This is a genomic window from Agrobacterium sp. CNPSo 3708 (genome assembly GCF_028674915.1).
GTDB classification, from domain to species: domain Bacteria; phylum Pseudomonadota; class Alphaproteobacteria; order Rhizobiales; family Rhizobiaceae; genus Agrobacterium; species Agrobacterium cavarae.
In genome coordinates this window covers 1-115343 of sequence record NZ_JAQZSF010000007.1, presented here as the reverse complement: position 1 = coordinate 115343, position 115343 = coordinate 1, and the positions used below count along the sequence as shown (strand labels likewise).

Below are 115343 nucleotides of genomic sequence, written 5' to 3'. Positions count from 1 at the left end.
TGCTGATCATCCACCACAAGATCATAATGGCTGCGATGAGGGCGGCAACCATGGAGGCCGCCACCATCATGCTCATCTGTATCAGCTGCCCCTGCCATTCCAGCGACAGAACGCCCGGACGATCCGCCAGCCAGGCGAAGCCGACGGCGATGAGAAGGACGATGACGACGAAGCTAACGATTCTGGTCATGTCTTACCCCTGCTGGCCTGTGCTGCTGACGGCGCGGTTCAATGTGCTGTTGACGAGATCCTCTACCTGAATGCGTGCGTCCAGCGACTTCTTGTAATCGGCCGATGCCGTCTTGGCGGCTTCGGGAAGAGCATCCCATTCAAGGGCCGCACCCTTCAGGTCGCCATTCTGCAGCTTGTCTTCCATGCGGGCGATCTTGGCATCGTCGCCTTCGCCCTCGACATTGCCGACAGGGCGCACCTTGACCAGCGACATGGCGCTGTTGGCCAGCCTGTCGAAAATGCCTTCATTCGGGTCGGTCGGGCGAAGGGCCGTCAGCATGGCATTGGCCACATCAGGGAAACGACGCACCAGTTCCGCGCGCGTCGGCACGCCGGTATTGGCAAAGGGGCGCAGCGACTGGATCGCCGGATCGTCGGGCGTGACCTTGGAGAGCGTGTCGAGTTCGGTGAGGAAAGGACCGCCGCGATCGATCGCCGCCTTGAGGGCTGCCGAGGCAATGGCGCGCGCCACTTCGACATCGTCCCGAGGCTCGTTGATCTTGGTTTCTGCCGCGTCAAGCCGCTGTGTCAGCGACGCGATCTTCTGGTCTTCTGCGGCGCGCTCGGACTGCAAGGTCGAAACCGTGGTCTCAAGCTGCGAGATCTTCGCGCTGGCGTCGCCGCCGGATGCGGTGGAGCTTTCCAGTGCGGCAAGGCGCTGCTCTAGCGCAGACGTGTCGGCGGTCTGTCCTTTTGGTACTTCTGCGATCTGCTGCTGCAGGCTGGCGACCTGAGATTTCAACGCGGCCAGTTCCGTCGACGAACCGCTATCGGCTGAACTAGACGGCAGGACGCCGGCATATTGCATGCTGCCTGCGGCCAGAAGCGCGATCAGGCCGCCGACAATGCCGGCGGCAATCAGGCCGGAATTGCCTTGCGGCTTCGCATCCCGCGATGTCGACGTGGTGGCGGCCGAAGGCTTGCTGGCCGACGATGCGCTGGAGGATGTGGATGCCGTCGTCTGCGGCTTGAAGGGTTCGCTCTTTGGGGCGTCCTTCCCGAAGGTGCTTGATGTTGTTTTGGCGCTATCGGCAGCGCTGCTCGATGCAGCAGACGATGTGGTGCCGGTGGAGGCGGATGCCGCTGCGGCTTTCGGTGGCTCCTGCTTCACCGTCGCGTCCGTCTTCGCTGGGCCTTCGTCTTTGCCGGATGCGTCCTGCGGTTTTCCGACATTCGGCTCCGGCTCGATCGGCGATTTGGTTGGCTGATCCCAGATCGGCTTCGGGTTTTCGGCTTTTGCGCCGTCCGCCACGCCGGTCGCTGGCTTGACAGGTTCGGTGGTGCTCGGTTCCGTCACCGGCTTCGCGTCACTTGGCGCGCTTGTCGCCGTCGTATCCGCAGGCGTGGATGGCTTGGTGGCGCTGACATCCGTCACGTCCTTGGCGTCCAGATCGATCGTGACCGGCTCGGTCTTGGATTTGGAGTGGCGTGGCGGCTTTCCGGATACCATGACAACCTCATTCTAGTCGTGTCTATTCCTCGGTCGCGGTGGCGACGTACCACCTTTCGGGAAGACGGGATCGCATGTCGCCACGCCCCAAACCTAGTCAGTGATGGTGGCAAAGGAAAGAGGCGAAAGGGAATTAGGTTCCAGCGCCCCTGTCCAGAAGCTGCAACATTGCGTGTTCGCTTGGCGTGGCGCTTGCACATGCGCGACTGCGATGCGGTGTCGGAACGACGTCCAGAACCTTTTCGCTGATGCAGATGAAGCGGCTGGTGTGCAGAAGGGGCGCCAGATCATGGGCCTGGACAAGGTCAAAGAAGATCCGCGCGGTCTCGCGGGAATAGAGGAGAACCGCATCCGGCGGGATGTCGATGAGGGCGCGCAAGGCTGGCCCTTCCCACAAGACCGGCTGCATTTCGTAAATCTCGGCGATATCCAGCGTGATCGCGCTTTCTGCGAGCATGTTTTCGAAACCGCCCTCACGGGGCCGTCCGGCAAGATAGAGCACGTGTGCAGCAAGGCTTTTCGCCGATGATGCTTGCGTGTCGGGCGCCAGTGTCGTCTTCACCAGACGGGCGAGTGCCGCGCCATCTCCCTCACCGGTAATGACGGTCTTAAAGCCGCACTCGCGTGCGGCCTGAGCAGTTGCCGCGCCAACGGCGAAAAGCGGGCGGCCGAGATGGCCGGACAGATCGATGCCGGATGTGTCCAGGGCGCGAAGGGCTTCTGCGCTGGTGACGGCGAGAGCGTCAGGTTGGCGCGTCAGCGCCTCCCTTGCGGCTTGCGCCTTGTGGACCGCCTCGGTCAGCGGCATCAGGATGGGTTCGTGGCCGCGCTCGCGCAACAGCGTCGCCGTCTTCTGCCCCGAACGCATCGGACGGGTCACGACGACGCGCATGGCTCAGGTCCAGCTTTCGAAGAAGCCGGGACCGGCGGCGTGCCGCACCTTTTCGCCGGCCTGGCGGCCGAGCGTTTCGGCATCGGCGAGCTTGCCGGAAATCTCGACGGCATGTTCGGTCTGCCCATCCGGTGTGAGGATGACGCCATGAAAGTGCAGATCCTCCCCATGACAGGTGGCAAGCCCCGCAATCGGCGTGCGACAGGAGCCGTCGAGCGCGGCTAGGAAGGCGCGTTCGCACATCACCGCATCATAGGTCGGCCCGTCATTGATGGCGGAGAGCAGATCCTGAATCCGGCTATCGCCAATGCGACATTCGATGCCGATGGCGCCTTGCGCGGGGGCAGGGGGGAATGCCCTCGGGTCCAGCAGTTCGGTCGGAACGTCGTCCTTGTTCAGCCGTTTCAGCCCGGCAAAGGCAAGCAGGGTGGCATCCGCCTGGCCTTCCGCCAGCTTGCGCAGTCTCGTATCGACCAGACCACGGAAGATGATGACCTCAAGGTCCGGGCGCAGGCGACGGATGAGCGCCTGACGGCGAAGCGAGGCAGAGCCTACGATGGCGCCGTGCGGCAGCTCCAGAAGGCGAGGTGCCGTTCTGCCGATAAAGGCATCGCGCACATCTTCGCGCGGCAGAAAGGCGCGCAGCTCCAGCCCGTCGGGCAGCTTGGTTGCCATGTCCTTGGACGAGTGAACGGCAAAGTCGAGATCGCCGGACAGCAATTGCGCTTCCAGCTCTTCGGTGAACAGGCCCTTGCCGCCGATTTCGGACAGGGGGCGGTCGGTCATGCGGTCGCCCTTGGTCGCGAGCGGCACGATTTCGAACATCTCCGGGGCCAGGTCATGGGCCGCCGCCAGCCGGTCGCGTGTTTCGAACGCCTGTGCCAGTGCCAGCGGGCTACCGCGCGTGCCTATTCGGAAAGGTTTTGTTTGCATCGGCATCTATCCGTTGTTACCGGAGGTGTTCGTACCTAAGTTTCAAAAGCACCGCAATCAACGAACCGGCTGATGACCCCCTTTCTTCGTATCCTCGGCATAGAGACCAGTTGTGACGAAACCGCTGCATCTGTGGTGGTTCGGCATGCTGATGGCCGTGGTGAGATCGTCTCTGACGTCGTTTTGTCGCAGCTGGAAGAACACAGTGCCTATGGTGGCGTGGTACCGGAAATTGCCGCCCGCGCCCATGTGGAAGCCCTCGATACGCTGATCGAGGAAGCGCTCGCCAAGGCGGGCGTGAGGCTGGGGCAAGTGGATGCGATTGCCGCCACCTCTGGGCCTGGTCTCATCGGCGGCCTGATCGTCGGGCTGATGACCGGCAAGGCAATTGCGAAGGCTGCGGGCAAGCCGCTTTATGCCGTCAACCATCTGGAAGGTCATGCACTGACGGCGCGGCTGACGGACGGGCTATCCTTCCCCTATCTGATGCTGCTCGTGTCCGGTGGTCATACCCAGCTGATCCTGGTGCGCGGTGTCGGCCAGTATGAGCGCTGGGGAACGACCATCGACGATGCGCTCGGCGAAGCTTTCGACAAGACGGCCAAGCTGCTTGGCCTGCCCTATCCTGGTGGACCGGCGGTCGAGAAAGCGGCGAAGAATGGCAATCCCGATCGCTTCCCCCTGCCGCGCCCGATGGTGGGTGAAGCAAGGCTTGATTTCTCCTTTTCCGGTCTGAAGACGGCCGTGCGGCAGGCTGCGACCGCTATCGCCCCGCTCACAGATCAGGACATTGCCGATATCTGCGCCTCCTTCCAGAAGGCGGTATCGCGCACATTGCAGGACCGGATCGGGCGCGGGCTTCAGCGTTTCACCGAAACCTTCCCCTCCGTCGAGGATGGACCGGCCCTCGTCGTCGCCGGTGGTGTCGCCGCCAATCAGGAGCTGCGCGGCACCTTGCAGGCGCTCTGCGACAAGCACCGCTTCCGCTTCATCGCGCCGCCGCTTGCGCTTTGCACCGACAATGCCGCGATGATCGCCTGGGCAGGCCTTGAGCGCATGGCGGAAGGCATGGAGCCGGACAGTCTCGACACGCAGCCGCGCTCGCGCTGGCCGCTCGATGCAGATGCCAAGACGCTGGTCGGCTTTGGCAAGCGCGGAGCCAAGGCATGAGCAAGCGCGAAACCATCGTCGTCATCGGGTCCGGCGCCTTCGGCACCGCGATTGCGGTGGTGATTGCGCTTGAGAATCGCCATGACGTGACACTGCTTGGCCGCGATCCGTCCTTGATGGCCGACCTGCAGGCCGATGGCGTGCATAATGCGGCGCTGCCAGGAATCGCGCTTCCCTATGCGCTGAAATATTCCGCCGAACCCGACGTGCTGCGCAATGCCGGCATCGTGCTGTTCGCCATGCCCTCGCAGGCCCAAGCGGATGCCGCGCGCCAATATGGTCCTTACCTGGCTAAGGATGCCGTGGTGATGACCCTGGCGAAGGGGATCGACCGCTCGTCCGGCTTGCTTCTCACGCAAGTGCTAGAAGAGGAATTGCCGTCGCATCCTGTGGCCGTGCTCTCAGGGCCGGGCTTTGCTGCAGATATTGCCAAGGGGCTGCCGACAGCCATGGCGGTTGCAGCCAGCGATGCGGCACTTGCCGAGCATTTGGCGCAAACCATCTCCGGACAGACCTTTCGGCTTTATGCCTCGACCGATCGTATTGGCGTGCAGCTTGGTGGCGCGTTGAAGAATGTGCTGGCGATTGCCGCCGGCATCGTCGAAGGCGCGGGGCTGGGTGAATCGGCGCGTGCGGCCTTGATTGCCCGCGGGCTTGCGGAAATGTCGCGGCTTGTCGTTGCCGTCGGCGGACAGGCGGATACGGTGCGCGGGCTTTCCGGTCTCGGCGATCTTGTCCTGACCGCCACCAGCCACCAGTCGCGCAATCTGCGTTTCGGCATATCGCTGGGGCATGGGGATGCACCCTCGGCCTTTCATGGCGGGCTTGTGGAGGGCGCCTACGCAGCCTCCGTCGCGTCCCGGCTTGCCGCCGACCACAAGATCGACATGCCCGTTACCGATGCCGTTGCGGCGATCATCGACGGGCGGCTGGACATTCGCACTGCCATGCGACAATTGATGACACGGCCCATCACCACCGAATAGGGACTGGGCAAAAGAGGAGAAGACAATGCTGTTTGCCTTTATCTGCAAGGACAAGCCCGGCCATCTGAATGTGCGCATGGACACCCGTCCTGCGCATCTGGAGCATCTGAACAAGCTGAATGCCGAAGGCACGCTGAAGATCGCCGGTCCGTTTCTGGATGCGGATGGCAAGCCGAATGGCAGCCTGGTGATCGTCGAAGCCGCCGATATCGATGCCGCGCGTGCGCTTGCCGATGCCGACCCTTACGCCAAGGCGGGTCTCTTCGAAAGCGTCGATGTGAAGCCCTATAATTGGGTCTTCAACAACCCGGCGGCGTAAGGGCAAAATACGACATGGCGAATTACTGGCTATTCAAATCCGAACCCGACACCTGGTCCTGGGAACAGCAGAAGGCCAAGGGCGAGGCTGGCGAGGAATGGACCGGCGTGCGCAACTATCAGGCGCGCAACAACATGCGGGCCATGAAGCTTGGCGACAAGGGCTTCTTCTATCACTCCAATGAGGGGCTGGAAGTCGTCGGCATCGTCGAGGTCTGCGAGTTGTCGAAGCCGGATTCCTCTGCCGAGGAGGATGCGCGCTGGGACTGCGTGCACATCAAGGCGGTCCGCGACGTGCCGAAGCCCGTGACCTTGAAGGCGGTGAAGGCCAATCCGAAGCTTGCCGACATGTCGCTCGTCACCTCCATGCGGCTTTCCGTCCAGCCGGTGACGGAAGAGGAATATCTGGAAGTCTGCCACATGGCAGGTGTCGACAAGCCACCGCGCTCGCCAGACTGATCCAGACTTTGAAGACCGCGCCAGACGCCTTCATCCGCGCCAATACCAGCATCATGGCACCGCCGCATGTTCCAGAGCTTCGCCTCCATCTGGCGAGTGAAGCGCATGATCTGTGGTTGAAGACCGAAGAAGAGCTGGAGGAGATCGGCCTGCCGCCGCCCTTCTGGGCCTTTGCCTGGGCCGGCGGGCAGGGGCTGGCGCGCTATATTCTCGATAATCCCGATATCGTGCGTGGCAAGCGGGTCGTCGATTTCGCCAGCGGTTCCGGCATGGTGGCAATCGCCGCGGCCCTTGCCGGTACCGCACACGTACTGGCGGTCGATATCGATCCCTGGGCGAAGAGTGCGGTGATGCTGAATGCTGCGGTGAATGGCGTCACGATCGACGTGATCTCAGAGGACGTCATCGGCAAGGATTTCGACGCCGACGTGCTGCTTGCTGGTGATGTGTTTTACGACAAGGGATTTGCCGACGCGCTGATCCCATGGTTTTCCACCCTCACGTCCAAGGGCGTCGTCGTGCTGGTCGGTGATCCGGGCCGCGCCTATCTGCCCAAGACGAAGCTTGTTGCCTGCGCCACCTATCAGGTGCCGGTGACGCGAGCGCTGGAGGATAGCGAAGTCAAGCAGACGACCGTCTGGCGTCTGTCCTGACTGCCAAAATGCCCTTACGGACGGATGACGCAGACACCTGCTTCATAATGGCAGCTGTCATTGAAGGTGCGCTGGTTCACGTGGATGATGCGCGGCTCTACTGTGCTTCGACGATAATCATCCGGCAGATAGGCGCCGCCGCTTTGGGCGTAGAAGTAGTTGCCGTTGCCGGGAAACCGCGCCGCCGTCAGTCCGCCCGCATAGGTGCCGATGCCTCTGACATAGGACGGCAGACCATAGCCACCGACCACGGAGGGCTGTGAATCGCTGTATCTCTGATAGGAGCGGTGGTCGCGATGATCGTCGTTCGCCGTCGCCAAGGAGGGGGAACCAATGGCGATCAGAAGGGTTGGAATGATCCAGGATGCCTGCTTGAACATGATCTTCTCCATCCAGTTTTTAAGCTCTCCGTTCGATCGGAAAGGCTGCTTTTATTTTACGTTTACGTAAATTAAATCGAATGCTGACGTTTGGAAACGCTCGATATTTTATTTTCGATCCCGAGAATCACGCAGAATTTTTTAGACCACAATCGATTAAATTCAAAACGGTTGCCGATTGTACTTGTCGTGATGCTCTCCTGCGATTAAAGGTCGCGCTTGGTGCAATGCACATTCTTTCGTCATGTGCGTTGTTTGGGGGCGCCCGGCTATCATCGGCGCCAGGAAACGCCGTGAGGTTCATATGGCGAACACGACAAACAATCGGCCTTTGTCGCCGCATCTTCAAATCTACAAGCCAATTCCGACAATGGTTGCGTCGATTGTACACCGTATCACCGGTGGCGCACTCTATTTCGGCACGCTTCTCGTTGCCTGGTGGCTGATTGCGACCGCCTCCGGCGTCGACGCTTATGCCTGGGTACAATGGGCCATGAGTTCGCTGATCGGCAAGCTTGTCCTCATCGGCTATACCTGGGCGCTGGTTCACCACATGCTGGGCGGTCTTCGCCACTTCATGTGGGACCTGGGCCATGGCTTCGACAAGCATTTCACCACCAAGCTCGCCAAGGCGTCCTTCGTCGCGTCGATCTGTCTGACCGCGCTGATCTGGGTTGTCGCCCTGATCGTGCGCTGAGGAGATAACATCATGGATATGCGCACCCCTCTCGGCAAGGTTCGCGGTCTCGGTTCGGCCAAGGAAGGCACCGAGCATTTCTGGCGCCAGCGCGTGACGGCCGTTGCCAACGTGCCGCTTTTGATCTTCTTCGTCGGTTTCCTGGTCATGTATGGCGGCGCACCCTATGAGGTCGTCGTTTCGGCTCTGTCGAACCCGCTCGTTGCGGTGACCATGGGCCTCGTCGTCATTTCCGGCCTCATCCACATGAAGCTCGGCATGCAGGTCATCATCGAGGACTATGTGCATGCGGAAGTTCCGAAGCTGGTTCTTCTGATGCTGAACACCTTCTTCGCGGTGGCCGTCGGCGGTCTCTGTCTCTTCGCCGTTCTGAAAATCGCATTCGCAGGATAATCCGTCATGGCACCGAACAGTTCACCCTCCCAGAACGGCAAGGCCTATACTTACGTCGATCACTCCTATGACGTCATCGTCGTGGGTGCCGGCGGCGCTGGTCTGCGCGCCACGCTTGGCATGGCCGAGCAGGGCTTCAAGACCGCCTGCATCACCAAGGTTTTCCCGACCCGTTCGCACACCGTTGCCGCCCAGGGCGGTATTGCCGCCTCGCTCGTCAACATGACGCCCGACTGTTGGCAGTGGCACCTTTACGACACCGTCAAGGGTTCCGACTGGCTCGGCGACGTGGACGCCATGCAGTATCTCGCCATGGAAGCGCCAAAGGCGGTCTATGAGCTCGAGCATTACGGCGTGCCCTTCTCGCGTAACGCCGAAGGCAAGATCTACCAGCGCCCGTTCGGCGGTCACATGCAGAATTACGGCGAAGGCCCGCCGGTACAGCGCACCTGCGCTGCCGCCGACCGTACCGGCCATGCCATTCTGCACACGCTCTATGGCCAGTCGCTGCGCAACAATGCGGAATTCTTCATCGAGTATTTCGCGCTCGACCTGATCATGTCGGATGACGGCCGCTGCACGGGCGTCGTGGCCTGGAACCTCGACGACGGCACCATTCACCGTTTCTCCGCCAAGATGGTCGTTCTGGCGACCGGCGGTTACGGTCGCGCCTATTTCTCCGCCACCTCCGCGCATACCTGCACGGGCGATGGCGGCGGCATGATCGCGCGCGCCGGCCTTCCGCTTCAGGATATGGAATTCGTTCAGTTCCACCCGACCGGCATTTACGGCGCCGGTTGCCTGATTACCGAAGGCGCGCGCGGCGAAGGCGGCTATCTCGTCAACTCCGAAGGCGAGCGCTTCATGGAGCGTTATGCCCCGTCGGCCAAGGATCTGGCATCGCGTGACGTCGTGTCGCGCTGCATGACCATGGAAATCCGCGAAGGCCGAGGCGTTGGCAAGAACAAGGACCACATCTTCCTCCACCTCGATCACCTTGATCCGGCGGTTCTGCATGAGCGTCTTCCGGGCATTTCCGAAAGCGCCAAGATCTTCGCAGGCGTGGACGTGACGCGCGAACCGATCCCGGTTCTGCCGACCGTTCACTACAATATGGGCGGCATTCCGACCAACTATTGGGGTGAAGTGCTGAACGCCGACAGCGAAAACCCAGGTCGCATCGCACCCGGCCTGATGGCTGTTGGCGAAGCGGGCTGCGCCTCGGTTCACGGTGCAAACCGTCTCGGCTCCAACTCGCTGATCGACCTCGTGGTCTTCGGTCGTGCGGCCGCCATTCGCGCCGCCCAGGTCATCAACCGCGAGGAGCCGGTACCGGCGCTCAACATTGCTGCCTGCGACAAGATCATGGATCGCTTCGATCGCCTGCGCAACGCCAGCGGCAGCACGCCGACGGCCGTGCTTCGCGACAAGATGCAGCGCGCCATGCAGGAAGACGCCGCCGTGTTCCGCACGCAGGAATCGCTTGCCAAGGGCTGCGAGCGTCTGTCCGCCATCTGGAAGGAACTTCCCGATGTGAAGGTGACCGACCGCTCGATGGTGTGGAATTCCGATCTGGTGGAAACGCTGGAACTGGAAAACCTGATGGCCAACGCCATCACCACGGTCTACGGCGCGGAAGCCCGCAAGGAAAGCCGCGGCTCGCATGCGCGTGAGGACTACACCGATGGTCCGTTCGCCGGCCGAGACGACGTCAACTGGCGCAAGCACACGCTGGCCTGGGTCAGCGAAGCGGGCGACGTGAAGCTCGACTACCGTCCGGTTCACACCGAACTCATCGCCGATGGCATCGATCCCAAAAAGATCGAGCCAAAAGCACGCGTCTATTGATTTGAGAGGTATTGGACATGGTTGAACTTGCTCTCCCCAAAAACTCTCAGATGACCGAAGGCAAGGTCTGGCCGAAGCCGGCAGGCGCGAAGAATATTCGCGAATACCGGATCTATCGCTGGAACCCTGACGACGGCCAGAACCCGCGCATCGATACCTATTACATCGATATCGATGATTGCGGCCCGATGGTTCTCGATGCGCTCTTGTACATCAAGAACAAGATCGATCCGACGCTCACACTTCGCCGTTCCTGTCGTGAAGGCATTTGCGGTTCCTGCGCGATGAACATCGACGGCACGAATACGCTCGCCTGCACCAAGGGCATGGAAGAGATCAACGGCACGGTAAAGGTCTATCCTCTGCCGCACATGCCGGTGGTCAAGGACCTGGTGCCGGATCTGTCGAACTTCTACGCCCAGCACCGTTCGATCGAGCCCTGGCTGAAGACGGTGTCTCCACCGCCTGCGAAGGAATGGAAGCAGAGCCACGAAGACCGCCAGAAGCTGGATGGTCTTTACGAGTGCATTCTGTGCGCTTGCTGCTCCACCTCCTGTCCCAGCTACTGGTGGAATGGCGACCGTTATCTTGGTCCAGCCGTTCTGCTGCAGGCCTATCGCTGGCTGATCGACAGCCGCGACGAAGCAACGGGCGAGCGTCTCGACAACCTCGAAGACCCTTTCCGTCTGTATCGCTGCCACACCATCATGAACTGCGCGCAGGCCTGCCCCAAGGGTCTGAACCCTGCAAAGGCGATTGCCGAGATCAAGAAGATGATGGTCGAGCGTCGCGTTTGATGATTGCTTGAGCGCTCACAAGATTGACAAGCCGCGGCCACAGGTCGCGGCTTCTTTGTTGCGAAGCGGCGAAGAATTTTCCTAAAATGCCGTCGAAATGGCAATTATCGTTGCCGCGTCTTGCCTTAGCTAAGGCTTTGGTAATAATTCAGCCGCTTTGTGTAACCATGAATTTTCCGAAGCGACGAGAATCGGGAGCTTGAGATGCAAGTTAGATATGTGGTGACGGGCCTTGCGGTCGTTATCGGCCTCGCCGGTTGCCAGCGTACCTCTTACGATTATAGCAGCAATTCGAATGCGGGTCCCGGCTACACGCCGCCGCTTCAGGCGCAGCCTGTTCCATCCGTCCAGTCCGGCGCGCTGCCTCCTCCCGGTGGTTCTTCCCAGTTCCCGACGGCTCCGACGGCAACGCCGCCCGGCAGCGCCAATGTCGCAGCGGGTGCGCCGACGACGGCTCTGGATGTGACCAAGGAATCGATGGTCGGCAACTGGCGTGTGTCCAATGGCGGCGCCAATTGCGACATGTTCCTGACGCTCACCAATCTCGGCAGCGGCTCGCGTGGCGGTACGCGCGGTTGCACCGGCGACCTGACAGCCATGGGCTCCTGGGAAGTCTCGGGCAAGATGGTCCAGTTCAAGAACCGTCAAGGCGATACGATCGGTCGCGTCTACAAGACCTCCGATGCCCGTTACGACGGTACGACCAATAACGGCCAGCCTCTGAGCCTCAGCCGATAACAGATCGACGGGGAGCGCGCGTCTGCTGTAGGCGACGTGCGCTTCGCGCGCGGGGTCTTTCTCCATGCAGCGAGTGCCGGACTACAACCATAGTGTCGTTGAGCAACTCAACGCATTGACGGCGTCCGGCGAGTTGAAGGCCGATGCCGCCCAACTCGGCGTTGCGGCCCATCTCGACAGAATCCTCTCCGACCTGAAGCTGCGCAAGCCCGCGAAGAAGAAGAGCGCGCTTGGCTGGATGTTTGCCCGCAAGGCCGCCGCCTCGCCGTCCGTCAAGGGGCTCTATGTCCACGGCAGCGTCGGGCGCGGCAAGACGATGCTGATGGACATGTTCTTTCAGATGGCGCCGGTGGAGAAGAAGCGCCGCTGCCATTTCCATGAATTCATGGCCGATGTGCATAATCGCGTCCACGCCCACCGGCAGAAGCTGAAGAACGGCGAGACCAAACAGGCCGATCCCATTCCGCCGGTCGCCGCGCAATTGCTTGCCGAAGCCGAACTGCTCTGCTTCGACGAATTCACCGTCACGGATATCGCCGACGCGATGATCCTTGCGCGGCTCTTCACCGAACTCTTCGCCAACGGCTGTACGCTGGTCACCACCTCCAATGTCGTGCCGGACAATCTCTACAAGGACGGCCTCAATCGCGGTCTCTTCCTGCCCTTCATCGATCTCCTCAAGCAGAATGTCGACGTCGTTTCGCTCGATAGCCCGATCGATTACCGCATGGAGAAGGTCAAAAGCCTGCCCGTCTATGTGACGCCGCTCGATGGCGCTGCCGATCAGGCGATGGACATGGCCTGGCATCATCTGACTGCGGGCCAAGTCGTTGCGCCAGTGGAGATCGAGATGAAGGGTCGTTCGGTTCTGGTGCCGCGCGCGGCGGGACGGGTGGCGCGCTTCACCTTCCGCGATCTTTGCGAGAAGCCGCTCGGCGCGTCCGACTTTCTGGCCATTGCCGATCGGTTCGATACCGTCTTTATCGATCATATTCCGCTGCTGAGCGCGGACCGCCGCAATGAGACCAAGCGTTTCATCATCCTGATCGACGCGCTTTACGATCACACCGTTCGGCTGTTTGCCTCTGCCGCTGCCATGCCGGAGGACCTTTTAGGCACCAGAAAGGGCACGGAAGGTTTCGAGTTCGATCGCACGGCATCGCGTCTGTTTGAGATGCGCAGCGCCGACTATCTCGCACTGCACAACGAAAAGTGTAATGCAGCGTGACGCTTTAATGACATAATATATTACGTTTACGTAAGAATTTTATCATCTAAACGATTGAAAAACCTTGCTCTGAAAGAATTGGTTGCCATTTTTGGCCAATGCGTCTAAGCCGAGTGCGACAATTTCAGCCGCAGTCCGTCTGCGGAAAATTGAGTTGAAGCTTAAGAGGAAGCATTCGATGTCTCGCAAAAAGATTGCACTTATTGGTTCTGGCATGATCGGCGGCACGCTGGCGCATCTCGCCAGCCTGAAGGAATTGGGCGATATCGTCCTCTTCGATATTGCTGACGGTATTCCGCAGGGCAAGGGTCTGGATATTGCCCAGTCCGGCCCGGTCGAAGGCTTCAACGCAAAGCTCACCGGCGCGTCCGACTACGCTGCCATCGAAGGTGCAGACGTCTGCATCGTCACCGCAGGCGTTGCCCGCAAGCCCGGCATGAGCCGCGACGATCTTCTCGGCATCAACCTCAAGGTTATGGAACAGGTTGGCGCGGGCATCAAGAAGTATGCCCCCAATGCTTTCGTGATCTGCATCACTAACCCGCTCGACGCCATGGTCTGGGCTCTGCAGAAGTTCTCCGGCCTGCCGAAGAACAAGGTCGTCGGCATGGCCGGCGTTCTCGACAGCGCCCGTTTCCGCCTCTTCCTCTCCGAAGAGTTCAACGTTTCGGTTGAAGACGTCACCGCCTTCGTTCTCGGCGGCCACGGCGACACGATGGTGCCGCTTGCCCGTTACTCCACCGTTGCCGGCATTCCGCTGACCGACCTCGTCAAGCTTGGCTGGGTTTCTGCAGAACGCCTCGAGCAGATCATTCAGCGCACCCGTGACGGCGGCGCCGAAATCGTTGGCCTCTTGAAGACCGGTTCTGCCTACTACGCACCTGCCGCTTCCGCCATCGAGATGGCCGAATCCTACCTCAAGGACAAGAAGCGCGTTCTGCCTGCTGCCGCCTATCTGTCCGGCCAGTACGGCGTCAACGACATGTATGTCGGCGTGCCGACGGTGATTGGTGCGGGCGGTATCGAGCGCATCATCGAGATCGAACTCAACAAGGACGAGGAAGCAGCCTTCCAGAAGTCCGTCGGTGCCGTTGCCGGTCTTTGCGAAGCCTGCGTCAACATCGCTCCGTCGCTGAAGTAATTGCCTCTCAGGCTGTAAACAGGGAATAACCCATGAATATTCATGAATATCAGGCCAAGGCTCTTCTGAAGGGCTATGGTGCGCCGGTTGCCGAAGGGGTTGCCATCCTCAAGGTCGAAGAAGCCGAAGCTGCCGCCAAGCAGCTTCCCGGCCCGCTCTACGTGGTCAAGAGCCAGATCCACGCTGGTGGCCGCGGCAAGGGCAAGTTCAAGGAACTCGGTCCCGATGCCAAGGGCGGCGTTCGCCTGGCAAAGTCCATCGAGGAAGTCGTTTCCCACGCCAAGGACATGCTCGGCAACACGCTGGTCACCGCCCAGACGGGCGACGCTGGCAAGCAGGTCAACCGTCTCTACATCGAAGACGGCGCAGACATCGCTCGCGAACTCTATTGCTCGCTGCTCGTTGATCGCTCCGTCGGCAAGGTTGCCTTCGTCGTTTCGACCGAAGGCGGCATGGACATCGAAGCTGTCGCGCATGACACGCCTGAGAAGATCCACACGATTGCCATCGATCCGGAAGCCGGCGTGACGGCTGAAGACGTTGCCAAGATTTCCAGCGCGCTCGAGCTCGACGGCGTTGCTGCCGAAGACGCCAAGTCGCTCTTCCCGGTCCTCTACAAGGCCTTCGTCGACAAGGACATGGCGCTGCTTGAGATCAACCCGCTGATCGTCATGGAAAATGGCCATCTGCGCGTTCTCGACGCCAAGGTTTCCTTCGACGGCAACGCGCTGTTCCGCCATGACGACATCAAGGCGCTGCGCGACGAGACCGAAGAAGACGCCAAGGAAATCGAAGCCTCCAAGTGGGACCTCGCTTACGTGGCGCTCGACGGCAACATCGGCTGCATGGTCAATGGCGCCGGTCTTGCCATGGCGACGATGGACATCATCAAGCTTTACGGCAAAGAGCCTGCAAACTTCTGCGACGTCGGCGGTGGCGCTGGCAAGGAGAAGGTCGCTGCAGCCTTCAAGATCATCACCGCAGACCCGAAGGTCGAGGGCATCCTCGTCAACATCTTCGGCGGCATCATGAAGTGCGACGTCATCGCTGAAGGCGTTATCGCCGCCGTGAAGGAAGTCGGTCTGAAGGTTCCGCTCGTCGTGCGCCTGGAAGGCACGAATGTCGAACTTGGCAAGAAGATCCTGAACGAATCCGGCCTCGCCATCACGGCTGCCGACGATCTGGACGATGCTGCCAAGAAGATCGTCGCCGCGGTCAACGGCTAATTTTTAAGGATCCTGATTAATGTCCATTCTCGTCAATAAAGACACAAAGATCCTCGTGCAGGGCCTAACCGGCAAGACCGGTACGTTCCACACCGAACAGGCTCTCGCCTATTACGGCACGCAGATGGTCGGCGGTATCCACCCCTCCAAGGGCGGCACCAACTGGACCGGCTCCAAGGGCGAAACCCTGCCGATCTTCGCAACCGTTGCCGAAGCCAAGGAAAAGACCGGTGCAGACGCGTCCGTGATCTACGTTCCGCCGGCAGGCGCTGCCGACGCGATCATCGAAGCGATCGACGCCGAGATCCCGTTCATCACCTGCATCACCGAAGGTATTCCGGTTGCAGACATGGTTCGCGTCAAGGCTCGCCTCGACCGTTCTAGCTCGCGCCTGCTCGGCCCGAACTGCCCAGGTATCCTGACGCCGGAAGAATGCAAGATCGGCATCATGCCGGGCTCGATCTTCCGCAAGGGTTCGGTCGGTATCGTCTCGCGCTCCGGCACGCTGACCTATGAAGCGGTGTTCCAGACATCCAACGAAGGCCTCGGCCAGACGACGGCTGTCGGTATCGGCGGCGACCCGGTCAAGGGCACCGAATTCATCGACGTGCTGGAAATGTTCCTCGCAGACGAAGCCACGACCTCGATCATCATGATCGGCGAAATCGGCGGCTCGGCTGAAGAAGATGCAGCCCAGTTCCTGATCGACGAAGCCAAGAAGGGCCGCAAGAAGCCGATGGCTGGCTTCATTGCCGGTCGTACCGCGCCAAAGGGCCGTACCATGGGCCACGCCGGTGCTGTCGTTTCCGGCGGCAAGGGCGACGCAGAATCGAAGATCGCTGCCATGGAAGCAGCGGGCATCAAGGTTTCGCCCTCTCCGGCACGCCTTGGCAAGACGCTGGTCGAAGTCCTCAAGGGCTGAGACTGACACAATCTGGCAGCGGGCAGGGGCTGGAAACGGCGGCCTGCCCGAAGCCGCATGAAGACGGACGCAAGAGCCTGATCACCATGGTTCGACCGGTTTTCGCGTCCGGTATGCAAGACCAAAGACTTTCGAGCATTTCGGCATTTCCTCTGAGACATGCGGCGATGCTCAAGCGGCAAGAATGCAAGCGACCGGTCGCGAATGGCCATCAACGGGATTGAGGAGGCGGACCATCACGTCCGCGAAAAAACAATGGCAAGGCAAGAAGCCAACGAGCAGTTTCAGATCACGTCGTTTCTCGACGGCGCGAATGCGGCCTATATCGAGCAGCTCTATGCCCGGTACGAAGAGGACCCTTCCTCGGTATCGCCTGAGTGGCAGAGTTTCTTCAAGGGTCTGTCCGACAATCCTGACGATGTGAAGAAGGCCGCCAAGGGCGCCTCCTGGAAGCGCGCCAACTGGCCGATCCCGGCTGGCGGCGATCTGATTTCCGCACTCGACGGCAACTGGGCGACGGTCGAAAAGGCCATCGAAAAGAAGGTTCAGGCCAAGGCCGAAGCCAAGGGCGCCGAAACCGGCAAGCCCGTCAGCGAAGCCGAAGTGCTGCAGGCGACCCGTGATAGCGTTCGCGCCATCATGATGATCCGCGCCTACCGCATGCGCGGCCACCTGCATGCCAAGCTCGATCCGCTCGGCATTGCCAGCGCTGTCGAGGATTACAACGAGTTGTCGCCGAAGTCCTACGGCTTCGAAGAGAGCGATTACGACCGCAAGATTTTCATCGATAACGTGCTCGGCCTCGAATACGCGACCGTTCGCGAAATGATCGATATTCTGGAGCGCACCTACTGCTCCACCATGGGCGTCGAGTTCATGCACATGTCCAACCCGGATGAGAAGGGCTGGATCCAGGAACGTATCGAAGGTGCCGACAAGGGCGTTGCCTTCACCGCCGAAGGCAAGAAGGCGATCCTGTCGAAGCTCGTCGAAGCCGAAGGCTACGAACAGTTCCTCGACGTGCGTTTCAAGGGCACCAAGCGTTTCGGTCTGGATGGCGGTGAATCGCTGATCCCGGCGCTGGAACAGATCATCAAGCGCGGCGGCCAGGACGGTCTGGAAGAAGTCGTTCTCGGCATGGCTCACCGTGGCCGTCTGAACGTTCTGACCAACGTCATGGGCAAGCCGCATCGCGCCGTGTTCCACGAGTTCAAGGGCGGCTCCTTCAAGCCTGACGACGTGGAAGGTTCGGGTGACGTGAAGTACCACCTCGGTGCCTCGTCCGACCGCGAGTTCGACGGCAACAAGGTTCACCTGTCGCTGACAGCAAACCCGTCGCACCTTGAAATCGTCAACCCGGTCGTCATGGGCAAGGCCCGCGCCAAGCAGGACCAGCTTGCCAAGATCTGGGATGGCGACACCATTCCGCTGTCCGAGCGCGCCAAGGTTCTGCCGCTGCTGCTGCATGGTGATGCCGCCTTTGCAGGCCAGGGCGTCGTTGCCGAAATTCTCGGACTGTCCGGTCTTCGCGGTCACCGCGTTGCCGGTACCATGCACTTCATCATCAACAACCAGATCGGCTTTACGACGAACCCGGCCTTCTCGCGCTCGTCGCCCTATCCGTCCGACGTTGCCAAGATGATCGAAGCGCCGATCTTCCACGTCAATGGCGACGATCCGGAAGCGGTGGTCTATGCGGCCAAGATCGCGACCGAATATCGCATGAAGTTCCACAAGCCTGTCGTCATCGACATGTTCTGCTACCGCCGCTTCGGCCATAACGAAGGCGATGAGCCAGCGTTCACGCAGCCGAAGATGGACAAGGTCATTCGTGGCCACAAGACCGTTGCCCGCATCTATGCCGACCGCCTCATCGCCGAAGGGCTGATGAACGAAGGCGAATTCGAAAAGATGAAGGCAGACTGGCGCGGCCATCTGGAGCAGGAATTCGAAGCCGGCCAGAGCTACAAGCCGAACAAGGCCGACTGGCTGGACGGTCAGTGGTCGGGTCTGCGCGCTGCCGACAATGCCGATGAGCAGCGTCGTGGCAAGACCGGCGTGCCGATGAAGCAGCTGAAGGAAATCGGCAAGAAGCTGTCGACCATTCCGGAAGGCTTCACCGCGCACCGCACGATCCAGCGCTTCATGGAAAACCGCGCGCAGATGGTCGAGACCGGCGAAGGGATCGATTGGGCGATGGCCGAAGCCTTTGCCTTCGGTTCGCTTGCCGTCGATGGCCACAAGATCCGGCTTTCCGGTCAGGATTGCGAACGCGGCACCTTCTCGCAGCGTCACTCGGTTCTCTACGATCAGGAAACCGAAGAGCGTTACATTCCGCTGGCGAACCTGTCGCCGACCCAGGCTCGTTACGAAGTCATCAACTCGATGCTGTCGGAAGAAGCCGTTCTCGGTTTCGAATATGGTTACTCGCTGGCCCGTCCGAATGCGCTGACCCTCTGGGAAGCCCAGTTCGGCGACTTCGCCAACGGTGCGCAGGTGGTGTTCGACCAGTTCATTTCGTCTGGTGAACGCAAGTGGCTTCGCATGTCCGGCCTCGTCTGCCTTCTGCCGCATGGCTATGAAGGTCAGGGTCCGGAGCACTCTTCCGCCCGTCTGGAGCGTTTCCTCCAGCTTTGCGCCGAAGACAACATGCAGGTTGCCAACTGCACCACGCCTGCCAACTACTTCCACATTCTGCGCCGTCAGGTGAAGCGCGACTTCCGCAAGCCGCTGATCATGATGACGCCGAAGTCCCTACTGCGCCACAAGCGTGCGACCTCGTCTCTGACGGAAATGGCGGGCGAATCCTCCTTCCACCGTCTGCTGTGGGACGATGCGGAAGTCATCAAGGACGGTCCGATCAAGCTGCAGAAGGATTCCAAGATCCGTCGCGTCGTGCTCTGCACCGGCAAGGTCTATTACGACCTTCTGGAAGAGCGTGAGAAGCGCGGTGTGGACGATGTCTACCTGCTGCGTATCGAACAGCTCTATCCGTTCCCGGCCAAGGCGCTCATCAACGAGCTGTCCCGCTTCCGCAATGCGGAGATGGTCTGGTGCCAGGAAGAGCCGAAGAACATGGGCGCGTGGTCCTTCATCGACCCGTATCTCGAATGGGTTCTGGCGCATATCGACGCCAAGTACCAGAAGGTCCGTTACACGGGCCGTCCGGCTGCCGCCTCTCCGGCGACCGGCCTGATGTCCAAGCATCTGGCGCAGCTTGCTGCGTTCCTCGAAGACGCATTGGGAGAGTAACCGCTCTCCCGCTTCGACCCTCGCAACAAAGACACCTGAATAACGGAACGATAACATGGCCACTGAAATCCGCGTACCAACACTGGGTGAGTCCGTCAGCGAAGCAACTGTCGGCACCTGGTTCAAGAAAGTCGGCGACACCATCAAGGCTGACGAGCCGCTGGTCGAACTGGAAACCGACAAGGTTACCGTCGAAGTCCCAGCCCCTGCTTCCGGCGTTCTGACTGAAATCGTCGCCCAGAATGGTGAAACCGTCGGCCTCGACGCACTCCTCGGCCAGATCGCCGAAGGTGCTGCTGGTGCCGCAACCTCTGCACCGGCTCCGGCTGCTGCCGCTCCTGCTCCTGCTGCCGCTACGGCTCCTGCCGCAGCGCCTGCTGCTTCAGCACCGGCGCCTGCTGCATCCGGCTCGGTTCCGCCAGCGCCTGCTGCCGGCAAGCTCCTGTCCGAAAACAATCTGTCTGCCGATCATGTCGATGGTTCGGGCAAGCGCGGCCAGGTTCTGAAGGGTGACGTTCTGGCGGCTGTCGCCAAGGGCGTTTCCGCTCCGGCCGCTGCTCCGGCACCGGTCGCTGCACCGCGTCCGGTCTCTGCCGAGCAGGATGCCGTTCGCGAAGAGCGCGTGAAGATGACGCGCCTGCGCCAGACGATCGCCCGTCGCCTCAAGGACGCGCAGAACACCGCTGCCATGCTGACCACCTATAACGAGGTGGACATGAAGGCGGTCATGGATCTGCGCAACCGCTACAAGGACGTGTTCGAGAAGAAGCATGGCGTGAAGCTTGGCTTCATGGGCTTCTTCACCAAGGCCGTGACCCACGCGCTGAAGGAACTGCCTGCGGTCAACGCTGAGATCGACGGCAACGACATCATCTACAAGAATTATTGTCACGTCGGCATGGCTGTCGGCACGGACAAGGGTCTTGTCGTTCCGGTCATCCGCGATGCAGATCAGCTCTCCATCGCCGGCGTCGAAAAGGAACTCGGTCGTCTTGCCAAGGCAGCCCGCGATGGCTCGCTCGGCATGGCCGACATGCAGGGCGGTACCTTCACCATCACCAATGGTGGCGTCTATGGCTCGCTGATGTCCTCGCCGATCCTCAACGCACCGCAGTCCGGTATTCTCGGCATGCACAAGATCCAGGAGCGTCCGGTCGCCATCGGCGGTCAGGTCGTCATCCGTCCGATGATGTATCTGGCGCTCTCCTACGATCACCGCATCGTTGACGGCAAGGAAGCCGTGACCTTCCTCGTTCGCGTCAAGGAAAGCCTGGAAGATCCGGAACGTCTGGTTCTCGATCTCTAATCGACTTGCTTTTCGTTTCAGCGGGGTTTCAAGTGAAATCCCGCTGAATTCTCGTCAGGAGCGCCCTTCTTGGAACCGACATTTCTCGCCGCGTCGCCCTTTCTGCCGCTCATTGGCTTGAGCGTTCTGATTCTCGTGGTGCATGTGACGCTGCAGGCGCTGATCGCGACCAAGGAGCTTGGGCGCGAGTGGAATGCCAGTGCTCGCGACGATGATCGCAAGCCTACGGGCAAGCTTGCAGGCCGCGCCGAACGGGCTTCGGCCAATTTCCGCGAGACCTATCCGGCTTTCATCGCTTTGGCCTTCGGCGTGATCATGGCGGGCGATCCGTCCGGCATTGCACTGATCGGTGCCTGGATCTGGCTGGTGTGCCGCATCATCTACATTCCGCTTTATCTGATGGGCATCCCTTACGTGCGGTCGCTCGTCTGGGTAGGATCAATGAGCGGCTTGCTGCTGATGTTCTTCGTGTTGATGTTCTGAGGGCGGATAAATCATGCACCAGTATGTCATTGAACTTGCATCCCTGATGGCAATCTTTGCCTTCGCCATCGTCTCTCCCGGTGCGGACCTGGCCATGGTGATGCGCCAAGCCATGGTGCATGGACGTCGCGAAGCCATCATCACCAGCTTCGGCATCGGCACGTCCTTGATGTTCCACGTCACCTACACGATCCTCGGTCTTGGCCTGATCATCTCGCAGTCGATCTACCTCTTCAATATCGTCAAGTGGCTCGGCGTCGCCTACCTGATCTATATCGGCATCAAGGCCCTGCGCGCCGGCAAGATGGAGCTTCCAGAGGTTTCGGACAATGCGGTGGCGCATAAGCGCCAATCCGGCCTTAAATCCTTCACGCTCGGCTTTGCCGCCAATGCCTTGAACCCGAAGCCGGTCTTCTTCTTCCTGTCGATCTTCTCGACGGTGGTTCATGCCCACACGCCGGTCATGATCAAGTTCGGCTACGGCATCGTCATGGCAAGCTGCCTAATTGCATGGTTCGTCGGCGTCAGCCTGTTCATGACGACGCCGCGCATGCGTGCGGCCTTTGCGCGCGCCAGCCAGTGGATCGACCGCACCAGCGGCGTGGTCTTCATTGCGCTTGGCATCAAGCTCGCAACCGAAAAAGCAGCCTGACATGCAGTTGCGACACGGCAGGGTAGGCGCTGATGACTGAAGGTCCGGTTCTTCTCGTGACGGGTGGCAGCCGTGGTATTGGTGCGGCCACCGCGCGTCTTGCTGCCAAACGCGGCTGGCGTGTGCTCGTCAATTACGCCACCAACGAAGCGGCGGCACAAAGCGTGGCCGATGATATTGCCCGCGATGGCGGCACTGCCCATATCGTGCAGGGCGACACGGGAACGGAAGACGGCATCGCCTCGATCTTTGCCGCACTGGATAGCCGTTTCGGTTGCATCGACGGGCTGGTCAACAATGCCGGCGTGGTCGATCAGACGGCCCGCGTCGAGGAATTTTCGCGCGAGCGGCTCGACCGGATGTTTGCGATCAACGTTATCGGCAAGATCCGCTGCGCGTCCGAGGCGGTCAAGCGCATGTCCACCAAGCATGGTGGGCGGGGCGGATCGATCGTCAATATTTCATCGATGGCAGCGGTGCTGGGAAGTGGCGGCCAATATGTGGACTATGCCGCGTCCAAGGGTGCTGTGGACACGTTCACCATCGGCCTTTCGCGGGAAGTCGCAACTGAGGGCATTCGCGTCAACGCGATCCGTCCCGGCATCATCGATACCGACATCCATGCATCGGGTGGGCTGCCGAACCGCGCCACGGATCTGGCGCCCATCGTGCCCATGCAAAGACCCGGTACTGCTCAGGAGATCGCAGACGCGGTCCTCTACCTCCTTTCGCCCGAGGCGTCCTATGTGACGGGCGCTCTATTAAATGTGAGCGGCGGCAGATAGCTGCCCAACAATGAAGGAAATCAAATGGCTTATGATGTAGTTGTTATCGGTACCGGCCCCGGCGGTTATGTTTGCGCCGTCAAGGCTGCACAGCTCGGTCTCAAGGTCGCTGTGGTCGAGAAGCGCGCCACCTATGGCGGCACCTGCCTGAACGTTGGCTGCATTCCTTCCAAGGCTCTGCTGCATGCGTCTGAGATGTTCGCTCATGTTGCCCATGGCATAGACAGCCTCGGCATCGAAGTGGCGGCACCGACGCTCAACCTCAACAAGATGATGGGGCACAAGGACGGCGTGGTGAAGGCCAATGTCGATGGCGTGGCCTTCCTGTTCAAGAAGAACAAGATCGATGCCTTCCAGGGCACCGGCAAGGTCGTGTCCGCCGGTAAGGTCTCCGTCACCGCTGAAGATGGCTCCGTGCAGGAACTCGAAACCAAGAACATCGTGATTGCCACCGGTTCGGATGTCGCCGGCATTCCAGGCGTTCAGGTCGATCTCGACGAGCAGGTCATCGTCTCCTCGACCGGCGCAATCGCGCTTCCAAAGGTTCCGGAAAAGCTCATCGTCGTCGGCGGCGGTGTCATCGGTCTCGAACTCGGTTCCGTCTGGCAGCGCCTCGGCGCCAAGGTCACCGTCGTCGAATATCTCGACAACATTCTCGGCAGCATGGATGGCGAACTGTCCAAGCAGGCGCAGCGCCTGTTTGCCAAGCAGGGCATCGACTTCAAGCTCGGCGCCAAGGTGACGGCGGTCGAAAAGACCGGCACTGGCGCCAAGGTCACGTTCGAGCCGGTCAAGGGCGGCGCAGCCGAAACGCTGGAAGCCGATGTTGTTCTGATCTCCACCGGCCGCAAGCCTTACACCGACGGTCTCGGTCTTGCTGAGTCTGGCGTCGCGCTCGACAGCCGCGGCCGCGTCGAAATCGACGGTCACTACAAGACCAATGTTGCCGGCATCTATGCCATCGGCGACGTGGTCAAGGGCCCGATGCTGGCGCACAAGGCAGAAGATGAAGGCGTGGCGCTTGCCGAAATTCTCGCCGGTCAGCACGGTCACGTCAATTACGACGTCATTCCGGGCGTGGTCTACACCCAGCCGGAAGTCGCCTCCGTCGGCAAGACCGAAGAGGAACTGAAGGCCGCGGGCATTGCCTACAAGGTCGGCAAGTTCCCCTTCACCGCCAATGGCCGCGCGCGCGCCATGCAGGTGACGGACGGCTTCGTCAAGATCCTCGCCGACAAGGAAACCGACCGCGTTCTCGGTGGCCACATTCTCGGCTTCGGCGCTGGCGAACTGATTCAGGAAATCTCCGTGCTGATGGAATTCAGCGGCTCGTCGGAAGATCTGGGTCGTACCTGCCACGCTCACCCGACCATGTCGGAAGCGGTGAAGGAAGCGGCACTCGCAACCTTCTTCAAGCCGATCCACATGTAATCGCCGGACTCGGTCCCTCGGTTTTTTCAGGGGCCGAACATTACATTTTTGTAAGCTCAAAAGCCGCATCTTGTCCTTCTTGATGCGGCTTTTATTGTGAGCTCCATAAACCTCACAATGGAGCAACCTCATGGGTTCAACGACGGTCACCGGCTACAGCATACCGCAGAAGGCGCTCCATTGGACGATGGCGCTGCTGATCCTCTTCAACCTGATTTTTTCCGATGGCATGGAGCATTGGAACCGGCTGATGCGCCGTGGTGAGCCGATCACGCCGGATGATATTTCGTCGGCCAATATCCATGCCTATGTCGGCATCGCCGTTCTGGTTCTCTGTCTTGTGAGGCTCTGTCTTCGGCTGGTGCAGGGCGTGCCGGAGGCACCTGCGGACGAGCCGCCGATCGCCAAGCTTGTGGCCAAGGTCACGCACTGGGCCTTTTACGCGATCTTCATCCTCATGCCGATGAGCGGCATCGGCAAATATTACTTCGGCAATGATATTGCGGGTGAGCTGCATGGCGGGCCGATCAAGCTCCTGCTTTGGGCGCTTATCGTGCTCCACATTCTTGGCGTGCTGGTCCATCAGTTCTTCTGGCGCACCAACCTGTTGCGGCGCATGGCTTGAGGACTTCTCAACTATAAAGGGGCAAGCCGCTCGGCGTCGGCTTGCCCCTCTTAGAACGTCGATCAGATCGCGCTACGCCCTGATGGCGTGAAGATACTGGAAGTGCCGTTCATATTGCTCGAGCACATCCTGAATGAGTTCGTCCTTCGAGAACTCCATGACGTCATAATTCTGGCCGCCATCGAGAAGGTAGATCTCCGCCCGGTAGTAATAATCGGCGCGTTTGCGGTTGCTCTGGCTTTCGAAGAAGCTGTAGCCCGGGGTTTCGTAGCGGCGCATGCGCACACCATAGACGAATTCTTCCGGCTGGCCCGGCGCGACCGTCAGCTTCAGCTTGCCGGGTTCTTCCGCAAGCGTGGTGACCAGCGAGCGCTTTTCAAGTTCCGTTGCGACGGCGCGCAGTGCATCGGTGGCCGTCTCACGCATGAAGCGCTCTCCCTCGGCCTTCGAGGGATGGTGGAGAATACCCTGCAACTGGCGCTGCCAGGAGATGGCGTTGCGTGGTCTTAAGTTCTGGATAAGGGCATCCTGGCGCACACCCTCGCGCCGCAAGCCTTTCCACAGACCCCAGCACATCAAGAGCATCACGAAGGTGAAGGGAAGCGCACCAGCAATCGAGGCGGTTTGCAGGGCATCGAGGCCGCCTGCGTAAAGAAGGATCGCGCCAATGATGCCCGACGTGATCGCCCAGAAGACGCGACGCGCCACCGGTCCATCTTCGCGTCCACCCGATGTAAGCGTATCGATGACGAGGGCAGAGGAATCTGCGCCGGTGACGAAGAAGAAGACGATCAGCGCCATGGCGAACCAGGACACATAGAGACCCAAGGGGAACTGCTCGAGGAACACGAAGAGCGCCAGTGTCACGTCCTTCGAAACGGCGTCCGACACAGCCGTCGTGGCGCCTGTCAGGTGAAACGCGATCGCGGTATCGCCAAAGACCGTCATCCAGGCGAAACTGAAGCCTGCCGGCACCAGCAGAACGCCGGCGATGAATTCGCGGATGGTGCGGCCGCGCGAAATGCGGGCAATGAACATGCCGACGAAGGGCGACCAGGCGATCCACCAGCCCCAATAGAACAGCGTCCAGCTTCCCAGCCATTTGCTCGGACCTTCGTCCGGCGAATAGGCATACATGTAGAAGGTGCGCATGACGAAATGATCGAGATAGGCGCCGAGGTTCTGGACGAAGGCGCGCATCAGGAAGGTCGTCGGCCCCATGACGAAGACGAAGAGCATCAGCGCCACGGCCATCAGCATGTTGAGGTTCGACAGGAACTTGATGCCCTTGTCGAGACCGGTCGCCACCGAAATGGTCGCCATGGCGGTGATGATGGCGATGAGCGGCAGTTGAACCCAGAAGTTGATCGGCCAGCCGAGAACATGGTTGAAACCGGCATTGACCTGCAACACGCCGAGCCCAAGCGATGTCGCGACACCGAAAAGCGTGCCGATGACAGCAAAGACATCGACGGCATTGCCGATCGGGCCATAGATGCGGTCACCGATCAGCGGGTAGAGAGCGGACCGCATGGTAAGCGGCAGGCCGTGGCGGAAGGAGAAGTAAGCCAGCGACAGGCCGATCACCGCATAAACGGCCCAGGCATGCAGACCCCAATGGAAATAGCTGATTTCCATGGCGGTTCTCGCCGCCTCGATCGTTGCGGGATCCCCGGTTGGCGGTGCGGTAAAGTGCTTGATGGGTTCGGCGACACCGAAGAAGACGAGCCCGATGCCCATGCCCGCGGCAAAGAGCATGGAGAACCATGCGCCATAGCTGAAATCCGGGTCCGCATGGTTCGGGCCAAGCTTGATGCGGCCATAGCTTGAGCAGCCGAGATAGAGCATGAAGATCAGAAAGATTGCCACTGACAGCAGGTAGATCCAGCCGAGTTCGGTGACGATCCAGGACTGCACTCCGCTGAAGACGCTGGCGGAACCTTGCGGCCAGATGACGCCGGCCAGAACGAAGATGGCGGTCAGACCGACCGACCAGAAAAATACGGGTTTGTTGACACCTTCCATCAACCCCACAGGCTTTGTGTCTTCTGAAGCTTGTTCTTCGCCCATGTGTTTTCCCTCTCAATCTACAACTTGAATATGTGCCTGTCAGGCAGGCGCGGATGCCCCACGCGAACCGCGCCCATGCCGCAAATGTATTGCGCGCCAAATAGTTGCGTGTGTCTGTCTGTTTTCGGACACGGCTTGCTAATACACGCGGAAGCCGAGCCAGCCGAGGTCGCAGCAGCGTCGGATTGTCGCGTATCCGCGCGTCGGGAAAAGGACCATAGTCCCTCTTGGGGACACCGAGGTGGAAGGCGAAGCGTTGGTGACGAAAGATTTGAGCGACATATTGCCGGGCGCGGATTGGCGCGATTGCTTTGAGGGGAAGGTGGACGACCACCGGCCGCATTCGCTCGATGTCGCTCGGCGTCTCCTCGATCATCCGCCGGCTTGGATCAACGGGTTGATGGCGCTTCGCAACAGTATCGTCGCAGTCTTCGATTTGAAAATGGTGGCGCTGGCGGCAGGCGAGTCAGCCGGCGGGTTTCCTGTCATCTCGTCTTCACCGGAGCGCACGGTTCTCGGCTTCGACGACCGCCATCTGGATTTCAGGATCGTGGTGGATCTAGAAGAAAGGACAGGCGGCACTTTGGTCCGCGTGACCACTCTGGTTCGGCGCAAGAACCTGTTCGGGCGGATGTACCTTCTCGCCGTCGGGCCGTTTCACCGGCGCATCGTGCCGGCAACGATGCGGCCCTTTTGCCGGGATGTTCGTCCCGCTCTGGTCTAGGAGCGCGTTTAAAGCGCGTCGCGATCTTTCAGATTCGCTCCATACGCTTTAAGTCCTTGTTTTGTCGCATGTCGTGATCGCAAAACCGCTGCACACTTTTGCGCGACATGCTTTAGTTCACGCGGGTCAGCGTAAAGCCCTTCTTCCGCAAAAGTTCGATCACGCCTTCATTGCCGGGCAAATGAAGTGCGCCGACGGCCATGAAGACGCCGCCCTGATCGAGATGGCTTTCGGCCCGGTCTGCCATCACGTGGTTGCGGTCGGTGATCAGCCGTTGTTCGAAGGCGGCGTAACCATCGTCGCCCTTGTTGTTCTCGTCCGGATCAATGCTCTTCATCATCGGCGTGACCATGCCGATCTCGCCCTTCAGATAAAGATCGATCATGGTGGCCATGATGTCCTGCATCCGGTCGCCCATGCGCAGCATCTCGATCAGCGACTGCACGTGGAAGGTCATCGGCAGATCGGACAGGGCGCTCATCTGTTCCACCAGCGTTTCCAGCCCGACGAGTTGCTTGCCCTCTTTCAGCGCATCATTGGCAAGCTTCATGTCGAGGAACTCCGCGCCCTTGGCCTTGCGCGCCAGTTCGCAGGCGGGCAGGGCCACGAAGCTTGAGAGGATCCAGGGCTTCATCTTGATCACCGCATTCAGCGGAATGCCGCGCGCCTTCAGGCCGGTTTCGAGCTTTGCCACATCGTCCGCAGACAGCATGTCGGTGATGGACTTGCCATCGACAAACATGGTCAAGTCAGGGCGGGCAAGAAGCGAGGCGCCTGCCTTCTTCTCGCTGGTGATCTCGTCGGACTCGACGATGACGGTTTTGGCCTTGGCAAAGGCTTCTTTCGCGCCCTTTGGCATATCGACCACGCGGGGATCGGCAAGGTGCATGGTGCCGAGAAGCCAGGAGGGGTCCTTGCCATCCTTCTCGATCTTCCAGAGCGTGCCTTCGCCATTTGGGATTTTCGAAGCCTCGGCGACGATGGCTGCGTAAGCTTGTGGGTCGGTCTTCTGCATCGCCACCAGGATGTCGCTGCCGCCGCAGGCATCGGCCTGTTGTTCGGCGGCATTGGCATCCGAGAGGGTCAGAAGCGTCATCAGCAGAATGGAGAGTGCAGCCAGATGCAGTGCGGCCAAGAGCCACAAAAGTGCGTTGCCGAACCGGCCCATCAGTAGCGCTGTCAGGCCTTGCGGCCGCAAGAGAACGGTCATCGAATCACCTCCGTCTGCACCTTATGGCTTATAGGAGCGCGCCTTTGCACGGACGGTTAATGCTCATGGTTTACAAAGCGTTAACAAGAATTATGCCCTTGGATGGGCCTTGTCGTAGATGTCGAGGAGCCGTGCCGTATCGACACCGGTATAGATCTGCGTCGTCGACAGGCTGGCATGGCCCAAGAGTTCCTGGATGGTGCGAAGATCGCCGCCGCCCGCCAGAAGGTGAGTGGCGAAGGAATGGCGCAGCGCATGCGGCGTGGCATTGTCCGGCAGGTTGAAGGCGCCGCGAAGCTTCTGCATTTCGCGCTGGATGATCGCCGGCTGGAGCTTGCCGCCGCGTGCGCCGAGGAAAAGCGGTTCGTCGCTGGCGAGCGCATAGGGGCAGAGCTTGCGATAGGTTTCCACCGCCTCCAGCACGACGGGCAGCAGCGGCACGAGGCGCATCTTCTTGCCTTTACCGATGACGCGCAGACTTCTGGTACCTGCTGGAAAATCGCCGGGCTTCAGATCGAGCGCTTCGGAAATGCGTAGACCGCAGCCATAGAGCAGCGCCAGCACCGCGGCGTTGCGCGCTGCGATCCACGGTTCTTCAGCCAGTTGCCCTTCCTGCGTGGTGATCCTGAGCGCCTGACCATCGGTCAAGGGTTTGGGCAGGGACTTTGGCTGTTTGGGTGCGCGCATGGCAGTGGCCCCTGCGGCATTGACGAGCCCGGTCTTTTCCAGAAAGCGCAGGAGCGAGCGCAGGCCCGCGAGGTTTCGGCCAAGCGATCGCGCGCCGGTTCCCTCCTTGCGGCGGGCGGCTAGAAAGGCGCGCAGATCGGTGGCGCGGAGATTTTCGATATCCTTGATGCGGGCCGGATGGCCGTTATAGCCGGTCATGAAGATCAGGAACTGGCGCGTGTCGCGCTCATAGGCATCCAGCGTGTGCTCTGACAGACGCCGCTCGTCTTCCAGAGCAGCCAGCCATTCCCGGCGCTTTTCTAGAAGGTCCGGATCGGCAAAGGTGAGAATTTCGTCCACGTCATGCATCCCTTTGTCTTTGGGCATTCATCATAGGCTCACGCGGTCAGTATTTGGTTAAAGGCGCGATAACGCGGTGGGAAGCTCCGATCATGATATGTGTGAAAACCGTTCCGATTTCCGCAACGATGCTATAGAGGTTCCCTTTTCGTTTCCTAAAGGACAATGTCGCCGCAACCATGGCAGACGATTCGACCGATCTTTTCGGGGCTCTGTTTGGCCCGACCTCCGGCGGCGTGAAGCCCGGTAGTGGCGGGCCAACCATCGCCGTTCCCGTTCTGGTGCCGATGCCGGCGCCCGGGCCCTATAGCTATGGCGTGCCGGAGGATATGGTGGTGGAGCCTGGCTCCATCGTGCAGGTACCGCTTGGTCCCAGACAGGTCATCGGCGTGGTGTGGGACAAGAATGACGGGCCGCCCGTCGATCCCAAGAAGCTTCGTCCGATCACAAAGACATTCGACTGCCCGCCGCTTCGCGAAGAAATGCGTCGCTTCATCGATTGGGTGGCCTCCTATACGCTCTCTCCGCCCGGACTGGTGGCGAAGATGGCATTGCGGGCGCCCGCCGCCTTCGATCCCGAGCCGATGGTCGAAGGATTGCGGCTGACCGAAGCCCGGCCGGAACGGCTGACCCCTGCACGCGAACGGGTGATCGAGCTTGCCGGCGAAGGCCATGGCTGGACGCGGAGCGGCCTTGCCCATGCGGCGGGTGTTTCCACCAGCGTGGTCGAGGGTCTTGCCAAGCAGGGTGTGTTCGAGACCGTCTTCCTGCCAGCGCCGCCGGTGGTGGCGGAGCCTGACCCCGAATATTCGCCAGCGCGACTGGAAGGGCCGCAAAGGCAAGCGGCCTCCGAAATTCTGGAGGATGTGCGCAAGGGTGGCTTTGCCGTTTCGCTGATCGATGGCGTGACGGGGTCTGGCAAGACGGAAGTCTACTTCGAAGCGGTTGCCGAGACTTTGCGCCAAGGCAAGCAGGTGTTGATCCTTTTGCCGGAAATCGCTCTGACCGCCGCCTTTCTCGACCGGTTTCAGGATCGATTCGGCTCGCGCCCGGCAGAGTGGCATTCGGATGTCTCGCCGCGCATGCGCGAACGGGTCTGGCGGCAAGCGGTGACGGGTGAGGTGAGAGTGGTTGCGGGTGCGCGTTCGGCACTCTTCCTGCCTTTCGACAATCTCGGCCTCATCATCGTCGATGAAGAGCATGATCCAGCCTACAAGCAGGAAGATCGTGTCTTCTATAATGCGCGCGACATGGCAGTGGTGCGGGCTCGGATTGGCGATTTTCCCATCGTGCTGGTTTCGGCCACGCCATCGGTGGAAAGCCAGGTCAACGGCAATTCCGGTCGTTACAATACCATTCATCTTCATACACGCTTTGGCGATGCGGCGATGCCGGATCTGCATCTGGTCGATATGCGCCGCCACCCGCCCGAACGTGGCGGCTTCCTCTCTCCTGTCCTGCTGCGCGGCATTGCCAAGACGATCGAGAAGGGCGAGCAGGCTCTGCTTTTCCTCAATCGACGTGGCTACGCACCCCTGACGCTTTGCCGGGTGTGCGGCCATCGCTTCCAGTGCCCGCAGTGCTCAAGCTGGCTGGTGGAGCATCGCTTCCGCAGCCAACTCCAGTGCCATCAATGCGGCTATAGCGAACCGACCCCGGATCATTGCCCGGAATGCGGGACCTTCGATCATCTCGCGGCCTGTGGTCCGGGCGTCGAGCGCATCGCCGAAGAGGTCGAGAAGCATTTCCCTGAAGCCCGCACCATCGTGCTGTCCTCCGACCTGATGGGCGTGAAGCGCCTGCGGCTGGAATTGGAAGCGATCGTAAAGGGTGAGGCGGATATCGTCATCGGTACGCAGCTCGTCGCCAAGGGCCACAATTTCCCGCTGATGACGCTGGTCGGCATTGTCGATGCCGATCTCGGGCTGGCAAATGGCGATCCGCGGGCGGCAGAGCGCACCTTCCAACTTCTGTCGCAGGTGACGGGCCGCGCCGGGCGCACCGGGCGCAAGAGCCATGGCCTGCTGCAGACCTATCAGCCGCAGCATCCGGTGATGCAGGCGATCGTGTCGGGCGATGCTGAGGCCTTCTACGACCGCGAGATCATCGAGCGGGAAAAGGCGATGCTGCCGCCCTTTGGACGCCTTGCCTCCATCATCGTGTCGGCTGATAGCAGGGCGGAAGCAGAAACCCATGCGCGTGCGCTTCGCGCCTCCGCGCCGCAAGCGCCGGGCATCATGCTGCTTGGTCCGGCGGAAGCGCCGCTGGCACTCATCCGCGGGCGGCACCGTTTCCGGCTTCTGGTGCATGGCAAGCGCAATTCCGACATGCAGTCCTTCCTGCGGGCGATGATCACCAATGGCCCGAAGGAGCGCGGCTCCATCCATGTACAGACCGATATCGATCCGCAAAGCTTCCTGTGACGGGGTCGGACGCAACCATCTTTCGGCATCGTTCCTGTCATGGCATAAGGCGGCCAAGGGATTCGCAATTTGGGGGCGCAATAATGGAGTTTTACTTTCCGACAGAACTCGGTGAGCAGCTAGCTTTTTTTGCAGCGGTTGTGTCGTCGCTGATCGGCCTGGTGGTGATGTTTGCGCCGATGATCACCTTTCGCCTCTTCGGCCTGCAGGTGGCGGGCGAACGTCGTGACGGGCTGGTGCTGATCCGCTCTTGCCTTGCCGGTTTCTATCTCGGTCTTGGCGCGTCGGCACTGCTTCTCGCCCAGCCGATGGTCTACCTTGCCTTTGGTGGCGCATTCGCGCTTGCCTCTTTCGGCGCGCTGCTCTCCATCCTCTCCGATGGAGGCGCAACGATCCGCAATTCTTTACTTCTGGTTGTGCATGCCGCGCTCGCTGCTCTTCCGCTGATGTATGTCTTCGGACTGGTCTAATGTACGATTTGAAGCATTTCTTTCCGGTATCAGCGTCACAAGCGCGTCATTGGGAAAATTAAACGGCATTCCCCCTTGCCCAAAAGAAGGTTTCCGCTATTACGCGTGTTGCGAGTCCCGGCGTCCTATGCTAGACGGACCGCGAAATCGAGATAAGGCAGGGGGGAATTCCAGCCTTTTTCGGGGAAATTGAAACGAATTCAAGAATTTGACGAAGCCGATCGCTCGGCTGCGTTTTCTTGGATGAATAGCAGGGAAAAATTGCCCGTGGCAGATACCTCCCATGGAACATCCGGTGTAGCGGAAAGGTATGCGTCTTCGCTTTTCGAGCTTGCCTTGGAAGCGGGTGTTGTTGAGGCAGTCGGTGCCGATCTCGACAGGTTTCAGGCCTTGCTCGATGAAAGTGACGACTTGAAGCGTCTGGTTGTGAGCCCGGTCTTCTCTGCGGAAGATCAGTCGAAGGCCATCTCGGCCATCGCTGAAAAGGCTGGCATTTCCGGTCTTGCTGCCAATTTCCTTAAGGTCGTGGCCAATAACCGCCGCCTGTTTGCCGTTCCCGGCATGATTGCCTCCTACCGTACCACTGCTGCTGCTCACCGCGGCGAAATTGTTGCCGAAGTTACTTCGGCGCATGCGCTCGATGAAGCGCAGGAAACTGAACTGAAAGCGGCGCTCAAGAGTGTGACCGGCAAGGATGTGACGATCGATCTTACGGTTGATCCCTCCCTGCTTGGCGGTCTCATCGTTAAGGTCGGTTCACGCCAGATCGATACGTCTCTTCGCACCAAACTTTCCACCCTTAAGCTTGCACTGAAAGAGGTTGGCTGATGGATATCCGCGCCGCGGAAATTTCCGCAATTCTGAAAGATCAAATCAAAAATTTCGGCAACGAGGCGGAAGTCTCCGAAGTCGGCCAGGTTCTGTCCGTTGGTGACGGTATTGCTCGCGTTTACGGCCTCGACAATGTCCAGGCTGGTGAAATGGTCGAGTTCCCCGGCGGCATTCGCGGCATGGCGCTGAACCTTGAAGCCGACAATGTCGGTGTTGTTATTTTCGGTTCCGACCGTGACATCAAGGAAGGCGACATCGTCAAGCGCACCGGCGCGATCGTTGACGTTCCTGTCGGTCCTGAGCTGCTCGGCCGCGTCGTTGACGCTCTCGGCAACCCGATCGACGGCAAGGGCCCGATCAATGCGACTGAACGCCGCCGCGTCGACGTCAAGGCTCCTGGCATCATTCCGCGCAAGTCGGTTCATGAGCCGATGTCGACCGGCCTCAAGGCTATTGACGCTCTGATCCCGGTTGGTCGTGGCCAGCGCGAGCTCGTCATCGGCGACCGCCAGACCGGCAAGACCGCCATCATTCTCGACACGTTCCTGAACCAGAAGCCGATCCACGACAACGGCCCGGACAACGACAAGCTGTACTGCGTCTACGTCGCCGTCGGCCAGAAGCGTTCGACCGTTGCCCAGTTCGTCAAGGTTCTGGAAGAGCGTGGCGCTCTGCAATACTCCATCATCATCGCGGCAACCGCATCCGACGCTGCTCCGATGCAGTTCCTGGCTCCGTTTGCCGGTTGCGCCATGGGCGAATACTTCCGTGACAACGGCAAGCATGCCCTGATCGCCTATGACGATCTTTCCAAGCAGGCTGTCGCCTACCGTCAGATGTCGCTTCTTCTGCGTCGTCCTCCGGGCCGCGAAGCTTACCCTGGCGACGTTTTCTATCTGCACTCGCGTCTTCTCGAGCGCGCTGCCAAGATGAGCGACGAAATGGGTTCCGGTTCGCTGACGGCTCTGCCGGTCATCGAAACCCAGGGCAACGACGTTTCCGCCTTCATTCCGACCAACGTGATCTCGATCACCGACGGCCAGATCTTCCTCGAAACCGACCTGTTCTATCAGGGTATCCGTCCGGCTGTTAACGTCGGTCTGTCGGTTTCGCGCGTTGGTTCTGCCGCTCAGATCAAGGCCATGAAGCAGGTTGCCGGCTCGATCAAGGGTGAACTTGCCCAGTATCGTGAAATGGCAGCATTCGCCCAGTTCGGTTCGGATCTCGATGCCTCCACCCAGCGCCTGCTGAACCGTGGTGCGCGTCTGACCGAGCTTCTGAAGCAGCCGCAGTTCTCTCCGCTCAAGACGGAAGAGCAGGTTGCGGTGATCTTCGCTGGCGTCAATGGCTACCTCGATAAGGTCGCGGTCAACCAGATCGGCAAGTTCGAACAGGGTCTGCTCTCCTACCTTCATTCCGAAGGCAAGGCGATCCTCGACACCATCCGCACGGAAAAGGCTATCAGCGACGATACCAAGGGCAAGCTCAAGGCTGCTCTCGATAACTTCGCCAAGTCTTTCTCCTGATTAGGCTCTGACTGGGACGGATAACGGATGCCTTCACTAAAGGATCTGAAAAACCGCATTGCCTCCGTAAAGGCGACGCAGAAGATAACCAAGGCGATGAAAATGGTCGCCGCGGCGAAGCTTCGGCGCGCCCAGGAAGCTGCGGAGGCCGCCCGCCCTTACTCGCAGCGCATGAGCGCCGTGCTGGCCAACATCGCTCAGGCGGTGGAAGCCGATGTCGCTCCGGCGCTGATGACCGGAACCGGCAAGGACGATGTGCATCTGCTCGTCGTCTGCACGGCCGAGCGCGGTCTTTGCGGCGGTTTCAACTCACAGATTTCCCGCTTTGCCCGCGATCAAGCCCGCAAGCTGATGGCGCAGGGTAAGACGGTCAAGATCATCACGGTCGGCAAGAAGGGCTATGACAGCCTGCGTCGCGAATTCTCGTCCAACATCATCGAGCGCATTGAACTGCGTGACGTGAAGCGGGTGGGCTTTGCCAATGCCGATACGATCGCCAAGAACATCATTGCCCGTTTCAACGCTGGCGAGTTCGATGTCTGCACGCTGATCTATTCGGAGTTCAAGTCCGTGATCAGCCAGATCCCGACCGGCCTCCAGCTGATCCCGGCTGCTGTTCCGACGGTCGAACAGGCAGCGACCAGCAACACGGCGATCTACGAATACGAGCCGGATGCGGCCTCCATTCTGGAAGACCTCATTCCGCGCAACATTTCCGTTCAGGTTTTCCGCGCACTGCTGGAAAACGTGGCTGGCGAAATGGGTGCAAAGATGAGCGCGATGGACAACGCAACCCGCAATGCCGGTGAAATGATCCACAAGTTGACGCTCTCCTACAACCGTCAGCGTCAGGCTCAGATCACCAAGGAACTCATCGAAATCATTTCGGGCGCGGAAGCGCTCTGAGGTAAGGAAAGAGGGTAAGGATAATGGCTCAGGCAGCTACCCCCATTAAGACCGCAGCGACCCAGGGCGCTACCGGCAAGGTTACGCAGGTTATCGGCGCTGTCGTGGACGTTGCGTTCGAAGGCGAACTGCCGGCGATCCTGAACGCGCTCGAAACCGACAACAACGGCAACCGCCTTGTTCTCGAAGTTGCGCAGCACCTTGGCGAAAACGTCGTTCGTACGATCGCGATGGACTCGACCGAAGGTCTGGTTCGTGGCCAGCCGGTGGCTAACACCGGTTCGCCGATTTCGGTTCCGGTTGGTCTTGAGACGCTCGGCCGTATCATGAACGTCATCGGCGAGCCGGTTGACGAAGCTGGTCCGCTGAACACGGCAACCAAGCGCTCTATCCACCAGGAAGCCCCTGCCTACGTCGACCAGTCGACGGAATCGGAAATCCTCGTCACCGGCATCAAGGTCGTCGACCTGCTGGCACCTTACGCAAAGGGCGGCAAGATCGGCCTGTTCGGCGGCGCTGGCGTCGGCAAGACGGTTCTGATCATGGAACTCATCAACAACGTCGCCAAGGCGCATGGCGGTTACTCCGTCTTCGCAGGTGTGGGTGAGCGTACCCGTGAAGGTAACGACCTTTACCACGAAATGATCGAGTCCGGCGTGAACAAGCACGGCGGTGGCGAAGGCTCAAAGGCTGCTCTCGTTTACGGCCAGATGAACGAGCCGCCAGGCGCACGTGCCCGCGTTGCTCTGACCGGTCTGACGATCGCTGAAAACTTCCGTGACGAAGGCCAGGACGTTCTGTTCTTCGTGGACAACATCTTCCGCTTCACGCAGGCTGGCTCGGAAGTGTCCGCTCTGCTCGGCCGTATCCCGTCTGCAGTTGGTTATCAGCCGACGCTTGCCACGGACATGGGCCAGATGCAGGAACGCATTACCACCACGACCAAGGGTTCGATCACCTCGGTTCAGGCCATTTACGTTCCCGCCGACGACTTGACCGACCCGGCACCTGCAACCTCGTTCGCCCACCTGGACGCAACGACGGTTCTGTCGCGCTCGATCGCCGAAAAGGGTATCTACCCGGCTGTTGACCCGCTCGACTCCACCTCGCGCATGCTCGACCCGCTGATCGTTGGCGAAGAGCACTACGAAGTGGCTCGTAAGGTTCAGTCGACCCTGCAGCGCTACAAGGCTCTTCAGGACATCATCGCCATCCTCGGCATGGATGAACTGTCGGAAGAAGACAAGCTGTCGGTTGCCCGCGCCCGTAAGATCGAGCGCTTCCTGTCCCAGCCGTTCTTCGTTGCCGAAGTCTTCACCGGTTCTCCGGGCAAGCTCGTGGCTCTCGAAGACACGATCAAGGGCTTCAAGGGTCTCGTCAACGGCGAGTACGACCACCTGCCGGAAGCGGCATTCTACATGGTCGGCTCCATGGACGAAGCCATCGAGAAGGCAAAGAAGCTGGCTGGCGAAGCCGCTTGATGTGATTGAACTGGTGCGCGGTTTTTCGCCGCGCGCCGTTGCCCCCCGCGACATCGTCTGTCGCGCAATCAGAAGAAGTGAATAGCCATGGCCGACACTTTCAAATTCGAACTTGTTTCTCCTGAGCGTCTCTTAGTTTCCGAGACGGTCAGCGAGGTCGTGATTCCGGCGACGGAAGGCGAAATGACGGTTCTGGTAAACCATGCGCCGGTCATGACCACGATCAAGCCCGGCATCGTGCGGGTAAAGACGGCGTCCGGCGAAACCCACAAATATGTGGTGTTCGGCGGTTTTGCCGACATCCTGCCAACCGGCTGCACGCTGCTTGCAGAGTCGGCCGTCTCGGCTGACGACATGAGCCCCGATGATCTGCAGAAGCGCATCGCGACGGCCCGTTCGGAGATCGAGGAAGGCAACCACCATCACGATCACCTGACGAAGCTGGAAAAGCACCTTTACGAGCTGACGAACCTGCACGAGGTTCTCGTCGCCGCTTGAAAGGACCGGGCGGGGTCGCGCGAGCACCCGTCCACATAGGAAATGAGAAAAAAGCGGTCCTGGTGACCGCTTTTTTTTATGTTGGCGCGCCGCTCTCAACGGTGGAAATATCCAGCGCAGCATAAATAGCTACAGGGCGTCGAATGCGACTGTCGACGTTCCCGACGGCTTTCAGGCCGATGACGTCACCCGGCTTATGTCACATCCTATCTCAGGGACAATCAGAGCGCCGCGCGTGCTATTGGACGCACAAAGGATGCTCTATCTTCGTTGATCGGCGCGTTGAGCTTTCCGCAAATCGGATGCGATTTTCGCCCAGATGCTGTCGGCCTTCAGAACTCCGTCCATTCCGCGGCAACGACGGCCGGTGCCGCTGAACCATGGCGTCGAGCCGGCGCGGGTCTCACAGCTGTGAAGACCTCTCGGGCAGGAGCAGGCGCAGCAGCCGGGGCTCCGGTCGCGAATCCCACATCAAACTGTGTCAGGAGTTGGCGGAGCGTCTCCGCCTCACGTGCAAGCCCATGGCTGGCTGCCGTCGTCTCTTCCACCATGGCGGCGTTCTTCTGCGTGGCCTGGTCCATGAGGTTGACGGCGTTGTTGATTTCGCTGAGGCCTGACGCCTGTTCGCGTGCCGCTTCGACAATGGCCGCCACGTTGGTGTCGATCAACTCGACCTGGGATGCGATATCCTTCAGGGCCTCGCCCGTTTCGCCCACCAGCCCCACACCGCGCGCCACATGCGCGCCTGATGCATTGATCAGTTGCCTGATCTCCTTGGCCGCTGCGGCGGAGCGTTGGGCAAGATCGCGCACCTCCTGCGCCACGACAGCAAAACCCTTGCCGGACTCGCCCGCGCGCGCCGCCTCAACGCCAGCATTCAGCGCCAGAAGGTTTGTCTGAAAGGCGATACTGTCGATGACGGTGATGATGTTGGTGATTTCACCGGCGGAATGGGAGATGGCGTCCATGGCGGCGATGGCACGTTGAACGATCTCACCGGAGCGCTCGGCGTTCGCCTTCGTCGCGCTGACGAGGCGGCCCGCCTCATCGGCCCGCTGGCTGGCGTCCGCGCCCGTGGTGGTGATTTCCTCGAGCGCTGCGGCGCTCTCCTCCAGAGAGGCGGCCTGCTGCTCCGTGCGCTGCGCAAGCTGGTCTGCGGCGACACGGATCTCTGCCGAGCCGGAGGCGATGATCTCCGAGTTCTGCGCCACGGTCTGCATCGTAATGCGCAGCTTCTCGATGACCTCGTTGAAGTCGCTTCTGAGCTTCTCCATGCTGGGCACGAATGGGGTGTCGAGCCTCTGGCGCAGATTGCCTTCAGCGAGTGCGCGCAGTGCCAGGCCGAGAGTCGAGATCGCGCTCATGCGTGGTGTCACGTCGGTGGCAAATTTCACCACCTTCACCACCGCGCCCCTGTCGTCAAGGATAGGATTGTAGGCTGCCTGGATCCAGACCTCTTTGCCATCCTTGCCAAATCGGACGAACTCGTCGGAGATGAATTCACCGGAGGCCAGCCGTCGCCAGAAATCGCGATAGGCCTCCGAGGTGGCATAGGCTTGCTCGCAGAACATGCGGTGATGACGGCCCTGGATATCGTTTAAGCCATAGCCCAGAGTACGACAGAAATTTTCGTTGGCGGTGATGATGTCGCCTGCTGGTGTGAACTCGATGACCGCCTGGGAGCGGGAGATCGCCTCCAGCTTGCTGTTATCCTCTTTTGCCTTCAGCTTCTTCTGCGTGATGTCGCTGGCGATCTTCACCACCTTGTAGGGCTTGTTGCCGCGAAAGACGGGATTGTAGGACGCCTCGATCCAGATTTCTCGCCCGTCTTTGCGCAGCCGCTTGAACTCGCCGGTCTTGAAGGAACCTGACGCAAGCGCGCTCCAGAAGTCACGGTAGTCTGGGGAGGTGACAAAGTCCTGATCACAAAAGATCCGGTGGTGCTTTCCCACGATGTCGGACAGTTCATAGCCCAGTGCAGCACAGAAATTCGCGTTTGCATCCAGCACATTGCCGTGCAGATCGAATTCGATCACGGCTTGCGATGCGGAGAATGCCTTTAAAACATTGGTCTTGTCTGCGCTCTTTACCAGCCAAAACATTTTCTTCTCCAGGACAGCCGAAATGTTGAGGTCGTGCTCCTGGTTAACTGAGCACAAGAACGCCCGTTACTTGCGCATCGGCCGGATCGATTATGCGCTCGTCTAAGTGTATTAGAGCAAATTAATATTAAAAGTTTCTTTCTTAGCGCGAGCGCAATAATGACGTGTAGAAAATACTCTTGTGTGGTGCGGTGATGGCTTCGGAGGTCAGCGGGATCAATCCGGTGTCTCGCTCCGCAAGGCCTCCAGGGAAAAGCAAAAAGCCGCGCGGAGCTGTCCGCACGGCTTTGATGATTGGTCTTGAAGATGAGGTGCCGATCAGGCGGCCAGTTCATCCATATCGGTTCCCTTGAACATCTTGGCGAGGTTCAGGAAGCAGATCATGCCATGCTCGTTGGCAATGATGCCTTCGGAGAAGGACTTGTCGAAGGAGGCGGAAACTTCCGGAACCGGTTGAACCTGGCTCGCCGGGATGGTCAGAATGTCGGAGACGCGGTCGACCAGCATGCCGATGACCATGTTGTGCACTTCGGCAACGACGATGGCGCTGCGCTCATTGGCAACCGTGCTCGTCATGCCAAGCTTGTAAGCCAGATCGATGATCGGAATGACCGAGCCGCGCAGGTTCATGACGCCGATCACATCCGGTGGAGCATGCGGGATGGGCGTGGACGGTGCCCAGCCGCGGATTTCGCGGATCGTGGTCGTCTTGACGCAGAATTCCTGATCGTGAAGACGAAACGCTATGATTTCGAGGGTTTCGCCGCCGAAGTTTGTCGAGTTGATCATTGCCATCAGAATTCTTCCCAATCCTTTTGTGTCGGAGCCAGAGCAAGAGAACCGGATGTCGCGTAGACCGCGGGTTTCGGCTTCCTCTCCGGAGCGCGCGCAACGGGCGTTCTTTGTTCCAGCTTCACTGGTTGATTCGTAACAGAAGAATGTTTCTCAAATCTAAATTGCGCGAGAAGTTCGTGCAGGACATGCGCTTCATGCGCGAGGCCGTGGCTGGAGCCGGTCGTCTGCTCCACCATCGCGGCATTTTGCTGAGTGTTGGTGTCCATGGCTTCAACGGCGTGGTTGATTTCCTTGATGCCGTTGGCCTGGTCATGCGCCGTCTCGACGATCGCCGCGACATTGGTGTCGATCTCCGCCACCTGGCCGACGATCTTGCTCAGCGCGTTGCCGGTCTCGCCGACGAGATCGACGCCTTCCTTTACCTGCGAGGCGGAGGTGTTGATCAGCGTCTTGATTTCTTTTGCCGCATTGGCCGAGCGTTGCGCCAATTCACGCACTTCCTGCGCCACGACCGCAAAGCCCTTGCCGGCTTCTCCGGCGCGTGCCGCTTCGACACCGGCGTTCAGTGCAAGCAGGTTGGTCTGGAAGGCAATGTCATCGATGACGCCGATGATGTTGCCGATCTCGTTGGAGGATTGCGAGATGCGGCCCATGGCATCGATTGCCTTGCCGACGATGAGGCCCGACTGTTCCGCATCAGCCTTCGTATTGGCAACGAGGCGGCCTGATTCTTCGGCACGCTCGGCGTTTTGCGCCACGGTGCGAGTGATCTCGTGCAATGCCGCCGAGGTTTGTTCAAGTGCCGCCGCCTGCTGTTCGGTACGCCGCGCGAGGTTGTCGGTGGCGTCGCTGATTTCACGCGCACCCATGGTAATGCTGCTGGTGCTTTTCGCCACATCGCGCATTGCGCCTTGAAGCTTTTCCAGCGAGGCGTTTAGATCGTGGCGAACTTTTTCCAGCGTCGGGGTAAAGGGTACGGAGATCGTGCCTGTCAGGTCACCATTCGACAATGCCGTCAGGCTGGCGGCAAGATCGTCCACAGCCACAACGCGATCGGTCACGTCGGTCGCGTATTTGACGATCTTGAACACCTTGCCGTTCTCATCGAAGATCGGATTGTAGGATGCTTGGATCCAGATCGGCTTGCCGCTTTTACTCAAGCGCTTGTACTCGGCTGCGGTAAATGTGCCGCCAGCCAGAGTCTTCCAGAATTCATTGTAGGACGGATCGTTGCGGACGCTGTCTTCGCAGAAAATGCGGTGATGCTTTCCCTGAATTTCTTCAAGTTTGTAGCCGACGGCATCGAGGAAATTCTGGTTCGCCGTGATGATGTCGCCGGTCGGGGTGAATTCGATGATGGCCTGCACACGCGAAATCGCCTCCAGCTTCCCGGCATCTTCGGACGCTTTCCGCTTCGTTTCGGTGATGACGGTTGCAAGCTTGACGACGCTCTTGACGCTGCCGCCGGCCATGACCGGATTGTAGGAGGCCTCGATCCAGACTTCCTGTCCGCCATTGGCGATCCGCTTATACTGACGCTTGTCGAAACGGCCAGCCGCGAGATTTTTCCAGAACTGCCGGTAATCATCGCTGTTTGCGTAGGACGGTTCGCAAAACATGCTGTGGTGCTTGCCGATCAACTCATCGGCTGTGTAACCCATCGCGGCGCAGAAATTCTCATTCGCAGACAGGATTTTTCCAGAAGTGTCAAATTCGATAATCGCCAGAGAACGACCAAGAGCGGCTAGAACCGCCTTGGCATGGGTTCCAGGAAGAGAAAGCATTCAGTGAACTCCATCACTCACGGTTCAACCGCAAGGTCACACCACTATTGCGTTGCGTGCAGACAAGAGCCTTAAGCGCAACCGGCGCGGATGGTTCAGGGCAACAACAATTGTTTTAGCCCATCAAATTTAAAAATCTCTGAATTTTGAAGGGTTTGACTATTCTCGCGATGCTACCTGCCGAACTCCTAAGGTTCACGCAAAAGTTGCTCAATATTCCTTCTCATAGAAGACGCCGGCGGCGCCTTCTCCATCTCCACCGGCGGAGCCGCGCAGCTTCACGCCACGGCCGACATCGAGATTGATGATCGCCTTGGCGCCGGAATCACCGCTCTGCTCAAGCTCGAGATAGGTTCTGTCGTTGATATATTTGCCGGCGGAGACACGCGCGCGTCCCTCGGCGTCGGTGGAGATATCGAGATCGTCAATGCCCAGATTGCTGCGCAGGCTGTCGAAAAGAGAAGTGGAGCGGCCGCCGGCGAGTTGGCTTGCCGCATCTGCCAGCCGTGCAATCTGCAAGGGCGAGAGTTTCGACATGGACTGGCCGAAGATCAGCTGCGCCATGATCTCGTCCTGTGGCAGCGCGGGAGAGGAGCTGAAGGCGAAGGACGGATCGTTTGCATTGCCGCTGACGGTGACCGTCACGGTGTTGGAGCCTACGGTGGAGTCGGCAGACATATTGAGAACGGGGATCAGGCCGCCGCCGAACGTGATGTCGCCATTGGTGAAATCAAGTCGACGGGTCAGAATTTCCAACCGGCCGCGGCGCATGGTGAAACCGCCAGAGACCTGTGGGTTCGCCGCCGTGCCGCGAACCGTCAGATTGCCGTTCAGCTCGGCGTCGACACCACGACCGCGCACGAAAATGCCACTTGGCGCATTGATCTGAAGATCGAGACCAATGGAGGACGAGGTGCCGTCGCCACCCTGGTCGGACCGCAGTTCAGCGTCCTGACGCCGGACCGCAGGAGGTGCGTTCTTGTGCTTGATGTCGATTTCCGTCAGCGAGGCCGGCAGGCGCTCAGGAATGGTGATGGCGCTCTTATCCAGCGTGATCGTTCCGGCCAGCATGGGCGAGGTCAGTACCGGCCCCTTCAACGTCACTGTACCGCTGGCCTGAGTGGAGAACAGCGTACCGTCCACGTATGTGGCGCGGTTCAGCGTGAGGCTGAGATCAGCCGGGAAACCCGCGCCGGGATTGATGCCGATGGTGCCGGAGCCCGAGAGCGTGCCGCCGCCTGACATGGCGCCCGTCAGCCGCGAAATGGTGGCGACATCGCGGTTAAAGCTGATCGTCGCGGCTATATTGTTGATGGTCAGATTGCGGCGAACATCAGTCACGCGGGCGCCGTCCGTGGTGATCGTGCCCGTCACCGATGGCGCGGTTGCCGTGCCTTCGATGCGAATATCGACAGCAGCGGAGCCGTTGACGACGAAGCCCTGGGCGGATGTCTGGGCTGCGAGCGCGGCAAAGGGAATATTGCCCTTGAAGCTCATGGCAAGCGGTCGGTCACCAGCAAGGCCGAGCGTACCGCCGCCGGAAAGCGCCAGGCCGCCACCTGCGGATAGCGTCGTATCAAGCCGCAACGTCTGCCCGGCATAACGGCCATTCGCCTTGATGCCCAAGGGGCCAAGGCCTGCGGCGCGTGTCTGGGCCACCGCTGCATCCGACCAGGTCAAATCGTAATCGACAGCCGGATCGGTCGCTGCCCCTTTTGCCACGACCGTGCCGGAAATGGTGCCTGCGGCATCGAGCCCCGGCGAGAAAGCATTGGCAAGATTGGCGGGCAGCGCGCGGATGGCGACGTTAAGATCAAGCGTGGACCCAGCCGTCCCGTTGACATCGACCCGCCCGTTGCCTGTCTGGATGGTGAGGCCTGCGATACGGGCAGCGCCGTTTTCGATGGCGATCACAGTGGGGGCGGCAAGCCGCACCGGAATGCCGCGCGGCGTTGCCGAGAAGGCGTCCACGGAGACGGTCATCGGCGAGGCACCGGTGTTTGCCCGACCTTTGAGCACCAGCGGCGCATTGTCATAACGACCGTTGAGATCAAATGTGGTGGCGTTGGCGGCGTGATCGATGTCAAGCGTGATGCCGGAGAGGGCCGCGGCACCCGCATCGATCTTGTCCGCCTTTACATTGCCGTTGATGGCGAGCGCCAGAAGATCGTCCACCTTCAGATCGGCCACCAGTCCGGCAATCGTCGTGGTGCCCTGCCGGAGGGTGTTGCCGCTGGCGCGGATGGTGGCGGCAATCTTGCCATTGGTATTGCTAATGGCGACATCGCCCTTCAGGTCGCCGCTTGCCTGCTGGGCGGCAAGCGCTGCCAAGAGCGAAATATCGGGGAAATCGAAGGAGAGGTCGCCGGATGGCAGGAATTGCGGCGTCAGTTGCAGCTTGCCGGTCAAGACATTCGGGCCGACCTTGACGTTCAGCTCCGGAATGGCCGTGCCTTCACCCGTCTGCACGAGCGCGGCAGAGGCATCGATCGGCTGGTTGTCGAGCGTACCGGTCGCCTGGAACTTGGCTTGCGGGGCTGCGACATCCGCCTTGCCGCTGGCGGAAACCTTGAGCGATTGCAGCGAGCGTCCCGCCAATGTTGCACGGGCCGCCGAGAGATTGGCGGTGAAATCCGCCGCATTGATCGGGCCGTTTGCCTCCAGCGAAAAGTCGAGCGAACCTTGCGCCCGCGGTGACAGCTTCTGCAGCGAGGGCAGGCGGCCGGAGAGTTTTGCGCCGATCGTGCCATTGTCGAGGGTCACATCGCCATTGGCTTCAAGCGTGCTCGATTTCACCACAAGGTTTTCAAGGCTGGTTGCGCCGCCGATGAGGCTGTTGACATAGCCGTCAATCGCAATCGTCCCGTCGAATTTCTCAGACAGACCAGCCGGCAGTACGGAGGGCAGCACGAAGAGGCGCAAGTTGGATGAGACGCGGCCCTCGGTGAGATCGTAGGAGCCACTTGCCGTGCCGCCGATGCTGGCGCTTTCCAGTGTGGCGCCTTCAAAGGCGATGGATTGCGGCGAGACGCGCAAGGGCGCGCTGAGCTTCAACGGTGCCTTGACGGCGCGCTCCAGATCGGGCGCGGTCAGCGCCGACTGATCGACGGCAAGCAGCGTGCGGATCGTGCCGGTGCGGCTGGCAACATTCAGATCGTCGCTGGTTGCGGTCAGCTTCACACCCTGAAGCGTGCCTTGCGGCGCGGTGAGCGAGCGCAGCGACACGACGGTGTTCAATCTGGCCGCATCGGCATTGCCGCGCAGGCTGAGATCGATGCCATCGACCAGCGCCTCAACCTCGTCCTGCCCAAGCGGCAGGCGCACATCGACGGGGCCGTTGGTGCCGATCAGATTGGCGGTAAGATCGTTCTGGCCTTGGGGATCGATGCTGCCGGAGGCCGTCAGGATCAGAGCGCCGGTTTCCAGATTGCCGCTTTCGACGCTGATGCGCCCTTCCGGCGAAATGGATGTGGCAAGGTCGATCTTGGTCTCTCCGGTAAAGAGCTGGCGCATCAGTGGTGGCAGCAGCCGATCCGGCTCCCCGCCGCCCTGCAGCGTGATCCGGCGCGTTCCATCGGATGCGAGGCTATGACGGCCATCAAGCGTCAGGACCTGATTTCCGCCAACGGAGCCGACGAGCTTGCCCGTCCAGTCCGATAGCGGTCCATCGCCATTGAGGTCGATCGAGACGGCGGGAGCGCCGGGAAGACGCAACAGATTGGCGAGCAGACCGCCTTCCGGCTCGTTCAACAGCGCCTTGAGTTTCAGCACGTTCTCGCCCGGAACATAGGCGAAGTCGGCGTCGATCGAGGCGCGCTGTTCGTCCTTGCGGGTGACGGAGAGGGAGGCTGTGATCGTGTCGGATGCGGCATAGCCATGGCCGGATGCGCTGAGCGAGAACGGACGGCCGGCAAGCTTCTGGCCAAGTTCGATATTCGGCAGGGAGAGATCGTCAATGGCCACTTCGACAGGCAGGGTGAAGCTGCCGGAACTCTGATCGGCCGGTTCCGTCGATGGAAGAGGGAGACGATCGACGGTGATAGTGGCGGCTGTCAGCTTCTCGGCATGGAATTTACCGGTCAGGAGATCGAGCGGCGACCAGTCGAGCTCGACGCCGTTGAGCTTGGCATAGGGGCCATCCCGATCGGCAATCGTCACCGCGTCCAGCCGCAGCCTGCCGCTCAACAGGCCTTCCGGCGGCGAAATGGTGATCGTCCGATCCTTGCTGGAGGCAAGCCGTGAGACTTCGTCTGCTACGAAACGTGCGCCGAAGGGGCTCAAGCCCAGGAAAAGAACCACCACCGCAACAAGGGCGATAGCCCCGAGTGCGATATAGGCGAACCACTTCAGCAATCGAATCAGCATTGTCATGAAGGATAATCTACACTTCGCTTCGTCGTCGTGACAGGTGTGGACATTGTGCCTTTGAGAGGCCAAGCCCGGCGTGGTTGGCTATACCTTCTTCAGCGTCAGAAGGCTTGTCCGATACCGGCGTAGATGCCGAAGCTGCTGCCGTTCGGATATTTCTCCAGCGGCATGGCGACATCAAGACGCAAAGGTCCGAAAGGTGTCTGATAGCGAAGGCCAATGCCAGCGCCGGCACGGATATCGGAAAAATCCGGGGTGATCTCGGAGGAGACGATCCCCGCGTCGACGAAGGGCACGATGCCGATGGTCTCGGTCACCTTGATGCGTGCTTCCAGCGAGGTGACGATATAGGAGCGCCCGCCGGTCGCTTCGCCATTGGCCGCATAGGGCGAGATTTCCTGGTAACTGTAACCGCGCACCGAGCCGCCACCGCCCGCAAAGAAGCGGCGTGTGGTGGGAATATCTTCCAGAGAGCCGCCGCCAACCAGCACGCCGCCTGCGAGCTTGCCCGCCAGCACCACCTGATCATCCGAGCCGAGGCCGAGATAGCCTGTGGTCGAGCCCTCGAGCGAACTGAAGATCGTGCCGTTCAAGGCTTCATAGCTTGGCGTGGCCGCAATCGAGGCGCGGAAGCCCTGCGTCGGGTTGAGCTTGTCATTGCGCTTGTCGCGGACAAATTCCAGGGGGACCGAGGTCGTCAGATACTGGTTTTCACCGAACGCATCCTCGGTGTTTTCCCACTCGACTTCGAGACCGGCAGATGCGGTGTCGTAGTCGTTGAAATCATAGGCAAAGCCAGCATAGGCCGTCACCGTCTGGGCGTCGTAGCTATCCGGATGCTCGGTCTTGGCTTTCAGGCTCGCGGTGAAGGTGGTCTCAGGCGTAAAGATCCCGGGCTTCACGAAGGTGATGCCGGCGGAATAATCCATGTCCTGAACGGTGGACGCTTCCCCAAGGCGCGTGACGGCACCTTCGATGCGGAGCGACTCGGCTTTTCCAAAGAGGTTCCGGTGGCCCCAATAGCCCTGCAATCCAGCGCCTTCGGTGGTCGAATATTGCGCGCCGACACCGAAATAGCGGAACTTGCCCTCCGACACTTCGATGGTCAGCGGCAATGTTCCGTTCGGCGCCAGCGTGTTGGCTTCCTTGATGGAGATGCTCGAAAAGACGCCGAGCTTGCGCAATCTGTCAGAGGCCTTGCGCAGTCTTTCCGGCGAGTAGGGCTCGCCGCTGTTCAAGCGCGAGTATCGGCGGATGAAGTCGGCATCAACGGCCCGGTCGCCCTTGACCGTCACATCCCCCGTTGCGGCGATAGGGCCGGCTTCTGCCACCATGGTCAGATCGACTGTGTTGTTAGCGTGGTTGGCGACGGCCTCGCGCTTGGTCAGCTTGGCGAAGGGCCGGCTTTCGGACTTCAGGTCTTCGATCAGCTTGTTGCCGGCGCGAATGATGGCGAGGGAGCCTGCGTCCCCGCCGGTCACGAGACCATATTCAGCGGGTGTGTGCCCGCCCACTTCACCCTCAAATCGTACGGTGCCGAGCGTGAAGACCGGTCCCGGCGTCACATCGATAACGATCGGCACAGGCCCAGAGGTGTTGAAGGTCGGAACGGGCGGGATGGAATCGATATCCTGCCCGGCAATGGTGATCTTGACGATGCCGCCATAGCGCGCGTTCTCATAAAGGGCCGCAACCAGCCTATCGCGATCGTCCTTGGCGCGGATCAAAAGCCCAAGATCGCCCGATGCCGGCTTGTCCGGCTCTGCTACCAGAAGAGAACTCTTTTCCAGACTGTCGCGCAGCTTGCTATCCGCACCCGGTGTGTTGAGGGTCACGGTAAATTTGACGGGATTGAGAACTTCATTCTCTTTGTCGTCGTCGGAGCCCCACAGCTGGATGCCGAAGATCTTCAGCGCGAAGGCCTCGCGCACGAAACCCGGAGAACAGGTAACGGCTGCCGCCACCGCCAATGCAGTGCCTGCCCTCCAGTACGCAATACTCTTCCGTTGGTCAGTCCGCTTGTTTGGCATACGCTGCTTTATGGTTGAGCATTTATTATTGCTCCCGCCCGTTTATCCTTCGTTAAAGCGCGTGGCGATCCAAAACAAATCGCGCGCTCCGCCTCCCGTCCGTCGCAAACCTGCGGCGCAGACAACGGCTTTGCCGTTTTGCGCTGGCTGCTGTTACCCTCAAATTTAATCATAAATCCGACACAGGGGGCACCCCAAAAACGGTCACATGCGTGTGGAAACAAAAAAGCCCCGGTTTTTGCCGGGGCTTCTGATGCAATTGTGCCACGCCTTAGCGGCAACGTGCCGTGTAGCGCTGACCGTACTGGTCGCGATAGTAGCAATAGCCCGGCTCGGACGCGCGACCGATAAGGTAGCCCGTCGCGCCACCAATCAGACCGCCGACTGCCGCGCCGCGCACGTTACCGGTAATCGCGCCACCAGCCAGCGCACCGATCACTGCGCCGCCACCAGTGGTCTTTTCGGTCTGCGTGCAGCTTGCGAGCGCCAGACCCATAACAGCAAAAACAACAGCCTTCTTCATGAACTCTCTCCACGTTACATTTGAGCTCGATGGCTCTCGGTAGGCGTCCCAATACATCTGCGGCGACTGCTACCTCCGACCGCTGCAGATATCTAACAAGTCGAGTGTTACTGTGGAAGCCCCCATTTAAGGCTGCGCTCCCCTGGTCAATCGATTGTGCCCTACTCAACGGCGCGTTGATTAAAAGGTTCCAAATTTTTTAGCAGTTTGACATGAATCAAGTTTGTCATTCCTTTAGAGTCTTATAAGAATATTGGAACGGTTCAAAAGTGGAGGCGAATTGACGCAGCGATGCAATATCGGCGTCAAGGGGGTTGACGGTTCAAGGAGGTGGACCGAAAACGCTTGCACGTATTCTGGAGCATGGAATGGACTTCGAGGCATATTTCAAGACCGAACTGGATGGCTTGCATTCGGAAGGCCGCTACCGCGTTTTTGCCGACCTCGAGCGGCAACAGGGACATTTTCCGAAGGCAACCCGTTACACCGCCGATGGTGAAAAGCGCGACGTCACGGTCTGGTGCTCCAACGACTATCTCGGCATGGGTCAGAACCCCAAGGTGATCGAGGCGATGAAAGCCGCGATCGATCACTGTGGCGCGGGTGCGGGAGGCACCCGGAATATCTCTGGCACCAGCCATTATCACGTCAAACTCGAGCGCGAACTTGCCGATCTGCACGGCAAGGAATCGGCGCTGATCTTCACTTCCGGTTACATCTCTAACTGGGCGACGCTTGGTACGCTTGGTCAGAAGATCCCTGGCCTGATCATCTTCTCGGATGCGCTGAACCATGCCTCGATGATCGAGGGCATTCGTTACGGCCGCTGCGAGAAGGTCATCTGGAAGCACAACGATCTGGAAGATCTGGAAGCCAAGCTGAAGGCCGCCGATCCGGCAGCACCCAAGCTGATCGCCTTCGAATCGGTCTACTCCATGGATGGCGATATTTCGCCGATCAAGGAGATCTGCGATCTCGCCGACAAGTACGGCGCCATGACCTATCTCGATGAAGTGCATGCGGTCGGCATGTATGGCCCGCGCGGTGGCGGCATCGCCGAACGCGAAGGCCTGATGGACCGCCTGACGATCATCGAAGGAACGCTCGGCAAAGCTTTCGGTGTGATGGGCGGCTATATTGCAGCGTCGGAAGCGCTCTGCGACTTCATCCGTTCCTTTGCCTCCGGCTTCATCTTTACGACAGCACTTCCGCCGTCTTTGGCAGCCGGTGCCGTGGCTTCGATCCAGCACCTGAAGGCCAGCCCCTTCGAGCGTGCCCGTCATCAGGAGCGCGTGCGCACGCTGCGTTCCATGCTGGACGCGAGCGGCATTCCGCATATGGCAAACCCCAGCCACATCGTTCCGGTGATGGTGGGCGATGCCGCCAAGTGCAAATGGATTTCCGATATCCTGCTCGATGACCATGGGGTCTATGTGCAGCCGATCAATTATCCGACCGTGCCGCGCAAGACGGAGCGTCTGCGCATCACGCCGACCCCGCTTCACACCAATGCGGATCTGGAAGGTCTGGTCGGTGCGCTTCATCAGCTGTGGTCGCGTTGCGCGCTGGCGCGGGCTGTCGCCTGATCGTCACCTCGTCTTTCTGAAAAGGGGCGCAGCTTGCCGGCTGCGCCCCTTTTTACGTTTTAATGCTCAAGCATTTCCTGGACGATCTCCTTGCCCGACAGGGATGACGGGTAGTAGGTCGGCCAATTGGTCAGCTCCTTCAGCACCGTGGCGCGGTCATCACCCCAATAGAGGTGGTAGTGGCCAGCCTTTTGCGGCGCGATGGTGTGGTCGCTGAACTGGATATATTGCGGTGCGGATGCATCGCCGCCGGTCTTCTTGAAGATGTAGCGAACGCCGCGATTTCCCTTCTTGTAGGTCAGGATTTCGTAACCGTCGCTGGCATACTTGCCTTCGGTGGCCTTGCCGCCCCGATAGAAGGTCACGTCGTCGCCCTTGATGGTGATGCGGTTGACGTCGGTCTTGTAGCCGACATCATATTCCTCACGAAACGCCTTGGCGCTCTTCTTGCCGTGCTCGGCCTTGTGCTGCATCACCGGATCGAGCGTGCCATCCACCAGATAGGGATAGACCGACTGCCAATCGCCTTCCCAATCGGAGAGCGGGCGCTCCTTCACGGCGCTGTCCTCGAAGTAGCCCTTATAGACGTCGCTGGAGCCGTGCGAGTGCCCATGGGAATGGTTATGGGCGTGGTTGTGGCTTTCGGACTTTGCCGGCGCTGATTTCTCCTGTGCCGCCGCGGCAGTGGACAGAAGCAGCAACGCGCTGACGGAGAGGGCGAGGGCTTGCGTGAGTTTCATCGTGTTTCCTCATTTGTGATGTAATAACGTAACAAGACGCGACATAACGAGAAAGCTGGGGCGTGGCAAGTCGGGATCGACATTTTACGCACAGCTACGCGCCCGATGGCGTCCACCGGGTCGTCGTCCTGTCGATCACCTGTGAGGAGAGGCCCTAAGCGGCCTTCTGCTTCTGCCGGATCACATCCTCGGCATAGGCGCGGGCTTGCGTGTCGGCGGCCAGAATGGCATCGATCGTATCGGCTGGCCTGCCATCATTCATCCGCTCCATAACGGATTCAACCGTATCGGCCATATGCAGGAAGCCGATCTTGCCATCGACGAAGGCGTGGAAGGCGGTTTCCTCCGCGGCATTCAATACTGCACCCTGCACGCCGCCGCGTTGCAGCGCCAGACGCGCGAGCCTGATCGAGGGGAAACGGTCCTCGTCCGGTGCCTCGAAATCCAGCCGTGCCAGCTTGGCAAAATCCAATCGCTCGACATCGAGCGTGCCGCGGCCGGGATAGGTCAGGGCATAGGCGATCGCCGTGCGCATATCCGGGCAGCCGAGCTGGGCGATGACCGAACCGTCGGTATAGGCCACCATGGAATGAATGATGGATTGCGGATGGACGATCACTTCGATCTGCGAGGGCTCAAGGTCGAAAAGATATTTCGCCTCGATCATTTCCAGCGCCTTGTTGAACATGGAGGCACTGCCAATCGAGACTTTCAAGCCCATGGACCAGTTGGGATGGGCGCGCGCGATCTCGGCGGTGACGTCATCCATCTGCTCGCGGCTCCAGGTGCGGAACGGGCCGCCGGATGCGGTGAGGACGATGCGCTCCACCTTGTCGCGGTTCTGAGGCTCCAGGCACTGGAAGATGGCGCTGTGTTCGCTATCGACCGGGATCAGCGTGCCGCTGCCCTCGCGCATGGTGGAGATGAAGACATCGCCGCCGGTGACGAGGCACTCCTTGTTGGCGAGTGCGATATTGGCACCGCGACGCGCGGCTGTGAGCGTCGGTTCAAGCCCGGGCGTGCCGGCAATCGCCGCCATGACCCAATCGGCCTCCAGGCTTGCGGCTTCCTGCAAGCCGCTTTTGCCCGATGCGACGGCAATGCCGCTTCCGGCCAGTGCGTCTTTCAGTTCGGCATATTTTTCGTCATCGGCGGTGACGGCGAGCTTCACGCCAAGTTCGCGCGCCTGTTCAGCCAGCAACGCCACATTGCCTGCCCCTGTCAGCCCCAAGATCTCGAAGCGATCGCGTCCGCCAAGCTGGCGGATGACATCCAGCGTGTTCGTTCCAATTGAGCCGGTGGCGCCGAGGACGGTCAGTTTTTCAGGCGGGGTGCTGCCCTTTTGGCGTGTCATGTGAAATCCGACTTTGGTGGAAACTGTTACCTCATGGCTCTACAAGCGAAACCGGGGCAGAACAAGGTCAAAGCCTGTCAGCGATTTTTCGCCACTATTGCGTCCTCTTCCTCACCGATGACATCTGCGTGCGTCGCTTGCCAATAATGGTGTGAGCATGCAGGTTGTGTGGCTTGATGCGACGCGCCCTGACGCATTGGATACGGCATTGATAAATAGAGGATTTTCATGAAGCGATTTTTGATCTCCAGCGGCTGGATTTTCGTCATCACCCTGTTGCTGGTGCTTGTTTTCATTCCCTTCGATCCGCGCATCTCGGAGCGGGCGCAGGCGCTTCCCGGCTCAATCGTCGGCTTCAACAAAGCGATCACCGATTTTGGCACCTTTCGCTGGATGCTCTACAGCACCGGGCTCTTTGCCATCCTTGCCTATATTGCCGCGCGCTTTCTGCTGGCGAGCCCCTATTCGGGGAGGCTGCGCACCGCATGGCGGCTCTTTGCCTATTTCTTCCTGACGATCGGCAGCGCCAGCATCTTCGTGCATCTTTTGAAATTCCTGATCGGACGTGGACGTCCCGAACTCTATGCCGAGATCGGCGCCTACAGCCTGACGCCATTTACCGGCGACAATCTCTATGAGAGCTTTCCCTCCGGCCATTCCACGGCGGCGGGTGCCTTCTTCGGCGCCTTTGCCATGCTGATCCCGCGCTTTCGCTATGTGTTCATGGCGCTGGCGCTCGTCATCGGCGTTTCGCGGGTGATCGTCGGGGCGCATTATCCAAGCGATGTGGCGGCGGGCCTTCTGCTCGGCATCTGGACGGCCATGCTCTTCGCCTTTATCTTCGCGCGCAAGGAATGGTTGTTCCGTTTGATCAAGGGCTGGCCCTATCCGAAGAACACGCCGCTTCCGCCTGCCGATCAGGCATGATGACACAGGACATTGCCATGCCAAGCGACGACCACGACGACGCCCAGGCGATAGAGACCACGGTTGCCATCGTCGGCGGTGGGCCGGCGGGCATGATGCTCGGTCTGCTTCTGGCGCGGGCGGGGATCGATGTCACCGTCATCGAAAAGCATGGCGATTTTCTGCGCGATTTTCGCGGCGATACGATCCACCCCTCGACGATTGCACTCATCGAGCAACTGGGTTTTGCCCAGGAATTTCTGGCGCTGCCGCATACCAAGGCGGAGAAGCTGCATGCGGATGTTGGCGGTCACAAGCGCACCATCGCGGATTTCTCCTGGCTGCCGGTCAAACACAAGTTCATCGCCTTCATGCCGCAATGGGATTTTTTGAACTTTCTCGCTGGCAAGGCCGGACAGTTCGAGAGCTTCCGCCTGTTGCACAATGCGGCTGTCAGCGACCTTATCGAGACCAAGGGGAAGGTGAGCGGCCTCAAGCTCTCCACGCCCTCCGGCGTCCTTACCGTGAAGGCCGATCTGGTCGTTGGTGCCGATGGCCGCAATTCCACGGTGCGCGACAAGGCCGGGCTGCATGTCGAGCGCTTCGGCGTTCCGACGGAAGTTCTGTGGATGCGGCTTTCGAAACAGCCGGGCGATCCCAACGAGACCATGGGCCATGCCGGCCCGCAGCAGGGCTTCGTGCTGATCGATCGTGGAGACTACTGGCAATGCGGCTATGTGGTACGCCGCGGCGTGTATTCCGAGATCAGCGAGAAAGGCATCGAAGCTTTCCGCACACGTGTCGCCGAGGTCTGCCCGCTGCCCGCCGAGCGGCTGCAGGAGATCAAGAGCTTCGACGATGTGTATCTTCTCACCGTCCGCATCGACCGGCTGACGCAATGGTGGAAGCCCGGCTTGATCTGCATCGGCGACGCCGCGCACGCCATGTCGCCGATTGGCGGTGTGGGCGTCAATCTCGCCATTCAGGATGCGGTGGCGGCGGCCAATATTCTGGTGCCGGCTTTTCGCGATCGGGGCGTCGTTTCCGATGACGATCTGGCGGCGATCGAACAGCGCCGGACCTTTCCGACGAAAGCCACGCAGAAGCTGCAATTGATGATGCGCAGCAAGAACCGCAAGGACCACGAGTCGGCCCCCAAGGCCAAAGGTCCGCCCGCCTTCGTGCGCGCGATAATGCGCTTTCCGCTGCTTGCGCATCTGGCGGGCCGCCTGATCGGGCTTGGGTTTAGGCGCGAGAGGATCAACTAATAAGCGGGCTGTCGGGCGTGGGGGTGCCTTGGAGACACCACACGTTTCCGGCTGATTCGGCCTTCAACACAGTGCGAAAACCTCTCCGCCGTCATCCTCGGCCTTGAGCCGAGGATCCACTGGTAGGATCGTAAACGCTTGAAAATGTGGATCCTCGGGTCAAGCCCGAGGATGACGAGGTGGAGGGATTTATCCCCATAACAACCTTGTGCGGAAGACGCCTTCTGACCTCAGGTGACTGGATACGCGGCCGTTGCTGTAAGGGCTGAAACCCTATTCATCGTCCATCTGATGCTCAGCATAGAGCCTACGCAGAACGCGCGCCGTGCCGTTGGCGCCATCGAGATCAAGGCTGATCTCGCCGGGCTCCGGTAGCGCCAGTGCTGCCCTGATCGCCTCTGCCATGGTCTGCGGCGAGATGGCGCTTTCCTCCAGCACCTGGGCAAGGCCAAGCTTTTCCAGACGCGAGGCGCGGGCGCCCTGTTCGGTTTCTCCGCCAGCAGCGAAGGGGATGAGCAGCGAACGGCATTTGGCCTGCAGGATATCGCAGACGGTGTTATAGCCGGCCTGCGAGATGGAGAGCTTGGCACCCGAGAGAAGGCTGGCGAAATCCTTGCGGAAGCGGAAGACGGAGATCGTTTCGCCGGCTTGAGCCGAGATCGCATCGAAATCCGCCTGCGGCATGTTGGGGCCGGTGATCAGGCACCAGGTTTTCAGTTCGGGGATGTTGGGTGCGGCGGCAAGCGCTGCTTTCAGAAGCGCACCGCCCACGGCGCCGCCGCCTGCCGAAACCGCCACGTCGAAACGCTCCTGCGGCGGCTGTGGTTTTGCTGGGGCAACAAGGCCTGTATAGACAATGCGCTGGCTGATCTGTTCGGCAAGCGGAAGGGTCTCTTCCAGCCGTACGAAGTTCGGATCGCCATGGACGAGCACCGTGTCGAAGTGCTTCTTGACGAGATCGATGGTCTCTTCGTCGCGGCCGGGCTTGGCACGCTCCTGCAGGATATCGCGCAGCGACGTCATCACCAGTGGGCGCTTGATGCTTTTCTCGATGGCGGCGAGCAGCGGCAGCAGTTCGAAACGCACTTGTCTGCGGCCAAAGGGAAAGGCCTCGATGATGACGATGTCCGGCATGGCGCCGTGATAGGCACCGAGCAGCATGCTGGTACGATTGTCCTTGAAGGCATCGTCCACCGGCGCGCCATTGGCATCGACGAGGCCTGCAAAATTGCCATCGGCCACCGCCACCGGCGGCAGTTCGACATGGCGTATGCCTTCTCCCGGAAAGCCCGGAACCGGCGTTCCGCCTGTCACCATCGTCACGTCGAAACCATCGGCGACCAGTGCATGGGCCACGCGGCTGGCGCGGGCGATATGGCCGATGCCGAGGAGATGCTGGACATAGAAGAACACGCGAGGTGCTTGTGTAGCGTCGGTGGCAGTGGTCACGGGGTCTTCTCCCATTCCTGTTCGAAGAGATTTTTGAGGTCGGTGATGCTGGTGCGGTGATCGAAGGCGGTGCGCACGCGGTGTTCGGCGGCAGCGCCCAGCCTTGATCTCAGTGCCGGATCGGAGATGGCACGCTCCAGCGCTTTCGAGACGGCGGCTCCGTTTTCGGGCTCTGTCAGCAGGCCGTTTTCGCCATCCACGAAGAATTCCGGAATGCCCGAAATATTGGTGGAGACGCAGGTCAGCGCCTGGCTCGCGGCTTCCACGAGAACATTCGGCAGGCCGTCGCGGTCGCCATCGGCGGTGATGCGGCAGGCGAGCGCAAAGAGATCGGCCTTGCGATAGTGCTCCAGCACCTGTTTCTGATCCATCGCGCCTGTCCAGATGATCCTGTCGGCAATACCCAGTTGCTCGGCGAGCGCTTTCAGCGCCGCCAGTTCGTCGCCGCCACCAATATGGGTGAAGCGCCAGTGCAGAGACTGTGGCAGGGCGGCAAGCGCCTTCAGCAGAATGTCGATGCCCTTCTTCTTCACCGCGCGGCCAACGCTCAGAATCTGCACCGGATCGGCGGGGTCTGAGCCATCGCGTGGCGGGCGGGTACCCTCCATCGGCGGGAAGCGCGTGAGGTCGAGGCCGTGATAGCTTAAGTGCACCGTGGCTGGAGTGGGCGACAGGGCCTGCAGATGGCGATAGCCACTGGCGGTGCAGGTTACCGCCCAACGGGCGCTGCCGAGCTTGTAGGCGAGATCGGCATCCGTCGAAGTCCAGATATCCTTGGCATGGGCCGAGATCGTCCACGGAATGCCGGTGATCAGATGCGTATAGGCGGCAACGGAAGCGGGCGTGTGGATGAAGTGGACGTGCAGCCAGCCGGCATCCCGCGGCCATTCATGGGAGAGCACCGCCGCCTGACCGAATCGGCGGAAGCGGTTGCGCGAAACGTCGTGGCGGAGATCGTGGAGGAATTGGCGCAGCGCCTTGCCGAAGCCGGGCTTCTTCCGGCACGCCCACAGCGCTTTCAGCACGCGCAGCGGTTCCTCATGCAGATATTCCGGCAGGTAGGTGACGGGCGCGCGAATTTCGTCATGCACCGGATGGCGCTTCTTGTCGGTCGGGCGGCGCATGGAGACGAGGTCGAGGTCGAGACCTGCTCTTTCCAGTCCCAGCAGTTCCTGTGCGATGAATGTTTCGGAGAGGCGCGGATAGCCTTTCAGCAGCACCACGATTTTCTTTTTTGCGGTCACGTCGTCGTGCCTTCTTTTCTTTGGCGCAATCGTCCTTTGCGCAATGCCGGCTAATGTGAGGGGCGCAACATCACCAGACGTTTCGCGGACATCCTTCTGCCCGCCTCAGGCGGTGGCGGAGATGACGTTTGGCGTATCGTCCGGTTGCAGCCATTCTGCAACGCGCCGCGAGATGTTCTCCAAGCCGTCGAGCTTCATGTTGCGGCCATTGGCAGAGGGTGGCGGGCGTTTCAACAGCGCCTTCAGCGCCTTTGCCATCAGTTCTGGATTTTCCGCTTCTTCGGGCGAGAGCATGTCGAACAAGCCAAGTTCAGAGGCACGGCTGGCGCGGATCAGCTGTTCTTCACGCGGCACGATCCGCGGCACCACCAGTGCCGGCTTGTCGAAGGAGAGGATTTCGCAAACGGTGTTGTAGCCGCCCATCGACACCACGCCCTGCGCCCCGGCAACCAGATCTTCCATGCGGTTGTCGAAGTCGATGATTTCCATCTGCGGAATATCGGCAACGTTTGCTGCAAATTTCTGCCGCTGTTCGGTCGGCATATAAGGCCCGAGCACAACGAGCGCCTTCTGGGTGAGGGTTCGATCGAACTTGTAGGCGCGGATCACGTCGTCGATCAGCTCGCTGCCATCGCCACCGCCACCGGTCGTCACCAGAATATAGTCCTCCTCATGCCGGTTGGGGTTATCGCCCCGCGTCTTGGAGCGTTGCAGGAAACCGACGAATTCGGTCTTCTCGCGGACCCCGGGGGGCACCTCGAGGCCGGACAGCGGATCATGGAAATCCGGCGGGCCATAGACCCAGACATGGTCATAGAAGCGCTCGATCTTGTTCAGCACGTCGTTGCGCTTCCACTCGGCTTCCAGCAGTTGCGGCGCATCCATCACATCGCGCAGGCCGATGACCAGCTTGGTGCCGCGCGATTTCAGATAGGTGAGGGTTTCTTCCACTTCGCCGCGCAGCCCCATCGGCTCCTTATCGACGATGAAGATATCCGGCTGAAAGCTCTCGGCGGTGTGGTAGATGATCGAGCGGCGCATCTTCAGGGTTTCCTGAAGATCGATATGCTGGTCGAGCGAAGTGTACTCGCCGTTTCTAAGCTTGATGACGCTTGGGATTTTCACGAAGTCGACGCGCGCGCGATAATCGAAGGCGCCTGCAATGGTGGCGCCAGAAATGATCAGGACATTCAGGCCGCGATAATCCTCCACCAGCGCATGGGCAATGGTGCGGCATCGACGCAAATGTCCAAGCCCGAAGGAATCGTGGCTGTACATCAGAATGCGTGCATCGTTTAAACGAACTGTCACGAGCAGAACCTCTTCTTACCGCTTGGGCGTGCGGTGAGTGTCTTTATGCGGAAGGCGCAGAAGCGCCTTGTCTTGTCGCATGCCGTGGTCGCAAAACCGCCAAGCATGCTTGCAGTGAACCCCATCATTTAAACGGGTCTGCTGCATCACGTAGTCCATCGCCAAGGAAATTAAAGGCGAGCACGACGAGGACGACTGGAAGAATCGGGATTAGGAGCCAGGGATACAAGGCAATCACGCTGACGCTTCGCGCTTCCGTGAGCAGAATGCCCCAACTTGTGATCGGCGGACGAAGGCCGAGCCCCAAGAAGCTCAGTGCCGTTTCGCCGAGGATCATGCCTGGAATGGTGAGTGTTGCGGACGCAATCAGGTGCGACATGAAGCCGGGGATCAGATGGCGGCCGATGATGCGGCTGGTGCTGGCGCCCATCAACTGGGCGGAGAGCACATAATCCTCCTCGCGCAGTGCCAGAAGCTTGGAGCGCACGGCGCGTGCAAGCCCCGTCCAGTCCAGGAGGCCAAGGATGACGGTGATGCCGAGATAGACGAGGATCGGGCTCCAGGTGACCGGCATGATGGCGGCGAGCGCCAACCACAGCGGAATGCTGGGGATCGATTGCAGCACCTCGATGATGCGCTGGACGATGAGGTCGAAAACGCCGCCGCGATAGCCTGCCAGGCCCCCGATCACGATGCCGAGGACGAAGCTCATGGCTACGCCGAAAAGGCCGATGGTCAGCGATATGCGCGCGCCATAGATGATGCGCGACAGCACGTCGCGGCCAAGCCTGTCGGTGCCCAGCAGGAACATCTGGCCGTCCTTTGCCGGGCAGACGAGGTGGATGTTGGAATCGAACAGCCCCCAGAAAGTGTAGCCGTCGCCACGGCAGAAGAAGCGGAGTTTCTGCACATCTGTCGGCACATCGGAATAGACGCGGCGCAGATTGTCCATGTCGAGGCTCATGGTGCGGCCATAGACGAAGGGGCCGACGAACTCGCCGTCATGGAAGAGGTGAATGCTCTGCGGCGGAGCGTAGATGTTCTCCACGTCGCGCGTGTGGAGATTATAGGGTGCCAGAAACTCGCAGATGAAGATCGAGAGATAGGCTAGCAGCAGGAAGACGCCGGAATAAAGCGCCAGCTTATGCTGCCGGAACTGCCACCACATCAGCTTCCATTGCGATGCCCGGCCGACCATGGCGAGCGCCGTTGTGGAGGGCTCCACCAGATAGGGATCGAAGGGGGCGGTGGAAATGTAATGCGGCAGCGGCTCGCCGGGCTTTGGAATGGATGAAGTCATTTGACGCTCCCACCTCCCAATCGAATGCGAGGATCGAGAATGGCGAGCGCAATATCGGAGATCAGCACGCCAATGACGGTGAGGAAGGCGAGGAACATCAGGAAGGAGCCGGCCAGATACATGTCCTGGCTCTGCAGCGCGCGGATCAGCATCGGGCCGGTGGTTTCCAGCGAAAGCACCACGGCGGTGATTTCCGCACCCGAAATGATGGCTGGCAGGATGGAGCCGATATCGGAGATGAAGAAGTTCAGCGCCATGCGCAGCGGATATTTGGTCAGCACCTTGAAGGGGTGAAGCCCCTTGGCACGCGCCGTCACCACATATTGCTTCTGCAATTCATCCAGAAGGTTGGCGCGCAGGCGCCGGATCATGCCTGCCGTTCCTGCCGTGCTGATGATGAGAACGGGAATCCAAAGGTGTTCGAGGATCGACTTGAACTTGTCCCAGCTCATCGGCTGGTTCAGATATTCGCGGTCCATCAGATGGCCGATGGATGTGCCGAACCAGATATTGGCGAAATACATCAGGATCAGCGCCAGCATGAAATTGGGAATGGCAATGCCCAGCAGGCCGAGGAAGGTCAGGCCGTAATCGCCCCAGCTATATTTATGCGTGGCGGAATAGATGCCGATGGGAAAGGCGACGATCCAGGTGACGATGATGGTGACGAAGGACACCAGAACCGTCAGCCACAGACGCTCGCCCACCACTTCACTGACCGGCAACTGGTATTCGAAGGAATAGCCGAAATCGCCAACCAGCATGCCCGTCGCCCATCTGAAGTAGCGAATGGGGGCCGGTTGGTCGAAGCCATAGCGGCTGCGCAACTCCTCGATTTCGGCCATGTTGGCCGTCTCGCCCATGGCGCGCATTTCCGCGACATAGCTTTCGAAGTAATCGCCCGGCGGCAATTCGATTATGGTGAAGACCAACATCGAAATCAGGATCAGCGTCGGGATCATGAAGAGGATGCGCCCGATAATATATCTGAGCATGTCAGGCGCTCCCGTCGTACCAGAAGGTGTCTGGCATGTAGATACCGAGATAGGCGGTCGGCTCGAAGCCGAAAAGCGCCTTTTCCGGCACGTTCTTCAGCCGGGCTCTGTGAACGATCGGCTGAAGCGCGCCGTTCACCGTGCCGATGGAGAAGACCTGTTGCGTGTAGATCGACAGCATTTCCAGCCAGATCTCCTTGCGCTCCTCAAAGGTGACGCTGCGGCGCCATTTCTTGAAGAGGTCAAGCAGCTGAATGGCTTCCGGCAGATCCGGCGGTTTGCCTTCGCGCCCGCCGGAGAGATAATGGATGCCCCATACCGGCCATTGCAGCTGGTCGTCGCCGGTGGGTGCAAGCCCGGAGGGCAGCATGTCGGCGTTGGGAATGGCATTGTCCATGCCGAACCAGACAGACATCAGCACCTCGCCGCCCATGGCACGCTTGCGAAAGACGTCGCGCTGCGTCGGGCGGCTGGACAGCGAAATGCCGACCTTGCGCCAGTGATCGGTGATCAGCTCCAGCACATCGGTTTCCAGCGTGCTTTCGCCAGCCGTTTCGACAATCACATGGGCGGGCCTGCCATCGGGCAGAATGCGAATGCCACGGTCGTTGCGCTCCGTCAGCCCCATCTCGTCCAGAAGCCGGTTGGCAAGCTCGGGATCGAACTGCGCCCAGGCGGTCGCAAATTCCGGACGGAAGAGCGGGCTTTCCGGCAGCACGGTGTCGGCGCTTTCCTTGGCAAGGCCGTAGAAGCAGACCATGTTGATCTCGTGCCGGTCGATCGCTACCGAAAGAGCGCGGCGCATGCGCACATCGCGAAACAGCGTGCGCCAGGTATCGTCGGCGCAGTTCAGGTTCGGCAGCAGGCAGACGCGCGATCCCTGGCTGCGCTTCCACAGATTGACCTTCAGCGGATAGCGGGCCTCGGCATCCTTCAGAAAGGTGTAGTCGTTGAAATCGAGGTTCATGAACTGCAGGTCGCTATCGCCCGACGCCGTCTTGGCGGCGATGATTTCCGACGATGTGACGTTCAGCAGGTAGCGGTCGACATAGGGAAGCTGGCGGCCGTTCTCGTCGACGCGGTGGTAATAGGGGTTGCGCTCGAAGATGAACTGCTCGGCGGGAGGTGCGGTGATGACGCGCCAGGCATCGAGCGTCGGCAGATCGGGATTTTCCGGGCGCAACTGGCGCGACATCTTGATGTGCAGGCTGCTCCAGTCGTCCGCCTTGTTCTTCTTCATCAGCTTGGCCAGCATTTCCGGCGTCTGATATTTGACGTGGAACTGCTTCATATAGGCGGCGGGCAGGAAGACGCGGGCGGGTGACGCACCGGCAAGCTTCGCCAGGAAATCCGGGTTCGGACCGTCCCAGGTGTAGCGCACCGTCAGCGGGTCGACGGCCTCGACCAGAGGCGGCTTGCCATAGACTAGCAGCTCGATGGGGGGGCCGCCCTTGTGGATTTCCAGGTTCAGCGCCACGTCTTCCCAGAAATAGCGGAAATCTTCAGCGGTGAAATCGCTGCCATCCGACCATTTGTGGCCTTCGCGCAGTTTCAGCGTGAAGATGCGCTCCTCATCCACCGTGTAGGATTCCAGGATGTCGGGGATGAAGTTCAGCTTCTCATCGTAACCCACGAGCCGTGCGTAAGAGTCGATCGGCATCAGGCGAATGTCGCGCTGGCCACCGATCAGCATGCGGATATTGCCGCCATGCTGGCCGGGCTCGCGGCCCATGGCCTTCAGATTGATGACGCGCGGATTTTTCGGCAGGCGCTGATCGAGTGGCGGCAGCTCGCCTTTGTCGCGTTTTTCCTTGAAGAAATCGGCATCGATGTAGGTGGCGGCGGACGCCTTCCAGGGCGCGAAGACGGAGGCGAGCAGGGCAAGGGTGGTGCGGCGCGTGATCAAGACCGTAGCTCCCGAACATCCGCATTGGCATTGGCAAGCACGAGGTGTCCGCCGCCGAGATCGGCTGTTATCATCTGTCCGTTATCGTCATCGCGGAACTGCTTGCCCCAGTCGAACTTGCCGGTGGCGCTGATCTTGCCGATGGTCTTGAAATCCAGAGGCCGGTCGAGATCGGGGAAGGGGACGGCGGCCAGCAGCGATTTCGTGTAGGGGTGGATCGGGTTGCGCATCAGCGTTTCGCGCGGCGCCAGCTCCACGATCTTGCCTTCGCACATCACCGCCACGCGGTCTGCCATGTAGTCAACGACGGCGAGATTGTGGGAAATGAAGAGATAGGTGAGCCCCAGATCCTTCTGCAAATCCTTGAGCAGATTGAGGATTTGCGCCTGCACCGACACGTCGAGCGCGGAGACGGGCTCGTCGCAGATCAGCAGTTCGGGTCCCAGCATCAGCGCACGCGCAATGCCGATGCGCTGGCGCTGGCCGCCGGAGAAGCTGTGCGGATAGCGGTTCAGCGCATTGTCGCCAAGGCCGATGGCGCGCAGCAGGTTCTTGACGCGCTCCTGCCGATATTTCGAGTCACCGCGACCGTGAATTTCCAGCGGTTCGCTGAGGATATTGCCGACCGTCATGCGTGGCGACAGCGAGGAGACGGGGTCCTGAAACACCATCTGGATGCGGGTGCGCAATTCGCGCAGGTCGTCATCCCTGGCATTCAGCACATCGATGTCGCCGTTCTTACTGTGAAAGATGATCTCGCCGTCTTCCGGCCTGACGGCGCGCATCAGGATTTTGCTGACCGTGGTCTTGCCGCTGCCGCTTTCGCCCACAAGGCCCAGACATTCACCGCGCATGATATCGAAGCTGACGCCATCCACCGCCTTGGTGGCATTGGCACTGCCGGAGGTGAACCAGGTGGATTTGCGGGTCGTATAGGTCTTGGAGATGTTCTTGACGCTGAGCAGCACGCCCGGCGCCTTGTCGACATTCGCCGTCTTCTTGCCGATCAGGCTTTCCTTGTCGATGGTGACATCACGCAGCGCCTTAAGTCGCTCGCCGGGCTTCATGTCGAAATGCGGCACAGCTGCCATCAGGCCCTTGAGATAGGGATGCGAAGGCGCGCGGAAAATGTCATCCACCGTGCCGGCCTCCATGATCTCGCCCTGGTAGATGACGGCGACTTCATCGGCGATATTGGCGACGACGCCGAGATCATGGGTGATGAGCAGCATGCTCATATTGAGCCGGCTCTGCAGGTCGCGCAAAAGCTTGAGGATCTGCGCCTGGATCGTCACATCGAGTGCGGTGGTCGGCTCGTCGGCAATCAGCAGCGCCGGACGACAGATCAGCGCCATGGCGATCATCGCGCGCTGGCGCATGCCGCCGGAGAGCTCGAACGGGTACATCTGGCAGATCTTGGCCGGATTGGAAAAGCCGACGAGATCGAGCGTCTCTTCCATTTTTTCCTGCCGCTCCTTCGGTGTCAGAACCGAATGGATGCGCAGCGCCTCGTCGATCTGGTTGCCGATGGTGTGGAGCGGCGAAAAGGAGGTCATCGGCTCCTGAAAGATCAGGCCGATGCGGTTGCCGCGAATGGCGCGCAGGGGCTTGCCGTCGGGCTCCAATTGCAGGAGGTCGATGGGGCGTTCGTCGGGTTTCAGCGGATCGGAGAAGAGAACGCGGCCGTTGACCCTTGCGGTGCGCGGCTGGATGCCCATGATCGTCTGGCCGATGACGGATTTTCCCGAGCCGGATTCGCCCACAAGTGCGGTGACTTTTCCAGGCAGAATGCGAAGGCTTGCGCCCCGGACCGCCTCGATCTGTCCGCCCATGATGGAAAAAGAGACTTGCAGATTTTCGATGCGAAGCAAGTCTGCGCCTGCACTCATGCCATAGGTTCCCTTGCCGTCTTGTTGGATGCCTGTGGCATTATCACGCGGCGCTTGACATTCACGTTATCGCACACTCCAGGTTCTGTCCATGCTCTTGAAACCATGAAAATTTCCGGCTTTCTGCCTGATCTTGGGGTTGCGAGAAAACCTCTATTCCGAAGATATGTCGGGGATATTAAAGCTGCGGAGCGACCATGCCAGACAAAGCCACTTTCGATGAAACGCTTGCAGACATCCGCCGGTTGCTGGCGCAGAAAGATTTCGTGTCTGCGCAGGATCGCCTGGCGCGTCTTTCGGCAGAGGACGATCAGCACCTGATGGGTGAGGTGACCGCACTTGGTCTGCCGCGCCGCCTGCATTCGGCCTATCTGCGGCTTGCCAAGGCCAAGGGCGATGCGGTTGCCAAAGCCGGCTATCAATTTCTTTTGGTGCCGCCGCCCGAGATATTTGCGCCCTATGGTCGTTTCTCCCCTGATGAAAGACGAGCGATTGCGAAGAAGAACCGCGAGGCGGTGCCAAGGCTGATCCACCAGATCTGGATCGGCAACAGGCAAGTGCCGCCCGCAACCGATGCCTGGCGCCAACATGCTGAGGCCAATGGCTACATCTATCGCCTGTGGCGGGAGGCCGATCTTGAGGCGGAGGGCATCGATGCCGATCCGATCTTCCGGCGGATGCTGGAGGATGGGGATTATCCGGGTGCTGTGGATGTGGCGCGCTATTTCATCCTGTCGCGCGTGGGCGGCATCTATCTCGACTGCGATTTCTATCCAGCGCGCGACGACCTGAGTTTTGGCGATATCCTTCCCATGGTCGGTCTCACCGCCTTTGCCGAGGAGACGCCGCGGCTGACGGGGCAGGGAAGCGTGTTGCTCGCCAATTCCTTCATCGCCACACCTCCTGGCCATCCTGTCTTCGAACGTATCTTGCAGGCGCTGCCTACGATTGCCGAGCGACTGCCGCGTGCGCCCGCATGGTGGGGCACAGGCCCGCTGATCTTTAGCGTGGTGGCGCGTGCGGGATCGGTGACGCTGGCGGGTGCCGATTTCGTGGCCGCGTTGCTGGCAGACCGGGCGGATTTCAGTGCGGTGGAAGAGGCGCGTGCCGAAGCCAGGGCCAAGGGCGATGGGCTGCTGATCGCCTGGAAATCATGGTGAGGGCTGGGGTAGTTCCGTCAGTTCCGCATCACGCTCTGCAGCGGCTTTCGCGGCCGCAGCCATCTGCTGCTTGCGCTTCTCGTCTTCGGCGCGTTGCAGCTTGCCCTGATCGTAGTGCCATTTGACCGAATAATACATGCCGATGCCGACAACGAGCAGCTTCAGCGGCAACATTACGATCGGGAAATACTCGAACCATTCCATGTGCGTCACACTTTCCAAACAGAGCCTACAGCATCGGCCCGAAAATCGGATTCGATTTTCGGAAAGCACGATGCGTAGACTCAAAAATTAAAGCGTCCTTTGTGCGCCCATAGGGCGCACGGCGCTTTAGTGGCTCTCTGGCCGTGTGCTTACGCCTGCGCGGACCGACTTGATATTCGACATTTTGTCGCGTGGCATCAGGCCGCCGAGCCGGCCTCTTCGACCAGCTCTCCCGCGCTGCGCCAGCGGCAGCCGGGGTGGTTGGCCGTCAGCGCAAACAGCCGATCGAGAAAGGCCCATGCCGTCTCGTCATGATCGAGGTGATGGGTGAGAATGCCGGTGGTTCTTGCCCCTTGTTCGGCCACGGCCATGCGTTCGGCGGTCTCGGCAAAGAGCAGATCGTGATCCTTGCCGCCTCTCGTTCCCCGCCAGTCGATGATATCGACATGGGTGTTCAAGAGGGGAAGAGGTGCGGTCTTTTCCGGCCCATAGACAGACAGCGCCCGGTAGCCGATGGCAGGCAGGCCTTCGACGATGTCCGGATCGACCCGGTTCCATGGCGGCACCAGCATCGGCACGAAGCGGCTCGGAAAGAGGATCTGCAGCTTTTCAAAGCCGGCACGCAATTCGCCAAGCACGGTGTCCTTGGGGCGATGAAGCCCAAGCTCCCGCTTCTTCTCCTCCGGTCCGGCATGATTTTGATGCGCCCAGCCATGCACCGCGACATCGATTTTGTCGGCGCTGTCCAGCCGACGCGCCAAGGCATCACCGGTCGGCTCGGGAATGACAGCCAGCGTCATCGGCACGGCATAGCGGTCGGAGAGCGCCAGCAGTCGGTCAAGTGCTGGCGTCGGCTCCGTCGCATCGTCGTCGCGCAGCCAGAGGTCGGCGGCAACGCCGCGGCTCATAAAGCTGTCCAGCGTGTCCAGAAGTCTCTTTTCCGTCATGGTGCGTTTCCTCTGGCGTCTTGCAGAATCCGGTCGAGCGTCGATGCGGCCTTGCGCAGTGAACGCTCCTCGATGACGAATGCCCGCGCATTTTCTGCCATGGCCTGTCTCTTTTCCCGATCGGTCAGCAGGTCTTTTATGGCATCCGCATAGGTTTGCGTCTCTCCGGGCTCCGTCAGAATGCCGGTTTTTCCATCGATTATCACTTCCGGCACGCCTGCGATGCGCTCGGCAATGACCGGGAGGCCGGCGGCCTGAGCCTCCAGATAGGCAAGCCCATAGGCCTCGCCATGGCCGGGCCAGAGATAGAGCGACGCGCAGGACAGGATTTCGGCGATCTGCTGCGGGGTCTTTTCGCCATTCCAAACGAGGCGATGCGGCGCGATCGCCTGGAAGAGCTGCTGCACAGCCTGACGTTCTGGCCCGTCGCCGATGATATCCAGCGTCCAGTCGAGATCGGGCGGCAGGCGTGCCAACGCTGCCGATAGCGCCTCATAGCTGCTGAGCTTGTCGCCCGCGCGCATCATCGCCACCGTCGCCATTCGCCCGGCTTGCGGTGCCGGGGTCTTTGCTTCGAAGAGAGAGGTGTCGAGGAAGGGTGGCAGCATCTGCAGGCGCATCGCCGGATTGACCTTTCGCAGGCCGTCGCGGTCGCGATGGGTGAAGCAGATATTGACCGTAGCAAGGCTTAAGTCCTCCAGCAGCGTTGCCTGAACCTGCGCCCAGCCAGACGCATTGCGCTTGGGAGAGTAGGAGGCCTCCGCCGTCACATAGGGGATGGCATAGGAGCGGCTGAGTTGTGGCCCCAGACGATCGAGCGCCTTGTAATAGGAGTGGTAGCAAAACCAGAGATCGGGAGTGCCATGGCTCTTCCAGAGCGCCGAGATGCGCTGCCGTTCCTGCTCCGCGTCGCGCGCCAGCGCATCCGCCTCTTCGCCATCGGGCTCGCGCACAAAGGACCGCAGTTCCGAGATCACCTCGACCTCGTGGCCGGCCCGCCGCATGGCCTGCATCAACAGCCTTGCCATCAACCTGTCGCCGGAGGGGACCGGGTGGTTCGGAGACTTCATCGGGCAGTAGAATGCGATCTTCATGGCTTCCAGTCATGCGTTTTCGGCTGACGCTTCGTCAACTGTAATTTAGACCGTCGCAGCCTTGACACCATGGGTCTTCTTGCCCAACTGAAAGGCCAAGTTTTCCTCGCGCGCAGGACGCAAAACGCTTTGACCTCTTCTCCCAACGCACAGCGACTTCTCGACCTCATTCAATCGAAAGAAGCGCGGGCGGGTGTCATCGGCCTTGGCTATGTGGGCCTGCCGCTTGCCATGACGATCGCCACATCCGGCTTCAAGGTGACGGGTTTCGATATCGATCCGGGCAAGATCAAGGCCGTCGAGGCGCGCAAGAGCTACATCGAGGCGGTGCCGGATGACATTCTGGCAAGCACCTGTGATAACGGCACTTTCGAAGCCACCAGCGATTTCTCCAAGCTTGGCGACTGCGACGTGATTGCGATCTGCGTTCCGACCCCGCTCACCAAGTATCGCGATCCCGATCTCTCCTATGTGGAGAACACGTGCCGAGAGATTGCCGAAACGCTTCGCCCCGGCCAGCTCGTGGTGCTGGAATCGACCACCTATCCCGGCACGACCGATGGCATCGTCAAGACCATCCTGGAAAAGACCGGGCTGAAATCGGCAAACGACTTTTTCCTCGGATTTTCGCCCGAGCGCGAAGACCCCGGCAACCGTGACTTCCACACCTCCACCATTCCGAAGGTGGTGGCTGGCGACGGGCCGGATGCCGCCGAACTGATGACCGCCTTCTACGGCTCCGTGGTCAAGACCGTCATTCCCGTCTCCACCACGGCCACGGCCGAAGCGGTCAAGATCACCGAGAACGTCTTTCGTGCGGTCAATATCGCGCTCGTCAACGAGTTGAAGGTCGTCTATGAGGCGATGGGCATCGATATCTGGGAAGTGGTGGATGCGGCCAAGACCAAGCCCTTCGGCTACATGCCCTTCTATCCCGGCCCCGGTCTTGGCGGCCACTGCATCCCGATCGATCCCTTCTACCTGACCTGGAAGTCCAAGGAGTACGAACTCCCGACCCGCTTCATCGAGCTCGCCGGCCAGATCAACACGGCCATGCCACGCCATGTCGTCGGGCGGTTGGCGGAAGCGCTGGACGTCCACCAGGGCAAGGCGCTCAGCCGCTCCAAAGTGCTGGTGCTGGGGCTGGCTTACAAGAAGAACGTGCCGGACATTCGCGAAAGCCCGTCCTTGAAGCTGATCGAGCTCATTCTCGAGCGTGGCGGCAATGTCGCCTTCCATGATCCTTATGTGGCGGAAATCCCCAAGACCCGCGAATATAGCGAGCTGATGGGCATGAAGTCTGTCGCCTGGACCAGGGACAGCATTGGCAGCTTCGACGCGGTACTGGTTGCGACCGACCATGATAGTATCGATTACCAGCAGCTTGCCGACTGGTCGCCGCTGATCATCGATACGCGCAACGCGTTTGCCCGTCGCGGCATCAGCGCAAGCCACATCCTCAAGGCCTGATCGGAAACCCTTCACATGAGCAGACTGGACAGCTTCATCCGCCGCCTTAGCGCCCAGCGCGATATCTTGAACCATGTGCATGGCGATCTCGATCTGCCAGCCGAAGGTCCGATCATGGAGATCGGGCTCGGCAATGGGCGCACCTTCAACCATCTGCGCGAGCTGTTTCCCGATCGCCGCATCGTCGCCTTCGACCGCGCCATGGGCGCACATGCCTCTTCCGTACCGGAAGAGGGCAATCTGGTGCTCGGCGAAATCGACCAGACGGCGAAGGAATGGGTGGGCATCGGTGCAGCCCTCGTGCACGCCGATATCGGCACCGGCTATGACGAGAAGGATGCGGTGACACTGACATGGCTGCCGCAGATCGTTTCGGGCATGCTGGCCAAGGGCGGCATTGCCATCAGTGGCCTGCCGCTGAAGGAGCCTAGCCTCGATCCGCTGTCGGTGCCGGACACGGTGCCGACGGATCGGTATTTCCTTTACCGCAAGATTTGAGGCGTCAACGCTCTATATGACATGGGCGAGTGCTATCGCCTCGGCCACCTGCGCGTGGCCGGAGGTGAGCTTGCTGGTCGCCACACGGATATGAGCGCTGGGAAGTATGGAGAACTTGTTGCCGGATACGACGGCAATGTTTCTGGCTGCCAGGGTTACCATGGCGAAAGGTTCGGATTGCACCGGCACCCATAGACAGAGGCCGCTTCCCGGCATGGTTTGGACGCCGCGCTCGCGCAGCTCGCGGGCCAATGTGTCGCGTCGTTCCTGATAGGTGGCGCGCGCAGCTGCCACAATCTGAGAGGTTTCCTCGTCCCTGATCAACCAGGCAACGGCGGCCTGCAAAACCCGGCTGGTCCATCCCGCGCTAAACGCGCGGTAGGATTGGATCTGTTCAACGATGGAAGCCGAGCCGGAAAGCACCGCCAACCGTAAATCGGGACCTAACGTCTTGGAGAAGGATACGATCCGCACGGTTCGATCCGGGAAGCGCTTGCCGAGAGAGACCGGTCTTTCTGCCGAAATATCTGCCAGGCCGTCATCTTCGATGATCAGCGTATCGCTTTCGGCCAGAACATCTCCAAGCGCCTCAATGCGTTGAAGGGTAACGGTCTGGCCGGTGACGGAGTGAAGACGGGGCTGGAAGAGAAAGGCGGCGGGCCGCTCGGCGAGCGCCTGGCTCAAGGATGCGGGCAGTGGTCCCTCGGTATCCGACAGGACCGGCACGATCTTCACACCGAGATCTTCCAGAATATCCAGAAGCCGCATGGCGGTGGGATGTTCGACGGCAACCACCGATCCGGGGCGTACCAGGGCGCGCAGCGTGGTGTAAACGCCATTATAGCCACCATTGATGGCAAGAAAGGCTTCCGGCTCATAGGGCCAATCGCCCGCAATCGCGTCTCGAAGCTCGGGAACGATCCGGCTGCGCGCATAGCTGTTGAGATCACCGACGGATGTCGCATAGACCATTGCCTTGGCAAGCGGCGGCAGCAATGCCTGATCCGGCACAGCCATCGAAAGATCGAGAACATTGGCGCCATAATGACCGGCGCTTGCCAGACGCTCCGGCTTGGCAACGAAGCGTTCCGCACAGACCCATGTCCCGTTACGACCACGACCGCTGATGATCTTCTGCTGGCGCAGCTCGCTCCAGGCTTCGGAGATGGTCGCCGGGCTGACACCAAGTTCGTAGGCGAGGTCGCGCATGGCAGGAAGCCGCGTTCCCACCGGCAAGACACCGGCCCGCACAAGGGCGCTTGTTTTCAGTGCAATGCCGCGGATCGTCTTGTTGGTAATTCTCTCGGCGAGCCACCGGGCCTCGCAAATATCGCTCACTTCATTCTCTCACTTTAAATGTTCAATAACGTAATAACATTTGTGCACTTACGAGTGTACATTTAATCTTTCTGTAATGGAAAATAAATGAGTGCCAAATGATGCCGCTGAAACTCCGTCTTGCCCTTCGCGACTGGGACTATATGACGCCGCTCGTTCTGGGAGACGTCTCGTCCCCAAAGCTTGAGATCGAGGTCGATCGCGTCGGCACGCTCGTCTCCAATGTCGCCGAGGACGATCTGCATGACGCTGCCGAAACCTCTTTCAGCCGCTATGCGCAGATGCGCCATGACGGCGATGAGAGCGTTATCGGCATGCCGAACTTCATCATGCGCGGTTTTCGCCATCGCTGCATCATCACCACCAAGGATAGCCCGATCCGCACACTTGCCGATCTTGCCGGCAAGAAGATCGGCGTGACGGGCTGGCGTGATTCCGGCAATACATGGACCCGCGCGGCCTGCCGTCGCGAAGGCGTGGGCGTCGAGGACGCCATGTGGTACGCTGGCCGACTGACGGAAGCGCATCCCATCACCGACCGTCTGGATGGTTTCGGTCGTCCGGGCCGGATCGAAGCGGCGCCTGGCGAACGCCCGATGGTGGATCTGCTCATGGATGGCGGGCTGGATGCCATCTTCACTCCCTTCATGCCGAAGGGTTTCTTCGACCAGGACTCTCCGTTGCGTCAGGTCCTGCCGGACTACCGGGCGTCCGAAGTCGCCTATTTCAACGAGGTCGGCTACGTGCCTGGCATGCATCTGATCGGTTTCAAGGCGCAGTTCGTGCGCGAAAATCCATGGGTGATGGACGAGCTTAGCGCGCTCATCGACGCTTCGCAGCGCATGTGGCTGGAGAAGCGAGAGAAATACGCCGACACGACGCCATGGATGATCGATGAACTGCGCCGTTGCGCCGCAGACCTGCCGCCGCACTGGAATGTCAGCGGCTTCAAGGAGAACAAAGTCATGATCGCCGATTTCGCTCATGAGCTTCACGCTCAGGGCATTCTGCCGCGTCTGCTGACGCCTGCGGAGTTGTTTCCGCTGCATGCTGAGGTCAACTGACGAGGATAGTCAGGCCTTGGCACTTCCAATCGCTGCAAACAAAAAGGGGAATACCAAAATGCATCCGAAACTGATTGCTTCCGTCGCCCTCGCCGGGCTCATTCTCGCCGCACCGGCTTTCGCCGAAACGGCGGCCATTCCCAAACAGAGCGTGAATGAGGAACTTCGCGCCCGCCTGCCGGAAAAGATCCGCTCCGAAGGGAAGATGATTTCCGTCAATAACGGATCCTTCCCTCCTTATGAAATCGTGACTGGCACGAAGATGGAAGGCGCCAGCGCCGACCTGACCGACGCGCTGGGCGAAGTGCTGGGCATCAAGATCGAGCATGCAACCGTGGGCGGATTGCCAGCGCTTCTGGCAGGCGTCAATTCCGGGCGCTACCAGTTCGCCTTCGGGCCTGTCGGCGATTTCAAGAGCCGTGAAGAATCGAATGATTTCGTTGATTGGGTGCAGGAATTCGTGGTCTTTGCCGTTCACAAGGGGAACCCCAAAGGCATCGTTTCGCTCGAAACATCCTGCGGCCAGCGCATCGCCGTCATGGCGGGCGGCTCGGCAGAGCGCGTGATCCAGGCCCAAGCGGAAAAGTGCAAGGCTGATGGCAAGGCTGCTATCGAGGTGCAGTCCTACACCGACCAGCCAAGCTCAATTCTTGCGGTTCGCTCCAAGCGCGCCGATGCCTTTTTCTCCTCGCAGGCGCCGCTAACCTACTTCGTGTCCCAGGCGAATGGCCAGCTGGAACTGACCGGCGTTGGACAGAAGAACGGCTTCGACGATCTGTACCAGGGTGCCGTCGTTCCGAAGGGTTCGGAACTCGGTCCGGTCCTTCTCGATGCCATCAAGGTCCTCATGGACAACGGAACCTATGAGACGATCATGAAGAAGTGGGGTCTTGAGAATAACATCCTCAAGCAGCCGGGCATCAACCTCGGGGGCCAGTTGCCAAAATGACGAGCCCTGTTGAAACGAAAGTGCCATCCTTGGGTGGCACCGATCTGCGGGATGTGGCGTCAGCCCACACCCCGTTCCGCACCGGCCGCCTTGTCCTTTGGCTGGTCATTGCGCTGGTCGTCGTCAACTTCGCCTGGATCGTTGCCAACAACGAAAACTTCGGCTGGCCTGTCGTTGCTCAGTATTTCTTCGATCCTGTGGTCATCAGCGGCCTGTATGTCAGCCTTGGGCTGACCGTCATCGCTATGATCCTCGGCGTCTTTCTCGGCCTAATCATCGCCATTGCCAAAATGTCTCAGGATGGGCTGGCAAGCTCCTTTGCCTCCTTGTTCATCTGGTTCTTCCGCGGCACGCCGCTGCTGGTCCAGTTGATCTTCTGGTACAACATGTCCACCTTGTTTCCGCAGCTCTCCATATCGATCCCCTTCGGGCCGACCCTTGCGAGCTGGGATACAAACTCCGTCATCACGCCGATGACCGCAGCCATCGTCGGCCTGGCTCTCAACGAGGCGGCCTATATGGCGGAAATCATTCGCGGCGGCCTTCTCTCGGTCGATCGCGGCCAGGCAGAAACGGCAGAAGCCTTCGGCATGACGAAGGCGCGCGCTCTGTGGCGCATCATCATTCCCCAAGCGATGCGCTCGATCGTTCCACCAACGGGCAACCAGCTGATCAGCATGATCAAGGCAACCTCGCTCGTCAGCGTGATCGCAATGGCCGACCTGCTCTATTCGGTTCAGTCCATCTATAACAGGACCTTCGAAATCATTCCGATGCTTCTGGTCGCAGTGATCTGGTACCTGCTCATCACGTCCGTCCTCAATATCGGACAGAGCTACATCGAGGCCTATTACGGTCGCAGTGATCGCCGCAATGCAGGCGTTGCCAGGCCTGCTCTAGACGAGGAGGCAAGCCATTGACCGCAGTTGCAAATACCAAGCCTCTCGTCGTGGCGCGCAACGTCCATAAATCCTTCGATCATCTCGAGGTTTTGAAGGGCATCGATCTGGATGTGATGCCAGGGGAGGTGGTGGTCATTCTGGGGCCCTCAGGCTCGGGAAAATCAACCTTCCTGCGCTGCATCAACCATCTGGAAACCATCCAGCAAGGCGCGATTGCCGTGGACGGTGAGCAGATGGGGTACCGGGTGAAGAACAACCGGCTGGAGAAGCTTTCCGCCAACGGCATTGCGCGCCAGCGCCGCAAGATCGGCATGGTGTTCCAGCAGTTCAACCTCTACCCGCATATGACGGTGTTGCAGAACATCATCGAAGCACCCGTCGGCGTTCACGGCGAGAGCCGCAAGAGCGCGACCGAAAACGCCATGCGTCTTTTGGAGCGGGTCGGCCTGTCGGAGAAAGCGTCCGCTTATCCGCGACAGCTTTCCGGTGGGCAGCAACAGCGTGTCGCAATCGCGCGTGCCCTGGCCATCAAGCCGAAACTCATGCTGTTCGATGAGCCGACATCCGCACTCGATCCCGAACTCGTCGGTGAAGTTCTTGCCACGATGAAGGATCTTGCCAGCCAGGGTCTGACGATGATCGTCGTCACGCACGAAATCGGCTTTGCGAAAGAGGCCGCTGATCGCGTGGTCTTCATGGATGGCGGCCACATCGTCGAGATGGGCAAGCCGGAAGACGTCATCGGCAACCCGCAACATCCGCGCACGCAGGCCTTTCTCTCGCGCTTCCTGTAAGCGCGCGATTTTTCCCCAACTTGGCGCCAGCCTCACGGCTGGCGTCCTTTTTCAAGATCTTGGTGGACCCAATGCTGAACGACAATCACTATGCCCGCGTATCCGATTTCGAGCCGATGGAGGCGGAGCTGAAGGCCACGCGCCAGTATCTGCATGCCAATCCGGAGCTTTCACTGGAGGAGGCCGAAACCGCCCGCTATGTGGCGGAGAAGCTGGAAGGATGGGGCTACGAGGTCACCCGGAATGTCGGTGGTCACGGCGTTGTGGCTTGCTTGACGAACGGTACTGGAAAGAAGAGCATCGGCATTCGCGCCGATATGGATGCGCTTCCAATCCTGGAGGAAACGGGACTACCCTATGCCAGCAAGACGCCTGGCAAAATGCATGCCTGTGGCCATGATGGGCACACGACCGTTCTGCTTGGTGCAGCGGAATATCTCGCTCGCACTCGCCGTTTCGATGGCACGGTGACCCTGATCTTCCAACCGGCGGAAGAAAATGGCAAGCCATCCGGCGCGCAGAAAATGATCGAGGATGGCCTTTTCGAGCGCTTCCCGATCGACGCGATTTTCGGCCTGCATAACCACCCTGGCGCACCGGAAGGGACGATCTTGACGCGTTCGGGGCCGATGATGGCATCTTCCGATACCGTCTACATCACCATCAAGGGCAAGGGCGGTCATGCCTCGCGTCCTCACCTCACCATCGATCCCATTGTGGTGGCCTGCAACCTCGTCGTCTCGCTTCAGACGGTCGTATCCCGCAACATCGATCCTACACAGACGGCGGTGGTCACCGTCGGTACCATCTATGCGGGAGAAGCGGTGAACGTCATTCCTGAATATGCAAAGCTGGCGGTGAGCGTGCGCTGCTTCGAGCCCAAGATCCGCGAACTTCTGGAGCGGCGCATCACCAAGCTCGCCCGATCCATGGCAGACGCTTATGATGCTACAATCGAGGTCGATTACGAGCATGGCTACCCGGTGGTTGCCAATTCCGAGGCCGAAACGGATTTTGCGCGGCTCGTGGCACAAGAGCTGATCGGCTCCGACAAGGTCGCCACCTGCCCGCTCATCCCTGGCAGCGAGGACTTTTCCTATTTCCTCGAGCGAAAACCAGGCAGCTTCCTGCGCTTGGGCAACGGAATGGACTCCGCCATTCTCCACAGTCCCAAATATGATTTTGCCGATGGCAGCCTGACCGTGGGTGCGGCTCTGTGGGCTCGCCTGGCGGAACGATTTCTTGCAGCGTAAGTGATGCAGGGCTTGGCCGAACGTCGTTCGGCCGAGCAAAGCACCCTTGGTCTGAAGCATGGAATCGAAGGCATTATCTCATGGGATGCGCTCATCAGATGACGCAGGCCTCGGGTCGCGTTCAGGTCAAGACAGCAGCACTCGACTTTCTTCCTCGGAGATCAGGAAGACCTTCATCTCCGAGCTGCGCCCACGAATGGGAATGGTGCGGCTTCGAAGTCCGTCACGCTTGTGCCCGGACTGGACCATCACCGGTTCCGAGACGACGATGGAGGTGTCGAATTCCTTTGCGGCCGTCTCCAGGCGGCTTGCAACATTGACCGTATCGCCGATCGCCGTCAGCGTCTTTGCTGCGCCATAACCCATGATGCCGACGATCGATGGGCCTGCGTGAATGCCGATGGCGATGCGCAGGCGCACGGCAAACTGCTGTTCCAGTTCTTCATTCAGCTTTTCGACATTGCGCAGGATCAGGCAGGCGGCCTTCAGCGCGTCGGCCGAGGCGGTTTCCCGGTTGCCGTCCAGACCGAACAGCGCCATGGCGCCATCGCCGATGAATTTGTCGATGCGCCCGCCTGCCTGCTCCACCGATTGGCTGACAACGGTGAAATAGCGGTTCAGCAGAAACACCATGTCATAGGGCAGGCGTGATTCCGACAGGGCGGTGAAGTTTCTGAGATCGCAGAAAAGAACCGCAATCTCCTCCTCGCGACCGGGGCGGATCGGCTCGTTATTGGCCGGTGCGTCATCCTGCTGGCGGGCAGCAAGAAGTAGCGCCACCTTGACGCGACCGGTCGGACGAAGCTGGCAGCCGAGTCTCACATCGGAATCGGCGTGAATACGCTGCAGGGTGGCGCGCTCGATATCGCCCGGCTCCGGCAGGGGAGCCTCCGATTCCAGGATCTTGACGCGGCAGGTGGAACACCGCCCCTTGCCGCCGCAGGCGGAGAAGTGCGAAATGCCTTCAAGCCGGCTCGCCTCCAGAATGCTGAAGCCCGCGGGCGCGCGCAGCGCATGGCCGTCTTCATACAGGATTTCGAAGCCGCGCGATCTTTGCCGCCAGCCTCTTATGGCACGCGCGGCAAATGTCAGGATGACGGCCGCGCCAAAGGCAAGACGTATCCCGAAGGTGATATGCGAGATCGTCGCCTGGCGCTCCGGCGACCGTGGCGAAGGGGCGGGCGGCGGGTCTGAGGGCGAGCGCATTCCCGCTTCGGAATGGGGATGATCGGCGGGAAGGTCCATCTCCATCTGCCGCCCGGCATCGCTGAAACCGAGAAGCGCCATGATGGGCAGCAGAACCGCAAACATTAGGAGATACGGCGCCACCTGCCGGTACCAGCTTCGATACCGCAGCCAGAAATAGACGCCGAGACAGCCATGCGCCCAGATCAGCACCAGCGCGATGCTCTGGCGAAGGCCGAGATAGGGGGAGATGATCCAGAACCGGCGAATGACGACGTCATAACCCTCATCGATGCCGAAGAGCATGCGTGAGAAACGGATGCCGGCCGCGTGGTCGATGATGAGGAAGGGGATAGCCAGGCCAAGCAGGATTTGCAGCGCTTCGCGCCACGGCATCTGTAGCGATCGCAGCAGGTAGATGGAGCGCAGCACGAGGAAGAGGTGAACGACGACCGAGCCGTAGAAAATGACGCTGCTGACCGGGTTCAGCCAGATGAGACTGAACCAGCCTCTGCCATATTCAGCCGTATCGATGGAAATCAGTGCAAGGGCGTGGTTGAAGAGGTGACAGGCGACGAAGGCCAGCATGACGAGACCTGAGAGCAATCGTGCTCGCCGCAAAGAGGTCTCTGTCACGTATTGCGCCAATCCCGACCTCAAATCTCGTTCAATACAAATGGATATTCAAATAATCGTCGTCTGTCGCGGTCCGCAGGAGCACGCTTGGTCGTGACCTGCCGATACACCGGCTGTCGTTGCCTGCTCAAGACGAATCCTGCGCCTCACGGAGATAATGTTTTTTAGTCTTATTCGAGGCAGCCGCTGGTCCAAAGCATGGTTCACGCAAAACTGTGCAGCGGTTTTGCGACAACGACATGCGATACAACAAAGACCTAAAGCTCGATCGTCTGCCCGTCATAGGCCGCAAAGGCGCCGGCAAATTCCTTCTTCGCATCCTGGTCGATCTGGTCGAGTTCATCATCCGTGCGGAAGGGGGCGTGGTGAATGAAGCCGACCGATTTTGCGTTGGCATGTTTGGCAAGCTTGATCCCCTGCTGCCAGGAAGAGTGGCCGTACCCCTTGTAAAGCTCCATTTCCGCGTCGGTGAAGCTCGCGTCGTAAAGGAAGAGATCGACATCGTCGATGAGCTTCAGCACGGCCTTGTCGAGCTTGCCCGGCTCATGCTCGGTATCGGTGATGATGGCAAGGCTCTTGCCCTGCCAGTCAATGCGGTAACCGATGGCGTTGCCCGGATGGGTGAGCATACCGGTGCGGATCGACAGGTCCGGATGGACCGACAGCGTGTCTTCGGCGGTAAAATCGCGGGTATCGATATGGGCGCAGCAAATGTCGAGCGGTGCCGGAAACCAGGGCGGGCTCATGAATTCGCGCAGCATGTCGCGGGTGGTCTTGTGGCCTGCCAGATGGCCGGACCAAATGCGAACGTCGTTCTCGCGCTTGAAGAAGGGTTTGAAATAGGGGAAGCCGACAATGTGGTCGTAGTGGCAATGGGAGAAGAACATGTCGACGCTGCCGGCACCTTCGGCCCTCAGCGCCAGACCGGCCGGGTGAAGACCCGAGCCTGCGTCAAAGAGCAGAATATGCTCGCCGCATCGAACCTCGATGCAGATGGTGTTGCCGCCATATTTGTGGAATTTTTCTCCCGATACAGGAAGCGTCCCTCTCGCTCCCCAGATCTTGACCCGGAATTCCTGTCTATTGCCCCGACGGTCTCCGTCGGAATTCAACGCCATCATATACCCCAACCTGCCACGGCAACCCGTCTCAACGCTTCCTCCGTAGGGTCCCGTTTTCTCTTCGCCAACAACTGGCGCGTGCCTACTCCACGCAGCATTTCAGTTTTATGACCGCAGCACCACTTTTATTTTTTCCTTAAAGCACCGCAGTCTGGAAGAATATATTATCAAACGCTTGAATGCGCGCGCGCCTTGCTCAGTTCCGTCGTCGTCTGTGTCAGACGCTCGGCCAGAACACGCATGACCTTGATGGTGATCTCGGGGAAGTCCGACATCAGCTTGAAGAATTGCTCCTTGCCGATGCGCAGCGCCTCTACCGGCGTCGAGGCTTTCACGGTCGCGGTTCTGACACTGTCGCAAAGAATGGCGATCTCGCCGACGATGGCGTTGCCGCTCATTTCCGTCAGCTTGATCTGGCCCGATGGCGAGTCGATCAGGACATCGACCTTGCCGGTCAGAAGCACATAGGCGCTATCGCCAAGATCGCCCTGCCGGAATAGCTCGTCTCCTGCAAGATAGGAAACGCGGTCCGAAGCAAAAGCAAGTAGCTTGAGTTTCGACGGCTCCATCTCACTGAAGAAGGGGACGCGCTTCAGCATCTGAATTTCATCTTTGAAAAGCATAGCCCTGTCCTGGTTGGTATTACCGATTCACGTTGCTGTCGTGTGCCCGCGACATGTCACGCAGCGATCATTTCCTTAAATGTACCGTTTTCTTCCACAAGAGTCTCGTATGATCCGTCTGCAACAATTGTACCGTGGTTAACGACGATAACTCTATCGAACATCTTGGAAAGCGACGGATTTGACAAGACCCACAGAACTGCAGGATTTGCGCCGTCTCTCCTCAGGAAGGCGATGACGTTATCGACGATTTCCTGCTGCAGGCGATGGTCGAGACCCGGTAGCGGACGGTTGAGCACGTAATAATCCGAGCGCCGCATCAAAGCCCGCGCGAGATTGAGCTTCTGGCGCTGCAATGGCCCAAGACGCTTGCCGCCGGCACCGAGATTGAAGTCAAGCCCCACGGCAAGAACCCGCTCATAGACACCCTGCTTGCGCATGGCATCGGCCACAAGCCGGGTGATACGGCGCGAGGCGTCGGTGTAACGATGGCTGACCTTGCCGAAGAGGATGTTGTCGAGCAGGCTGGTCGATGCGGCATACTGATCGGGATCGTAAGGCTCGATGACGTCGCGCAGTTCTTCGGGCAGGTTCTCGTGGAACATGTGGCGCACTTCGACGATGCGGTTCATCACTTCCGGTGTCAGAAGGCCGAAACGCTGTCTTGGTTCGACATAGAAGAAGCTGAGGCGGATCATGGCACGGCGGTCTGCCTCGTTCGCATCATCGTAATGCTTGCCCTGCAGGCGCTGCAGGATCTGCTGATAGTTTGGAATGTCATCCGCGGTCATGAAGGTCAGCTGCTGGTAGAGCGGATGATCAGGCGGCAGATCGGAGAAGATTTCGACGATGTTCTCGGCGATCGTATAACCCATGTCGAAGAGCGTTTTGGAAAGGCCCGTTCCGCGCATGAGCGACAGGAAATACTTGCTTTCGATGATTTTGCTGCTGCCGGTCTGCGCATCGCGCATCGTGCCGAACAGGATGTTTTCGCCGACGGTCGCTTCGGTGTTGTAGCTGTCCGGCTCGAAGGGAACGATGAGACCAGAGAGGTTTTCCCGCTCCAATTCGCTGCGCAGCGTCCGGCGCAGTTCGACGATGCGGGCTGCCAGATGCAGGTCGCTCATTGGATCGATGGAGGAGCGGAGCGCAAATTCCAGAATGTCCGGCGAAAGCTGAACCGTGTCCAAAACGGCGAGCATGGATTTGAGAAATTGCTCCGGATCCTCGCGGCCTGCCGGGCTCGACTCGTAATCGATCCAGTCGCCGTTGAGATCCATGTCCGGGTTCTCGGCAAGCTTGGCCTCGCGGACTTCCCATTTTCGGTGCTCGAGTTCAGTCCCTTCATACTGCTTGGGTTTGAGGGGCGCATGCTTCAGCCCGTAGAGAAGATTGTCCTTCAGGCTTGCGTGGAAGAAGTAGCTGTCGGCCGAGACGTATGAAATGCGCCGTCCGGTGACGGATTCGGGCAGATCGTGGAAATCTGTATCGCCGATGGAAATCTTGCCCGATGTTGGCCAGAGCGTGCGTCCCAGGGCATCTGCCAGGGCTTCGCCGCCGGCACTGCCGACGATCGCCACGGTTTCTCCGGGATTGATGGTAAGTGTTGCCTGATCGAGGAGGCGCGTGCCGCTGTCATCATCAAGCGAAAGTGCGGAAATGACGATCGGGCCTGTGATCGCGGCAGCTGCCGCCGGAGACAGATCCTGGATTTTGGGGTCGATCATGCTTGGAGAATCGAACTGCTCGAAGACCTGTTCGTATTTCACCTGCACGTCCTGGCGGGCCTGATCCCAATCGATCAACTCTTTCAGTGGTCCTGGCAGTTCCTTGTAGGCGTTGATCACGGCAACGAGCTGACCGACATCGAGGCTGCCGCGCAGCGTCAGGTAACCGCCGACTGCGTAGAAGAAGAAGGGCGTCAGCTGCGCCAGGAAGTTGTTGATGAACTTGACCAGAAATTTCCACTGATAAAGGTCGTAGCGGATCTTGAAGATCTGGCCGAGACGCTGGCCGGCATCGGCGCGTTCGTAGTTCGAGGTGTCATAGGCGTGGATGGTGCCGATGCCATCGACCATTTCTCCGATGCGACCGGCAAGCTCGCGCGCGGTCAGCTGTCTCTGGCGTCCAAGATCGATCAGGCGGCGGCGCATTTTCGGGATGATGCCCACCTGAATGGCGGCCATGAAAGCGGCAATCATGCCGAGCCAGAAATTTTGCACCAGAATGAAGAACAGCGCCGACAGTGCCTGGCCGCCGAGCAAAGCAGGCTGGACGAAGGCGTCGCCGGTAAAGCCGCCGAGCGGCTCCACCTCGTCCTTGATCATGCTGGAGATTTCCGCGCCCTTGACGCGCTTGAAATGCGTGGGCGGAAAGCGCAGGACCCGGTCGATCAGCTGGAAGCGGATGCGGCGCAGCAGGCGCTCGCCAAGTCGGCCCTTGTAGGTGTTGATGTAATATTTGAAGAGGCCGTTGATGATGACCAGCGCCAGGAAGGTGAGGCTGAGGCCCATCAAGGTGGCCATGCGGTTCAGCTCGATACCCGGAAAAAGTGTGACCGTGCCGAAGTAAGGCAGGTTAAGTGTCAGATGCATGAAAAGCTGCGTGGCGTTGGCGCCTTCGAAGCCATCGCCCTGGATCGGCCCGTTGACGATCTGCTTGGGCAGATCGAAGGCCAGGAAGTACGGGATCATCGACAGCGCCACGATCAGCAGAATGAAAAGCTGCTGCTTCTTGGTATGCGTCCAGATGTAACGCGTCAGACTTTTTTCCATCGAGGACTTCTATGCCGTGCCGGATAAAGTGGAAGGTAATGGATGTTCATGCTGGCGTCAAAGCGGCTCTGGAGGGGGAAGGAGAGCGCTGAAACGGGGATAGGATATGGTGGTTCACATACTGGTGAAACAAGCCGCTTCCCTACAATATCGCGTAGGGAAGCGAAACTTTTTTATTAGAAGCCAAAATGCAGGCGTGAGCCGAGCGACCGGATTTCGCCATGGGGCTCGGCAGGGGCGTTCTCCTCAGCGATCAGTGCGATGGTCTTGGCCTCACCGGGAGCCAGATGGAACCAGTCATCGGCTGGGCGGAAGCCATCGGTACTGATATTGACCGACTGGGCCAGCCGATCCGTCGTCAGCGTCAGGAACCATTGCCCGTTCTTCTGCTCTGTCGTTGCGCTCAGGTTTGCGGCATGCAACGCCGCGCTGCGGCCGCGTGGAAAGTGGAAGGCTTCGGCAATCAGCTCTCCCGTCACGGCGTTCTTCAGCCTTGCAACCGTCATATCATGGGCGGGCGGACCGAAGCGATAGGCATAGGTCGTGTCGAAGAATGCGCCAAAGCAATCGGTGGCGGCAAGGCTTGTCTTGGATCGCGGTGCGAGATCGAGTTGCTTCTGGCCGCGGACGACGGGTTGCAGGCCATCGCGCAGGCAGGCGAGTTCGACGGTGAGCTTGCGGCTTTCCGCCGTCTCGTTGACGAGATGGACGGCAAGCCCGTTGATCCCTTCATCGGTCAGGATCAGCTGTACCGGGCGAAATGCCCGCTTCAGCCCGTACCAAGCCGACTTCGGTTTACCGGTGGAATCGATTACGCCCCAGCCCGCACCCGGTACAAGATCCTGAAGGGTCAGCACCATGGCACCCTGGCAGGAGGAGCCGTTGCGCCGCCACTCGCCATAGGTCGCTTCCATTACCTCGGCAACCGCCGCCCGCGAGAGGTCGAGATAGTGCTCGCCATCCTCGCGCCGCGTCCGCGACGGGTCGAGGTCATAGAGGAGCTTGAGATAATGGTCGCGCACATCCTCGAAATCCCAGGAGGCACCGCGATCGCGCGGCACGCGGGCTTTCCACACCGGATGATGAACGGCGGCAACGGGAAGGTGCCGATCAAGCGTCTTCTGCTGCGGCGCATTGGCGAAGGCGAGGCACTCGCCAGCAAAGCGGACATCGGCGCGACGCGCATCCTCCAGCGGTCGGCAATAGGCGCCGACGCCATAATAATGGCCGACCTTTTCATCGGTGAAGAAGGGCTGTGCGCCGCCAAAGGGCGAGTTCGGCACATAGGCGACATCCGGGCGGCGGGCTTTGACGAAGCGCGGCAGCATCTCTTCGGTCAGCGGACCTTTCCAGAAGGTCTCGCCAAGACCGAGCATTGCCCCCTGCTGGTACATTTCGCTGCCACCGCAGATGACGGTTAGCGAGGGAGAGAGCGCCGCATTCGCCAGAAGGTCCGCCGTTTCCCTCTCGATATGGGCGACGAAGCCTTCATCCTTTGCCGGATAATCGAAATTGGCGAGCGTCATGTCCTGCCAGACCATCAGGCCGAGTTCATCGCAAAGGCCAAAGAAGTCTCTGGTCTCATAGGTCATGGTTCCGCCAATGCGGATCATGTTCATGCCCGCCTCTGCGGCAAGGCGCAGCCAAGGTGCGTAATCCTCTTTGGCGCCGGGAAGCCGGACGATATCGGCATTGGACCAGACGGCGCCCCGGCAGAAAATGGCGACGCCGTTGATCGTCAGGCCGAAGCCTTTGCCATCGGTGCCATGATCGATCTCGATGCGGCGGAAGCCGGTTTTGCCAAGTGTGTGCGTCTTGCCGTTGACGCGCAGGTGAACCTCGTGCAGCGTCGGCGTGCCATGGGTGGCGGGCCACCAGGGCTCGACGTCCGGAAGGCGCAGCTCGGCTGAGAAGACGCCGCCTGAAACGGGCTCAAGTTTTTGCCAGCGATCCCCACAACCGATCTCGACAACGGACGAGGACAGCGCTTCAACGCTGACACGGAGGATGCCAACGCCGTCTTCTGTCAATTCGGTGGCGAAGGAGGTGAGGTCGAAATCCGCGTCGCCGTCACGCACCAGCCGGATCGGCCGCCATGGTCCGCTCGCATGGATCTCCGGGCACCAGCCGGGCATGTAGCCCAGCGCCGTCGTGCGGATCAGCCGAAGCCCCTGTGTCGACATCATCTGCGGACGCCAGCGGGCGCGGGGGCCGGTCTTTTCCAGATGGGGTTTAAGGGCGCGAAAGCAGATCGCCAGTTCGTCCGCGCCGGAAAGCGTGACGCCAACCTCCAGCGCCTCGAACATGCTGGCGGAGTGCGCGATCGGCTCGTCGTTCAGATAGATATCGGCGATGGTCGCAAGGCCATCGAAATGTAGCGTGGCGGTCTGCGGTTGTGCTGCATCAAGCCTCAGCCGGTACCAGGCATCGAGGTGGTTGAGCGGCTTCGGATCGAAGCGGTCGAACCTGCCCGCCTTCTCCAGCGCCTCGGCGACGGTGCCGGGCACCGGTGCCTCGAGGCTTTCCGAATCTGTTGGGATGCCGGATGGGCGCTCGCAGGCACCGGCTTGCGTCAATGTCAGCGTCCAACCCTCCGTCAGCCACTGGCCGGGGAGGGCGTCATGTCGAAGGCTCGCGCTCACGCGGCCTCGCTGGCATCATCGAGATGGGAATTGAGCTTCGCCATCAGCGCGTCCCAGGCGTCAGCCGCGGGATCGAGAGCGGTGGCGAGCGGCTCGAACTTGCGGCGCGCCACGGCGCGTGCCAGCTGGAACTGCACCGTCTTTGCCACTTCGGCGATCTTCAGCGCCTCTGCGGCTGCGTCATCGAAAGCCTGTGGTCCGGCAAGCCATTGCAGTTGGCTGGCCGCGAGTTCGAAATTGGCGCCGAGCTGGCGCAGCGTATTGAAGGCGTATTTGTGGAAGAAGCCGAAGGGGCGGTCGGCAACCTTTTCGACCTGTGCCGGGAAGACCTGCGAGAAGGCCCGGATCGGATTGTCCGCCGGTCGTCTGGAAAAATGCTGCACCAGCAGCCGTTCGGCAACCTTGCGGCGGCGCTCTTCGGGGACCGGTTTTTCCGGGAATTTGGCGAATTCCGCATAGGGCAGGAAGGGCGGTTCGCCCTCTTTCAGATGGTGCTGGAACACGCCCGCATAGTCTTCGCCTTCCAGCACGAAGTAGCCGGCATTGTGGAAATAGTCGAGCTTGAGATTGGCGCGGTCGATGCGGTTGATGGCAATCGTCGTCTTGCCGTGATCGTTTCGGTAGCCGACCCCATGCGTATCTGGCAGGTAGAAGCTGTCCACCTCTATCAGGGAAATGCGGCCGCGCTTCAGCTGCGTTTCGATATGGATTTCGACATCGTCGAAGATCGCAAGCTCTGTCGAGCGGATGCCGTAGAGCGCCTCGAGGTCTTCGAGCGGCATCTTGAAGAAGGTGAAGTGGTCGCCCTCGAAATCCTGCGTCAGGGTAAAGCCGAACATGGCTTCCGGCGGCAGGCCGCACGAAGCCACAAGCTCGATCCATAGATCGACAAAGCAATTGGTTTCCGGCCACATCCTGTCGGATGCGTGGAGCAGGTGAGGGACATGGCTCTCAGGGCTCAGGGCCGGAAAAATTGCCGTCATGCAAACCTCAATTTCTTAGGCCTCAATTCTAAAGGCCTCAGTGCCACAGCGTATCGCGAACCGACTGCGGCCATTGATCGACATCCAGCCCGTGCTTGGCAAGGAGGGCAAGCGCCAGTCGCTCCAGGCCGAAGCCGACGCAGGCGGTGTGGGCGACAGAGCCGTCCGCAAGGTTCAAGCTCCACTTCGCGCCGAAGGCATCCTGGTGGTAGTTGAAGCTCATGCAAGCGGTGAGGTTGGTCGTCGACGTGACGGGGATCAGCAGTTCGAACTTCAGGTTCTGGTCGCGCTGGTTGTTGGCCAGCATCCGGCCTGCGCGTCCGAAGAAGGGATCGTTGGCGATATCGAGCTTCACGTCGAGGCCGATGCCTTCCATCATTGCCACGCCGCGATCCATCCACAGCTGGCGGAAATCGGTGACGTCGCTTTCGGTGCCCATGCGCACATATTCGCGCATGCGGAAGAGCTGCTGGCGCGCCGGGTCCTTGGAAGGCTCATGGCGGAAGCAATAGGACTGAATGTCGTAGAGACCGCCGCCATCGGGCAGATTGCCGCGCTTGGCAATGGTCGGGTAGAGCGGATAGCAGGCGGCCGGTGTGAGCACGATATTGGTGATCTTCTGGTCTTTCGCCCAGTCGTCGCCGCCCTCATCCATTGTCTTCAACAGGTTGACGTGGTCGAGCTCGCAGCCGCAGAAGGAATGGACGGTACCGGCGAGCTGCGGGAAGCTCTTCATGTAGCCGCTTTTTTCGAAATAGGCGCGGTTGATGCCGGGCGGAAAGCGGATCGCTTCGGCCTTGTCGCCGGCGCCCACTTTGCTGACCAGGCTTTCGAGACCGGTGATCACGTCTTCGAACTGACCGCTTCGGCCATAGAGACCGTCGACGCCGGTATCGATGAGCAAACCCTTGTCGAAGAGCCTGTCGAGGAAAGATGTTTGTGCGTCCATGGTCCTACCTCAGAAGGCTCGTATCCTGCTTTTGAATCAGCAGGAGATTGGCGGAATTGCTCAGGATTCTGTCATTAGAAATCATCAGCCGGGCAGAATGCGCGTCACGCAGATGGCGGCCAAGGCTATAGGGCGTGCCGTTCTTGTAGCCCATGATGCCGCAGATCAGCATGGCATTGTCGATGATTTCCAGAATGGTCTCGGACGAGCAGATCTTGACGTTATTCATGGCAATGGCAAAGCCCATCGACATCAGCTTGTCCGGGTCGGCTTTCGTCTCGTCATAGGCCTTGATGCCGGCAATCACGTTGGATTTGACGATTTGCAGCTTGTTCGACACTTCGGCCAGTCGCAGCGCGCCCGGGGGTGCGGACCCTGGCGATTTGCGGGCGGCGGCGCGCACGAAGCTCTGCGCCCGTGCCACCGCGTCAGATGCGATGCCGTACCATACGCCGCTCCACAGAAGATGCGAGGTGGCGAGCATGGATTGGGCTGCAATTTCAGCAAAGGGCTTGGGGAAAATCTGTTCGGCCGGAGCCTCGCCCTTGAACAGGAAACCATCGGAGCAGGTGCCGCGCATGCCAAGCGTATCCCATACATGGGTGCGCTCAAGGCTATACTGGTCTTTCAAAAACACCGTCATCACCTGATCGGAGGGAGCGGCATCCTTGTTGCTGCGCGAGGTGATGAGAATGGCGTCGGCCTCGCTGCCATAGGAAATGACGGTCGCGTCCTTTTCCAGGCGGCAGGTGTCGCCATCCACCTCGATGGCACAGATGGAATTGCGAAGATTGCCGCCAATGCCGCCTTCGGTGGTGGCGGAGGCGAGCAGCAATTGTTCGCTGGCCAGGCGGCGCATGAAGGCGCTGTGCCACTCGCTTTCTTCGCCGTGCTCCACCAGGCTCGAGGCCTTGATGTGGTGCATGGCGTAGATCATTGCGGTGGCCGAACAGGCCTGGCCCAGAATGGAGCAGATATCGGCAAGCTCCAGCATGGTGGCACCTTCGCCGCCCATGTGAACCGGAACCTGGATGCCGAGCAGCTTTTCCTCGCGAAGCGCGTCGACGGCCTCTTTCGGGAAGCGGCCTTCGGTATCCACCGCATCGGCATGTTTTGCGGCAATCGCCGCCACCCGCGCCGCCCGGGCGCTCAGTGCTTCACGGTGAGGCGCGACGGCGAGGTCCATCAGGCAGCCTCTTTCCCGTCGAGAATGGCTTTGACCGTGGTTTCGATGGCGGCGATGCTGGCAAAGGATTTGCGGTTCAGCATGCTGTCGGGAAACTCGATGTCGAACGCCTCTTCCAGGCCCAGCATCAGCTGCACGGAGGCGAAGGAGGACAGGCCCGCGGCATAAAGATCGGCATCGTCGGCAAGCGTGTCGACGGAAACGGGAAGCTGGCCGAATTTTGCCAGCACCTCACGGATAGTAGAATTCATCCCAAGTATCTCCCTTTAACTGGAGGCATTATCGCGTAACTTCTGAGTTACATTTAAAAACATAACATAGTCATAAGTGGTGCGGTTAATTTCCGGTGACATTGCTTGGCGCCCAACGCAATTGTGGTTTCCCCACCGCCCTCTTTTGGCGCAACCGGCTGCCAGCTTGACATTCGGCGCCATGAGGTCTTTGATTGCGGCATTCACCAGGGGGGTCCCGGCAAGGGGCTGAGATACTGCTAGAGCGCGCAGTGACCCGTTGAACCTGATCCAGTTCATACTGGCGTAGGGACGGTGCAAACGCGGGCTTTATGGCAGAACCGGCTTAACGCCGGGGAACCGTCATCATTCCTATCCCGCGCTTTTCGTCTTCATGCTCGAACTGGGTCTCCACTGTTTTGCTTTGGAGCCTCACGATGAACATTGCCGCTAAAAATCTCACCCCAACCGTTACCACAGGTCCGTTGCCTGCCTCCACCAAGGTGCACAAGCCGGGCGTTCTTCACCCGCATATCCGCGTGCCAATGCGCGAAATTGCGGTCCATCCCACCGCCGGCGAACCGCCGGTGACCGTCTATGATGCCTCCGGTCCCTATACCGATCCGACGCATCTGGTGAACATCGATGCCGGTCTGCCGCGCCTTCGCCAGGAATGGGTTCTGGCGCGTGGCGATGTCGAAGCCTATGAGGGCCGGCATGTGAAGCCGGAAGACAATGGCTTTGCCACCGGCGAGAGGCTGACGCCGGAATTTCCCGTGCGCAACCAGCCGCTGCGGGCCAAGGATGGAAAGGCCGTCACCCAGCTGGCCTATGCACGGGCGGGCATCATCACACCGGAGATGGAATATATCGCCATCCGCGAAAACCTCGGACGCGAGGCGGCGCAGGAGAAGCTTGTGCGCGATGGCGAAAGCTTCGGTGCACATATTCCAGATCATGTGACGCCGGAATTCGTCCGTCAGGAAGTGGCTTCCGGTCGCGCCATTATCCCCTCCAACATCAACCATCCGGAAGCCGAGCCGATGATCATCGGGCGGAATTTTCTGGTCAAGATCAACGCCAATATCGGCAATTCCGCCGTCACTTCCTCCATGGCGGAAGAGGTGGAGAAGATGGTCTGGGCCACGCGCTGGGGTGCCGATACGGTGATGGATCTTTCCACCGGGCGCAACATTCACAATATTCGCGAGTGGATCATCCGCAATTCGCCGGTGCCGATCGGCACGGTGCCGCTCTATCAGGCGTTGGAGAAGGTCAACGGCATTGCCGAGGATCTGACCTGGGAAGTGTTTCGCGATACGCTGATCGAGCAGGCCGAGCAGGGCGTTGATTATTTCACCATCCATGCGGGCGTGCGCCTGCATTACATTCCGCTGACCGTCAATCGCGTCACCGGCATTGTCTCGCGCGGCGGGTCGATCATGGCCAAGTGGTGCCTGCATCACCACAAGGAAAGCTTCCTCTACGAGCATTTCGACGAGATCTGCGACATTTGTCGCGCCTACGACGTGTCGTTTTCGCTGGGGGATGGCCTGCGTCCGGGCTCGATTGCCGACGCCAACGATGCCGCGCAGTTTGCCGAGCTGGAGACGCTGGGCGAGTTGACGCAGATCGCCTGGGCCAAGGATTGCCAGGTGATGATCGAAGGCCCCGGCCATGTGCCGATGCACAAGATCAAGGAAAACATGGACAAGCAGCTGAAGACCTGCGGCGAGGCGCCCTTCTACACGCTTGGACCGCTGACCACCGACATCGCGCCCGGTTACGACCACATCACGTCCGGCATCGGTGCGGCGATGATCGGCTGGTTCGGCACGGCGATGCTCTGCTATGTCACGCCGAAGGAGCATCTGGGCCTGCCGGATCGCAACGACGTGAAAGTCGGGGTCATCACCTACAAGATCGCGGCGCATGCCGCCGATCTCGCCAAGGGTCATCCGGCGGCTCAACTGCGTGACGATGCGCTGTCGCGCGCCCGCTTCGAATTCCGCTGGGAGGATCAGTTCAACCTGTCGCTCGATCCGGAAACGGCGCGCTCCTATCACGACGAGACGCTGCCGAAGGAAGCGCACAAAGTCGCGCATTTCTGCTCCATGTGCGGGCCGAAATTCTGCTCCATGCGCATTTCCCACGATATTCGCGCCGAAGCCCAGAAGGAGGGGCTGGAGGCCATGGCGGAGAAATTCCGTCAGGGCGGCGATCTCTACATGCCGCTGGAAAAGCCCGTGGCTGGTGAGTGAGATGCGCATTCTCATCAAAGGGGCAGGCGTTGTCGGTCTGACGGCTGCCCTTGAGCTGACGCGGGGCGGATCTGCGGTGACGGTGTTCGACACTGCGCCTCGGATCGGTCGCGGCGCATCCTGGTTTGCCGGCGGCATGCTGGCGCCCTGGTGCGAAAGGGAGAGCGCCGAACAGGCGGTGCTCGACCTCGGACAGTCGGCGCTCGACTGGTGGGAGGAGGCCACACCCGGCCTCGTCTCGCGCAACGGTACGCTGGTGGTGGCGCCAGCACGGGACAGGGCGGAACTCTTGCGCTTTGCCTCGCGCACCAGCGGCTACCGCCTGGTGGATGAGGATGAGATTGCAGCACTCGAGCCGGACCTTGCCGGACGGTTCCGCCATGGACTGTTCTTCGAGGGCGAAGGTCATCTCGATCCGCGGCTGGCGATGGTGGCGCTGCATCAGCGTCTGGTGGACAGCGGCGTGGTCTTTCGTTTGGGCGGCGACACGATCGACGATGGCGGCTTCGACCGCATCGTCGATTGCACCGGCCACGCGCAGGTCGGATCGCTCTCAGGGCTTCGGGGCGTGCGCGGCGAAATGCTCTATCTCGCCACGCACGAGGTTTCGCTGTCGCGCCCGGTGCGGCTCCTGCATCCGCGCATCCCGCTCTACATCGTCCCGCGTGAGCCGGGGCGCTTCATGCTGGGTGCGACGATGATCGAAACCGAGGAGGCGGGGCCGATTTCCGCCCGCTCGATGATGGAGTTCCTGAATGCCGCTTACGCGCTGCATCCATCCTTCGGAGAAGCGCAGATCATCGAAAGCGGTACCGGCATCCGGCCTGCCTTTCCCGACAATCTTCCGCGCATCGTTCAGGAGGGCAAGACGCTCTTCATCAATGGTGCGCACCGGCACGGCTTCCTACTCTCGCCTGCCATGGCGCGCCAGGCTGCCGATTTCATCGAACACAAGGAGGTGTCCCATGCGGATCCATGTCAACGGCGAAGTGCATGATCTTTCCGCCGCCACGCTGTCAGAGCTTCTTTTCGCCCTTGATTTCGAGGGCGACTGGCTGGCGACGGCGGTCAATGGCGATCTCGTCCATGCTGAGGATCGCCCGCAATTTCATTTGAAGGATTCCGACCGGATCGAAATCCTGTCCCCGATGCAGGGAGGATGAACCATGTTTCGATTGTATGATCGCGATGTCAGCTCACGGCTGCTGCTGGGTACTGCGCGCTATCCGTCGCCCGCCGTTCTGGCGGATGCGGTTCGCGCCAGCAGGACCGACATTCTGACCATTTCGCTTAGGCGTGAAACGGCAGGCGGCAAAAAGGGCGGGCAGTTCTTCGAGATGATCCGCGAACTCGACCGCCTCATCCTGCCCAATACGGCGGGCTGCCACACCGCCAAGGAAGCGGTGCTGACGGCGAAGATGGCGCGGGAGGTGTTCAAGACCAACTGGATCAAGCTGGAGGTGATCGGCCATCACGACACACTCCAGCCGGATGTCTTCGCGCTGGTGGAGGCGGCCCGCATTCTCTCAGACGACGGGTTTGAAGTGTTTCCCTATACGACCGACGATCTGGTGGTGGCGGAAAGACTGATCGATGCCGGCTGCAAGGTGCTGATGCCCTGGTGCGCGCCGATCGGCAGCGCCATGGGACCGCTGAACCTCACCGCGCTCAAATCCATGCGGGCGCATTTTCCCGATGTGCCGATGATCGTCGATGCCGGCCTTGGCCGCCCCTCGCATGCGGCAACGGTGATGGAGCTTGGCTATGACGCCGTGCTGCTCAATACGGCCGTCGCCGGCGCCGGCAACCCGGTAATCATGGCGGGCGCCTTTGCGAAAGCCGTCACGGCGGGGCGTGAGGCCTATCTCTCCGGCATGCTGGAGCCCCGCGATATGGCGGTACCGTCCACGCCGGTGATTGGGACGGCGGTGTTTTCGTGAGGCTGGTCCTCCCGAACTTGATCCACTGCTGTCCGGTTTAAAGTTCTGGTTTGGATCTGCCGCACCCCCCTCTGTCCTGCCGGACATCTCCCCCTCAAGGGGGGAGATCGGCAAGCGGCGCCCTTCGCATGTCCTATCCCACCGGAGTTTGGGGCGAGACGGTGCAACAGTTCGATCTCCCCCCTTGAGGGGGAGATGTCCGGCAGGACAGAGGGGGGTGCGGCACGGCGCGGAGCTCACTTCGCCCCACGACACTCTAAGCCAACATTGACAACACCTCCCCACAGCGGGATACCGGCATGACAACAGAAGGAATGCCGCCCTTGCATAATCTGCTGATCGATATTGACGGTGTTGCGGTGGGCCATGCCACCGATCTGGCGCTTGGCTCCGGCGTAACAGCCATCGTCTTCGATGAGCCGGCTATTGCCTCCGGCTCGGTTCTGGGTGGCGCGCCGGGTGGGCGCGATACGGCGCTTCTCGATCCATCGATGACGGTGGAGGCGGTGGACGCCTTCGTGCTCTCCGGTGGATCGGCCTTTGGGCTGGATGCGGCAGGTGGGGTGCAGGCGGGATTGCGCCAGGCCGGGCGCGGTTTTCCGGTGGGCAATACCCGCGTGCCGATCGTGCCGCAGGCGATCCTGATGGATCTTTTGAATGGCGGCAACAAGGATTGGGGGCTGCATTCGCCCTATCGGGACATGGGGTACGAGGCGTTCAAGGCCGCTTCGCACGCGCCCTTTGCGCTCGGCACCGTGGGGGCCGGAACGGGTGCCACGACCGCGACGGTGAAGGGCGGGCTGGGCTCTGCCAGCGACAAGACATCCTCCGGCATTACGATTGCGGCGATTGTCGCGGTCAATGCCTTGGGCTCGGCAACGGTTGGCACCACGCAAAACTTCTGGTCCGCCCCCTTTGAACAGAATGGCGAATTTGGCGGGCTTGGCCTGCCAACACAGTTCAGCCAGGCCGATACGGCGCTTCGCATCAAGGGCGTGACGCTGACGGCCACCACCATTGGTGCGGTGATCACCGATGCAGTGCTGACGAAGGCGCAGGCGCATCGCCTTTCGATTCTGGCGCATGACGGGCTGGCGCGCGCCGTGCTGCCTTCGCATCTTTCCAGCGATGGCGACACGATGTTCGCCGCGGCCACCGGCAGGAAGCCTCTCACCCAGCCGAGCGATTTTGCCGAACTTTGCCATCTCGCCACGCTGGTCATGGCACGTGCCATTGCCCGCGGTGTGTTTGAGGCGAGCGCGCTTCCCCATGAGGGCGCGCAGCCTTCCTGGCGGGATCGCTTCGGAGCCGCGCAGCCATGAGCGACACGCCATCGCGCCCGCCTCTCAAGCCCGTGCTGCGGGTGGATTTTCCACCGGGCGAGCGGCTTGGTCGTGGCAAGATCGAGCTGATGGAGCATATCGTCGCCACCGGCTCCATCTCTGCAGCCGGACGCGCCATGGACATGTCCTATCGCCGTGCCTGGCTGCTGGTGGATGCGCTGAACCACATGTTCAAAGAACCGGTGATAGAATCCCAGCGCGGCGGCAAGCAGGGCGGCGGTGCGGGGCTGACGCCTTTTGGCGAAGAGCTGCTGGCGCGCTTTCGCGGCATGGAAGCGCGTCTGCGCGAGACGCTGCAGGCCGATCTCGACTGGCTGGAAGCCAACCGCGCACCCGACGATCGCAAGACGCAGGATGCGCCCTCTCAATAGCGCCCATTCAATAAGGGTCGAGTGCTGCCGATTTGACGATGGCGAAGACTGGGCTTCCGGCTCTGAGCGACAGCCGCTCGATGGAAAGGCTCGTTACGCGCGACTGGATGAGGGTGCCGCTGCACGCCACCTGCACCAGCGCCATGCCATCGGCCAGCGCAATGCCTGTCACGTGGCCTTCGAGAATGTTGAGGGCGCTCAAACCCTCCGGTCGCACCGTTGCCAGCATCACGTCTCTTGCGGGAATATGCACGCGCACCGCCTTGCCGGGCTCTGCGTTTTGCGCGGGCACCTGAAGCGCGGTTTGACCCAGCCGAACGGTCGCGAGCCGGTGGGCAGCATCGAAGGCCTCCACCGTGCCGGAAAGAATGCTGCCTGCTTCGCGCCGCTCCAGATAGGCGCTGAAGGCGGGCTGCGAGAGGATGTCCGAGGCCGGGCCAGCGGCATCGATCCGGCCATCCTTCATCACCACCACCTGGTCTGCCAGGCGCGAGACTTCGCTGACCGAGTGGCTGACATAAAGGATCGGGATGGTCGTCTCGTCGCGCAGCCGCTCGAGATAGGGAATGATCTCGGCCTTGCGCGCCTCATCGAGGGCGGCCAGCGGCTCGTCCATCAACAGCAGGCGGGGGGAGGAGAGCAGCGCCCGGCCAATCGCCACCCGCTGCTTTTCGCCACCGGAGAGCTTTTCCGGCCGCCGCTGCAACAGCGCGCCGATGCCGAGCATCTCGATCAAATGGGCGGAGGCGGTAGCATCCGCACCCCCACCGGAAAACCAGCGACCGTAATGCAGGTTCTGCTCCACGCTCAAATGCGGGAAAAGCCGCGCTTCCTGAAACACATAACCAAAGCGCCTTTTATGCGCGGGCGTGAAGATGCGTTTTTGCCGATCGGCCAGCACCGTGCCATCCAGTTCAATCCGCCCCTCATCCGGCTTCGTCAGCCCGGCAATGATGCGCATCACCGAGGTCTTGCCGGAGCCGGAGCGGCCGAAAAGCGCGGTCACCCCCTTGTCTGCGGTAAAGGCCGCATCCAGCGTGAAGCTGCCCAGCCTGTGGCGGGCGTTGAAGGACAGCGTCATTGCCCGGCCACCCTTCTGCTGACCATGCGCGCCAGAAATTCCGACGCCAGCAGCGCTACCATGGAAATAACGATCGCCACCAGCGTCAGGCGCATGGCGCCCGCATCTCCGCCCGGCACCTGGGTGAGGCTGTAGATCGCCGCTGAGAGCGTTTGCGTTTCGCCGGGAATATTGGAGACGAAGGTGATGGTCGCGCCAAACTCGCCCATCGCCTTGGCAAAGGCGAGGATCATGCCGGCAATGATGCCGGGAAGGGTGAGCGGCAGTGTCACCGTCAGGAACACCCAGAGCGGGCTTGCGCCGAGCGTCCCCGCCGCTTCCTCCAGCTTGCGATCCACCGCCTCGATCGACAGGCGGATGGAGCGCACCATCAGCGGAAAGGCCATGATGGCGCAGGCAAGGGCCGCACCCGTCCAGCGGAAGGAAAAGACGATGCCGAAATGCTGATCGAGAAACGCGCCGATCACGCCCTTGCGGCCAAAGAGGATCAAAAGCAGAAAGCCGGTGACGACCGGCGGCAGGATCAGCGGCAGATGCACGATGCCGTTCAGCAGCGACTTGCCGAAGAACCGCCCGCGCGCCAGCGCCAGCGCAATCAGAATGCCGAAGGGAAGGCTTGCCAGCATGGCAACGGTCGAGACCCACAGGCTCAACCGTATCGCCGTCCATTCCTCCGCACTCAGCGACAACCAGTCCAAACTGCCATTCCTGTTCTCAAGCACCGGGGCGCGCAAAAACGCTCCCGAGTTTAGCGACACCGGTGCTTCCGATCTTACCGCCTATCGTTCTCGCAAGCCGCTGAGCAACTTTGCGCGATTTGCTTTAAGGATTTATTCCGATGCCCGGTTCTGAAGCATGGTCCACGCAAAAGTGCGCAGCGGTTTTGCGATCACGACATGCGACAAAACAAGGACCCGGAGCGTCAGGAGCGAATCGGAAAGATCGCGACACGCTTCTAGCCAAAGCCGGGCAGCGTTTCGGCGCAAACGCCATCAGAGCCGATGCGATGATGCGGCTGTGAAAGCCCGTCGTGCTGTTTCAGACCTTGCATGCTTTCCCTTACTTCAGAACCGTAAAGCCCTGGACCTCGAAGAAGGGGGCTGCCTTGGCCGATTTCAGAAATTCCAGATAGGCAGCCGCTGCCGGGCTTTTGGCATCCTTCAGCGTCGCGACGGGATAGATGATCGGCGGATGCGAATCTTCCGGAAAGGTGCCGACGATCTTCACGCCGGGATTAGCCGCCGCATCCGTCTGGTAGACGATGCCATAGGGCGCTTCCCCGCGCGAGACCAGGAGCAGCGCCGCGCGCACACTTTCCGCCCCCGCCACCTTGCCGGAAACGGCAGGCCAGACGCCAAGCTTCTCGAGCGCCGCCTTGCCATATTTGCCCGCCGGCACGGAATCCACCGCCCCCATGGCAAGCTTCCCATTGCCGACAAGAGCCGAAAGATCAAACCCCGGCTTGATCTCCACCGGCTTCGCATTTGCCGCAGGCGCAACCAGAACGAGGCGGTTGCCCAGAAGATTGCTCCGCGTGTCTTGCTTGATCAGCCCCTTGCCCGCCAGATAGTCCATCCAGGCCAGATCCGCCGAAATGAAAATATCCGCAGGCGCACCCGCCTCCACCTGCTTCGCCAGCGCCGAACTCGCGGCATAGGACACCACAACCTCATCGCCACTCTGCTTGGCGAAGGCGGCATTTGCAGCATCCAGCGCATTCTTCATGCTAGCCGCAGCAAAGACGGTGACCTTCTCGGCGGCGAGCGCGGGCGAGGAGAGGGCAGGTGCCACAAGACACGCGGCGGCGATGGCCCATGCTGCGGTTTTCAGAATGATGCGGCGGTGAAGTGTCATGGATCGGCCCCTCAAGCGAGATATCTGGTTGGATATATCGGTGGTAATCGATGAGGGTTATGTTTGCAAGGATATAGCGATACCAACGTGGTTCGCTGCGTTGGTGGCCCGAAAACTTGCTATGTTGCCAAGACTTGCGCAGCTGCCGTGTCTAGCTAACTAGGGTAATCGATATGCCGGACAAAATGTTTGACTGCAGCTATGGAGCTATCCCTGAGACCAATTTGGCATTGTAGTCTAATAAGACTTGGTCAATCGCAGTTAAAAGAGCGTTAAATCCGTTGAAATTGATTTTGCTTTGGTTCGGACGTACAACATCCTTTGCGAACGTATGCTTCGAATAAAACTTTGAGCCATCTGACTCTTTGTTGGTGAGATCTAGCTTTTTGCCCTCGTACACAAAGCCTAGTAGGGCAGGGTCGAACAACCCCTCAATTGCAGTCACTGGATTTCCAGTAGGTGGGATGGGTACTGCGTACAGGTTCGAGTAAACGTAGTAGAAGGGGTCCAGTCCGGTAACTTTGGTCTTGGTGATCGAGCCAAGAGTTGAGAAAAAAGCTTTAGACCCTTCATCATTGTCTACTAAAATGATCACGGGATGCCTCCCGCCAGACTTGAAACCGCTGATCCTTTTTCGGTAATCGCCAAGCAAGTTTTTGAGTTCTCCGGTCCCGCCGGATAACCCCATGAGCTCTCTGCTAGAGTTGCTGTATCTGAAAAACTTTAGCTGGTGCTCTTTTTCTTGTCCCGAAACTTGGATTAGATTCGGATATCCTGCGGCTAACTGGTTAAGGGCAGCCTTGAGATAAATGGTATCGGTGACGCCTTCTCCAATAATGACTGGCTTAGTAATCCCAAAAAACGAAACGAAATTAAGGAAAGACTGATATAGCTTGAATGGCGCCGTCGTCCGCATTGACGGGCCATTTTCAAGCTTGTTTTGCATAGAGCGTACATGGTGAATATAGTTCAATCGTCCTCGGATCACGCTATCGGAAACCGGTTCAAGCGATCCATTCAGATTTGAATAGCCAAACCCTAGATTGAAAAGGTTGTGACACATTGCTCGCGTAGTATGGTAGTACTCCGTAGGGACCGATACGGATTTATTTACAATAAGCCCCGTAGCTTCCTGTCTAGACGACTTATACTGTAGACGTGTCTTAGAATTATTAAGTTTAAATCCGCTCTTGAAGATATTTTTTAATAACTCATCTCCTGGAACCCAAGAGTTGGGCGATTTCGTGCCTGGATAAGCTATCGCTTTGGGAAACACGCGTTCGTTCGTCGAAAAGCTCAGATCATCTGCGTATCTAGTGTACGTACATCTGTGTCGGCCTGCCATGCGCGATAGGCGCATATCAAGGATGTGGCCAATAAAATCTGATATGATGGGCGAGCAAGGGCTTCCTTGCGGAAGAGAATTGTTATGACAGGCAATCTGCGCGATAACGGTCGCTACTTTGGGGTGAAGGCAAAAATGTTGATTTTTTATAAAGAAACCATATACGCGCCCAAAATTTATAGAAGGAAAAAAATCCTTTAAATCCGCGTTGAACACATACCTTTTGTTTCTGTGATTTCGTGCATTGGTAATTATGGAAAGGTTTCTCTTGAACGCGTGCGAAACGACACAATTATTGTCTACTGCACTGTCTTTGCTTATCTCGCCTTGCACGCCGAGAAGCAGGTCAGCTAAATTTCTTTGAATTCTTTTTAGTCTATCAATCGGCGCACTAATTACCCTTTTTCCACCTGTTTTTTTTGAAATCTCGAACTCCTTGTACTTGAGATGGCTGGGAATCTTGTAAATCACGTACGAAAGTACGCTTGGCTTCTCCTCGAGAATGTATGCTAGGTCCGAAAGTGACTTTGCTGCTCTTAACGCTTCAAGTTTCGACATATTCGATTTTCTTAAGGCTTGCGGACACTCTTATGCGAATGGGTATCATATCCAATCCACATCATATGTAAGTATCGTCGGGCAAACCGCCTGACAATGTTTTCAACTGCCATGAAACTTGGCAACAAGATCTGTCCGCAAGCCCGCATCCAGAAAACATTCTTCTAATTGGTGGCACAACTCAAAAGCGATCCCGCTACAGTTTTTTCAACAAATATTTACAAAAATTGGGGTCGTTAGATACGCTGACGAAGAAATTTCGCTTAGGCAAAAAAACGAAGTTTGCATTATGAGATGAGAATCCGGCAATGGCTGATCTCATAACGAACCATGAATTTCAGAAGACTTGGTTTTTGCGGAATGGAGATTTAGCGGTTTTCGGCAAGTTAACCTAACAGACACTGCTGGATGTAGTTGTGCAGACCCAGGAAACCGCTGATCCGGACAATGGGTGTCTGGCATTTCCGCGCTAGGTTTCGAATTCTATTTATTGATCACGACAATCAGTCACCCAAACTAATCACGGATGAATCACTTGAATGGGTGTCTGTGCATCATTTTGAAACGTTGCTGGCGAGGCGGTCCGACTAAGGAAACATCGTTCGGCGAAGCAGTTGTATAGAAAGATCATACAGGCAATTTCCTCTCGGAGTCGGCGCGGGTGGCTGCCCTATGCTGGAGTTTGGTTAGCGCCGCGACTGCTATCGTTAGGCTACGCCGAACCAAACCGCTCCCCCGCAAAATGCGCCACCTGCGCACCGGCCTCATAATAGGCCTCCTTCAGCGCCCGAAAACTCTGCGCCTTGGGCTCTGACACTGGCAGCGGCAGGTCGCTTTCGCTGATCTCGCCGGCCACATGGGCGGCCAGTGTTTTGCCGAAGGTGGTGCCCGGCGCGATGCCGCGGCCGTTGTAGCCGCAGAAGCCTACGACGTTCTTGGCGAAGCGGTGGAAGCGGGGGACGGCGTTGTCGGTCATGCCGATCTGGCCGTACCATTCGCATTCGAACTCCACATCGCCAAGCTGCGGGAAGAGGCGTTTGAGCGAGCGTTTTGCCCAGGCGCGGTGGACGCTTGCCCCTGTGTCGCGCAATGCGCCCACACTGCCGAAGACGAGGCGGCCGGCCTTGTCCATGCGGAAGGAGGAGAGGATTTCCTTGGTGTCCCAGCAGCCTTCGCGGCCGGGCAGGACGGACTTGGCGAGATTATCGCCGAGCGGGCGGGTGGCGAAGTTGAAATAGGGGAGGTAGACCTGCTCCTCGCGGATGATCTTCCACGGGCCTTGGCTATAGGCTTCCGTTGCCACGATGATCCAGCTTGCCGAGACGGAGCCGCGATCGGTGCGCACCGTCCAGCCTTCGCCGTTTTCTTCCGTCGCGTGCACCGGGCTTGCCGTATGGATGATGGCGCCAGCTTTGAGTGCGGCGTTGGCCAGTCCGCGCACATAGGCAAGCGGCTGGAGCGTTCCGGCGCGTTCATCCAGAAGCGCGCCTGTGTATCCGTTCGTGCCGACCCGCCTTGCGGTTTCCTCGGCGCTCAGGATCCGCACCGGCGCGCCGCGCGCGGCCCACTGGTCGCAGCGCTCGCGAATTTCGGTGAGCCCCGCTTCGCCGACGGCGCAATGCAGCGTGCCGTTCTTTTCCAGTTCACAGGCAATCTCGTGTTTCTCGATGATCTCGCGCACCAGGAAGGGCGCGTTGCCCAGAAGGTCCAGCAGGCGATCGCCATGGACCGGGCCCAGCACATTGGGCAGTTCCTTCGGCATAACCCACATGCCGCCATTGATGAGGCCGACATTGCGGCCAGCACCCCCAAAGCCGATTTCCTTGCCTTCCAGCACGATGCATTTGATGCCGCGTTCCGCCAGATGAAGGGCCGCCGAAAGGCCGGTGAAGCCACCGCCAACGATCACCACATCCGTCGTCACATCCCCTTCCAGCGCGCTGGTTTGCGGCGGTGGCGGAGCGGTCTTTTCCCAAAGGCCATGCGAGCGGGGATCGTTATACATCGGGGGCATCCACAATCATGAGGCAGAGTTGCCGGGCAGGCGGTTGGGCGCGAAGAAGCGCCCTTTGGCGAAAACTCTATCGCGGCGCTTCACCGCTGACCATCGACATCTCGTCATCAATTCATGCCGGGCGGGAATAGTAGCGGGCAGCGTTGCCATGGGATCGTACGACGCCAAAGGCTTGAAAGAGCGGGCTGCCTCAGCCAATAGTGTGTCACACACGCGCAGGCGGCGGCTTTTGCCCCACCGCGCCACGCTTACATCAGCCTTTTGGCGAGGAAGACCAGTCATGAAGCCCATCTTCGTTCAGCTCCAATGCGCACCCGGCAAGACCTATGAGGTCGCGGACGCCATCTACAAGACCGAACTGGTTTCGGAGCTTTATTCCACCAGCGGCGAGTATGATCTCATGTTGAAAATCTATCTTGGCCCGGAGCAGGATGTCGGCAAATTCATCAATGATAACATCGTCAGTATTCCGGGCATCGTGCGCTCGCTGACGACGCTGACGTTTACGGCGTTTTGAGACGACACGGGGTTTCCGGGGAAAAGAGAGCGACACCCTCTCGTTCGTCATCCTCGGGCTTGATCCGAGGATCTATCAACCCACCCGTAAGTGCCTGAAAACATGGATTCTCGGGTCAGGCCCGAGGATGGCGGGGAGGAGGGATTGAATCTCATCGCAACGTCGCGCGGAGGTGAACGTCTCGCGGTTTAAGGTGGAGGAAATGGCCGAAGAACTTATTCGGTGTCGTGATTGAAAAATACTGGCTGAAAATCAAAAGGCGATGCCGGGTTGAACGGGCATCGCCTTTATCGTTTTTCAAATGTGGTTTCGTAACAGGCTGAAGATGGGCTCAAACCAGCGCTGCCACGTTGCGGTTGCGCACGAGGTTGCGGATGGCAACGCGCACATCCTCGGCGCTGTCGAAGCGCTGCTCGTCCAGATCATGGACGTGGAACTTGACGGCAATGAACTTCAGCCGGTTGTTATCCGGTACGACGATACCGACCGGTTCGCCTGCGAATTCGATGACTTGCTTTTGCATGGTGCATACTCCCGCTGTGGCTTGATCGCACAGCATAAATGTCGAATTGAATGAATTGAAAATTTGAGGGGACTTAAAAAGTCACCACATTCGACAGCAGCGGGAACACGTGGATTTGTGCCCGGCATTCGAGATCCGATGACCTAGGAGCGCGGCAATGCGCATAAATTTCGACATGACACTCTCCTCTGCTCGTGTTGACCCGGAATACCGAAGAATCACTCTCCAGTTGAATCACTGATATCCCGGTTTTGCCTCGGAATCAATGATTATCAATGTAGGTAGAATATTTTTCTTTATGATGACAGGACGGGGGCGGAAATGTGAAATTTTTGTTTATCCGGCTTGGTTGTATCAAAGCGCCGGAAACGCCGAAGATTTCGTGCCCGTTTAATCTGCCGAGGGCGGGTAGAGGTGATCGTTCCCGTTGAAATCGGAGACGGCGTAACAACCCTCGGCCTGTTTCGTTGCCGCATTCTGACCGATGACGGCTTTTCCGTGGCCGCCTGGAATATCCAGCACGTAAGTCGGCTGGCACAGACCCGACACGTGACCGCGCAAGGCGGACACAATCCGCTGGCCTTCTTCGATGCTCAGCCGGAAGTGGCTGGTGCCGGGCGCAAGATCGGGGTGATGCAGGTAATAGGGCTTGATGCGGTTTTCGACGAAGCTGCGCATCAGCTCTGCCAGCACGGCCGGATCGTCATTGATGCCCTTCAGCAGCACCGTCTGGCTGACCATGGCAATGCCGGCATCCACCAGTCTTGCGCAGGCGGCGCGCGCTTCGTGCGTCATCTCGCGCGGATGGTTGGAATGCAGCGCCACATAGGTCGTCTTGCCGCTGGCCTTGAGTGCGGCAATCAGATCGGCATCGATCTTCTGCGGATCGACCACCGGCACGCGGGTGTGGAAGCGCACGATCTTCACATGCGGAATGGCGCTCAAGCCTTCCATGATCGTTTGCAGACGGCGGGGTGAGAGGACCAGCGGATCGCCGCCGGTGAGGATAACTTCCCAGATCTCCGGGCGGGAGGAGATATAGTCGAAGGCGACGGTAAGCTCTTCCGGGCTCATCATGCCATTGCCCTGCGGGCCGACCATTTCACGGCGGAAGCAGAAGCGGCAATAGACTGGGCAGACATGTACGGCCTTCAACAGCACCCGGTCGGGATAGCGATGGACGATGCCCGGCACGGGACTATGGGCCTCGTCGCCGATCGGATCGGCGCGTTCCTCGTTCGTCTGATAAAGCTCGGCCTCATCCGGGATAAACTGCAGGCCGATCGGGTCTTGTGGATCGGCTGGATCGATCAGCCTGGCCACGCTTGCCGTCAGCGCCACGGCATAACGTTCCGCCACCGGACGCACCCGCTCCAGTGCCGCCTGGTCGATGAGGCCTGCGTCGTGAAGATCGTCAGCCGATTTCAGCGCGCGTGTCGTCATGATCCATAGACCGCGACAGGCGCCCACATCACAAGGTCAATTCTCGGCGCGCCGGTTGCCAGCATCACCAGCCGGTCGAAGCCAAGCGCGATACCGCTCGCCGCCGGCATGATGGTCAGCGCTGCCAGAAGCTCTTCATCGATCGGGTAGGTCTCGCCATAGATGCGGCTCTTTTCCTGCATCTCGATCTCGAAGCGGCGGCGCTGCTCGTCGGCATCGGTCAACTCGCCAAAGGCATTGGCAAGCTCCACGCCGCAGCCATAAAGCTCGAAGCGCTCGGCCACGCGGCCATCGCGCGGCGAGCGCCGGGCAAGGGCAGCCTCGCTGACCGGATATTCATCGAGGATCGTGGCGCGGCCAAAACCGAGTTCCGGCTCCACCTTCTCGACGATGATGCGGCTGAAGATATCGGCCCAGCTATCATCCTGCGCGGTGCGGATGCCCGCAGCCTTTGCCAGCCGGTCCAGATGGTCGCCGTCGTTCTCGCCATTGGGCGATACCGTCGCCAGCAGGTCGATTGACGCATAGCGCTGAAATGCCTCTGCGACGCTGAGCCGCTCCGGCGCCAGAAACGGGTCCATCTCGCGTCCGCGATAGGCAAAGCGTTTGGTTTTTGCCGTGTCTGCGGCGAGCGCCAGAAGCTCGGCGCTGTCTGCCATCAGGCTCTCATAGGTCTCGCCTGCGCGGTACCATTCCAGCATGGTGAATTCGGGGTGGTGCAACGGCCCGCGCTCGCGGTTGCGATAGACATGGGCAAAGCAGGCAATGCGCGTTTCACCGGCGGCCAGCAGCTTCTTGCAGGCAAATTCCGGCGAGGTATGCAGGTAAAGGGGCGCGTTCTCGCCACTCGTGGTGATGCCCGTCGTGGCGAAGGCATGCAGATGCGCCTCGTTTCCGGGCGAAATCTGCAAGGTGGCGGTATCGACTTCGATGAAATCGCGATCGGCAAAGAAAGAACGGAAAGCGCGCTGGATGGCATTGCGGCCCATCAGGAAGGGCCGGCGGTCCATATGGACGTCCGGTTGCCACCAGGATGAGGTTGTGTCTGCGCGCGTGCTCATCTGCCCGTCTGTCCGCTGTCTCTCTTGACCAAGGTGCGTTGCAACGCTGCCTAATCCACCGGTTGAATGTCTGTTTCAGCGCCGCTCGTTTGAAAACCGTATGACAGTTTTCGCTTCGCGTGTCTGAAAGGCTGGCAATTCTCCCGGAATTAAGGTAGTTGCGCCCCAGAAAACAGACAAAACGTCCATCGGGTCAGTGCAGCCGCGCCGTCCTTACGACGCATTTCATTGAGTTACAAGGAAATCATATGGTCAAGGTTATCGCCTCATCCGTCCGCAAGGGCAATGTTCTCGAAGTCGAGGGCAAGCTCTACGTCGTGCTCACGGCCAATAACTTCCATCCTGGCAAGGGCACGCCCGTGACCCAGGTGGACATGCGCCGCATCGTCGACGGCGTGAAGGTATCCGAGCGCTGGCGCACGACCGAGCAGGTCGAGCGCGCCTTCGTCGAAGACCTGAACTTCCAGTTCCTCTATGAGGATGGCGAAGGCTTCCACTTCATGAACCCGGAAAACTACGACCAGGTGGTCGTCGATGCCGAGACCATGGGCGACCAGAAGGCCTACCTCCAGGAAGGCATGACCTGCGTTCTCTCCATCCACGAAGGCCTGCCGCTCGCCATCGAGCTGCCGCGCCACGTGACGCTCGAAATCGTCGAGACCGAGCCGGTCGTCAAGGGCCAGACGGCATCGTCCTCCTACAAACCCGCGATCCTCTCCAACGGCATCCGCGTCATGGTCCCGCCGCATATCGACGCCGGTGTGCGCGTCGTCGTTGCCACGGAAGACAATTCCTACGTCGAGCGCGCCAAGAACTAAGCGCGACCGGACGTTTTTGATTGAGAAGCCTCGGAGCGATCCGGGGCTTTTTTTGTTGGTGGGAGGTGGCGCGTCGGCATCGTTGAAAAGATGGATTCTTGGCTCAAGGCCACCGCGGTCCGGTTTAAATTGAGAGATCTGTATTGGGCGAGAGGGTTGCTCTTTCCGCGACCCCACTTCGGCTCATTCGGTCGCCCGCCGAGACGTACCGCACCCCCTCTGTCCTGCCGGACATCTCCCCCTCAAGGGGGGAGATCGAACTGGTGCACCGTCTTGCCCCAAACTGCGGTGAGCGGTGAGATGTGAAATGCAAAGAGTGCCTTTTGCCGATCTCCCCCCTTGAGGGGGAGATGCCCGGCAGGGCAGAGGGGGGTGAGCCGCAAAGGCTTCGCCAGCCAGCGCTGCTGAAACACGTGCTACCTCGTGACCTGAGCGCCCGCACAAACAAAAATCCCGCAGCCAGGGCCGCGGGATTTCAAAAAGCACCGAAATGGTGAAGCCCTTACATGCCCTTCGGCACGTTGGCCGCCACCTTGACGGCTGCGACCGAGTTTGGCGATCCCACGGCATAGCCGCCACCGAGTGCGACGCTGAGCGCCACGTAGTCCTGTGCGGCCTGCTGAACAGCGGTTGCCAGGTTTGCCTGGGCGTCGGAAACGTTGCGCTGTGCGTCGAGAACGTCGAGCAGCGAGGAGGCGCCGTCGCGGTAGCTGGCGGTCGCAAGCGAGAGGGCTTCCTTGTAGGAATCGACCGTCTTGCGGTAGGCGTTGACCGTCTGCTGGTCGCGGTTGAGCGCCGTCAGGGCGTTTTCGACTTCTTCCACCGCGCTAAGCACGGTCGACTTCCAGGCGAGGTACTGTTCGCGGGCAACCGACTTCTGGATGTCGACGCCTGCGCGCAGGGCACCGCCGTCGAGGATCGGCAGCGTGATGGTCGGACCGAAGCCCCAGCCATTGGACGTGCCGCGTGCGCCACCGCTGATGCGGGTGTAGCTTGGCGTGATCGAACCGCTCAGCGTAATGCTTGGGAAGAGCTGCGCTTCGGCAACACCGATGTTGGCAACGGCTGCGGCCAGCTGACGCTCGGCTGCGCGGATGTCCGGACGGTTGCGGATCAGATCCGCAGGAATGCCGGTGCGCGGAACGGCGCGGGCGACAGGCTGGCGTGCGCCGCGCTGCAGTTCGACGACCAGCGAATCAGCCGGCATGCCAAGCAGGGTGGCGATGCGGTGTGCTGCGCGGCGGTAGTTGGTTTCAAGCGTCGGCATCTGCGCCAGCGTCGAGTTGACCAGACCTTCGGACTGGACGACATCGAGACGCGAGGCAGCGCCTGCTTCCAGCTGCAGCTTGGTCAGATCCAGCGTCTCGCGGCGTGACCCGAGGTTCTGGCGGGCAATCGCCAGACGCTCCTGGTAGTAGCGCACGTCGATATAGGCAGACGCTACCGAGGAGATCAGCGTCAGGCGCTGAACGTCAGCCGTTGCATAAGCGGCGTCGAGCGAGGCGGCAGCGCTTTCCTTTTCGCGGCGGTAGCGACCGAAGAGGTCAAGCAGCCAGGACACGTTGAAGGCGTTGCTGGTGGTGTTGCTGACCCGTTCATTGGTGCTCGGGAAGCTGCCTTTGCTGCCGGAGGTTTCATGACGGAAGGTCGAGCCGAGCTGTGGGAGCGAACCAGCGCCCGCTACTGTGATGTTCGATTCGGCCTGGTTGATGCGCTCGATCGCCTGCAGAACGGTCAGGTTCTGCGACAGGCCGGTCGAAACATAGCCGTTCAGGCGGCTGTCATTGAATGCGGTCCACCATGCGACCGTGGCAATGTCGCCATTGCTGGTCTTGCTGCCTTCGGAGAACTTGGCTGGCAATTGGGTTTCCGGCGCCTTGTGGTCAGGGCCGACGACGCAGCCTGAAAGCAGGAGCAGCGTCAGAGGAATGGTCGCACGAAGTGACAGCATATGGTTATCCCGGTTTGTGTAGCGCACTGGGCGCTCCTCAGTCGAAGCGAGCGTCGCGTTGCTGTTTGCTGAAGGAGGTGCAGCTTTCGAATCTGCCATACTTCTATCAGCCTCGATTTGCATTGCTAGCATATTTCAACGGTTGTTAACGTTTAGAAAGCCGCCTGATAATGACGAAGAAGGACGGTACGAAGAAAATTCCGAGCAGTGTTGCAGAAAGCATACCACCCAATACCCCAATACCGATCGCATTCTGCGCCGCGGAGCCTGCACCGCTTGCAATGGCGAGCGGCACGACGCCCAGAATGAAGGCGAGCGATGTCATGATAATGGGGCGAAGGCGAAGCTTTGCCGCTTCCAAGGTTGCCTCGAGCAAGCTCAATCCATGTTCCTGCCTCTCCTTTGCAAACTCGACAATGAGGATGGCGTTCTTGGCTGCAAGACCGATCGTGGTCAGCAGTCCCACCTTGAAATAGACGTCGTTGGACTGGCCGAAGAAGTGCGCGGCGGTGACCGCACCCAGAACACCCACCGGCACGGCCAGAATGACCGAGAAGGGGATCGACCAGCTTTCGTAAAGGGCTGCCAGGCAGAGGAAGACGATCAGGACCGATAGCGCATAGAGCAGTGGCGCCTGCGAACCCGACAGGCGTTCCTGGTAGGAAATGCCCTGCCAGGCCACGGTGTAGCCACCGGGCAAGCTCGCCGTCAGCCGCTCCATCTCGTTCATCGCATCACCGGAGGCAACGCCTGGGCCTGCGGCACCATCGAGCGAAATGGCGCTCGTGCCGTTGAAGCGCGCAAGGGTCGGTGCGGCATTCTGCCAGCTGATCGTGCTGAAAGAGGAGAAGGGCACCATCTCGCCGCTGGCATTGCGGGCATACCAGTGCTTCAGGTCGTCCGGCTGCATGCGATAGGGCGCATCACCCTGCACATAGACCGGCTTCAATTCGCCATTCAGCGTGAAGTCGTTGACATCGCGACCGGCAAAGATGGTCGAGAGCATCAGGTTGACCGAGGCGAGATCGACGCCCATCGCGCCCATCTTCTCCTTGTCGAGATCGATCTTCATCTGCGATTCGGCGTCACGGCTGTTGGAGCGCAGCGAACTGATATTCGGATTGCCATTGGCAAGCTGGATCAGTTCCTTCGAGGCGTTGGTCAGTGCGGTCGTGCCGTTGCGGCCACTATCCACCAGATACATGGAGAAGCCGCTGGAGGTGCCGAGACCCTGGATTGCGGGGGGAAGAAGCGGGAAGACCTGCGCATCGCGGAAGGACAGGAACGTGCCCATGGCGCGCTGCACGATGGCTGCGGCATGTGCTTCCGGTGCGGTGCGCTCCGTGAAGTCCTTGAGCTTGGTGAAGACCATGGCGTTGTTCTGGCCGGAACCGCCGAAGCTGAAGCCCAGCACGCCGAAGACGGATTCGACATTGGCAGCTTCCTTCTCACGGAAGTAGCTTTCCACCTGCTTCACCACCTCGTTGGTGCGCTCCGTCGTGGCGCCTGTCGGCAGCTGCACGATCGTCAACAGCACACCCTGGTCTTCCTGCGGCAGGAAGGAGCTTGGAAGGCGGGTGAAGAACCAGGCGCAACCGCCAACCACGATGAGGAAGAGAATGGTGACGCGAACCGGGCGCTTCAGCAGATGGCCGATGCTGCCGACATAGCCATCGGTGGTGCGGCCGAAATTGCGGTTGAACCAGGCCGCCGGGCCGCGCTCCTTCTTGGCATGGACCGGCTTCAACATCGTGGCGCAGAGCGCCGGCGTCAGCACGATGGCAACGACGGCAGAGAGCAGCATCGCCGAAACGATGGTGATGGAGAACTGACGGTAGATGATACCCGTCGAACCGCCGAAGAAGGCCATGGGAATGAAGACCGCGGTCAACACAAGCGCGATGCCGATGATCGCACCGGTGATTTCGCCCATCGACTTTTCCGTCGCTTCGACCGGAGAGAGACCTTCCTCCGACATGATGCGCTCGACGTTTTCGACGACGACGATCGCGTCATCCACCAGAAGACCGATGGCAAGCACCATGGCGAACATGGTGAGCGTGTTGATCGAATAGCCGGTCAAAGCCAGCACGCCGAAGGTGCCGAGCAGAACCACGGGTACGGCGATCATCGGAATGAAGGTGGCGCGCAGGTTCTGCAGGAAGACGAGCAGAACGACGAAGACCAGCACGATGGCTTCGATCAGCGTGTGGACGACCTTTTCGATCGAGAGCTTGACGAAGGGTGTGGTGTCATAGGGATATTCGATCACCACGCCTTCCGGCAGCGAGCCTGCGACGCTGGTCAGCGCGTCCTTGACGCGGGCTGCCGTATCGAGCGCGTTCGCGCCAGTCGCAAGGTTCACCGCGAAGCCTGCGGACGGGCGACCGTTGGAGCGGGAATCCCCGCCATAGCTTTCCTGGCCGATTTCCACGCGCGCCACATCGCTGAGGCGAACCGTGGCACCGTCCTTTTCGACCTTAAGGATGATGGATTCGAAATCGGAAACCGTGGTCAGCTGGCTTTGCGCCGTGACAGTGACGTTCAGCTGCTGGCCCTTGACCGCGGGCTGTGCGCCGAGCGAACCGACCGAGACCTGGGTGTTCTGGCTTTCGATCGCGCTCGTCACGTCGGCGGTCGTCAACTGATACTTGTTCAGCTTGTAGGGATCGAGCCACACACGCATGGCGTATTCGGAGCCGAAGACGTTGATGCTGCCAACACCTTCCAGGCGCTTGATCTGGTCTTCGACGCGGGTGGAAAAGACGTCGCCCAGATTGGCCGAGGTCCGCTTGCCGTCGGTGGAGATCAGCGCGCCGACCATCAGGATCGACGAGGTGGAGCGGCTGACTTCGATGCCCTGCTGCTGCACCACATCGGGAAGCTGCGACTGGACAAGCTGAAGCTTGTTCTGCACCTGGACCTGGGCAATATCCGGCATGATGCTGGTGCCGAAGGTGAGTGTGACGGTCGCGCTGCCGGTGGAGGACGTCGACGTCATATAGGTGAGATCGTCGAGGCCGGTCATTCCGTCTTCGATGATGGTCGTCACCGATTTTTCCACGGTCTCCGCACTCGCACCATTATAGGAGGCGCTGATGCGCACCGTCGTCGGGGCGATATCCGGATATTGCGAAATCGACAGGGTGAAGATCGCCAAGACGCCGCCAAGCATGATGACGATGGCAATGACCCAGGCAAAGACAGGGCGCTTGATAAAGAAATGAGCCATCTGGACTGCGCCTTATGTGAATTGAACAGTTGAGCCGGACATGGGGGTCATGCCGACTTACTTGGCAGGCGCAGCAGGTTGAGCCTGCTTTTGCGGAACCACGATACCGCGATCGTCGATGGTCGCTTCGACAGGCGCAATCGTCGCGCCATCGGTGATCCACTGGAAGCCGTCGACGATCAGCTTATCGCCGTCCTTGACGTTTTCCGTCACCAGCCACGCATTGCCGGACTGACGGCTGGTGGGGAAGGTGCGGGTTTCCACCTTGTTCTCCGCGCCGACGAACTTTGCGGTCAGCTCGCCATTGGCATTTCGCGTTGCCGCTCTCTGGGGAATAAGGAAGCCCTTTTCCTTACCGATGGCGAGCGTGGCGCGCACATACATGCCTGGCAGAATGAGGTCGTTCGGATTGTCGAAAAGCGCGCGGATGGAAAAGGTGCCGGTGGTTTCGCTGACTGCCTTGTCGGACATGTCGATCTTGCCGTCCTGCTTGTATTCCGTGCCGTCTTCCAGCGTCAGATGGATGCCGGCCTTTTTCTCGCCGCTGCCGATAGTGCCGGCTGCGATCGCATCGCGCAGGCGCAGCAGATTTGCGCTCGATTCGATCAGGTCGATATAGATGGGGTCGATGCGGCGAAGCGTCGTCAGCGCCGTCGTCTGGTTGGCGGTCACCACATTGCCGACGGTGACATTGGTGAAGGAGACGATGCCGTCAAATGGCGCGCGCACCTTGGTCAGGTCGAGATTGATCTGCGCCGTCTCAAGCGCTGCGCGTGCCTGCGCCACATCGGCCTGCGCCTGGGCAAGCGTCGTTCGGGCATTTTCCAATTCAATCTGCGTCGCACCGCTGTTGACGAGGCGCTCGTAGCGGACGAAGTTCGCCTGTGCGGCTGGAATGCTCGCTTCCGCCTTGGCAAGGGTCGCCTTGGCCTGCGCGACTTCCGCCCCATAGGTATCGTCATCGATCTGATAGAGAACGGTGCCCTGCTTGACCTCGCTGCCTTCCTTATAGGGAATCTCGCGGATGATGCCCGACACGCGCGGTCGGATATCGGCGCTCTGATAGGCGCTGGCCCGACCGGGCAGCACGGTGGTCAGCGGGCTTTCGCTCTCCTTCAGGGTGATGACGCTGACGGGCGAGGGCGGCCGCTTGGCCTGTTGGGCGCCAGCATCCTTGCCATCGCCGCTATCGCTGCAGCCCGAAAGGACGCCTGCCATGAGAACCGTTGCTAGAAGGGCTTGAAGGCGTCGGGTCATCAATTTTCTCATATTGGAGTATGAAGGAATAGGGCTGCGGTCGATCGATCTTTTAAAAAACGTCAGCCGCTCGGGTCGTACAAAGCGGCATTTTACTTCATCTCGTTCAAAGGCCTGGACGACGCGCATATACCGTCAAATCAGGGCAAGACTGAAAATGCTGGAAGTGACGTAAATTTAAAACCGTCACTTTTCAAGAGCGTATTTCAGCGAACGGTCAATCAGCATAACCACATCCTCGCATCGTGTTGCCAAAATGCCAACATCTTCGCGGGAAATCAGCAAAGGATGCAGAACACAGGAGAGCACGGTCAATGCGAGTCCGGCTTCCTTGATTGGGTCTGCCTCGCGGTAGACACCCTGTTTGATGCCATCGCCGATAATGGTGGCGAATTGCTGCGTCAGCACCTGATGGTAATGGGCGCCGCAGGAGAGTTCGCGCTTCGAGGTCTGCAGGAAGACGTCGATCATATAGGGATTGTCGGTCAGGTCGTTGCGATGGTTTTGCATCAGCGTGCGAACCAGCGTCAGCATCCGATCGTGCGGGGTGTGGGTATCGTCGAGAAGATGCATCTTCTCTTTGAACACGCCGATGCGTTGGAGCATGATGGCATCGACCAGGGCGATCTTGGAATGAAAGTGCTTGAACACGTTGGCCGGTGACATGCCAAGTGCCGCAGCGATATCGGCGATGGCGACGGCAGAAAAGCCCCGCTCACGGAACAGCCTGTCCGTCATTGCCAGAATATCGCGGCGGGTTTCCTCGCCGGAACGCCGCGGGCGGGTGGCTTTCTTCACCACCGCCTCGCTGATCTTTTTCGAATTGCTATCGGCAACCTTGGTCACAGTCAGGCTCCGGGGAAATAAGGCTCCAGGTTCCGTCTCACTCTGTCGAGCGGTGATGCCTCTTCGTTATTGGGCTTGAAGGTCTGCCCGGTAATGCGCTCATAGGCTTCCATATAGACACGAGACGTTTGCAGAACCAGTTCCTCCGGGATTTGCGGAATCTCATCCTTATAGGGATCGCAGCGCTCGGCAACCCAGGCGCGGACGAAATCCTTGTCGAAGCTGACCGGGCGCGCGCCCGTCTCGAAGGCGTGCTGATAGCTGTCTGCCATCCAGTAGCGGCTGCTATCGGGCGTGTGGATCTCGTCGGCCAGAATGATCGTGCCGTTTTCGTCGGTGCCGAACTCATACTTTGTGTCGACCAGAATGAGGCCGCGTTTGGCCGCAACTTCCTGGCCGCGCTTGAAGAGCGCCAGCGCATAGGTGGAGAGCGTCTGCCACTGCTCTTCGGTCAGAAGCTTCTTCTCGACGATCTCGGCCGGCGTCAGCGGCTCGTCATGCCCGCCATCGAATTCCTTGCTGGTGGGCGTGATGATCGGCTCGGGCAGTTCCTGGTTGTCCTTCATGCCGTCGGGGAAGGTCACGCCATACATGCTGCGCTCACCCTTCTTATAGAGGGTGAGGATGGAGGTGCCGGTCGTGCCCGCCAGATATCCGCGAACGACGATCTCGACGGGCAGGATGGTGAGCCGCTTGCCGATGACGACATTGGGATCGGGATAGGAGACGACATGGTTGGGGCAGATGTCCTTGGTCTCTTCGAACCAGTAATGCGCCGTCTCGGTCAGCACCTGTCCCTTATAGGGAATACAGGTGAGGATACGGTCGAAAGCGCTCAGCCTGTCGGTGGAGATGATGATCCGGTTGCCGTCCGGAAGATCGTAATTCTCGCGGACCTTGCCACGATAATAGTTGGGAAGTTCAGGGATGACGGCTTCTTTCAGGATACGCACGGGCTTTCCTATCTCTGCAAATATCGCTGGACGGGCCATAGTCGATGGCGCGACGGTAAAACAACCCTATCCGATGTTGGGAAATCGGAAAATAGAGAGGTAGAAGTTTGGGGATTTGAGAGCTCCCGTTGCGTGAGTTCGAAATTGCCTATTTAAAACAGCGACTTACAAGAAATATGGATTTTGTTGAAAAACCTCTGTTGACTTGTTTGGGGTGTGTCTCTTATAAGTCCGCTCACTGACGAGGGCGGCGGCGCTGCTG

General features: G+C 59.9%; 97 protein-coding genes and 1 riboswitch (1 of these 98 running past the window's edge). Of the genes, 48 read left to right on the top strand and 49 right to left on the bottom strand.

Going from position 1 to position 115343, the window contains the following annotated elements; all coding sequences use genetic code 11:
- The 4 genes from PVA19_RS16090 to hemC form a co-directional block, all read right to left on the bottom strand.
- Window positions 1–190 carry the start of a heme biosynthesis protein HemY gene (locus PVA19_RS16090; RefSeq protein ID WP_274103413.1) on the bottom strand. 1613 nt of this gene lie to the left of the window's left edge, so the window shows 190 of its 1803 coding nt (coding positions 1–190); its start codon is at window positions 188–190; its stop codon lies beyond the left edge, outside the window.
- 3 nt (window positions 191–193) lie between these two features.
- Window positions 194–1681, bottom strand: a complete 1488-nt coding sequence (locus tag PVA19_RS16085; protein ID WP_274103411.1) for a hypothetical protein — start codon at window positions 1679–1681, stop codon at window positions 194–196.
- Between the two features lie 133 nt (window positions 1682–1814).
- A complete protein-coding gene (locus tag PVA19_RS16080) occupies window positions 1815–2573 on the bottom strand; it encodes a uroporphyrinogen-III synthase (RefSeq protein WP_274103409.1) in 759 nt (252 codons plus the stop codon).
- A gap of 3 nt (window positions 2574–2576) precedes the next feature.
- Complete coding sequence (gene hemC, locus PVA19_RS16075; RefSeq protein WP_274103408.1) at window positions 2577–3506, bottom strand: hydroxymethylbilane synthase; 930 nt, start codon at window positions 3504–3506, stop codon at window positions 2577–2579.
- Window positions 3507–3578: 72 nt separating this feature from the next.
- On the opposite strand from hemC, the gene tsaD reads away from it, so the two are divergent.
- From tsaD to PVA19_RS16050, 5 genes are read left to right on the top strand one after another with little or no spacing between them, the layout of a single operon-like run.
- Entirely contained in the window at window positions 3579–4676 is a 1098-nt protein-coding gene (gene tsaD, locus PVA19_RS16070; protein WP_274103406.1) for a tRNA (adenosine(37)-N6)-threonylcarbamoyltransferase complex transferase subunit TsaD, read from the top strand.
- The gene (locus tag PVA19_RS16065; protein ID WP_274103405.1) at window positions 4673–5662 is read left to right on the top strand and encodes an NAD(P)H-dependent glycerol-3-phosphate dehydrogenase; all 990 of its coding nucleotides are present in this window, start codon (window positions 4673–4675) and stop codon (window positions 5660–5662) included. The genes tsaD and PVA19_RS16065 overlap by 4 nt, the downstream gene beginning before the upstream one ends.
- Window positions 5663–5687: 25 nt before the next feature.
- Window positions 5688–5981, top strand: coding sequence for a YciI-like protein (locus tag PVA19_RS16060; RefSeq protein ID WP_062424898.1), 294 nt, complete (start codon window positions 5688–5690; stop codon window positions 5979–5981).
- 14 nt (window positions 5982–5995) lie between these two features.
- A complete protein-coding gene (locus tag PVA19_RS16055; RefSeq protein ID WP_274103403.1) occupies window positions 5996–6439 on the top strand; it encodes an EVE domain-containing protein in 444 nt (147 codons plus the stop codon).
- Window positions 6440–6447: 8 nt separating this feature from the next.
- On the top strand, window positions 6448–7092 hold the full coding sequence (locus tag PVA19_RS16050; RefSeq protein WP_062424896.1) for a class I SAM-dependent methyltransferase: 645 nt from the start codon (window positions 6448–6450) through the stop codon (window positions 7090–7092).
- 14 nt (window positions 7093–7106) lie between these two features.
- Here PVA19_RS16050 and PVA19_RS16045 read toward each other — a convergent pair whose 3' ends face one another.
- Window positions 7107–7472 carry a hypothetical protein gene (locus PVA19_RS16045; RefSeq protein ID WP_274103401.1) on the bottom strand — a complete coding sequence of 122 codons (366 nt, stop codon included), beginning with the start codon at window positions 7470–7472 and terminating at the stop codon, window positions 7107–7109.
- 304 nt (window positions 7473–7776) lie between these two features.
- Here PVA19_RS16045 and sdhC point away from each other — a divergent pair, with 304 nt between their 5' ends.
- The 16 genes from sdhC (at window position 7777) to PVA19_RS15965 (ending at window position 24996) form a co-directional block, all read left to right on the top strand.
- The gene (sdhC, locus tag PVA19_RS16040) at window positions 7777–8169 is read left to right on the top strand and encodes a succinate dehydrogenase, cytochrome b556 subunit (RefSeq protein ID WP_062424894.1); all 393 of its coding nucleotides are present in this window, start codon (window positions 7777–7779) and stop codon (window positions 8167–8169) included.
- Window positions 8170–8181: 12 nt separating this feature from the next.
- Window positions 8182–8562: a succinate dehydrogenase, hydrophobic membrane anchor protein gene (gene sdhD, locus PVA19_RS16035; RefSeq protein WP_062424893.1), complete on the top strand. Its 381-nt coding sequence runs from the start codon at window positions 8182–8184 to the stop codon at window positions 8560–8562.
- Window positions 8563–8568: 6 nt separating this feature from the next.
- Window positions 8569–10410, top strand: a complete 1842-nt coding sequence (gene sdhA / locus PVA19_RS16030; RefSeq protein WP_274103400.1) for a succinate dehydrogenase flavoprotein subunit — start codon at window positions 8569–8571, stop codon at window positions 10408–10410.
- Between the two features lie 17 nt (window positions 10411–10427).
- A complete protein-coding gene (locus PVA19_RS16025) occupies window positions 10428–11207 on the top strand; it encodes a succinate dehydrogenase iron-sulfur subunit (RefSeq protein ID WP_062424891.1) in 780 nt (259 codons plus the stop codon).
- A gap of 204 nt (window positions 11208–11411) precedes the next feature.
- On the top strand, window positions 11412–11945 hold the full coding sequence (locus PVA19_RS16020; protein ID WP_062444358.1) for a protease inhibitor Inh/omp19 family protein: 534 nt from the start codon (window positions 11412–11414) through the stop codon (window positions 11943–11945).
- A gap of 64 nt (window positions 11946–12009) precedes the next feature.
- Entirely contained in the window at window positions 12010–13173 is a 1164-nt protein-coding gene (gene zapE, locus PVA19_RS16015; protein WP_274103399.1) for a cell division protein ZapE, read from the top strand.
- 178 nt (window positions 13174–13351) lie between these two features.
- Window positions 13352–14314: a malate dehydrogenase gene (gene mdh, locus PVA19_RS16010; RefSeq protein WP_062424888.1), complete on the top strand. Its 963-nt coding sequence runs from the start codon at window positions 13352–13354 to the stop codon at window positions 14312–14314.
- Window positions 14315–14346: 32 nt separating this feature from the next.
- The gene (gene sucC, locus PVA19_RS16005) at window positions 14347–15540 is read left to right on the top strand and encodes an ADP-forming succinate--CoA ligase subunit beta (protein WP_062424887.1); all 1194 of its coding nucleotides are present in this window, start codon (window positions 14347–14349) and stop codon (window positions 15538–15540) included.
- A gap of 19 nt (window positions 15541–15559) precedes the next feature.
- Window positions 15560–16462 carry a succinate--CoA ligase subunit alpha gene (gene sucD, locus PVA19_RS16000; RefSeq protein WP_062424886.1) on the top strand — a complete coding sequence of 301 codons (903 nt, stop codon included), beginning with the start codon at window positions 15560–15562 and terminating at the stop codon, window positions 16460–16462.
- A gap of 255 nt (window positions 16463–16717) precedes the next feature.
- Entirely contained in the window at window positions 16718–19714 is a 2997-nt protein-coding gene (locus tag PVA19_RS15995; RefSeq protein WP_274103397.1) for a 2-oxoglutarate dehydrogenase E1 component, read from the top strand.
- A 55-nt stretch (window positions 19715–19769) separates the two neighbouring features.
- Window positions 19770–21020: a 2-oxoglutarate dehydrogenase complex dihydrolipoyllysine-residue succinyltransferase gene (odhB, locus tag PVA19_RS15990; protein WP_274103396.1), complete on the top strand. Its 1251-nt coding sequence runs from the start codon at window positions 19770–19772 to the stop codon at window positions 21018–21020.
- Between the two features lie 69 nt (window positions 21021–21089).
- Window positions 21090–21503, top strand: coding sequence for an MAPEG family protein (locus tag PVA19_RS15985; protein WP_274103394.1), 414 nt, complete (start codon window positions 21090–21092; stop codon window positions 21501–21503).
- Between the two features lie 13 nt (window positions 21504–21516).
- Window positions 21517–22155: a LysE family translocator gene (locus tag PVA19_RS15980; protein WP_062424883.1), complete on the top strand. Its 639-nt coding sequence runs from the start codon at window positions 21517–21519 to the stop codon at window positions 22153–22155.
- Between the two features lie 32 nt (window positions 22156–22187).
- Complete coding sequence (locus PVA19_RS15975) at window positions 22188–22940, top strand: SDR family oxidoreductase (protein WP_274103392.1); 753 nt, start codon at window positions 22188–22190, stop codon at window positions 22938–22940.
- A gap of 24 nt (window positions 22941–22964) precedes the next feature.
- Complete coding sequence (lpdA, locus tag PVA19_RS15970) at window positions 22965–24371, top strand: dihydrolipoyl dehydrogenase (RefSeq protein ID WP_274103391.1); 1407 nt, start codon at window positions 22965–22967, stop codon at window positions 24369–24371.
- A gap of 130 nt (window positions 24372–24501) precedes the next feature.
- A complete protein-coding gene (locus PVA19_RS15965; protein WP_112954608.1) occupies window positions 24502–24996 on the top strand; it encodes a cytochrome b in 495 nt (164 codons plus the stop codon).
- Window positions 24997–25068: 72 nt separating this feature from the next.
- Here PVA19_RS15965 and PVA19_RS15960 read toward each other — a convergent pair whose 3' ends face one another.
- On the bottom strand, window positions 25069–27066 hold the full coding sequence (locus PVA19_RS15960) for a BCCT family transporter (RefSeq protein ID WP_274103389.1): 1998 nt from the start codon (window positions 27064–27066) through the stop codon (window positions 25069–25071).
- Between the two features lie 259 nt (window positions 27067–27325).
- Here PVA19_RS15960 and PVA19_RS15955 point away from each other — a divergent pair, with 259 nt between their 5' ends.
- Window positions 27326–27790, top strand: a complete 465-nt coding sequence (locus tag PVA19_RS15955) for a DUF2867 domain-containing protein (RefSeq protein WP_274103388.1) — start codon at window positions 27326–27328, stop codon at window positions 27788–27790.
- A 112-nt stretch (window positions 27791–27902) separates the two neighbouring features.
- On the opposite strand, the gene PVA19_RS15950 is transcribed toward PVA19_RS15955, so the two are convergent.
- Together PVA19_RS15950 and PVA19_RS15945 are read right to left on the bottom strand one after the other, a co-directional pair.
- Window positions 27903–29000: a TraB/GumN family protein gene (locus PVA19_RS15950; protein ID WP_274103387.1), complete on the bottom strand. Its 1098-nt coding sequence runs from the start codon at window positions 28998–29000 to the stop codon at window positions 27903–27905.
- Window positions 29001–29090: 90 nt separating this feature from the next.
- The gene (locus tag PVA19_RS15945; RefSeq protein WP_443111649.1) at window positions 29091–30035 is read right to left on the bottom strand and encodes a tyrosine recombinase XerC; all 945 of its coding nucleotides are present in this window, start codon (window positions 30033–30035) and stop codon (window positions 29091–29093) included.
- A 170-nt stretch (window positions 30036–30205) separates the two neighbouring features.
- On the opposite strand from PVA19_RS15945, the gene PVA19_RS15940 reads away from it, so the two are divergent.
- The 7 genes from PVA19_RS15940 (at window position 30206) to PVA19_RS15910 (ending at window position 38161) form a co-directional block, all read left to right on the top strand.
- A complete protein-coding gene (locus PVA19_RS15940) occupies window positions 30206–32449 on the top strand; it encodes a primosomal protein N' (protein ID WP_274103385.1) in 2244 nt (747 codons plus the stop codon).
- Window positions 32450–32532: 83 nt separating this feature from the next.
- A complete protein-coding gene (locus PVA19_RS15935) occupies window positions 32533–32919 on the top strand; it encodes an AGROH133_08824 family phage infection protein (RefSeq protein ID WP_062424875.1) in 387 nt (128 codons plus the stop codon).
- Window positions 32920–33180: 261 nt separating this feature from the next.
- Window positions 33181–33747, top strand: a complete 567-nt coding sequence (locus PVA19_RS15930) for a F0F1 ATP synthase subunit delta (protein ID WP_186330269.1) — start codon at window positions 33181–33183, stop codon at window positions 33745–33747.
- Window positions 33747–35276: a F0F1 ATP synthase subunit alpha gene (atpA, locus tag PVA19_RS15925; protein ID WP_062424873.1), complete on the top strand. Its 1530-nt coding sequence runs from the start codon at window positions 33747–33749 to the stop codon at window positions 35274–35276. The genes PVA19_RS15930 and atpA overlap by 1 nt, the downstream gene beginning before the upstream one ends.
- A 27-nt stretch (window positions 35277–35303) precedes the next feature.
- On the top strand, window positions 35304–36182 hold the full coding sequence (locus PVA19_RS15920; protein ID WP_062424872.1) for a F0F1 ATP synthase subunit gamma: 879 nt from the start codon (window positions 35304–35306) through the stop codon (window positions 36180–36182).
- 23 nt (window positions 36183–36205) lie between these two features.
- Entirely contained in the window at window positions 36206–37663 is a 1458-nt protein-coding gene (atpD, locus tag PVA19_RS15915) for a F0F1 ATP synthase subunit beta (protein ID WP_062424871.1), read from the top strand.
- Window positions 37664–37750: 87 nt separating this feature from the next.
- Window positions 37751–38161: a F0F1 ATP synthase subunit epsilon gene (locus tag PVA19_RS15910; protein ID WP_062424870.1), complete on the top strand. Its 411-nt coding sequence runs from the start codon at window positions 37751–37753 to the stop codon at window positions 38159–38161.
- Between the two features lie 332 nt (window positions 38162–38493).
- On the opposite strand, the gene PVA19_RS15905 is transcribed toward PVA19_RS15910, so the two are convergent.
- The 6 genes from PVA19_RS15905 to PVA19_RS15880 form a co-directional block, all read right to left on the bottom strand.
- On the bottom strand, window positions 38494–40263 hold the full coding sequence (locus PVA19_RS15905) for a methyl-accepting chemotaxis protein (protein ID WP_274103383.1): 1770 nt from the start codon (window positions 40261–40263) through the stop codon (window positions 38494–38496).
- Window positions 40264–40581: 318 nt separating this feature from the next.
- A complete protein-coding gene (locus PVA19_RS15900) occupies window positions 40582–41058 on the bottom strand; it encodes a chemotaxis protein CheW (protein ID WP_062424868.1) in 477 nt (158 codons plus the stop codon).
- Window positions 41058–42842, bottom strand: coding sequence for a methyl-accepting chemotaxis protein (locus tag PVA19_RS15895; protein WP_112359253.1), 1785 nt, complete (start codon window positions 42840–42842; stop codon window positions 41058–41060). Before PVA19_RS15895 ends, PVA19_RS15900 begins: the two co-directional genes overlap by 1 nt.
- 210 nt (window positions 42843–43052) lie before the next feature.
- Entirely contained in the window at window positions 43053–47213 is a 4161-nt protein-coding gene (locus PVA19_RS15890) for a translocation/assembly module TamB domain-containing protein (protein ID WP_274103382.1), read from the bottom strand.
- Between the two features lie 98 nt (window positions 47214–47311).
- Entirely contained in the window at window positions 47312–49240 is a 1929-nt protein-coding gene (locus tag PVA19_RS15885; RefSeq protein WP_112954628.1) for an autotransporter assembly complex protein TamA, read from the bottom strand.
- Between the two features lie 271 nt (window positions 49241–49511).
- Window positions 49512–49763 (bottom strand): glycine zipper domain-containing protein, encoded by a 252-nt coding sequence (locus PVA19_RS15880; protein ID WP_062424864.1) that lies wholly within the window; start codon window positions 49761–49763, stop codon window positions 49512–49514.
- Between the two features lie 368 nt (window positions 49764–50131).
- Here PVA19_RS15880 and hemA point away from each other — a divergent pair, with 368 nt between their 5' ends.
- Window positions 50132–51349: a 5-aminolevulinate synthase gene (gene hemA / locus PVA19_RS15875; RefSeq protein WP_062444330.1), complete on the top strand. Its 1218-nt coding sequence runs from the start codon at window positions 50132–50134 to the stop codon at window positions 51347–51349.
- Between the two features lie 59 nt (window positions 51350–51408).
- Here hemA and PVA19_RS15870 read toward each other — a convergent pair whose 3' ends face one another.
- Both PVA19_RS15870 and dxr read right to left on the bottom strand, forming a co-directional pair.
- Complete coding sequence (locus PVA19_RS15870) at window positions 51409–52089, bottom strand: metal-binding protein ZinT (protein ID WP_274103380.1); 681 nt, start codon at window positions 52087–52089, stop codon at window positions 51409–51411.
- A gap of 154 nt (window positions 52090–52243) precedes the next feature.
- Complete coding sequence (gene dxr, locus PVA19_RS15865; protein ID WP_274103379.1) at window positions 52244–53443, bottom strand: 1-deoxy-D-xylulose-5-phosphate reductoisomerase; 1200 nt, start codon at window positions 53441–53443, stop codon at window positions 52244–52246.
- Between the two features lie 228 nt (window positions 53444–53671).
- Between dxr and PVA19_RS15860 the strand changes: the two genes are divergently transcribed.
- On the top strand, window positions 53672–54370 hold the full coding sequence (locus tag PVA19_RS15860) for a phosphatase PAP2 family protein (RefSeq protein WP_112519445.1): 699 nt from the start codon (window positions 53672–53674) through the stop codon (window positions 54368–54370).
- Window positions 54370–55617, top strand: a complete 1248-nt coding sequence (locus PVA19_RS15855; RefSeq protein ID WP_443111648.1) for an FAD-dependent oxidoreductase — start codon at window positions 54370–54372, stop codon at window positions 55615–55617. The genes PVA19_RS15860 and PVA19_RS15855 overlap by 1 nt, the downstream gene beginning before the upstream one ends.
- Window positions 55618–55890: 273 nt before the next feature.
- Here PVA19_RS15855 and PVA19_RS15850 read toward each other — a convergent pair whose 3' ends face one another.
- The 7 genes from PVA19_RS15850 to PVA19_RS15820 form a co-directional block, all read right to left on the bottom strand.
- On the bottom strand, window positions 55891–57066 hold the full coding sequence (locus PVA19_RS15850) for a glycosyltransferase family protein (RefSeq protein ID WP_443111647.1): 1176 nt from the start codon (window positions 57064–57066) through the stop codon (window positions 55891–55893).
- Window positions 57063–58310, bottom strand: a complete 1248-nt coding sequence (locus PVA19_RS15845; RefSeq protein ID WP_274103370.1) for a glycosyltransferase — start codon at window positions 58308–58310, stop codon at window positions 57063–57065. Before PVA19_RS15845 ends, PVA19_RS15850 begins: the two co-directional genes overlap by 4 nt.
- Before the next feature lie 105 nt (window positions 58311–58415).
- A complete protein-coding gene (locus PVA19_RS15840; protein WP_062424857.1) occupies window positions 58416–59621 on the bottom strand; it encodes a glycosyltransferase family protein in 1206 nt (401 codons plus the stop codon).
- A gap of 124 nt (window positions 59622–59745) precedes the next feature.
- A complete protein-coding gene (locus tag PVA19_RS15835) occupies window positions 59746–60921 on the bottom strand; it encodes an ABC transporter permease (protein WP_130976832.1) in 1176 nt (391 codons plus the stop codon).
- On the bottom strand, window positions 60918–61916 hold the full coding sequence (locus tag PVA19_RS15830; RefSeq protein ID WP_062444318.1) for an ABC transporter permease: 999 nt from the start codon (window positions 61914–61916) through the stop codon (window positions 60918–60920). Before PVA19_RS15830 ends, PVA19_RS15835 begins: the two co-directional genes overlap by 4 nt.
- Before the next feature lies 1 nt (window position 61917).
- Window positions 61918–63822 (bottom strand): ABC transporter substrate-binding protein, encoded by a 1905-nt coding sequence (locus tag PVA19_RS15825; RefSeq protein WP_112954641.1) that lies wholly within the window; start codon window positions 63820–63822, stop codon window positions 61918–61920.
- The gene (locus PVA19_RS15820) at window positions 63819–65711 is read right to left on the bottom strand and encodes an ABC transporter ATP-binding protein (protein ID WP_062532295.1); all 1893 of its coding nucleotides are present in this window, start codon (window positions 65709–65711) and stop codon (window positions 63819–63821) included. Before PVA19_RS15820 ends, PVA19_RS15825 begins: the two co-directional genes overlap by 4 nt.
- A 197-nt stretch (window positions 65712–65908) precedes the next feature.
- On the opposite strand from PVA19_RS15820, the gene PVA19_RS15815 reads away from it, so the two are divergent.
- Window positions 65909–66871 (top strand): glycosyltransferase family 32 protein, encoded by a 963-nt coding sequence (locus tag PVA19_RS15815; protein ID WP_274103365.1) that lies wholly within the window; start codon window positions 65909–65911, stop codon window positions 66869–66871.
- Here the strand turns inward: PVA19_RS15815 and PVA19_RS15810 are convergent.
- The 3 genes from PVA19_RS15810 to PVA19_RS15800 all read right to left on the bottom strand — a co-directional run bounded on the left by PVA19_RS15810 (window position 66863) and on the right by PVA19_RS15800 (window position 69116).
- Window positions 66863–67075 (bottom strand): hypothetical protein, encoded by a 213-nt coding sequence (locus tag PVA19_RS15810; RefSeq protein ID WP_112359265.1) that lies wholly within the window; start codon window positions 67073–67075, stop codon window positions 66863–66865. The two genes, PVA19_RS15815 and PVA19_RS15810, sit on opposite strands and share 9 nt — an antisense overlap.
- Window positions 67076–67272: 197 nt before the next feature.
- Window positions 67273–68022 (bottom strand): polysaccharide deacetylase family protein, encoded by a 750-nt coding sequence (locus tag PVA19_RS15805; RefSeq protein WP_274103364.1) that lies wholly within the window; start codon window positions 68020–68022, stop codon window positions 67273–67275.
- Window positions 68019–69116, bottom strand: a complete 1098-nt coding sequence (locus PVA19_RS15800) for a glycosyltransferase family 4 protein (protein ID WP_274103363.1) — start codon at window positions 69114–69116, stop codon at window positions 68019–68021. The genes PVA19_RS15805 and PVA19_RS15800 overlap by 4 nt, the downstream gene beginning before the upstream one ends.
- 69 nt (window positions 69117–69185) lie before the next feature.
- On the opposite strand from PVA19_RS15800, the gene PVA19_RS15795 reads away from it, so the two are divergent.
- On the top strand, window positions 69186–70586 hold the full coding sequence (locus tag PVA19_RS15795; RefSeq protein WP_440599373.1) for a nucleotide sugar dehydrogenase: 1401 nt from the start codon (window positions 69186–69188) through the stop codon (window positions 70584–70586).
- A 15-nt stretch (window positions 70587–70601) separates the two neighbouring features.
- The gene (locus PVA19_RS15790) at window positions 70602–71084 is read left to right on the top strand and encodes a class I SAM-dependent methyltransferase (protein ID WP_062424848.1); all 483 of its coding nucleotides are present in this window, start codon (window positions 70602–70604) and stop codon (window positions 71082–71084) included.
- Window positions 71085–71096: 12 nt separating this feature from the next.
- Here PVA19_RS15790 and PVA19_RS15785 read toward each other — a convergent pair whose 3' ends face one another.
- Window positions 71097–72422, bottom strand: coding sequence for an aminotransferase-like domain-containing protein (locus PVA19_RS15785; protein ID WP_274103360.1), 1326 nt, complete (start codon window positions 72420–72422; stop codon window positions 71097–71099).
- Between the two features lie 101 nt (window positions 72423–72523).
- Between PVA19_RS15785 and PVA19_RS15780 the strand changes: the two genes are divergently transcribed.
- The 5 genes from PVA19_RS15780 (at window position 72524) to PVA19_RS15760 (ending at window position 77384) form a co-directional block, all read left to right on the top strand.
- Window positions 72524–73486 (top strand): ABC transporter substrate-binding protein, encoded by a 963-nt coding sequence (locus PVA19_RS15780; RefSeq protein ID WP_112519495.1) that lies wholly within the window; start codon window positions 72524–72526, stop codon window positions 73484–73486.
- 58 nt (window positions 73487–73544) lie between these two features.
- A complete protein-coding gene (locus tag PVA19_RS15775; RefSeq protein ID WP_274103358.1) occupies window positions 73545–74435 on the top strand; it encodes an ABC transporter substrate-binding protein in 891 nt (296 codons plus the stop codon).
- Entirely contained in the window at window positions 74432–75355 is a 924-nt protein-coding gene (locus tag PVA19_RS15770) for an amino acid ABC transporter permease (RefSeq protein WP_274103357.1), read from the top strand. Before PVA19_RS15775 ends, PVA19_RS15770 begins: the two co-directional genes overlap by 4 nt.
- Window positions 75352–76131 carry an amino acid ABC transporter ATP-binding protein gene (locus PVA19_RS15765; protein WP_274103356.1) on the top strand — a complete coding sequence of 260 codons (780 nt, stop codon included), beginning with the start codon at window positions 75352–75354 and terminating at the stop codon, window positions 76129–76131. The genes PVA19_RS15770 and PVA19_RS15765 overlap by 4 nt, the downstream gene beginning before the upstream one ends.
- A gap of 71 nt (window positions 76132–76202) precedes the next feature.
- Window positions 76203–77384, top strand: coding sequence for a M20 aminoacylase family protein (locus PVA19_RS15760; RefSeq protein WP_274103354.1), 1182 nt, complete (start codon window positions 76203–76205; stop codon window positions 77382–77384).
- Between the two features lie 126 nt (window positions 77385–77510).
- On the opposite strand, the gene PVA19_RS15755 is transcribed toward PVA19_RS15760, so the two are convergent.
- From PVA19_RS15755 to PVA19_RS15715, 9 genes are all read right to left on the bottom strand, one after another.
- A complete protein-coding gene (locus tag PVA19_RS15755; RefSeq protein WP_440599388.1) occupies window positions 77511–79157 on the bottom strand; it encodes an adenylate/guanylate cyclase domain-containing protein in 1647 nt (548 codons plus the stop codon).
- A gap of 305 nt (window positions 79158–79462) precedes the next feature.
- The gene (locus PVA19_RS15750; RefSeq protein WP_274103352.1) at window positions 79463–80323 is read right to left on the bottom strand and encodes an MBL fold metallo-hydrolase; all 861 of its coding nucleotides are present in this window, start codon (window positions 80321–80323) and stop codon (window positions 79463–79465) included.
- 170 nt (window positions 80324–80493) lie between these two features.
- The gene (locus PVA19_RS15745; protein WP_112954666.1) at window positions 80494–80949 is read right to left on the bottom strand and encodes a cyclic nucleotide-binding domain-containing protein; all 456 of its coding nucleotides are present in this window, start codon (window positions 80947–80949) and stop codon (window positions 80494–80496) included.
- 56 nt (window positions 80950–81005) lie between these two features.
- The gene (locus PVA19_RS15740; protein WP_274103351.1) at window positions 81006–83723 is read right to left on the bottom strand and encodes an ABC transporter transmembrane domain-containing protein; all 2718 of its coding nucleotides are present in this window, start codon (window positions 83721–83723) and stop codon (window positions 81006–81008) included.
- A gap of 176 nt (window positions 83724–83899) precedes the next feature.
- Complete coding sequence (locus tag PVA19_RS15735; protein WP_274103350.1) at window positions 83900–86365, bottom strand: glycosyl hydrolase 2 galactose-binding domain-containing protein; 2466 nt, start codon at window positions 86363–86365, stop codon at window positions 83900–83902.
- Window positions 86362–87348, bottom strand: coding sequence for a DUF1839 family protein (locus PVA19_RS15730; RefSeq protein WP_274103349.1), 987 nt, complete (start codon window positions 87346–87348; stop codon window positions 86362–86364). The genes PVA19_RS15735 and PVA19_RS15730 overlap by 4 nt, the downstream gene beginning before the upstream one ends.
- 37 nt (window positions 87349–87385) lie before the next feature.
- Window positions 87386–88297, bottom strand: a complete 912-nt coding sequence (locus tag PVA19_RS15725) for an amino acid--[acyl-carrier-protein] ligase (protein WP_274103347.1) — start codon at window positions 88295–88297, stop codon at window positions 87386–87388.
- Window positions 88298–88301: 4 nt separating this feature from the next.
- Complete coding sequence (locus tag PVA19_RS15720; RefSeq protein ID WP_274103346.1) at window positions 88302–89483, bottom strand: acyl-CoA dehydrogenase family protein; 1182 nt, start codon at window positions 89481–89483, stop codon at window positions 88302–88304.
- Window positions 89483–89734 (bottom strand): acyl carrier protein, encoded by a 252-nt coding sequence (locus PVA19_RS15715; protein ID WP_113326700.1) that lies wholly within the window; start codon window positions 89732–89734, stop codon window positions 89483–89485. The genes PVA19_RS15720 and PVA19_RS15715 overlap by 1 nt, the downstream gene beginning before the upstream one ends.
- A 198-nt stretch (window positions 89735–89932) precedes the next feature.
- Window positions 89933–90044, top strand: a riboswitch (TPP riboswitch).
- 106 nt (window positions 90045–90150) lie between these two features.
- On the opposite strand from PVA19_RS15715, the gene thiC reads away from it, so the two are divergent.
- The 6 genes from thiC to PVA19_RS15685 all read left to right on the top strand — a co-directional run bounded on the left by thiC (window position 90151) and on the right by PVA19_RS15685 (window position 95628).
- Window positions 90151–91974, top strand: a complete 1824-nt coding sequence (gene thiC / locus PVA19_RS15710; RefSeq protein WP_274103345.1) for a phosphomethylpyrimidine synthase ThiC — start codon at window positions 90151–90153, stop codon at window positions 91972–91974.
- Window position 91975: 1 nt separating this feature from the next.
- On the top strand, window positions 91976–92971 hold the full coding sequence (gene thiO / locus PVA19_RS15705; RefSeq protein ID WP_274103344.1) for a glycine oxidase ThiO: 996 nt from the start codon (window positions 91976–91978) through the stop codon (window positions 92969–92971).
- On the top strand, window positions 92940–93137 hold the full coding sequence (gene thiS / locus PVA19_RS15700) for a sulfur carrier protein ThiS (protein WP_112519463.1): 198 nt from the start codon (window positions 92940–92942) through the stop codon (window positions 93135–93137). The genes thiO and thiS overlap by 32 nt, the downstream gene beginning before the upstream one ends.
- A gap of 3 nt (window positions 93138–93140) precedes the next feature.
- Window positions 93141–93914, top strand: a complete 774-nt coding sequence (locus tag PVA19_RS15695) for a thiazole synthase (RefSeq protein WP_274103343.1) — start codon at window positions 93141–93143, stop codon at window positions 93912–93914.
- A gap of 314 nt (window positions 93915–94228) precedes the next feature.
- Entirely contained in the window at window positions 94229–95236 is a 1008-nt protein-coding gene (locus tag PVA19_RS15690) for a P1 family peptidase (RefSeq protein ID WP_274103606.1), read from the top strand.
- Window positions 95233–95628, top strand: a complete 396-nt coding sequence (locus tag PVA19_RS15685; protein ID WP_274103342.1) for a winged helix-turn-helix domain-containing protein — start codon at window positions 95233–95235, stop codon at window positions 95626–95628. The genes PVA19_RS15690 and PVA19_RS15685 overlap by 4 nt, the downstream gene beginning before the upstream one ends.
- A gap of 7 nt (window positions 95629–95635) precedes the next feature.
- On the opposite strand, the gene modC is transcribed toward PVA19_RS15685, so the two are convergent.
- The 5 genes from modC to PVA19_RS15660 all read right to left on the bottom strand — a co-directional run bounded on the left by modC (window position 95636) and on the right by PVA19_RS15660 (window position 102471).
- Complete coding sequence (gene modC, locus PVA19_RS15680; RefSeq protein WP_274103341.1) at window positions 95636–96709, bottom strand: molybdenum ABC transporter ATP-binding protein; 1074 nt, start codon at window positions 96707–96709, stop codon at window positions 95636–95638.
- Window positions 96706–97407, bottom strand: coding sequence for a molybdate ABC transporter permease subunit (modB, locus tag PVA19_RS15675; protein ID WP_062424827.1), 702 nt, complete (start codon window positions 97405–97407; stop codon window positions 96706–96708). Before modB ends, modC begins: the two co-directional genes overlap by 4 nt.
- Window positions 97408–97768: 361 nt before the next feature.
- A complete protein-coding gene (gene modA, locus PVA19_RS15670) occupies window positions 97769–98563 on the bottom strand; it encodes a molybdate ABC transporter substrate-binding protein (RefSeq protein ID WP_274103340.1) in 795 nt (264 codons plus the stop codon).
- Between the two features lie 199 nt (window positions 98564–98762).
- Window positions 98763–100466, bottom strand: a complete 1704-nt coding sequence (locus PVA19_RS15665; protein ID WP_274103339.1) for a retron Ec67 family RNA-directed DNA polymerase/endonuclease — start codon at window positions 100464–100466, stop codon at window positions 98763–98765.
- 712 nt (window positions 100467–101178) lie between these two features.
- Window positions 101179–102471 carry an NAD(P)/FAD-dependent oxidoreductase gene (locus PVA19_RS15660; RefSeq protein WP_274103338.1) on the bottom strand — a complete coding sequence of 431 codons (1293 nt, stop codon included), beginning with the start codon at window positions 102469–102471 and terminating at the stop codon, window positions 101179–101181.
- 289 nt (window positions 102472–102760) lie between these two features.
- Here PVA19_RS15660 and PVA19_RS15655 point away from each other — a divergent pair, with 289 nt between their 5' ends.
- Window positions 102761–102997, top strand: coding sequence for an Lrp/AsnC family transcriptional regulator (locus PVA19_RS15655; protein ID WP_274103337.1), 237 nt, complete (start codon window positions 102761–102763; stop codon window positions 102995–102997).
- A gap of 331 nt (window positions 102998–103328) precedes the next feature.
- On the opposite strand, the gene PVA19_RS15650 is transcribed toward PVA19_RS15655, so the two are convergent.
- The 3 genes from PVA19_RS15650 to epmA form a co-directional block, all read right to left on the bottom strand.
- Window positions 103329–103520, bottom strand: a complete 192-nt coding sequence (locus PVA19_RS15650; RefSeq protein WP_274103336.1) for a hypothetical protein — start codon at window positions 103518–103520, stop codon at window positions 103329–103331.
- A gap of 390 nt (window positions 103521–103910) precedes the next feature.
- The gene (locus tag PVA19_RS15645) at window positions 103911–104963 is read right to left on the bottom strand and encodes a lysine-2,3-aminomutase-like protein (RefSeq protein WP_274103335.1); all 1053 of its coding nucleotides are present in this window, start codon (window positions 104961–104963) and stop codon (window positions 103911–103913) included.
- The gene (gene epmA, locus PVA19_RS15640; RefSeq protein ID WP_274103334.1) at window positions 104960–106024 is read right to left on the bottom strand and encodes an EF-P lysine aminoacylase EpmA; all 1065 of its coding nucleotides are present in this window, start codon (window positions 106022–106024) and stop codon (window positions 104960–104962) included. The genes PVA19_RS15645 and epmA overlap by 4 nt, the downstream gene beginning before the upstream one ends.
- Before the next feature lie 248 nt (window positions 106025–106272).
- On the opposite strand from epmA, the gene efp reads away from it, so the two are divergent.
- Window positions 106273–106842: an elongation factor P gene (efp, locus tag PVA19_RS15635; protein ID WP_062424820.1), complete on the top strand. Its 570-nt coding sequence runs from the start codon at window positions 106273–106275 to the stop codon at window positions 106840–106842.
- A 502-nt stretch (window positions 106843–107344) separates the two neighbouring features.
- On the opposite strand, the gene PVA19_RS15630 is transcribed toward efp, so the two are convergent.
- From PVA19_RS15630 to PVA19_RS15610, 5 genes are all read right to left on the bottom strand, one after another.
- Window positions 107345–108793, bottom strand: a complete 1449-nt coding sequence (locus tag PVA19_RS15630) for an efflux transporter outer membrane subunit (RefSeq protein ID WP_274103333.1) — start codon at window positions 108791–108793, stop codon at window positions 107345–107347.
- A 145-nt stretch (window positions 108794–108938) separates the two neighbouring features.
- A complete protein-coding gene (locus PVA19_RS15625) occupies window positions 108939–112025 on the bottom strand; it encodes an efflux RND transporter permease subunit (RefSeq protein WP_062424818.1) in 3087 nt (1028 codons plus the stop codon).
- 57 nt (window positions 112026–112082) lie between these two features.
- Window positions 112083–113282: an efflux RND transporter periplasmic adaptor subunit gene (locus PVA19_RS15620; protein WP_062424817.1), complete on the bottom strand. Its 1200-nt coding sequence runs from the start codon at window positions 113280–113282 to the stop codon at window positions 112083–112085.
- Window positions 113283–113468: 186 nt separating this feature from the next.
- Window positions 113469–114128 carry a TetR family transcriptional regulator gene (locus PVA19_RS15615; RefSeq protein ID WP_062444251.1) on the bottom strand — a complete coding sequence of 220 codons (660 nt, stop codon included), beginning with the start codon at window positions 114126–114128 and terminating at the stop codon, window positions 113469–113471.
- 2 nt (window positions 114129–114130) lie between these two features.
- Entirely contained in the window at window positions 114131–115081 is a 951-nt protein-coding gene (locus tag PVA19_RS15610) for a phosphoribosylaminoimidazolesuccinocarboxamide synthase (RefSeq protein ID WP_274103331.1), read from the bottom strand.
- Window positions 115082–115343: the final 262 nt, after the last annotated feature.

What these genes read in the sequence shown, in the direction of transcription:
- PVA19_RS15945 (WP_443111649.1), bottom strand. Translation starts at nt 30,035, where the DNA reads ATGCATGACGTGGACGAAATTCTCACCTTTGCCGATCCGGACCTTCTA.
- hemA (WP_062444330.1), top strand. Translation starts at nt 50,132, where the DNA reads ATGGACTTCGAGGCATATTTCAAGACCGAACTGGATGGCTTGCATTCG.
- PVA19_RS15780 (WP_112519495.1), top strand. Translation starts at nt 72,524, where the DNA reads ATGCCGCTGAAACTCCGTCTTGCCCTTCGCGACTGGGACTATATGACG.
- PVA19_RS16055 (WP_274103403.1), top strand. Translation starts at nt 5,996, where the DNA reads ATGGCGAATTACTGGCTATTCAAATCCGAACCCGACACCTGGTCCTGG.
- atpA (WP_062424873.1), top strand. Translation starts at nt 33,747, where the DNA reads ATGGATATCCGCGCCGCGGAAATTTCCGCAATTCTGAAAGATCAAATC.
- PVA19_RS15975 (WP_274103392.1), top strand. Translation starts at nt 22,188, where the DNA reads ATGACTGAAGGTCCGGTTCTTCTCGTGACGGGTGGCAGCCGTGGTATT.
- PVA19_RS15960 (WP_274103389.1), bottom strand. Translation starts at nt 27,066, where the DNA reads ATGGGCGAAGAACAAGCTTCAGAAGACACAAAGCCTGTGGGGTTGATG.
- PVA19_RS15950 (WP_274103387.1), bottom strand. Translation starts at nt 29,000, where the DNA reads ATGACCGTTCTCTTGCGGCCGCAAGGCCTGACAGCGCTACTGATGGGC.
- PVA19_RS15665 (WP_274103339.1), bottom strand. Translation starts at nt 100,466, where the DNA reads ATGTCGAAACTTGAAGCGTTAAGAGCAGCAAAGTCACTTTCGGACCTA.
- PVA19_RS15685 (WP_274103342.1), top strand. Translation starts at nt 95,233, where the DNA reads ATGAGCGACACGCCATCGCGCCCGCCTCTCAAGCCCGTGCTGCGGGTG.
- sdhA (WP_274103400.1), top strand. Translation starts at nt 8,569, where the DNA reads ATGGCACCGAACAGTTCACCCTCCCAGAACGGCAAGGCCTATACTTAC.
- PVA19_RS15965 (WP_112954608.1), top strand. Translation starts at nt 24,502, where the DNA reads ATGGGTTCAACGACGGTCACCGGCTACAGCATACCGCAGAAGGCGCTC.
- PVA19_RS15730 (WP_274103349.1), bottom strand. Translation starts at nt 87,348, where the DNA reads ATGACGGCAATTTTTCCGGCCCTGAGCCCTGAGAGCCATGTCCCTCAC.
- PVA19_RS16020 (WP_062444358.1), top strand. Translation starts at nt 11,412, where the DNA reads ATGCAAGTTAGATATGTGGTGACGGGCCTTGCGGTCGTTATCGGCCTC.
- PVA19_RS15620 (WP_062424817.1), bottom strand. Translation starts at nt 113,282, where the DNA reads ATGACCCGACGCCTTCAAGCCCTTCTAGCAACGGTTCTCATGGCAGGC.
- modC (WP_274103341.1), bottom strand. Translation starts at nt 96,709, where the DNA reads ATGACGCTGTCCTTCAACGCCCGCCACAGGCTGGGCAGCTTCACGCTG.
- sdhD (WP_062424893.1), top strand. Translation starts at nt 8,182, where the DNA reads ATGGATATGCGCACCCCTCTCGGCAAGGTTCGCGGTCTCGGTTCGGCC.
- PVA19_RS15630 (WP_274103333.1), bottom strand. Translation starts at nt 108,793, where the DNA reads ATGCTGTCACTTCGTGCGACCATTCCTCTGACGCTGCTCCTGCTTTCA.
- PVA19_RS15720 (WP_274103346.1), bottom strand. Translation starts at nt 89,483, where the DNA reads ATGGACCTCGCCGTCGCGCCTCACCGTGAAGCACTGAGCGCCCGGGCG.
- thiS (WP_112519463.1), top strand. Translation starts at nt 92,940, where the DNA reads ATGCGGATCCATGTCAACGGCGAAGTGCATGATCTTTCCGCCGCCACG.
- lpdA (WP_274103391.1), top strand. Translation starts at nt 22,965, where the DNA reads ATGGCTTATGATGTAGTTGTTATCGGTACCGGCCCCGGCGGTTATGTT.
- tsaD (WP_274103406.1), top strand. Translation starts at nt 3,579, where the DNA reads ATGACCCCCTTTCTTCGTATCCTCGGCATAGAGACCAGTTGTGACGAA.
- thiO (WP_274103344.1), top strand. Translation starts at nt 91,976, where the DNA reads ATGCGCATTCTCATCAAAGGGGCAGGCGTTGTCGGTCTGACGGCTGCC.
- modA (WP_274103340.1), bottom strand. Translation starts at nt 98,563, where the DNA reads ATGACACTTCACCGCCGCATCATTCTGAAAACCGCAGCATGGGCCATC.
- PVA19_RS15900 (WP_062424868.1), bottom strand. Translation starts at nt 41,058, where the DNA reads ATGGCAATGATCAACTCGACAAACTTCGGCGGCGAAACCCTCGAAATC.
- PVA19_RS15760 (WP_274103354.1), top strand. Translation starts at nt 76,203, where the DNA reads ATGCTGAACGACAATCACTATGCCCGCGTATCCGATTTCGAGCCGATG.
- PVA19_RS15775 (WP_274103358.1), top strand. Translation starts at nt 73,545, where the DNA reads ATGCATCCGAAACTGATTGCTTCCGTCGCCCTCGCCGGGCTCATTCTC.
- PVA19_RS15790 (WP_062424848.1), top strand. Translation starts at nt 70,602, where the DNA reads ATGAGCAGACTGGACAGCTTCATCCGCCGCCTTAGCGCCCAGCGCGAT.
- PVA19_RS15980 (WP_062424883.1), top strand. Translation starts at nt 21,517, where the DNA reads ATGCACCAGTATGTCATTGAACTTGCATCCCTGATGGCAATCTTTGCC.
- PVA19_RS16085 (WP_274103411.1), bottom strand. Translation starts at nt 1,681, where the DNA reads ATGGTATCCGGAAAGCCGCCACGCCACTCCAAATCCAAGACCGAGCCG.
- PVA19_RS15895 (WP_112359253.1), bottom strand. Translation starts at nt 42,842, where the DNA reads ATGCTTTCTCTTCCTGGAACCCATGCCAAGGCGGTTCTAGCCGCTCTT.
- PVA19_RS15725 (WP_274103347.1), bottom strand. Translation starts at nt 88,297, where the DNA reads ATGGACGCACAAACATCTTTCCTCGACAGGCTCTTCGACAAGGGTTTG.
- epmA (WP_274103334.1), bottom strand. Translation starts at nt 106,024, where the DNA reads ATGAGCACGCGCGCAGACACAACCTCATCCTGGTGGCAACCGGACGTC.
- PVA19_RS15920 (WP_062424872.1), top strand. Translation starts at nt 35,304, where the DNA reads ATGCCTTCACTAAAGGATCTGAAAAACCGCATTGCCTCCGTAAAGGCG.
- PVA19_RS15745 (WP_112954666.1), bottom strand. Translation starts at nt 80,949, where the DNA reads ATGCTTTTCAAAGATGAAATTCAGATGCTGAAGCGCGTCCCCTTCTTC.
- PVA19_RS15655 (WP_274103337.1), top strand. Translation starts at nt 102,761, where the DNA reads ATGAAGCCCATCTTCGTTCAGCTCCAATGCGCACCCGGCAAGACCTAT.
- PVA19_RS15910 (WP_062424870.1), top strand. Translation starts at nt 37,751, where the DNA reads ATGGCCGACACTTTCAAATTCGAACTTGTTTCTCCTGAGCGTCTCTTA.
- dxr (WP_274103379.1), bottom strand. Translation starts at nt 53,443, where the DNA reads ATGACACGCCAAAAGGGCAGCACCCCGCCTGAAAAACTGACCGTCCTC.
- thiC (WP_274103345.1), top strand. Translation starts at nt 90,151, where the DNA reads ATGAACATTGCCGCTAAAAATCTCACCCCAACCGTTACCACAGGTCCG.
- PVA19_RS15800 (WP_274103363.1), bottom strand. Translation starts at nt 69,116, where the DNA reads ATGAAGATCGCATTCTACTGCCCGATGAAGTCTCCGAACCACCCGGTC.
- atpD (WP_062424871.1), top strand. Translation starts at nt 36,206, where the DNA reads ATGGCTCAGGCAGCTACCCCCATTAAGACCGCAGCGACCCAGGGCGCT.
- PVA19_RS15890 (WP_274103382.1), bottom strand. Translation starts at nt 47,213, where the DNA reads ATGACAATGCTGATTCGATTGCTGAAGTGGTTCGCCTATATCGCACTC.
- PVA19_RS15935 (WP_062424875.1), top strand. Translation starts at nt 32,533, where the DNA reads ATGGAGTTTTACTTTCCGACAGAACTCGGTGAGCAGCTAGCTTTTTTT.
- PVA19_RS15940 (WP_274103385.1), top strand. Translation starts at nt 30,206, where the DNA reads ATGGCAGACGATTCGACCGATCTTTTCGGGGCTCTGTTTGGCCCGACC.
- PVA19_RS15645 (WP_274103335.1), bottom strand. Translation starts at nt 104,963, where the DNA reads ATGACGACACGCGCGCTGAAATCGGCTGACGATCTTCACGACGCAGGC.
- PVA19_RS15880 (WP_062424864.1), bottom strand. Translation starts at nt 49,763, where the DNA reads ATGAAGAAGGCTGTTGTTTTTGCTGTTATGGGTCTGGCGCTCGCAAGC.
- efp (WP_062424820.1), top strand. Translation starts at nt 106,273, where the DNA reads ATGGTCAAGGTTATCGCCTCATCCGTCCGCAAGGGCAATGTTCTCGAA.
- sucD (WP_062424886.1), top strand. Translation starts at nt 15,560, where the DNA reads ATGTCCATTCTCGTCAATAAAGACACAAAGATCCTCGTGCAGGGCCTA.
- sucC (WP_062424887.1), top strand. Translation starts at nt 14,347, where the DNA reads ATGAATATTCATGAATATCAGGCCAAGGCTCTTCTGAAGGGCTATGGT.
- PVA19_RS16060 (WP_062424898.1), top strand. Translation starts at nt 5,688, where the DNA reads ATGCTGTTTGCCTTTATCTGCAAGGACAAGCCCGGCCATCTGAATGTG.
- mdh (WP_062424888.1), top strand. Translation starts at nt 13,352, where the DNA reads ATGTCTCGCAAAAAGATTGCACTTATTGGTTCTGGCATGATCGGCGGC.
- PVA19_RS16080 (WP_274103409.1), bottom strand. Translation starts at nt 2,573, where the DNA reads ATGCGCGTCGTCGTGACCCGTCCGATGCGTTCGGGGCAGAAGACGGCG.
- PVA19_RS15995 (WP_274103397.1), top strand. Translation starts at nt 16,718, where the DNA reads ATGGCAAGGCAAGAAGCCAACGAGCAGTTTCAGATCACGTCGTTTCTC.
- PVA19_RS15885 (WP_112954628.1), bottom strand. Translation starts at nt 49,240, where the DNA reads ATGCCAAACAAGCGGACTGACCAACGGAAGAGTATTGCGTACTGGAGG.
- PVA19_RS15855 (WP_443111648.1), top strand. Translation starts at nt 54,370, where the DNA reads ATGACACAGGACATTGCCATGCCAAGCGACGACCACGACGACGCCCAG.
- PVA19_RS15870 (WP_274103380.1), bottom strand. Translation starts at nt 52,089, where the DNA reads ATGAAACTCACGCAAGCCCTCGCCCTCTCCGTCAGCGCGTTGCTGCTT.
- zapE (WP_274103399.1), top strand. Translation starts at nt 12,010, where the DNA reads ATGCAGCGAGTGCCGGACTACAACCATAGTGTCGTTGAGCAACTCAAC.
- PVA19_RS15820 (WP_062532295.1), bottom strand. Translation starts at nt 65,711, where the DNA reads ATGAGTGCAGGCGCAGACTTGCTTCGCATCGAAAATCTGCAAGTCTCT.
- PVA19_RS15830 (WP_062444318.1), bottom strand. Translation starts at nt 61,916, where the DNA reads ATGCTCAGATATATTATCGGGCGCATCCTCTTCATGATCCCGACGCTG.
- PVA19_RS15650 (WP_274103336.1), bottom strand. Translation starts at nt 103,520, where the DNA reads ATGCAAAAGCAAGTCATCGAATTCGCAGGCGAACCGGTCGGTATCGTC.
- odhB (WP_274103396.1), top strand. Translation starts at nt 19,770, where the DNA reads ATGGCCACTGAAATCCGCGTACCAACACTGGGTGAGTCCGTCAGCGAA.
- PVA19_RS16065 (WP_274103405.1), top strand. Translation starts at nt 4,673, where the DNA reads ATGAGCAAGCGCGAAACCATCGTCGTCATCGGGTCCGGCGCCTTCGGC.
- PVA19_RS15755 (WP_440599388.1), bottom strand. Translation starts at nt 79,157, where the DNA reads ATGCTGGCCTTCGTCGCCTGTCACCTCTTCAACCACGCCCTTGCACTG.
- PVA19_RS15740 (WP_274103351.1), bottom strand. Translation starts at nt 83,723, where the DNA reads ATGGAAAAAAGTCTGACGCGTTACATCTGGACGCATACCAAGAAGCAG.
- PVA19_RS15690 (WP_274103606.1), top strand. Translation starts at nt 94,229, where the DNA reads ATGCCGCCCTTGCATAATCTGCTGATCGATATTGACGGTGTTGCGGTG.
- PVA19_RS15750 (WP_274103352.1), bottom strand. Translation starts at nt 80,323, where the DNA reads ATGGCGTTGAATTCCGACGGAGACCGTCGGGGCAATAGACAGGAATTC.
- PVA19_RS15810 (WP_112359265.1), bottom strand. Translation starts at nt 67,075, where the DNA reads ATGGAATGGTTCGAGTATTTCCCGATCGTAATGTTGCCGCTGAAGCTG.
- PVA19_RS15715 (WP_113326700.1), bottom strand. Translation starts at nt 89,734, where the DNA reads ATGAATTCTACTATCCGTGAGGTGCTGGCAAAATTCGGCCAGCTTCCC.
- PVA19_RS15815 (WP_274103365.1), top strand. Translation starts at nt 65,909, where the DNA reads ATGCCAGACAAAGCCACTTTCGATGAAACGCTTGCAGACATCCGCCGG.
- PVA19_RS15660 (WP_274103338.1), bottom strand. Translation starts at nt 102,471, where the DNA reads ATGTATAACGATCCCCGCTCGCATGGCCTTTGGGAAAAGACCGCTCCG.
- PVA19_RS15695 (WP_274103343.1), top strand. Translation starts at nt 93,141, where the DNA reads ATGTTTCGATTGTATGATCGCGATGTCAGCTCACGGCTGCTGCTGGGT.
- PVA19_RS15835 (WP_130976832.1), bottom strand. Translation starts at nt 60,921, where the DNA reads ATGACTTCATCCATTCCAAAGCCCGGCGAGCCGCTGCCGCATTACATT.
- PVA19_RS15905 (WP_274103383.1), bottom strand. Translation starts at nt 40,263, where the DNA reads ATGTTTTGGCTGGTAAAGAGCGCAGACAAGACCAATGTTTTAAAGGCA.
- sdhC (WP_062424894.1), top strand. Translation starts at nt 7,777, where the DNA reads ATGGCGAACACGACAAACAATCGGCCTTTGTCGCCGCATCTTCAAATC.
- PVA19_RS16025 (WP_062424891.1), top strand. Translation starts at nt 10,428, where the DNA reads ATGGTTGAACTTGCTCTCCCCAAAAACTCTCAGATGACCGAAGGCAAG.
- PVA19_RS15770 (WP_274103357.1), top strand. Translation starts at nt 74,432, where the DNA reads ATGACGAGCCCTGTTGAAACGAAAGTGCCATCCTTGGGTGGCACCGAT.
- hemC (WP_274103408.1), bottom strand. Translation starts at nt 3,506, where the DNA reads ATGCAAACAAAACCTTTCCGAATAGGCACGCGCGGTAGCCCGCTGGCA.
- PVA19_RS15625 (WP_062424818.1), bottom strand. Translation starts at nt 112,025, where the DNA reads ATGGCTCATTTCTTTATCAAGCGCCCTGTCTTTGCCTGGGTCATTGCC.
- PVA19_RS16045 (WP_274103401.1), bottom strand. Translation starts at nt 7,472, where the DNA reads ATGTTCAAGCAGGCATCCTGGATCATTCCAACCCTTCTGATCGCCATT.
- PVA19_RS15795 (WP_440599373.1), top strand. Translation starts at nt 69,186, where the DNA reads ATGGGTCTTCTTGCCCAACTGAAAGGCCAAGTTTTCCTCGCGCGCAGG.
- PVA19_RS15860 (WP_112519445.1), top strand. Translation starts at nt 53,672, where the DNA reads ATGAAGCGATTTTTGATCTCCAGCGGCTGGATTTTCGTCATCACCCTG.
- PVA19_RS15805 (WP_274103364.1), bottom strand. Translation starts at nt 68,022, where the DNA reads ATGACGGAAAAGAGACTTCTGGACACGCTGGACAGCTTTATGAGCCGC.